We start from the raw sequence: 115,343 nt of genomic DNA, 5'->3' as shown, positions 1-115,343 counted from the left end.
AGGGTGCCGCGATCATCCAGGAGATGAAGGCGGAAGGCCAGCGGCAGCGTGAGGAGATCATCGCCGCCGGTCACACCCAGATCGAGGCCGACCGCAAGGCCGCTGCCGCGGCGCTGCGTCAGGACGTCGGCAAGCTCGCCACCGAACTGGCCGGCAAGCTCGTCGGTGAGTCCCTCGAGGACCACGCCCGGCAGAGCCGCACGATCGACCGCTTCCTCGACGCACTCGAGGACAGCGCTTCGAAGACAGAGGCCGCGCGATGAACGGAGCGAGCCGCGAGGCACTGGCTGCCGCACGCGAGTCCCTTGACGCGCTGACCGACAACACGTCGGTCGACGTGGCAAAGCTCGCCGAGGAGCTGGCAGCCGTCACCGCGCTGCTCGACCGTGAGGTGTCGCTGCGTCGGGTCCTGACCGACCCGGCGCAGGCCGGCGAGGCCAAGGCCGAGCTGGCGGGACGGCTGCTGCGCGGTCAGGTGGGCGACGAGAGCGCCGACCTGATCTCCGGCATGGTGCGTTCTCGCTGGTCGCAGTCGCGTGACCTGGTCGACTCGGTCGAGGAGCTGGCGGCCTCCGCCGAGCTCACCGTGGCCCAGCGGGCCGACGCGCTCGACAGCGTCGAGGACGAGCTGTTCCGGTTCGGCCGGATCATCGACTCGGCGAAGGACCTGCGGTCCGCGCTGACCGACAAGTCGGCGCCGGCCTCGGCCAAGGGCGAGCTGCTGCGCAGCCTGCTCGGCGGCAAGGCCAACCCGGTCACCGAGCGTCTGGTTGTCCGTCTTGTGACCCAGCCCCGGGGACGTAGCCTGGAGGCGGGACTCGAGTCCCTGTCCAGGCTCGCCGCGGCGCGCCGGGACCGGATGGTCGCCGTCGTCACCTCGGCGGTGCCGCTGACCGACGAGCAGAGGCAGCGCCTCGGCGCGGGTCTTGCGCGGATCTACGGCCGCGAGATGCACCTGAACCTCGACGTGGACCCCGAGGTCCTCGGCGGGATCTCGGTGCGTGTGGGTGACGAGATCATCAACGGCACGATCGCGGAGCGTCTCGACGAGGCAGCACGCCGTATCGCCGGCTGACCAAGCCGGTAACTGAACAAGCAGTACGAGCGGCCCGGTTGGGCCGTGCAGAGATTGCAGAAGATTCCTGGGGGTCGCCCCCAGACCCCCTAAGAAACTTCGGGCCCAACAAGGAGAGCAGGGAACCCAGATGGCGGAGCTCACGATCCGGCCGGAGGAGATCCGGGACGCGCTGGAGAACTTTGTCCAGGCGTACAAGCCGGACGCGGCCTCGCGCGAGGAGGTCGGCACGGTCAGCGTTGCCGGCGACGGCATCGCGAAGGTCGAGGGTCTTCCCTCGGCCATGGCGAACGAGCTGCTGAAGTTCGAGGACGGCACCCTCGGTCTCGCCCTCAACCTCGAGGAGCGCGAGATCGGTGCGATCGTCCTCGGTGAGTTCAGCGGTATCGAGGAAGGCCAGCCGGTCACCCGCACCGGCGAGGTCCTGTCCGTCGCTGTAGGCGAGGGCTACCTGGGTCGCGTCGTCGACCCGCTCGGCAACGCGATCGACGGCCTCGGCGAGATCGAGACCGACGGACGCCGCGCTCTCGAGCTGCAGGCCCCGGGCGTCATGGTCCGTAAGTCGGTGCACGAGCCGATGCAGACCGGCTACAAGGCTGTCGACGCCATGGTGCCGATCGGCCGCGGCCAGCGTCAGCTGATCATTGGTGACCGTCAGACCGGCAAGACCGCTCTGGCAGTCGACACGATCATCAACCAGCGCGACAACTGGCGCTCGGGCGACCCGAAGAAGCAGGTCCGCTGCATCTACGTCGCCATCGGCCAGAAGGGCTCCACCATCGCGTCCGTGCGCGGTGCGCTGGAGGAGGCGGGCGCCCTCGAGTACACGACGATCGTCGCGGCTCCGGCGTCCGACCCGGCCGGCTTCAAGTACCTTGCGCCGTACACCGGCTCGGCCATCGGCCAGCACTGGATGTACCAGGGCAAGCACGTCCTGATCATCTTCGACGACCTGTCGAAGCAGGCCGACGCCTACCGTGCCGTGTCGCTGCTGCTGCGCCGCCCGCCGGGCCGGGAGGCCTACCCGGGTGACGTCTTCTACCTGCACTCGCGTCTGCTGGAGCGCTGCGCCAAGCTCTCCGACGAGATGGGCGCCGGTTCGATGACGGGTCTGCCGATCGTCGAGACCAAGGCGAACGACGTGTCGGCGTTCATCCCGACCAACGTCATCTCCATCACCGACGGCCAGTGCTTCCTGGAGTCCGACCTGTTCAACGCCGGCCAGCGTCCGGCCCTGAACGTCGGTATCTCGGTCTCCCGCGTCGGTGGCTCCGCCCAGCACAAGGCCATGAAGCAGGTCTCCGGCCGACTGCGTGTGGACCTCGCCCAGTTCCGTGAGCTGGAGGCGTTCGCCGCCTTCGGTTCGGACCTGGACGCGGCCTCCAAGGCGCAGATGGAGCGCGGCAAGCGCATGGTCGAGCTGCTCAAGCAGGCTCAGTACCAGCCCATGCCCGTCGAGGAGCAGGTCGTCTCCGTCTGGGCCGGTACCACCGGCAAGATGGACGACGTCCCGGTCCAGGACATCCGCCGCTTCGAGAGCGAGCTGCTCGAGCACCTGCGCCGTGAGCGCAAGGAGCTGCTGACCAGCATCGCCGAGGGCGGGAAGATGTCCGACGACACCCTCCAGTCCATCGGTGACGCGATCGCCGCCTTCAAGCGTCAGTTCGAGACCTCGGACGGCCAGCTTCTCGGCGAAGACGCTCCGGTCAGCACGGCCAAGTGACGACGGAAGGGACCTGACTCATGGGAGCCCAGCTCCGGGTCTACAAGCGTCGCATCAAATCCGTCACCGCGACCAAGAAGATCACCAAGGCGATGGAGATGATCGCCGCCTCGCGCATCGTCAAGGCGCAGCGCCAGGTGGCGGCCTCCACGCCGTACGCGACCGAGCTCACCCGCGCGGTGACCGCGGTGGCAACCGGGTCGAACACGAAGCACTCCCTCACCACCGAGGTGGACGCTCCGGTCCGCGCCGCGATCCTGCTCATCACGAGCGACCGCGGTCTGGCCGGCGGCTACTCCGCCAACGCCATCAAGGCGGCGGAGCAGCTCACCGAGCGGCTCCGCGGCGAGGGCAAGGAGGTCGACACGTACATCGTCGGCCGCAAGGGTGTCTCGTACTACGGCTTCCGTGAGCGCAAGGTCACGGAGTCGTGGACCGGCTTCACGGACAGCCCGACCTACGCGGACGCCAAGAACGTCGCGGGGCCGCTGATCGAGGCGGTCCAGCGGGAGACGGCCGAGGGCGGCGTGGACGAGCTCCACATCGTCTTCACCGAGTTCATCTCGATGCTGACGCAGACGCCGGTGCAGAACCGGCTGCTGCCCCTCAGCCTCGAGAAGGCGGCCGAGGAGTCGACGGGAACATCGGCGGCTTCCGCCGCGGGCAAGGGCGAGATCCTGCCCCTGTTCGACTTCGAGCCGTCGGCGGAGGACGTCCTCGACGCCCTGCTTCCGCGCTACGTCGAGAGCCGGATCTACAACGCGCTGCTCCAGGCCGCTGCTTCCAAGCACGCTGCCACCCGCCGCGCGATGAAGTCGGCGACCGACAACGCCGGGGAGCTCATCAAGAGCCTCTCCCGGCTTGCCAACGCGGCCCGCCAGGCCGAAATCACCCAGGAAATCAGCGAGATCGTCGGTGGCGCCAACGCCCTGGCCGACGCGACCGCGGGGAGTGACAAGTAATGACGACGACAGTTGAGACGGCCGCTGCCACGGGCCGCGTCGCCCGGGTCATCGGCCCGGTCGTCGACGTGGAGTTCCCCGTCGACGCGATGCCGGAGATCTACAACGCGCTCACCGTCGAGGTGGCCGACCCGGCTCTCGACGGCGCCCTGAAGACCCTGACGCTCGAGGTCGCCCAGCACCTCGGCGAGGGCCTGGTCCGCGCGATCTCGATGCAGCCCACCGACGGTCTGGTCCGCCAGGCCACGGTGACCAACACCGGCACGGGTATCACCGTCCCGGTCGGCGACTTCACCAAGGGCAAGGTGTTCAACACCCTCGGTGAGGTGCTGAACGTCACCGAGGCGAACAGCGAGACCACCGAGCGCTGGCCGATCCACCGCAAGGCGCCCAGCTTCGACCAGCTCGAGTCCAAGACCGAGATGTTCGAGACGGGCATCAAGGTCATCGACCTTCTCACCCCGTACGTCAAGGGTGGAAAGATCGGTCTGTTCGGCGGCGCCGGTGTCGGCAAGACCGTTCTGATCCAGGAAATGATCTACCGCGTCGCCAACAACCACGACGGTGTGTCGGTGTTCGCGGGCGTCGGTGAGCGTACCCGTGAGGGCAACGACCTCATCGAGGAGATGACCGAGTCCGGCGTCATCGACAAGACGGCGCTTGTCTTCGGTCAGATGGACGAGCCCCCGGGCACCCGTCTTCGTGTCGCGCTCGCCGGTCTGACCATGGCGGAGTACTTCCGCGATGTGCAGAAGCAGGACGTGCTCTTCTTCATCGACAACATCTTCCGGTACACCCAGGCCGGCTCCGAGGTGTCCACTCTGCTCGGCCGTATGCCGTCCGCGGTGGGTTACCAGCCGAACCTGGCCGACGAGATGGGTCTGCTGCAGGAGCGCATCACCTCGACGCGTGGTCACTCGATCACCTCGATGCAGGCGATCTACGTCCCCGCGGACGACCTGACCGACCCGGCCCCGGCCACCACCTTCGCCCACCTCGACGCGACGACGGTTCTCTCCCGTCCGATCTCGGAGAAGGGCATCTACCCGGCCGTGGACCCGCTGGACTCCACGTCCCGGATCCTGGACCCGCGCTACATCGCGCAGGAGCACTACGACGCCGCCACGCGCGTCAAGGGAATCCTGCAGAAGTACAAGGACCTCCAGGACATCATCGCGATCCTCGGTATCGACGAGCTGGGCGAGGAGGACAAGCTCGTTGTCCACCGCGCCCGTCGCGTCGAGCGCTTCCTGTCGCAGAACACCCACGTGGCGAAGCAGTTCACCGGTGTGGATGGTTCGGACGTTCCGCTCGACGAGTCGATCGCCGCGTTCAACGCGATCTGCGACGGTGAGTACGACCACTTCCCCGAGCAGGCGTTCTTCATGTGCGGTGGCATTGAGGACCTCAAGGCCAACGCCAAGGAGCTCGGCGTCTCCTGAGTCTGCTGACTCGTGGAGAGGGGCGGGTGCGTCCCGCCCCTCTCCCCACGCCCCGTAGAATTGACCCAACACCCGGCACAACCGCCGGGTGGTGACCCGAGGAGCCAACCTTGGCTGCTGAGCTGCACGTCGAGCTGGTCGCCGCCGACCGGCAGGTCTGGTCCGGCGAGGCCACCCTGGTCGTCGCGCGCACCACGTCCGGCGACATCGGCGTCATGCCCGGTCACCAGCCGCTGCTCGGTGTGCTGGAGTCGGGCCCGGTGACCATCCGTACGAGCGAGGGCGGAACGGTCGTCGCCGCGGTGCACGGCGGTTTCATCTCCTTCGCCGACGACAAGCTGTCGCTGCTGGCGGAGATCGCCGAGCTGGCCGACGAGATCGACGAACGGCGCGCCGAGCGTGCGCTGGAGCGCGCCAAGGCGGATGAGGACGCCGCCGCCGAGCGGCGCGCTGATGTCCGGCTGCGTGCGTTGGCGGTGCACTGAGCACCCCGCCGACAGTCGTAGCCCTCAGCCGCGGCCCGGGCTGGATCACTCCAGACCGGGCCGCGGCTGAGGCGATGCAGGTGCAGGTGCAGGTGCAGGTGCAGGTGCACGTGGGAATCCGTTACGGGACGATGCGAGGAGGTCGGTGGACATGTTCCTCGCTCTGCTTGTGAGCGGCCTGGTCGTCGTCACACTGGTGGGGATCGGGCTGTTCGTCTTCGGACTGCGCCGACGGCTGATCCAGCGGTCCGGCGGCACCTTCGACTGCAGTCTGCGCTGGAACGTCCCGGAGGAGACCGACCTCTCCGGCAAGGGCTGGGTGTACGGCGTCGCCCGCTACAGCGGTGACCGGATCATGTGGTTCCGTGTCTTCTCGTACGCCCCCCGCCCCCGCCGTGTCCTTGAGCGCTCCGCCATCGAGGTCGTGACCCGGCGTACGCCCGAGGGCGAGGAGGAGCTGGCGCTTCTCTCGGACGCGATCGTGCTGGGCTGTGTCCACCGCGGCACGCGCCTGGAGCTGGCGATGAGCGAGGACGCGCTGACCGGTTTCCTCGCCTGGCTCGAAGCGGCGCCACCGGGCCAACGAGTCAATGTGGCTTAAATAGGCTGTCTCGTTGGTTGGGGGTCCCCCCGGACGAAGTCTGGGGGAGAGTCAATGTGGCTTAAATAGGCTGTCTCGTTGGTTGGGGGTCCCCCCGGACGAAGTCTGGGGGAGAGTCAATGTGGCGTGAGCTTGAGAGTGTGACGAAGCCCGGGAGAACGATTCCCCCGGGCTTCGCTGTGCACTGGGTCAGTTCAGACCGCTGTTGATCGCGCCGACGAGCTCTCCGTTCGTCGTGTCACCGCTGAACTCCCAGAAGAACGCTCCTCCCAGGCCCTGCCCCTTCGCCCAGCTCATCTTCGAGGTGACCGTCGCGGGGGTGTCGTAACTCCACCAGTTGCTGCCGCACTTGGCGTACGCCGTACCCGCGATGGTTCCGGTGGACGGGCAGGTGTTCCTGAGCACCTTGTAGTCCTCGATGCCCTGCTCGTACGTGCCGGGGGCCGGCCCTGTCGCCGTGCCTCCCGGCGCCTCCTGAGTGACTCCGGTCCAGCCGCGTCCGTAGAAGCCGATGCCCAGCAGCAGCTTGGCGGACGGCACGCCCTTCGCCTTGAACTTGGCGATCGCCTCGGCGGAGTTGAATCCCGCCTGAGGGATGCCGGCGTACGAGGTGAGCGGGGAGTGCGGGGCGGTCGGTCCCTGGGCGGCCCAGGCACCGAAGAAGTCGTATGTCATCACGTTGTACCAGTTGACGTACTGTGCCGCGCCGCCGTAGTCGGCCGCGTCGATCTTGCCGCCGGACGAGGCGTCGGCCGTGACGGCGGCGGTGACCAGGTTGTTCGTGCCGAACTTGGCTCGCATCGCCTGCATCAGGTTCTTGAAGGCGGCGGCGCCGCTGGTGTCGCAGGACAGGCCGCAGGCGTTGGGGTACTCCCAGTCCAGGTCGATGCCGTCGAAGACATCGGCCCAGCGCGGGTCCTCCACCAGGTCGTAGCAGGACTGGGCGAAGGCCGCCGGGTTTGCCGCGGCCTGGCCGAAGCCGCCGGACCAGGTCCAGCCGCCGAACGACCAGAGCACCTTGATGTGCGGGTACTTCGCCTTGAGCTTGCGCAGCTGGTTGAAGTTGCCGCGCAGGGGCTGGTCCCAGGTGTCGGCGACGCCGTCGACGGACTGGTCGGCGGTGTACGCCTTGTCGTAGTCGGCGTAGGAGTCACCGATGGCGCAGCGGCCGCCGGTGACATTGCCGAACGCGTAGTTGATGTGGGTGATCTTGGCGGCGGAGCCCGAGGTGTCCAGGTTCTTCACGTGGTAATTGCGCCCGTAGACGCCCCACTCCGTGAAGTAGCCCAGCTTGACCGCGGAGCCGGGCTTCGGGTCGCCGCCACCGCCGGTGGTGCGCACTGCGCGGGCGCCGCTGACCGGGCCCGTCTGGTCGGCGGTGTCACGCGCCTGGACGGTGTACGAGTAGTCGGTGCCGGCGGAGAGGCCGGTGTTGGTGTACGTCGTGCCGGTCACCGTCGCGATCCTGGCGCCGTCGCGCAGCACGTCGTAGTTCTTGACGCCCTTGTCGTCGGTGGCGGCGGTCCAGCTCAGCGCCACCGAGGTGTCGGTGATGTTGCTCGCGGACGGGGTGCCGGGGGCGGAGGGCGGGTTGTCGCCGGGGACGCTGCCGCCGTCGCAGGAAGCGCCATTGAGCTTGCAGCCCGAGGGTGCGCCGGAGCCCGTGCCGTTGAAGCCGAACGAGACGGAGGCGCCGGGGGCCAGCGTGCCGTTCCAGCTCTTGTTCTTGGCGGTCCAGTGGGTGCCGCTGCTGGTGACGTCGGCGTCCCAGGCGGAGGTGACGGCAGTGCCCGAGGGGTAGTCCCACTCGACGGTCCAGGAGCTGAGGGAGGTGGTGCCGGTGTTCTTCACCGTCCACTTGCCCTCGAAGCCCGTGCCCCAGTCCTGGACCTTGGCGTAGGTGGCCGTGGCGGATGTGGCGGCCTCGGCGGGCGCTGCGAGGCCGACCATGGCGGCCAGGGGGAGGAGCAAAGCGGTCAGTCCCGCTACGACTCTGGATCTGACTCTGAATCTGGTTCTGTGCAGTGGGGGTTGCGTGTTCACGGGTGCTCCTCGAGGAGGTCCGGGACATTCGGCGGATTGATCCGTGCGCTGCGCACCCTGCGTGGCTCACCGCAGTGTGTGTGCGGTGAGACTAGGAAGGTCTGGACCAATCGTCAATAGGTCCAGACCACACGTGTCAGTCGTGGGGGAGAGGGGAAGGAGAGGGAACGTCAGATCCCCAACTCCTGTGCCAGGACAGCCGCTTGTACCCTGCTGCGCAGCTCGAGCTTTGCCAGCAGCCTGCTCATATGGGTCTTCGCCGTCGCCTCCGCCATGTCGAGACGTACGGCGATCTCGGCGTTCGACAAGCCCTCGCCCAGGCATGACAGCACCTCACGCTCGCGCCGGGTGAGCACATCGAGCACCGCGGGGTCGGGCGCCCCCGGCCTGCGTACCGGCGTCGGCGCGGCGAACTCCGCGATCAGCCTGCGTGTGACGGCCGGCGCGATCAGCCCCTCACCACGCGCCACCGTGCGCACCGCATCGAGTAGATCCTCCGCTTCGGTGCTCTTCAGCAGAAAGCCCGCGGCCCCTGCCCGCAGCGCCCCGAAGACGTACTCGTCCAGATCGAAGGTGGTCAGTACCAGTACGTCGGAAAGCTGCTCGGCGGCGATCTGACGGGTCGCCGAGACCCCGTCCAGGCGCGGCATCTGAATGTCCATCAGCACCAGTTCCGGACACAGTTCGCGGGCCAGCCGCACCGCTTCCTCGCCGTCCGCGGCTTCGCCCACGACCTCGATGTCGGGTGCGCTGCGCAGGATGAGGACCAGGCCTGCGCGTACGGCGCTCTGGTCCTCCGCGACCAGTACCCGGATGGTCATGCCCTGCCGTTCCCTTCGTCGACGGGCAGTTCGGCCCGTACCCGCCAGATCCTGCCGCCGTCGCCGCCGGCGTTCCCCCCGGCCACCGGTCCCGACTCGAACTGCCCGCCCAGCAGCGCCACCCGCTCCCGCATCCCGACCAGACCGGCCCCCGAGCCGGGCGCCCGCGGCCCGGGACGGTCGCCGTACGGGCTGGTCACCTCTACCGTCAGCGTCCCCTCGCGCTGGGCCAGAGCGACCCTGACCCCGCCCGGTGACGCGTGCTTGAGGGCGTTCGTCAGCGACTCCTGAATGATGCGGTACGCCGCGAGCTCGACCGGCGCGGGCAGCGCGAGGCCCGCCTCGCCGGCGTCCTCCAGCCTGAACTCCAGACCGCTGGAGGCCCCGTTGGTGCCCGCCTGGGCGAGCAGCGCGTCCACACCGGCCAGTGTCGGGGCGGCCGCCGGAGCCGTGCCGCCACCACTGTCCCGCAGCAGTCCGATCAGGCGGCGCATCTCCGCGAGCCCGTCGACACTGTTCTCGCGGATCACCCCGAGTGCGTCGCGCGAGGTCTTCGGATCGTCGAGGGAGAGCGCGGCGGTGGAGTGGATCGCGATCGCCGAGAGATGGTTGGCGACCATGTCGTGCAGCTCGCGGGCCATCCGGGCGCGCTCGGCGGTGACCGCCTGCGTGCGGTCGATCTCGGCGAGGAGGGCCGTCTGCTCGGCACGCAGGCGCGCCGCTTCGGCGGCGTCGCGATGGGTGCGTACGCTCACGCCCGTCCACGCCGGGGCCACGGTGACCACCGCGAAGACCAGGCCCAGCAGAACGGCCTGCGCGTCCTGGAAGACGAGGAGCGCGGTGACCGTGACAGCGGCCGTCGCCACCATGGACACGGCGGGGATGCGGCGTGCGGCTGCGGGCGTGCCGTACAGCACGGCCGCGTAGACGAGATCCGTGAACATCGCGATCGTGGCGACGTTCCCGTCGGTGAACTGGTCGGCGAGCAGCGCCGCGCAGCCGATGGCCAGCGCGGTGTTCGGCATGCTCCGGCGCAGCAGCTCCGCCCCGCTCATCACTGCCAGCGGCAGCAGCAGGAGCCAACGCGGATCGACGCCGTGTCCACTGCGGGTGTCCAGTCCCAGCGCGTAGAGGACCAGGCCGCCGAAGAATCCGGCCACGGCGATGAGCACGTCGTCGCGGTGCGGGCTTCTCGGTGCGGTCACGGACCCATCAAACACGGCGGACGGCCGGTGGGCCTCCGCGTCCCGGGCGATGACCGGATACATCGAAGGATGCAGTGCCGGCTCGTCACTGGCGACGACGATAGGCGGCCCGGCGGACGGAAGGCTGGAGGGGAACGGAAGGAGAGTGCTGTGATCGTCACGCTGATCGTGATCTGCGAGGTAGGCTTCTGGGTCCTGCTGGCAGCCGGACTCGCCACGCGCTATGTGCTGAAGCTGCCCCGGCTGGGCGCGGGCCTGCTGCTCCTGGAGCCGCTGCTGGAGGTCGTCCTGCTCGTCGTGACGACGATCGACCTGAAGAACGGCGCGGAGCCGGACTGGAAGCACGGGCTCGCAGCCCTGTACATCGGCTACACCGTCGCGTACGGCCACTACACGGTCAAGTGGATCGACGGGTACGTCGCCCACCGCTTCGCGGGCGCCCCGCCGCCGCCCGAGCCGCCGCGGTACGGAGTGGCCCGGGCCAAGCACGAAGGGAAGCTGTGGCTGCGTACCGTGCTGGCCGCCGCGGTCGCCGTCGGCCTGCTCCAGGTGGCGATCTGGTACGTCGGCGACCCGAGCCGGACCGGTTCGCTCAGCTCCTGGCAGTTCGTGGCGCTGCGGACGGCCGGGATCCACGGCCTGATCGCCCTCACGTACACGATCTGGCCGAAGAAGGCCCCGGCGGCGGACCCGGAGCCCGAGCGTGAACCGGTCCGGATCGAACGTTAGCGCTCGCCGCCGGGGACCCAGAGGACGTCCCCGACCTCCTTGTTCGCCGTCCTCGCCAGAATGAACAGGAGGTCGGACAGGCGGTTGAGATACGTCGCGGTGAGCGGATTCATCGCCTCCCCGTGCACCTCCAGCGCCGCCCACGTCGATCGCTCCGCGCGCCGTACGACCGTGCATGCCTGGTGCAGCAGCGCCGCCCCCGGCGTACCGCCCGGCAGGATGAAGCTGCGCAGCTTCTCCAGCTGCTCGTTGAAGCGGTCGCAGTCCGCCTCGAGACGGTCGATGTAGAACTGCTCGACCCGCAGCGGCGGATACTCCGGCTCCTCGACCACCGGCGTCGAGAGGTCCGCACCCACGTCGAACAGGTCGTTCTGCACGCGGACGAGGACCGTGACGACCTCTTGCGGAAGCTGTCCCAGCGCGATGGCCGTGCCGAGGACGGCATTGGCCTCATTGGCGTCGGCGTACGCAGCGATCCGCAGATCGGTCTTGGCGGTGCGGCTCATGTCGCCCAGGGCGGTCGTGCCCTGGTCGCCGGTGCGGGTGTAGATGCGCGTGAGATTGACCATGAGGCCGAGCCTACGCCGCGGCCGCAAGCGGGGCGAAGTGGCCCATGAGGCGCTCAATTACGCGGTACCGGCCGGTTGATGGGCCGTACCGGTGTGATGTCCGTCATCTGAGACGTGACGCGCATCTCTTCACCGCCACACGGCACCTCACGGGCGCTAACCTCCGCCGGAGAGCGGAAATGTAAACACGTGTTAAGGGGTGCCGCAGTGGCCAGGAAGCTCGCCGTCATCGGGGCCGGACTCATGGGGTCCGGCATCGCGCAGGTCTCTGCCCAGGCGGGCTGGGACGTCGTGCTGCGCGATGTCACCGACGCGGCTCTGACCCGTGGCACGGACGGCATCAAGGCCTCGTACGACAAGTTCGTCTCCAAGGGCAAGCTCGAAGCGGCCGACGCCGACGCCGCCTTGGCGCGCATCACCACGACCACCGACCTGGACGCCGCCGCCGACGCGGACATCGTCGTCGAGGCGGTCTTCGAGAAGCTCGAGGTCAAGCACGAGATCTTCCGTACGCTCGACAAGCTCGTACGGGAGGACGCCGTCCTCGCCTCCAACACCTCAGCCATCCCGATCACGAAGATCGCCGCGGTGACGGAGCGTCCGGACCGCGTGGTCGGTGCGCACTTCTTCTCGCCCGTCCCGATGATGCAGCTGTGCGAGCTGGTGCGCGGCTACAAGACGAGCGACGAAACCCTCGCCACCACGCGGGAGTTCGCCGAGTCCGTCGGCAAGACCTGCATCGTCGTCAACCGCGACGTCGCCGGGTTTGTCACCACCCGTCTCATCGCGGCACTGGTCGTCGAGGCCGCGAAGCTGTACGAATCGGGCGTAGCGTCCGCCGAGGACATCGACATCGCCTGCAAGCTGGGCTTCGGCCACGCCATGGGGCCGCTCGCCACCGCCGATCTGACGGGCGTGGACATCCTGCTGCACGCCACGAGCAACATCTACACCGAGTCCCAGGACGAGAAGTTCGCCCCGCCGGAGCTGATGCGCCGGATGGTGGACGCCGGTGACATCGGACGCAAGAGCGGGCAGGGCTTCTACAAGCACTGACCCTCATCGACCGGTTTGGTATCACCCTGAAGGGTGAAATCAGTATCGGTTCGCTTACAAAGCGCAACTGCTGCGCCCATGTGGGAGTCAGTTGTTGCAAGACATTGAAAGCAAACCAGAAGAGATCACAGGGCACTGACGCACTCACGGGAGCGCATATGCACATCAGGGGCGACCACGCCGAGCTGGTCGTCGGGGGCCGCCTCGACGTCCGCAGCGCGGCGGACGCCCGTACGGTCCTGCACTCGGCCGTCGACGCCGGAGCCGGCGACCTGGTGCTCGACCTGACCGACCTCGACTCCTGGGACGCCACCGGCCTGGGGGTCATCATGGGCGCACACCGCCGGGCCGGCCGGTGCGGCCGCCGGCTGGTGCTGCGCGGCGTCCCGCCCCAGATGCAAAGACTCCTGGTCGCCACCCGGCTGCACCGGATTCTTGCCATCGAAGGCGGCATCGCGGCCGAATCGCTCCCCCGGGTGTGAACCGTACGACGCTCGCAATCCTCATAAGACTGTGATGTCACGGGCGGGGCGGCACCCCGCCCCTATGGAGATACTGAGCAAAGGTCTAAGGTTCGGTCGCCCGACGAATTGAAAGACCCATGCGGCGGGCACCGGGCCGAAGCTACAGCGGAGCGTGCGGAAAGGCCGGAGGGACAGTCCGCACGCGTCTCCGTCATCACCATCCACACAACCCCGGCGGGGACGAAGCTCAGCGAAGCGCATCTGGGGGGCTAGGACCATGAACAACGACAGTTTCGGCGATGGCGCGGGCCAGGCCCGGCCCCCGCGCGACACCGGCGCCCCGGACTTCAAGAAGTCGGCGCCCGCGCCCGCGCGCACCGTCCAGCTCGTCGCGGGCGACTTCCTGCTCACCGTCAATCCCGTCGACGGCAGCGAGATAGAGCCCTGCCCGCCAGGGCAGCTGCCCACCCGGCCGGGCCGGCACAGTGAGGCCGAGCGCACCGAGCGGCAGCGCGCGGCTCAGCCGCCCGTACCGGCAGGGCCTGCCGCGCCGCGGCTCCCGCTGCTGGAGCGCGGTGAGGAGCGCGAGCGGCTGGTACGGCTGCTCGGCCACGGCCGCTCGGTCCGGCTCACCGGGCCCGCGGGCTCCGGGCGCAGTGCCCTGCTCGACATCGTCGCCGAGGACTGCGCGAACGTCGCGCCCGACGGGGTCGTACGCCTGAGCGGCCATCACCGCACCCCCGCCGAGCTGCTCCACGAGCTGTTCGCCGCCGTCCACAGCGCCTCCCGCTACCGGCCGGACCGTGCCGCACTGCTCGGACACGTCAAGGACATCGGCGCGATCGTCGTCCTCGACGACCTGGAGTTCGGCGGCGCAGCCCTCGGCGAGCTGCTCGACGCCGCGCCCGAGTGTGCCTTCCTGGTCGCGGTCACACCCGACGTCGCCGCACCCGAGGCGGACTCGCACCTCGAAGAGGTCGTCCTCGCCGGACTGGGCCGAAGCGCCTCGCTGGAGCTGCTGCAGCGCACCGTGGAGCGGCCGCTCACCGAGGACGAGTCGAACTGGGCGGGCGACCTCTGGTTCGAGTCCGAGGGCCTGCCGCTGCGTTTCGTCCAGGCGGGCGCGTTGCTGCGCCAGTGCGACAGCCTGCGCCCGGACCCGGAGACCCTCGACGACTGCACGCCCTTCGACGGCGTCCAGGAAGTCGAGGTACCGCTGCCGACGCTGGGGGAGGGGGCCGCCCCCGCTGCCCGGCTCGCCTCCCGGCTGAGCGAGTCCGCCCGCGAGACCTTGCGCTTCGCGGTCGCGCTGGGCGGTGAGGTCCCGCACCAGGCGCATCTGCCGGCGCTCGTCGGGGACACCCACGCGGACGCCGCGCTCGGTGAGCTGATGAGCTGCGGCCTGCTTACGCCGGTCGGTTCGCGCTACCGGCTCGCGTCCGGTGTGCTGGCGCAGCTGACGGAGAAGGGCTACGCCGACGAGGCGGCCGCCCATGCCCACACCGCCGCCCAGCACTACGCCTGGTGGGCCGGGCACCCGTCCGTCACCCCGGAGCGGGCGGTGGCCGAGGCCGACGCCGTCCTCGCCGCGCTCAGCATGCTGGTGCCGGGCAAGGAAGCCGGACACCCCAGCGCGGCCGTACTGCTCGCCCGCAGCGCGGGACCCGCCTTTGCGGCGGGCCTGCACTGGAGCGCTTGGGAGCGGGCCCTGCGGGCAGGCTCCGAAGCCGCCCGTATCACGGGCGAGGTGGCCGAAGAGGCGTACTTCCACCATGAGCTGGGCGTCCTCGCACTCTGCACCGGAAACCTGGACCGGGCGCGCGCCGAACTGGAGACTTCCATCGGCATGCGCGGCGCGCTCTCCGACAAGCGCGGCACCGTCGCGGGGCGCAGGGCGCTCGCGCTCGTCGAGGACCGCTCCGGCGGAGCTGCCCCCGCACGTACCCCGGCGGTCGATGAGGTAACGGCCGAACAGTCGGCGACGCCGCACGGAGGCGTACCGGCGCCCGTGCTGTCGCTCGGCCGCGGCATCGGAGGGGCGAAGGACGAAGAGGAGCCCGCGACGCTGCTGGCACGGCAGACGCCGTCCGGGGGAGGCGCGAAGCCGGGCCGCCGCCTCACCGTCTTCGGCGGCGCACGGCGCAACCTGATCGCCGCGGGCGCGGGCGCACTGCTCGCCGCCGTGCTCGGCACGGTGGTGACGCTCGGGGCGACCTCGGACCACCGGGACCCACCGAGCAACAAGGTCAGGAACGGCCAGTCGGCGAACGAGGACGACGGCAGCAACGGCCTGGACGTGGACGAGCCCGCGGACGGTTCGACCAGCCCGGGCGGCGCACCCGCGGACGACCCGAAGAAGCCGGACCCGGTGACGCCCGGGACGAGTTCGCCGACGGGTGACGCGTCGACGCCGGGCGGAGGGCCGTCGTCGGGGCTGTCGACACCGGGGAAGCCGACGACATCGGGTAATCCGCCTCGGCCCACCAGTAAGCCGACGCCAACCAAGTCGACCACACCCTCGCAGCCGGGCACACCGACGACTCCGCCCACCTCGCCCTCACCCACACCGACGCCGTCCACGTCGTCGTCCTCGGGCGGCGAGAGCTCGGCCAGCACCCCGATGACCAGCAGCTCCGCTCCCTCGGATTCCGGCAGCGCACCCGTCATCTGACAGGATCGGCACGCACCACGGCCCCGGACGGCCTCGCCCTCCGGGGCCGTAGCCGCAATCTCAGGCGGCCTCAGAACAGCCGGAGCTTGTCGTCCTCGATGCCCCGCAGCGCGTCGTAGTCCAGCACCACGCACCCGATCCCGCGGTCCGTCGCCAGCACCCGTGCCTGCGGCTTGATCTCCTGCGCCGCGAACAGGCCCTTCACCGGCGCCAGATGCGGGTCCCGGTTGAGCAGTTCCAGGTAGCGCGTGAGCTGTTCGACGCCGTCGATCTCGCCGCGCCGCTTGATCTCGACGGCCACCGTCGCGCCGTCCGAGTCGCGGCACAGGATGTCCACCGGGCCGATGGCCGTGGGGTATTCGCGCCGGATCAGGCTGTAGCCCTCGCCCAGCGTTTCGATGCGGTCCGCGAGCAGTTCCTGCAGATGCGCCTCCACGCCGTCCTTGATCAGGCCGGGGTCCACGCCCAGTTCGTGCGAGGAGTCATGGAGGATTTCCTCCATCGTGATGATCAGTTTCTCGCCCGCTTTGTTGATGACGGTCCAGACGCTGTCGTCACCCTCCTTGAGCGTGCATGGAGGGGACATCCAGTTCAGGGGTTTGTACGCCCTGTCGTCCGCGTGGATCGAGACGCTGCCATCCGCCTTGACCAGGATCAGACGGGCAGCGGAGGGCAGGTGGGCGGTGAGCCGGCCCGCGTAATCCACGGAGCAGCGGGCGATGACAAGACGCATGGTCGGCAACGCTACTCGACGTACGCGGGTGCGCGCGATTCTCCCACCCGTCGCCCACATTTCGCCCTGTTCGTTAGTGGCCGGTTGTGCTCCCAATCTCCTGGTGCCCTCCGGACGGCGCACTTACCGTGGAAGCAGGAGGTTGTCGGTCGTGCACTCTGCGTCGTCGTGCGTCGTTCGTACGGCGTCGTTGTCCGTCGCCTCCTTCCCTGCCCGTAAGACCCCGTTCACCGGGGTCGCGAGAGGAGAACCCATGTCGCTCGACGTCTCACCGGCGCTGTTGGAACAGGCCGAGCGAGGCGAGGTCGATGAAGCTGCATTCGTCGACTGCGTCCGGACCTCCCTGCCCTTCGCATGGGAGATGATCAGTTCTCTGGTGGCTCAGCTGAAGGTGGACGGCGGCGACTTCGCCGACAACCAGACGCCTCCGCCGGACGAGCAGGCACGTGGTCAGCTGCTGCGCGCGCTCGCGAGTGACGCCATTCGCGGTGCGCTCCAGCGGCACTTCGGGGTGCGCCTGGCATTCCAGAACTGCCACCGCGTCGCGGTGTTCCCGCTGGACTCCTCGGTCGATGAACGGCTTGCCCGCTTCACCTCCGTACGGGCCCAGTTGCTCAACCAGTCGCCCGAACTGCGCGACTGCTGAAGTCTTTTGCTGCCGCTCCGCATCGCGGGAGGTGCTACAGATGCCGGAGCGGCAGCACCTCCCGTGCGGCAACGAACGCAGGGTCAGCCGAGAAGGGGCAGCACTTCCGTGCCGAGCCGCCGCACGTTCTCCTCGGTGGCGGCGAGGTCGCCGGAGCCCTCGGCGAGCAGGGCGAAGCGGGTGATCCCTGTCCGTTCCGCGGTGGCCGCGAGCCGGTCCGCTGCGAGCCGTGGCGGGCCCACCGGGTGCAGCCCGCACAGCAGTTCCGTGTATGCCACGGGGTCCCGCATGGCGCGGTGGCGCCCGTCGACCGTCACATGGGCGTCCAGGCCCTGCTTGAGCCAGCCGGGCATCGCCTTGACCAGAGTCTCCGTGGCGTCGGCCGAGCGGTCCTCGATCTGGGCCACTCCGGCCGACACATGTCCGGCGCCGTGGACTTTCTCGGGCGGATGTCCCGCGGCGAGCGCGTGCGTTCGCCAGAGTGCGACCATGTCCGCCTTCTCCTCGTCGCCGCAGTGCATCCCGAGCAGCATCGGCGCTGCGCGTTCGGCGGCGAGCTTCACGCTCTTCGGGGACGTACAGGCGACGATCACCTCGGGGCCCCCGGCGGGGCCGTCGATCAGCTCGTCCGGCCTTGGTACGACCGGGACTTCGCGGAAGGTGAACCGTTCCCCCCGGGTGGCGACACGGGGTTCGCGCAGCCAGCGCAGCAGCAGGTCCAGGGACTCGGGAAAGCCCCTCTCGTACGCGGCGAGACCTGTGCCGAAGACCTCCAGATCGACCCAGGGGCCGCCGCGGCCCACGCCGAGGGAGAACCTGCCTCCGCTCGTCAGATGCAGTAGCGCCGCCTGCTCGCCCAGCGCCACTGGATGGGCGCTCGGCAGCACGCTCACGGCCGTGCCGACGCGGATGCGCCGGGTGCGGCCGAGCAGCAGGGCGGCGAGGGTCACAGCCGACGGGCACACGCCGTACGGCACGAAATGGTGCTCCGCGAGCCAGACCGAATCGAGCCCGGACTCCTCCGCGACCTCGGCGGACCGCACCGCTCGATGCAGAGCCTCCCCCTGCCCCTGGCCCGGGAATTGGGCCGCCAGTACAAAAGTTCCCACGCGCATCGCCTATTGCCTCCTTGCGGCCGACGCGTCACTCCCCCTACCGGCAACAACGTCTGACACGTGCCAAAGGCACGGCCAATCGTGAAGTTGTTGCGATTTTCCGGTAACTGCCCCTTGTGGGTGCCACCGTCTCGCGCCGTGTGGTACGTGTACCCATGGGCGCGGCCCGTAGGCTGGAGGGGAACTGTCCTGACTTGCCCCGTGAGGTGTCACGTGTCCCCGCGCCGCAACCGCCCCCGAGGCGGCGAGAAGCCGACCGAGCCTGCCGGCGAGCCGGGCGAGAGGTACGGCGGCCTCGGCCGGAGCGAGTCCTGGCAGGGTGAGAACTGGTCGGTCCGCCATGTCGCGGGCGCAAGTGCCGCAGGCAAGAGGTATCGCTGTCCGGGATGCGACCAGGAGATCCCCTCGGGGGTGCCCCATGTGGTCGCCTGGCCGGAGCACGGCGGCGGAGTCGAGGACCGGCGGCACTGGCACAAGGCCTGCTGGAACGCGAAAGACCGCCGCACCACGCGGGTGCAGCGGTCCCGTAACGCGCCCAGGTACTGAAGAGCGGTCGGAGGCCGGACGGTCAGGCGTCGCGCTTCTGGAGCGAGAAGAACGCGCCCGCCATCGCCACGGCCGTCACCCCGAGGAGGATCCCGAGTGGGGTCCAGCCGGTCGGGCCGGTGTCGGTCAGCGCGCCCTCGCTGTAGAACGCGACGAGCAGGCTCGGGACCGCGTAGTCCAGCAGGGCCTGCCGCACGTCCTCGAGCGTCGGCGAGAACATGAACATCGCCGCCACGAGCGGCAGCAGCATCACGCCGATCATGATGGTGATCGCGCCCGCGGAGTGCCGGATGATCGTGCCGACGGCGAGGGCCAGCAGCCCGAGGACGGCGATGAACAGGCCCACTCCCACCGTTGCGCGGAACCACTCCTCACCGTCCGCCTCACGGCCGGTGGTGACGATGCTGTTCTGCAGCGCGGCGACGAGTCCTGCGAGCACCGTGGTCAGGGTGAAGACGAGAAGGAAGAAGACGATCGCCTTGGCGGCGAGCACCCGCGCACGGCCGGGGCACGCCGTCAGCGTCGTGCGGATCATGCCCGTGCCGAACTCGGACGCGATGGTCAGCACGCCCAGGGTGACCACGCAGATGGAGCCGAGCAGGACACCGTAGAAGCCGAGGACGAGGGGCGACTGGTCACCCAGATCGGCGTCGGACTTGTCGACCGCCACCGCGGACAGCAAGCCGATGCCGATCATCAGCACGATCATGACGCCGAGCGTCCACATCGTGGAGCGTACGGAACGGATCTTGGTCCACTCGGAGGCGAGGGCGTCACCGATGTGGGCACTGCGCACGGGAATCGGCGAGGAGTACGTCCCGGCGGGCGCGCCGTGCTGCTGGTACGTCGCCTGCTGCTGGTACGGGGTGGTCATCGGGCGTCCTCGGGCTTGGTCAGGTCGGCGGAGCGAGGCGGGGGTCCCCCCGGCCGAAGGCTGGGGGAGGCCGGGGGTACGACGGGCGGGGCGGCGGGAGCCGGCGCACCGCCGGGCGCACCGGGAGCCGTGGGCGCGGCGGCGTAGGGATTCTGTCCCGGCTGGGGCGGCGGCGGGGCGTACCAGCCCTCCTGAGGCACCTCGGGGATCTGCGGCACCGGCGGGCCGTAGCCCATCGGCTGCTGCTGCATCAGCCCGGACTTCTGGTCAGCCGTCGAGCGGTAGTCGACCGCGCCCTGCGTCATCCGCATGTACGCCTCTTCCAGCGAGGCCTGGTGCGGCGAGAGCTCCCACAGCCTCACGTCCGCGGAGTGCGCGAGATCGCTGATCTTCGGCAGCGGCAGTCCGGTCACGCGCAGCGCGCCGTCCGGCTCCGGCATGACCTGTCCGCCCGCCTCGGTGAGCGCGGCCGAGAGCTTCTCGCGCTGCTGCGGCTCGGTCTGCGGCGTACGTACCCGGGCGAAGTCCGCGGAGTTGTGCGAGATGAAGTCCTTGACGCTCATGTCCGAGAGCAGCTGCCCGCGCCCGATCACGATCAAGTGGTCGGCGGTGAGCGCCATTTCGCTCATCAGGTGCGAGGAGACGAAGACCGTACGGCCTTCCGACGCAAGTGTCTTCATCAGATTGCGGACCCAGAGGATGCCTTCCGGGTCCAGGCCGTTGACCGGCTCGTCGAAGAGCAGGACCTGCGGGTCGCCGAGCAGCGCGGCCGCGATGCCGAGCCGCTGGCCCATACCGAGGGAGAAGCCCTTGGAGCGCTTCTTGGCGACGTCCTGGAGACCGACGACCCCGAGCACCTCGTCGACCCGGCGGGCCGGGATGCCGGACAGCTGCGCCAGCGAGAGCAGATGGTTGCGCGCGCTGCGGCCGCCGTGGACGGCCTTGGCGTCGAGCAGGGCGCCGACCTGGCGAGGCGCGTTGGGCAGCTGCCTGAAGGGGCGGCCGCCGATCGTCACCTGGCCCTCGGTGGGCTGGTCGAGCCCGAGGATCATCCGCATGGTGGTCGATTTGCCGGCGCCGTTGGGGCCGAGGAAACCCGTGACGGCGCCGGGCCGCACCTGGAAGGAAAGGTTGTACACGGCCGTCTTGGCGCCGTAGCGCTTGGTCAGGCCGACTGCCTCGATCATTCTGCAGCCCCATCGGCTTTCGGATCGTCGGGGCAGAGGCCCTCCGGCCGTACGCCCCCGTAAGAGCTAGGAGGGTATCCGGACCTTGACGGTTCCGGCCAAGCGGTAACGCTATGGTTTCGAGGGGAGCGAGTCGTCCACGGCACAAAGTCCGTCAGCGGCCGTACCCATCCCTCGTCCCCGAAGATCTGTGTCCCGGCCTCGCGCACTGCCCGGTCGGCTCTCGCCTTCCTCACCCAGGCCGCCGGGTCGGGTCCCAGCAGCTCACGCAGCCGGGGCGAAGCCCCAAGAAGTGCCGCGAGCAGTGCGGACTGGTCGCCGTCGCAGGGCCGGGGCATGCCGTCCGGGTCGAGGAGGACGCCGTGCGCACTGACGTAGAGGTACGCGCCGTCCAGACGCTCGCCGGAGGGCATCGTCATCTCGAACACGTCACCGGGCAGCATCGCCCGCCGGAAGTTGGCGAGTTCTGTGCTGTCGATGGCCTCCAGCTGAGCGGAATCCAGCCACGAGACGACGAGGACGGTGGCCGCGTCCCGGTCTGCGTACGGCGTCCTCGCGACATAGCCGGCCGGACTGATGTGTCCCGAGCAGCCGACACGGACGCCGCGCACCAGCACGGGCACCATCGGCAGGATCGACCGAACGCCGAGCCGTGTGAGCTTGTACCGGACCTGTTCCGGCGATGCGTTGGAGCCGACCGCGATGACGGGGGTGCGGCGACCCGTCACCGCCCCGCCGAGGTCGCAGAGCGCGTCGTCCAGGCTCTGCTGCCGCGTCTCCTCCTCGACGTACCAGTCGCCGAGCCGCGTCCCGCGTACATACAGCGGCAGAAGCCCGCCGCCGAGGAGCAGCGAGGGCGCGGTGACCGGCCGGCCCGGATAGCTCAGGGGTTCCAGGAGCGGTGCCGGGGCGGGGCGATCCTTACGCATCTCGCTTCTTGAGCACCAGATAACCGCCGATCAGCGCGGCGATCACCCACAGAACCATGATCCCCAGTCCGCCCCAGGGCCCGTAGGGAGCCTTGTCGCTGCCCATCGCGTCCGGGACCACCTGCATGATCTTGGACCCGGCCTGGTCGGGGAAATAGCGGGCGACCGTCTTCGCCTTCGGTACGGACGCGAGGATCTGCGAGACCAGGAAGAAGAACGGCATCAGGATGCCCAGCGAGAGCATCGAGCTGCGCAGCATCGTCGCCACGCCCATCGAGAACAGAGCGATGAGGCCCATGTACAGCCCGCCGCCGACGACTGCGCGCAGGACATGTTCCGCGCCGAGGGTCGTACGGTGATCGCCCAGCAGCGCCTGCCCCAGGAAGAAGGAGAGGAAGCTCGTCACCAGGCCGACCACCAGCGCCAGTGCCGTCGCCACCGTGATCTTGCTGAAGAGGAAGGTGGCGCGCTGCGGTACGGCGGCCAGTGAGGTGCGGATCATCCCGGAGCTGTACTCCGTGCCGACCACGAGCACCCCGAAGACCACCATCGCCAGCTGCCCCAGGATCATCCCGGAGAAGCTGATGAACGTCGGATCGAAGGTGAGCTGCTCCTCGCGGGAGAGATCGTCGAAGGTCGACCTCAGCAGCGCGCTGAGCGCCGCGCCCATCGCGACCGTGACGGCGAACGCGCTCACCAGGGTCCAGGTGGTCGAGGAGACCGTACGGATCTTGGTCCACTCGGACTGGAGGACCGCGGGTACCGAGGCCATGGGTCAGGCTCCCTTGCTGCTCTGGTAGCTCTGGCCCCACTGAGGACCCGGTGGTTCCTCCTGGGGCGGCGCATCGTGCGCCGAATGCGCGTGGTACTCCACCGAACCCGCTGTCATCTGCATGAACGCCTCCTCCAGCGAGGCACGTTGGGCGCTCAGCTCATGGAGAACAACCTGATGCCGGGCGGCCAGCTCGCCCAGTTGCTCGGTGGTGGCGCCGTCGACCTCCAGCACGCCGTGGCCCGCCTCGACGGCGACGAATCCCGACGCGTACAGCAGATCGCGCAGCCGCTCCTGATGCGGGGAGCGAAGCCGTACATAACTCCGGGAGTTCTGGTGGATGAAATCCGCCATCGACGTGTCGGCCAGAAGTCGCCCCTGCCCGATCACGATCAAGTGGTCCGCGGTGAGCGCCATTTCGCTCATCAGATGCGAGGAGACGAAGATCGTGCGTCCTTCTGACGCAAGAGTCTTCATGAGGTTGCGGATCCAGTGAATTCCCTCGGGGTCCAGGCCATTGACCGGCTCGTCGAACATCAGGATCTCCGGATCACCGAGCAGCGCGGAGGCGATTCCCAGCCGCTGGCCCATACCGAGCGAGAAGCCCTTGGACTTCTTCTTCGCCACCGAGGTCAGCCCGACCGTGTCCAGAACCTCGGAGACACGGGATGCGGGGATGCGGTTCGACTGGGCAAGACACAGGAGGTTGTTGTACGCGCTGCGGCCGCCGTGCATCGCCTTGGCGTCCAGCAGCGCCCCGACGTACTTCAGCGGCTCCTGGAGATCGCGGTAGTGCCTGCCGTCGATCCGGACCGTGCCGCTGGTCGGGTTGTCGAGGCCGAGCATCATCCGCATCGTCGTCGACTTGCCCGCGCCGTTCGGGCCGAGGAAGCCCGTCACCACACCCGGCCGGACCGTGAAGGAGAGATGATCGACCGCGGTCAGACTGCCGAAGCGCTTGGTGAGGCCCTCGAGCTCAATCATGCGGCCACGCTAAAGGTGCGTGGTGGCCCGCGCCACCGCAATTGCGGATACGCGCGAGTGCCCGGCGCCGCAAGGGCGCCGGGCACTCGGAGGCGTACCGCAGAGGGGCGAAGCCGGACTCAGCGGGTCTGCTGCGCCGGGACGCCGCGGGAGATCGGCTCGTCGTCGGCGGGGCTGCCGGCCGCGGCGACGGCCGCACCGGTCAGCGTGGCCAGCATCTCGCGGACGTTGGTCAGCTGCGCGTTGATCGAGTCGCGGCGGTTGGTGAGCGCCGCCAGCTCGCGCTCCGATTCGCTGCGGATCCGGTCGGCCTTGGCGTTCGCGTCGGCCACGATGTCCTCGGCCTGGCGTTGAGCGGTCTCCACCGTCTGGCGGGCCCGGCGCTCCGCGTCCGTACGCAGCTTCTCGGCCTCCAGACGCAGCTGCTCGGCGCGGTGCTCGATCTCCGCCAGGCGCTTCTCGGCCTTGGCCTGACGCGAAGCCAGGTCGCGCTCGGACTGCTCGCGGCGCTTGGCGAGGTTCGTCTCGAAGTCCGCGGCGGCCTGGGCGGCCTTGGCGCGGGTCTCCTCGAACAGCGCGTCCGCCTCTTCGCGCTTGGACTGCGCGTCCTTCTGCGCTTCACCGCGCAGCGTCGAGGCTTCGCTCTTCGCCTTCTCGACGATACGGACGCCCTCGTCCTCGGCCTTGGCCTTGCGCTCGGCGGCGAACGACTCGGCGTCGTTGCGCACCTGCTGAGCGGCGGACTCGGCGAGCTCGCGGTGCTGCTCGGCCGCGCGGCGGGCCTCCTCGCGCAGGTCCTTCGCCTCCTCCTCGGCGAGGCGGAGGATCTTCTCGACGCGCGCACCGAGACCGGCGTACGACGGCTCCGCGTCGTTGACCTGGGCCTGGGCGTTCTGCGTCTCGAGGTGGAGCTCCTCGATGCGCTTTTCCAGAGAGGTGATTCGGGCCAGAGCACTGTCACGGTCGGCGACGAGCTTGGTAATGCGGTCATCCACCTGACCGCGGTCGTAACCACGCCGCACGAGCTCGAAGCCGAAGGGGGAGGAAGTGTCGCTCATGGGGTTCCTGTCGAATGAGACCGGTGAGGTGTTAGGGGGAATCCTAGGGGTCAAAGCGGCGTGTCATCGAGCGGATGCCCGTTTGATCTGGAGAATGTCCAGCCTTTTGAGTGGCTAGCTCTCGGAAGGCTTGCCACTCGAACGTGTAACCCCAGCTGTGGCACCTGCCTTCACGCCGCCGCCCTCCTTGCTACCCCCGGACGGCGCCTCGAAAGACTCCAGCGCCTCAAGAACATCCTGAACACGGGAAATCTCGGCCTGAATGTCCTCGCGCCGGCGGACCAGCACATCGAGCTCCCGCTTGCCCTCGTCCACCAGACGGTCGGCCTCGGACTGCGCCTCCGTCTTGATCCGCTCCGCCTCGCGGATCAGCTCGGCCTTCTTCAGGCCCGCCTCCTTGAGCAGGCCCTCGGCCTTCTTGACCGCGGCGATCCGGACCTTGCTCGCCTCCGAATTGGCGTCGGCCAGCAGCTCCTTGGCCTTCGCCTCCGCCTCGGCCTGCTGCTTGGTCGCGGCCCTCACCAGCTGGTCGACGCGCTCGCCGGCCGTCTTCATCTGCTCGGAGGTCTCCCGGCGGGCGCGCTCGTGCAGCTCCTCGATCTCGGCCTCTACCCGGGCCCGCAGCTCCTCGCCGCGCTCCCTTATGGCGGTGGCGTCCCGGCGCGCGCCGACGAGCAGCTCGTCCGCGTCCGTACGGGCCTGCTCCACCAGGGTGTTGCCCTCGACCGTCCCCTCGGCGACCAGCCGCTCGGCCTCCTTGCGGGCCGCGCCCACCATCGCGTCGGCCTGCTCCTCGGCCTCGGTGGCCGCGCGCAGCGCCTCCTCCTGGGCCTTGTTGACGAGCTGGTCGGCCTGCTCAGCGGCATCCGCGCGGCGCTTGGCCGCCGCCACCCGGGCCTCGTCGAGCGTACGGTCGGCCTCCTCGCGGGCCTCCGCGCGCATCCGCTCCGCCGCCCGGTCGGCATCCGCCTTGACCTTCTGGGCCTCGGACTTGATGCGCTCGGCGGCCTGCTGCGCGGAGCCCACCGTGTCGGCGGCCTCGGCACGCAGCCGCTCCGCCTCCCCGGTCGCCTCGGCGAGGAGCTGGTCCGCCTGGGCCGCGGCGTCGGAGCGGCGCTTGTCGGCCGCCTCGCGGGCCTCGTCCAGGATCTGCTCGCCGTCGGCCCGGATGCCGGCGTGCAGCCGCTCGGCCTCGGCCTCGGCCTGCGCCTTGACCTGCTCGGCCTCGGTTCGCAGCCGGGTCGAGGCCGCTTCCGCGCCGGACAGCGCCTCGGCCGCTTCCGTCCGCAGCCGCTCGCTCTCGCTCGCCGCCTCGCCGATGAGCAGATCGGCCTGGGCGGCGGCGTCGGAGCGGATGCGATTGGCGTCCTCACGGGCCTCGGCACGGGCGCGTGAGGCGTCCCGCTCGGCCGATGCCACGGCGTTCGACGCCTCCGTACGCATCCGCTGCGCATACTCGGCGGCGTCGGCACGCAGCCGGTCCGACTCGGTGATCGCCTCCGAAACGGTCCGCTCTGCGAGCGCGCCTGCGGCCTCGGTCTCCTCCTGGGCCCTCGTCCGCAGCCGGCCCGCGTCCTCGGCGGCCCGCTCCCGCTCGGCATACGCGTCGGCGCGGACCCGGTCCGCCTCCTCCTGCGCCTCGGTTCTGGTGCGCTCGGCCGCGTGCTCGGCCGCCGAGCGCAGGCCGACGATCTCCTGCTCGGCCTGCTCCTGGAGGCCGTTGACGGAGTCACGTACCTGCTGGGCGGTCTGCTCGGCCGCGGCGACCATCTCGGTGGCGCGGCGGTCGGCCTCCTCGACGAGGCGGTGCGCCTCGGTCTGGGCCTCCTCGACCCGCTTACGGGCCGAGGCGAGCAGCTCCTCGCTCTGCTCACGGGCCAGCTCGCGCTCCTGGTTCGCCTCGCCGCGCGCGGAGTCGAGGATCTCCTCGGCCTCCCGGCGCCGGCGGCTCGCCTCCTCCTGGGCGGCGGCCAGCGCCTCGGCGGCCTCGACGCCGATCCGGTCGGCGGCGGCCGCGGCCTCGGCACGCAGCCGGTCGGCGCTCTCCTGCGCCTCGTTCTTGAGGCGCTCGGCCTCGCCTGCGGCATCGCTGCGCAGCCGTACCGCGATGTTCTCGGCCTCTGCGCGGGTGGCCGAAGCGTCCGCAGCGGCCTCCGTGCGCAGCCGTTCGGCCTCCTGCTCGGCCTGTTCCTGGAGCGTACGGATCCGCTCGGCCGCTTCCGTACGCAGCCGCTCGGTCTCCTCGGCGGCCTCGCGCCGGATCCGCTCGCCCTCGCCGCGGGACTCGGCCAGATGCTCCTCGGCAGCGGTGAGGCGGGACTCGGCCTCCCTGTGCAGCCGGGTCAGCTCCTCCGCGGCCTCGGCCTGGCGGGCCGCGACAGCGCGCTCCGCCTCCTCGCGCAGCTCCTCCCCGGCCCGGTCGGCGGCGGCTTTGACGGTCTCCGCCTGCTCCTCGGCCTCGGCGCGCAGCCGCTCCGCCTCGGCGCGGGTGCGCTCCAGCGTCTCCTCGGCCTGCTTGCGCAGCGTGGTGGCGCGCTCGATCGCCTCGGTGCGGACGCGCTGGCTGTCGTTCGTCGCGGCCGAACGCATCTCGTCGGCGTCGGCCCGCGCCTTGGTCAGCAGCTCCTCGGCGGTGCGGGCCGCCTCCTCGATCTGCTGGACGGCCTGCTTGCGGGCCTCGCCGCGGATCCGCTCGCCCTCGGCGACGGCCTCGGCCCGCAGCTGCTCGGCCTCGCCGCGCAGCCTGCGTGCCTCCTCCTGCAGTTCGACGGTCTTGGCGCGGTACTCCTTGGTGTCGTCCTTGGCCGCGCCCTTGAGCTGGTCCGCCTGCTCGGCGGCCTCGCCGCGCAGGCGGTCCGCCTCGGCCTCGGCCTCGCGGCGGATGCGCTCGGCCTCCTCGCCCGCCGCGCGCGTGGTGGCCTTGGCGTCCTCGGAGGCCCTGTTCAGGACGTCTTCGGCGGTTCGGGCCGCCTTGGCGAGCTGCGCGGCAGAGTCCTCGGCCGCGACCGTCTTGGCATTCTCGGCCGCGGACGCGAGCAGCTTCTCCGCCTCGGCGCGGGCGTCCGCGAGCGCCTGCTCGGCCTCGGCCTTGATCGCCTCGGCCTCGGTGGTGGCCTCACCGACCAGCCGGGCGATCTCCGCCTTGGCGGTGCGGGTGCGCTGCTCCTGGACGGACTCGGCGGACGCCAGTTGCCTGGCCGCCGAGTCCTTGGCCTCGGCCAGCACCTTCTCGGACTCCGCGCGGGCCTCGCGCAGCTTCTCCTCCGCCTCCTGGATCCGCTGCTCGGCGGCGCGGCTCAGTTCGGCGGCCTGCTGGCGGGCCTGGTCCGACTCGGCAGTGGTGGACGAGCGCAGTTGTTCGGCATGGCTGGTGGCTTCGTGAGCCTGGTTCGACGCGGCGTTCAGCAGCCGTTCGGCGTCCTTGCGGGCGCGCAGAAGGATCGCTTCCGCTTCGGACCTGGCCGACTCTGCCTCGGAGCCGAGCCGCCGGCGGGCCTCCTCGGCGACCCGGGTGGCCTCGGCGCGGGCCGCGGCAAGCGACTGCTCTGCCTCGGCGCGGGACTCCTCGAGCAGCCGGCGGGCCTGGGACTCGGTACGGGCGCGCAGCTGCTCGGCCCAGGCGACGTTCTCGTTGACGTGCGCCTCGACGGTCTGACGGCGCTCGGCCAGCTCCTGGTCCAGGCGCTGGCGGCGCTGGTTCGCCTCGGAGTGCAGCTCGGCCTGGAGACGGGCCTGGTGCTCGGCGTGCTCCTGGAGGATGCGCTGGGTCTGGGCGCGGGCCTCGCGCAGTTCGCGCTCTGCGTCCGTGCGCAGCTGGTCGGCCTGGATCTGGGCGTTACGGAGCAGCTGCTCCGCCTGGTAGCCGATGTCGGCGCTGTCGTAGGCAGGGCGGGACGCGAGAGCGCGCCGAGCCTCGTGGAGCTTGGCGCGCAACACCTCGACCTGGTAGCCGAGGTCCTCGGCGTGCTGGACGGCCTTCTCCCGCTCGGTCTTCAGCCGGTCCATCTCGGCTTCGAACCGCGAAAGGTGGTCGTCGTCAGCTCGGTGGCTCTCCTGGCGTTCGTAGCCCCGCACTGCGCGGTCCCATCCGTCCCCTGGTCGCAACTGTCTCCGTACGAGCACCGTTCGCCGGCGAACGGCCCCCCGGGGAATGGTGACAGATCAACGGAGGGGACGCGGCGCGGCCCCGACCCGGCCCCGGCCCGGAATCGCCCACTCTACCGGGCCGGGAATCCTCAGGTCAGTGCTCCGTTGCAGAGGTGACGAGTTCGGTGAGCACGCCGTGGCAGTCCTTGGGGTGGAGAAAAGTGATACGGGAGCCCATGGAGCCGATACGCGGCTCGTCGTAGAGAACTCGCACCCCCTTGTCGCGGACGGACTGCGCGTCACCGTCGACGTCGGCGGTGCCGAAGGCGATGTGGTGGACCCCCTCACCGTTCTTGGCCAGCCACTTTCCGACCGCGGAGTCCTCGCGGGTGGGCTCCAGGAGCTGGAGGTAGGAGGCGCCGCCGTCGGACGTCTCGTTGATCTTGAGCATGGCCTCGCGCACGCCCTGCTCTTCGTTGACCTCGGTGTGGAACACCTCGAAGCCGTAGGTGGCCCGGTAGAACTCAACAGTCTTGTCGAGGTCGAAACAGGCGATCCCGATGTGGTCGATTCGCGTCAGCATTCCCCCAGTGCAGCGCCCCGGCGGTGGTTACGCAACGTGCGCGCGATCACACCGGCCGCCCGGTGACCTGGGGGCGTACCGCTCAGTACATTTGAAGTAAACCCTCGTTCACTCCTCAGCTGCGCGCTGGAAGGGGATCGTGCCTCATGTCAGGAACGACCGGTACCACCTCAGTGATCGTCGCGGGCGCCCGTACGCCCATGGGACGCCTGCTCGGCTCGCTCAAGTCCTTCTCCGGCGCCGATCTCGGCGGCTTCGCCATCAAGGCGGCGCTGGACCGGGCGGGCATCGGCGGTGATCAGGTGCAGTACGTGATCATGGGCCAGGTCCTGCAGGCCGGGGCCGGCCAGATCCCGGCGCGCCAGGCCGCCGTCAAGGCGGGCATCCCGATGAACGTGCCCGCGCTCACCGTCAACAAGGTCTGTCTCTCGGGCCTCGACGCCATCGCGCTGGCCGACCAGCTGATCCGTGCCGGCGAGTTCGACATCGTCGTCGCCGGCGGCCAGGAGTCGATGACCAACGCGCCGCATCTGCTGCCGAAGTCCCGCGAGGGCTTCAAGTACGGCGCGATCGAGATGCTCGACTCGATGGCGTACGACGGACTCACCGACTCCTTCGAGAACGTCGCCATGGGCGAGTCCACGGAGAAGCACAACACCCGGCTCGGCATCGCCCGCCCCGAGCAGGACGAGATCGCCGCGCTCTCCCACCAGCGGGCGGCGGCCGCGCAGAAGAACGGCATCTACGAGGCCGAGATCACGCCCGTCGAGATCCCGCAGCGCAAGGGCGACCCCGTCATCTTCAGCAAGGACGAGGGCATCCGCGCCGACACCACGGCCGAGTCGCTGGGCAAGCTGCGCCCCGCCTTCGCCAAGGACGGCACCATCACCGCCGGTACGTCCTCGCAGATCTCCGACGGCGCCGCGGCGGTCGTGGTGATGAGCAAGGCCAAGGCCCAGGAGCTGGGCCTGGAGTGGATCGCGGAGATCGGCGCGCACGGAAACGTCGCCGGGCCCGACAACTCCCTCCAGTCGCAGCCGTCCAACGCCATCCGGCACGCGCTGAGCAAGGAGGGCATCGGCGTCGAGGACCTCGACCTCATCGAGATCAACGAGGCATTCGCCGCGGTCGCCGTGCAGTCAATGAAGGATCTCGGGGTATCCCCGGAAAAGGTGAATGTCAACGGCGGTGCGATCGCGCTCGGCCACCCCATCGGCATGTCCGGCGCGCGGGTGGTCCTCCACCTGGCGCTGGAGCTCAAGCGCCGGGGCGGCGGCGTGGGTGCGGCCGCGCTGTGCGGCGGCGGCGGACAGGGTGACGCGCTGATCGTCCGCGTCCCGGGCAACGGCAAGTAAGCCACGTAAGCAAGGAGCGCTCACATGGTGGACGTCCCCCAACTGGTTGCCCAGGCGAGGGAGGGCCGGCCGCGGGCCGTGGCCCGGCTGATCTCACTCGTCGAGGGGGCGTCCCCGCAGTTGCGCGAGGTGATGGCGGCGCTGGCCCCGCTCGCCGGAGGCGCGTACGTGGTGGGCCTGACGGGCTCGCCCGGCGTCGGTAAATCCACCTCCACCTCGGCGCTGGTGTCGGCCTACCGGAAGGCCGGCAAGCGGGTCGGCGTCCTGGCCGTCGACCCGTCCTCACCCTTCTCGGGCGGGGCGCTGCTCGGCGACCGGGTCCGGATGTCGGAGCATGCGTCCGACCCGGGCGTCTACATCCGCTCGATGGCAACGCGCGGGCACCTGGGCGGGCTTGCCTGGGCCGCGCCGCAGGCGATCCGCGTCCTGGACGCGGCGGGCTGCGACGTGATCCTCGTCGAGACGGTCGGGGTCGGCCAGTCGGAGGTGGAGATCGCCTCCCAGGCCGACACCTCGGTCGTGCTGCTCGCCCCCGGGATGGGCGACGGCATCCAGGCCGCGAAGGCGGGCATCCTCGAGATCGGCGATGTCTACGTCGTCAACAAGGCGGACCGGGACGGCGCCGACGCGACGGCCCGCGAGCTGAACCACATGCTGGGCCTCGGCGAGGCGCGCGGGCCCGGCGACTGGCGCCCGCCGATCGTGAAGACGGTCGCGGCGCGGGGCGAGGGCATCGACGAGGTGGTCGAGGCGCTGGAGAAGCACCGTGCGTGGATGGAGGAGCACGACGTCCTCGGCGAGCGCCGGGCGCAGCGCGCGGCGGGCGAGGTGGAGGCGATCGCGGTGACGGCGCTGCGCAGACGCATCGGGGATCTGCACGGCGACCGTCGGCTGGGGGCGCTGGCCCAGCGGATTGTGGCCGGTGAGCTGGACCCCTACCGGGCGGCCGACGAGTTGGTGGCCGGCCTCACGGAGTAGTGAACGGGCCCGGGGCGGGCCGTACTTCGGATACGGTCCCCGCCCCGGCGCCTGACGCTCTGCCGGAAGCTACGGCTTGCCCCGGTGCCCGCGCAGGTGCTCGGCCACCGGCGACAGCGAGTCCCGCAGATCCGCGAGCGCGTCCGAGGTCAGCAGATCGATGAAGTGCTTGCGTACGGACGCGACATGGTGCGGCGCGACCTTCTCCATGGTCTGCGTGCCCTGCTCGGTCAGTACCGCGTACAGCCCGCGCCGGTCCGACTCGCAGTTCTCCCTGCGGACGAGACCGGCGTTCTCCATGCGGGTGATCTGGTGCGAGAGGCGGCTCTTGGACTGCAGCGTGGCCGTGGCCAGGTCGCTCATTCGCATGCGCCGGTCGGCGGACTCCGAGAGGTTGACCAGGATCTCGTAGTCGTTGTTGGTCAGGCCGAACGGCTGGAGGTCCTTCTCGAGCTGGTGCATCAGCAGCCGGCTGACGTCCAGGTGAGTGCGCCAGGCGCACTGCTCGTCATCGGTCAGCCAGCGTGTGGCCGTCTCGGTCTCCATATATGGATTCTACCTAAGAAGTTGAAATGCGGACGAAGTCGGGGGGTGTGACGCCCGGCACCGGCGGGCACATGGCACCGCTCGATCAGCTCGAATAAAGGTGCAGGCGTTCGACGTCACACTCCGCAGACTACCGCTCACAGGCCGAAGCGACGCTGGAGGTCCCCCAGCTGACCGGGGAGGCGAGGCGTTGACCCGTGTTGACCTGGGGCTCCGCCCGCGGGGTGAGAGCCGGGAACCCCAGCCTGTGCGGGCACCGCCCCGGTCGCCGTCTCGGCCATCAGTACCTCGGTCGACTGCAGCAGCACCGTCCCGGCGCCGACGAACTCGAACTGGTGCTCCTCGCCCGACGCCCCGCCGATCCCCGTCATCGCCCGCAGACCGCCCATCAGCCCGGTCATATAGCCGTGGTCGTAGTGGTGGCAGGGCGAGGGACAGTCCGCCCAGCCCACCAGCGCCTGCGGATCCACCCGGATCGGCGGCTCCATGAAGACCACGGGACCGTTGGATGCGGCCACGAACTTCCCCGTACCGATCAGGGTGAGGAAGCCCGGCACGATCGACTGCTTCAGCGCCAGCGTCGGCTGGTAGGCGAGCAGATTCCCGGACCGGATCGTCAGGTTCCCGTTGTCCAGGTCGTAGGAGTTGACGTCGAAGGCACGGTCGGCGAGCAGCATCTTGCCGCTGCCCTCCGCCACCACCCACTCGCCGGCGTGCAGCGGCGAGTGGAAAGAGGTCCGCAGCAGGTGGTCGAGCCGGCCGTGGCCGATGCCGTTGAAGTCGATGCGCCCGTAATAGGCGATCATCTTCCCCTTCTGCAGGAACCACTGACTGCCCTTGAGCTCCACGCAGAAGGTGTATGCGTTGACGTTGTCGTCGCTCGGCAACGTCATCGGGTCGAAGACGACGGGACCGGTCACAGCTTCTCCTCCGAGGCCTGTACATACACCGCGCCACTGCCGCTCAGCTCCAGCTGGAAGGCCTCGCCCGAGCCGCGCCCCACCATGTCGCGCCAGCCCAGCGCGGTGGAGAGCTTGTTGCGTACGTCGCCGTGGTGCGCGACATACGCCTGCGGGTCCACATGGACCGCCCGGCCCGGAGTGATCGGGAGCTCGATCACTCCGCCGTGCGCCATGACGGCGACCGCGCCATGACCCTTGAGGGTCGTGGTGAACAGGCCCTGTCCGGTGACCTGCCCGCGCACCATGCCCATGACCCCGCCCTGCGAGCCCATGAACATCGTGCCCTGCTGCAGCGTCCCGTCGAAGGCGAGGAGCCGGTCCGCCTCGACATACAGCGTCTCGCCGGTCAGCTGGATCACCTGGATGTGATGGCCGCCGTGGCCGAACATCACCGTGCCGTTGCCCTCGACGGTCATCAGCGGAGTCGCCTCGCCCGCGACCCGCCGCCCGATCATCGACGCCAGTCCGCCCTGGCCGCCCTGCATGTTGGGCGTGAAGGAGACCTCACCGCGGTACGCGAGCATCGCGCCGCGCTGGCTGAACATCTTCTGGCCCGGGACGACCGTCGCCTCGACCATTTTTGAGTTGACTTCGCGGAACGGCATCAGACGTCCCCTCCGATGGTGTTCCGCTCGCTCGGCTGCACGTACACCAGACCGTCACCCTCGAAGCGGATCTGGAAGGCCTCGCCGCCGCCCTCGCCAAGGAAGGTCCGGAAGCTCACGCCGGACTGGAAGTCCTGCCGCAGATTGCCCTGGTGCGCGATGTACGCACCGGGGTCGACGGAGAGCGGGTACTGGGGCGTCACCCGCAGTACCACGGCCGGGCCGTCCGACATGATCGCCGCCTGGCCGTTGCCCTCGACGGTCGTGGTGAACAGGCCGTTGCCCGTCGCGCCGCCGCGCAGCCCGGTGAAGGTGGTCCCGGTACGCAGCCCGGCGTCGGTGCAGAGCAGATTGCTCGCCTCGACATAGAGCTTGTCGCCGTGCAGGTTCACCAGGTTGATCTGGGAGGCCCGGTCGGCGAAGAAGCAGGTGCCCTGCCCCTTCACCTCCATCATCACCATCTGCTCGCCGGTGAGACGGCGGGTGACCATCCCGCGGATGCCCTCACCGCCGCCGGACATCTTTTTGAACGCCATCTGGCCGTCGTAGGCGACCATCGAGCCGTTCTTCGCTTTGACGGCGTCGCCTGTCATGTCGACGGCGAGCACCTTGCTGCCTTGGAGTCGGAACGTTGCCACGGGGTGACGTTATCGGGCGCTACCCGGCACGAACAGGGTCCTTGAGGAGGATCTGCACCCTGAGAAAGGGGAGGGGCGAGGGGGTGCCACAATGGGCCGAAGCTTGTGCATGCGTTCACAAGAGCTAGGCCCGTGACAGACCCCTCCACCGAAGGTGCCCCCGTGGACATCAAGACCGCCTCCTCCCTCCACCGCCTCCGCCTGGTCTCCGCCCCGGAGGCCGTCTCCTTCCTCCTGCTGCTCGTCTGCTCGGTGCTCAAGCGCACCACGGAGTTCAACGCGGTCCCGGTGATGGGCGCGATCCACGGCGTGCTCTTCATCCTGTACGTGCTCTTCTGGCTGGACGCCTGGAAGCGCACCAAGTGGGACCTGAAGACGGCGGCGCTCTACTTCGTACTGTCCGTCCTCCCCTTCGGCGGCTTCGTCGCCGAGCGCAGGCTCAGGCGCGCGGCCGATGACGAGGTCATCGCCGCCCGCGCCCGGCGCGAGGGCAAGGTGAACGCATGATCGTCGCTTTCTCCGTCACGCCTCTGGGCGTCGGTGAGGAGGTCGGTGAGTACGTCGCCGACGCCGTCCGAGTCGTACGCGAATCGGGTCTTCCCCACCGCACGGATGCGATGTTCACCTCGATCGAGGGCGACTGGGACGAGGTGATGGACGTCGTCAAACGCGCCGTCGCCGCGGTCGAGGCCAGGGCCCCGCGCGTCTCCGTCGTCCTCAAGGCGGACATCAGGCAGGGCGTCACCGACGGCCTCACCTCCAAGGTCGAGACGGTGGAACGCCACCTCTGCGCGCCGGAGGACCGAAGAGCGAGACAGGGCTGACCGCCATATGACCACTCGGTAGGGTCGGTGCCGTGCCCAAACCGCTCAGCCTTCCCTTCGACCCCATCGCCCGAGCCGACGAGCTCTGGCGGCAGCGATGGGGCCCGGTGCCCTCGATGGCAGCGATCACCTCGATCATGCGCGCGCACCAGATCCTGCTCGCCGAGGTCGACGCGGTCGTCAAGCCGTACGGACTGACCTTCGCGCGCTACGAGGCTCTGGTGCTGCTCACCTTCTCCAAGGCCGGTGAGCTGCCGATGTCCAAGATCGGCGAGCGCCTGATGGTCCACCCCACCTCGGTCACGAACACCGTGGACCGCCTGGTCAGGTCCGGCCTGGTCGCCAAGCGGCCGAACCCGAACGACGGCCGCGGCACCCTGGCGTCCATCACCGACAAGGGCCGGGAGGTCGTCGAGGCGGCCACCCGCGATCTGATGGGGATGGACTTCGGGCTCGGTGTGTACGACTCCGAGGAGTGCGGGGAGATCTTCGCGATGCTGCGCCCGCTGCGGGTCGCCGCGAGCGACTTCGACGAGACGTAGCCCGCACGACCCGCCCGAAGATCGCCCTTTGCGTCCGGTTACGCTCGTGCCATGAAGTCGAATGTGCTCTCCCGTTACCGGGTGATGGCGTACGTCACCGCCGTCTGGCTGCTGGTCTTCACCGCGGCGATCATCCTGAAGTACGGGTTCCATGTCGGCGACACCATGCTGATCTCCCAGATCCACGGTGTGCTGTTCATCATCTACGTCGTCTTCGCCTTCGATCTCGGCTCCAGGGCGAAGTGGCCGCTCGGCAAGCTGGCGTGGGTGCTGGCCGCGGGATGCATCCCTGTGGCCTCCTTCTTTGTCGAGCCGAAGATCACCCGCGAGATCCGTCCGCTGCTCGCGGACGTTCCCGCGACCGCGGAGGCGTAAGGCCCCGGACCGCCCCGAGCGAGGCTCGTGGCGCGGTGACATCTGCTGCTCCGCAGCGTGGCCATCGACATTTACTAGGACGTCCTAGTAAATTGGAAGCATGGACGCTGACGCCATCGAGGAAGGCCGCCGACGCTGGCAGGCCCGTTACGACAAGGCCCGCACGCGGGACGCCGACTTCACCACGCTCTCCGGCGACCCGGTCGAGCCGGTCTACGGGCCACGGCCCGGGGACACCTACGACGGCTTCGAGCGGATCGGCTGGCCGGGGGAGTACCCCTTCACCCGCGGCCTCTACCCGACCGGCTACCGGGGCCGCACCTGGACCATCCGCCAGTTCGCCGGCTTCGGCAATGCCGAGCAGACGAACGAGCGCTACAAGATGATCCTGGCCAACGGCGGCGGCGGGCTCTCCGTCGCCTTCGACATGCCGACCCTGATGGGCCGCGACTCCGACGATCCGCGCTCGCTCGGCGAGGTCGGCCACTGCGGCGTGGCCATCGACTCCGCCGCCGACATGGAGGTCCTGTTCAAGGACATCCCGCTCGGCGACGTCACCACCTCGATGACGATCTCCGGACCGGCCGTCCCCGTCTTCTGCATGTACCTGGTCGCCGCGGAGCGGCAGGGCATCGACCCGGCCCTCCTCAACGGCACGCTCCAGACGGACATCTTCAAGGAGTACATCGCGCAGAAGGAGTGGCTCTTCCAGCCCGAGCCGCATCTGCGCCTCATCGGCGACCTGATGGAGCACTGCGCGCAGGGCATCCCCGCGTACAAGCCGCTCTCGGTCTCCGGCTACCACATCCGCGAGGCGGGCGCGACGGCCGCGCAGGAGCTCGCGTACACGCTCGCCGACGGCTTCGGTTATGTCGAACTGGGCCTGAGCCGCGGCCTGGACGTCGACACCTTCGCGCCCGGGCTCTCCTTCTTCTTCGACGCGCACCTCGACTTCTTCGAGGAGATCGCCAAGTTCCGCGCGGCGCGCAGGATCTGGGCCCGCTGGATGAAGGAGGTGTACGGCGCCAAGACCGACAAGGCACAGTGGCTGCGCTTCCACACCCAGACCGCCGGCGTCTCGCTGACCGCCCAACAGCCGTACAACAACGTCGTCCGAACCGCGGTCGAGGCCCTGTCCGCGGTCCTCGGCGGCACCAACTCCCTGCACACCAACGCCCTGGACGAGACCCTGGCCCTGCCCAGCGAGCAGGCCGCGGAGATCGCCCTGCGCACGCAGCAGGTGCTGATGGAGGAGACCGGCGTCGCCAATGTCGCCGACCCGCTGGGCGGTTCCTGGTACGTCGAGCAGCTCACCGACCGCATCGAGGCGGACGCCGAGAAGATCTTCGACCAGATCAAGGAGCGCGGCCGCCGGGCACACCCGGACGGCTCGCACCCCATCGGCCCCATCACCTCCGGCATCCTGCGCGGCATCGAGGACGGCTGGTTCACCGGCGAGATCGCCGAGTCGGCCTTCCGCTACCAGCAGGCCCTGGAGAAGGGCGACAAGCGGGTCGTGGGCGTCAATGTCCACCACGGCTCGGTCACCGGCGACCTGGAGATCCTGCGGGTCAGCCACGAGGTCGAGCGCGAGCAGGTACGGGTCCTGGCGGGCCGCAAGGCCGGCCGCGACGACGCGCGCGTGCAGTCGGCACTGGAGTCGATGCTGACCGCCGCCCGGGACGGCTCGAACATGATCGCGCCGATGCTGGAGGCGGTGCGCGCCGAGGCCACGCTGGGCGAGATCTGCGACGCGCTGCGGGACGAGTGGGGCACGTACACCGAACCGCCCGGCTTCTGACCGCAAAGAAGGCGGGGGGCGGCACGTCCCGCCCCCGCGCTTCGGCTCCGGAGGCTTCGGCTCCGGAGGCTTCAGCTCTGGAGCGAGGCCAGCCCCGACACCAGCAGCAGCGTGAAGCTGCGGGCCCACTCCTCGTCCACCGGCTCCGCGCTGACCAGCGCCCGGTGCACCACCGCGCCCGCGATCACATCGAAGATCAGGTCCGCGCTGCGGGCCGCCGCCGCCGGGTCCTCCTCGTACGGCAGCTCGCCACGGGCCTGGGCGCGCGCCCTGCCCTCCAGGACCAGCCGCTTCTGGCGGTCGACGATCGCCGAGCGGATACGGCCGCGCAGCGCCTCGTCCCGCGTCGACTCCGCGACCACCGCCATCAGCGCGGTCTTGGCCTCGGGCCGCGCGAGCAGCGCGGCGAACTGCAGCACCACGGCCTCCACGTCGGCCATCAGGCTGCCGAGATCGGGGAGTTCGAGCTCGTCGAAGAGTTCCGCCACGGCGTCGACGACGAGTTCGTTCTTGCTGGTCCAGCGGCGATAGAGCGTGGTCTTGGCGACGCCCGCGCGGGTGGCCACATCGCCCATCGTCAGCTTCGACCAGCCCATGTCGACCAGCGCCGCGCGGGTCGCGTCGAGGATCGCGGCGTCGGCTTCCGCGCTACGGGGGCGTCCTGTACGACCCGTTCGTGCGGTTCTGGGGCGGGTGTGGCTGCACATGACGGTGACCATACCGGCGGGTAGCCAATCCGCTGTGAGGCAGTTCACCGGAGGTTTCTCACACGCCGGACGGCTGATGCAGTTACGCTACGACTCGTAGCGAAAGCCTTGACCCGGCTGGAGCGACAACCACGGGCGCGGGTGGGGACCCGCGCCGATCTTGAGGAACGTTTTTCACATGCGCGCGCGGAGGGGGGAGGATGTACTCATGCAGCCTAGGAACATGTCCATGAGCGGCGTCGTCGACCTCGCCGCGGTGAAGGCGGCCGGTGAGGCCAAGGCGAAGGCGGAGCAGGCCCGTGCCGAGTCCGCCCGCCAGGGCGGCGGCGGTGCCGTGTCCCCCTCCAGCCTGGTGATCGATGTCGATGAGGCGGGCTTCGAGCGCGACGTCCTCGAGCGCTCCACCGAAGTGCCGGTCGTCATCGACTTCTGGGCCGAGTGGTGCGAGCCGTGCAAGCAGCTCAGCCCGCTGCTGGAGCGGCTGGCGCAGGAGTACAGCGGCCGTTTCGTCCTCGCCAAGATCGACGTCGACGCCAACCAGATGCTGATGCAGCAGTTCGGGATTCAGGGCATCCCCGCGGTCTTCGCGGTGGTGGCCGGCCAGGCGCTGCCGCTCTTCCAGGGCGCGGCCCCCGAGACGCAGATCCGTCAGACGCTGGACCAGCTGATCCAGGTCGCCGAGGAGCGCTTCGGCCTGACGGGCATCGCGGTCGACCCCGATGCCTTCCCGGACGAGGCGGCGGCCCCCGCCGCGGCGCCGCAGGGCCCGTACGACGCCCTGCTGGAAGCGGCCGTCCAGGCGCTGGACGCGGGCGACTTCGGCGGCGCCCGCCAGGCGTACAAGAACGTGCTGTCCGACGACCCCGGCAACACCGAGGCCAAGCTGGGCCTCGCCCAGGCCGAACTGCTCCGGCGCGTGCAGGACATGGACCAGCAGAAGGTCCGCCAGGAAGCGGCCGAGAACCCGGCCGACGCGACCGCGCAGATCGCCGCGGCCGACCTGGACCTGGTCGGCGGCCATGTCGAGGACGCGTTCGGCCGGCTGGTCGAGACGGTGCGCCGCACAGCGGGCGAGGACCGGGACGCTGCGCGGATCCGGCTCCTCGAGCTGTTCGAGGTCGTGGGCCCGGATGATCCGCGGGTGACGGCGGCGCGGTCGGCGCTCGCGCGGGTGCTGTTCTGAGAGATGTCTCGGCCATGTTTGAAAGTCCTGCGCTGAACATCCAGTTCCGCCAGGTCTGACGTTTTTTGCGGCGACGGCGCCGACGAGGCGCCGTCGCCGTTTTGGCGACACAGTGACAAAACACGGCCGCGCTTTACCAAAACTTGGTAATCGCACGAGCTGTTACTCGCAGTAAATCAACCCCATGGTTCTGTCCGCTTATTGGCGGCAATCTCCCCCTCCGGTTCACCCCCTCGCTGCACCCTGTGTGGCCGGACGACATCAGCCGGTCGTTGCGTGGTTATCAGGCCGTTACTAGTGAGTAACGAACCCTCTTGTGCCGCGGCCTGGAATGGACCACGATCGGCCACGCTCGGTCCAATACTTCACCAGCCCGGCCGCCGGCCGCGCCGCGGAATGTTGGGTCCCCACCGGGTGGGCCGGCGGCAGTGGCGCCGGTCGTGGACAGGGGGGTTCCTGCCGAACAGCAGGGCCTGTCCAGCAGGTTGTGCGTGATGCGTCAGGCGCGACCAGTGGTTGTCGCTCGGGGGTGATCGCCGGTGTTTCGGACGCAGCTAGCGCCTGAAAGTACAGGCGCTCTCCTTCCCGAGGACGTAGCACTTCTCCCACTCCCAAACGGGCCTGAGGTCCGGACCGGAGATGTACGTCCGAGAAGGAGGAAAGTCATGGAGTCAATGACTCGGGGCGGAACCAGATGGAAGCGGTTCGCCCTCGTCATGGTGCCCAGCGTGGCCGCAACGGCCGCGATAGGCGTCAGCTTGGCACAGGGCGCGCTCGCCGCGTCGTTCGCTGTGTCCGGCCAGGAGTTCAAGGTCACCGCCGGTACGCTCGTCGGTCATGGGTTCGCCCAGTACGGCGGCGTCGACATGGGGTACGCGGACCTGAAGGGTGACGGGAAGACCGCCCACCCTGTCGCGATCTCGACCTTCAAGAACGCCTCGATCACCAACATGTGCCAGTCGGTCGTCACCGACGTGCCGTTCGTCGGCAAGATCACGCTGAAGCTGACGGCGGGCGACAAGGGTACGGATGTCCAGGCGGACAAGCTCTACCTGGACGTGTCCGAGCTGGACGGTAACGCCAAGTTCGAGAACATCGACATCGGCGTCGCGGCCAAGGACACGGACAAGCCGGGCGTCGGCAAGGGCCCGGCCGTCAAGGACACTTCCATCCTGCCCAACGGCTTCGCTCAGCAGGCCGACGTGGCCACGCTGACCGGCGTCAAGCAGAAGGCGTGGGCGACCACTGCCGGCACCTTCGAGCTGAGCGGTCTGAGCATGCGCCTGCACAAGGGCGACGGCCCCAAGGTCGAGTGCTACTGACGGTCATCCCGTCCGGGCGGGCGGGGAAGCGTTCACAGCTTCGCCCGCCCGCCCAACTCTTTACACAGCAAAGCCAGTTCCAGGGAGCTGTTTTCCATGAGCGCCGAGTCTGCAGTGTCACCGGGGCGGGACGAGCACAAATTCCGCGCCATTCGACGGGGTTTCCGCACCTGGCGGGGTCAGCGGCCTTTCTGGGCGGGTCTGTTCACCCTGCTCGGCGGCATCCCCATCGCCTACATCCCGTACGCGACCTTCAAGCTCGGTCACATGACGCTCGCGATGCAGACCACCGCGGGTTCCGGCGCACTGATCATCGGCGTACTGCTGATCACGCTGGGCCTCACGATGTGGTTCCACCACATCGTCCGGGTCTTCGCAGGTGTCGCAACGATTCTGCTGGCGCTGGTCTCCATCCCGATCGCCAACATGGGTGGCTTCGTCATCGGCTTCCTGCTCTCCCTCATCGGCGGTGCGCTCTCGCTCTCCTGGGTCCCGGGGAAGCCCGTCGCAGAGTCGGCCCCGGCCGAGGACCCGTCGCCCGCGCCCGCTGAGGCACCCGAAGCGGAGCAGTGGTTCGACGACGGTGTGGCCGCGTACGAGACCAACAACGAAGTCAACGGCGGGAGGAACAGTGCCGGGTGATGTCACACCGCTGAGCATGGCGGGAGGCGATGGGTCGCAGGCCAGAAAGGGGCCGCGGCACGCGGCCCCCCGTAAGCCCCTGCTGACCAAGCTCCAGATGCCGGCCGGCAAGGCGATAGCCCTGGCAGCGATGCCCACCGCCGTTTTCCTCGGAATGGGCCTCACCCCCAAGCTGGCACTCGCCGAGGACAAGGACATCCCCTTCGCTCCGGGTCCGTGTGTGACCCGCTCGGACGAGCCGGCGGAGTCCGAGTCGCCCAAGGCGTCGGACTCGGCGAAGCCGTCCGAGTCGCCGTCGGAGAAGCCCGACCCGAGTGCCAGTGAGTCGACGGGCCACGAGCCCGCCGACGAGCCGACGCCGAGCGAGACCCCCACCGCGTCCGAGTCCCCGGACGCGAAGACGGGCGCGACGGCTCCGGCTCCCACCCCGACGCCGAGCGAGACCAAGACGACGAACCCGCTGGACCCGCTGGGTGTCGGCGACGCGCTCAAGGACCTGCTCGACGGCCCCGACGAGCCCACGGCCACCGCAACGCCGAGCGCGCCGGCGACCACCGCGCCCGCCGACGAGCCGACGTCGTCGACGAAGCCGACCACCGAGCCGTCCGAGAAGCCGTCCACGAGCCCCGTTGAGAAGGTCAACGAGACGGTGGACACGGCCAAGGACACCATCAAGGACGCGGCGGACAAGGCCGGAGCGACGACCGAGGAGCTGGACGACGCGGTCAAGGGCCTCGACCCCAAGAAGGACGAGGACATCCCGGACGGCGCCAAGCCGCGCTTCCCGTGCCCGACCGCCGACCCGAAGGCACTGGCCGCCGCGGACCTGGAGCCGGGTATCCCGCTGCTCCCGGACGACCCGTGGATCCTCGAGAGCTCGCTGCTCACCCTGAAGGGCCTGGACTACAAGGGCATCGTCGAGGTGAAGACGGGCAGCGGCAAGGTCAAGAAGGTGCTGAAGTTCACGGCTTCGGGCGTCGACATCAAGGACCTCCACCAGCTGGTGGTCGGCCCGAACGGCACGACGGCGCACGTCGAGGCGGACAAGGGCTCCACGTCGACGATCACCAACGGCACCGTGACGATGTACACGGAGGAGCTGAAGGGCAACCTCTTCGGCCTCATCCCGATCACGTTCAGCCCCGAGACGCCTCCGCCGCTGAATGTTCCCTTCGCCTTCTTCACCAACGTGAAGGTGACGCAGGCGGGCCAGTTCGGCGGGACGCTGACAGTGCCGGGCCTGCACAACTACTTCACCGGTGGCAGCAACTAGGACCATTCCGGGAGCCGCACAAAGGCTGTGGGCCGCACCCCTTGCCGGGGTTCGGCCCACAGCCGTTTTCCGTCCTTTGAGATGATCACAGGCATGAGCATCATGGATGTGCTGACGGACATGGCACAGACGGGCGGAGTGGGCGTCCTCAAGCCGGGAGCTTCACTGGACGGGGTGTCCGACGTACTCGGGCCCGCGGCCGAGGCGGACTACTTTCCTCAGGCCAGGCCGTCCTGGCCGCGAACGTTCCGCTACGGCGACATACGGCTGGAGGTCTGCCGCTGCCGCCTGATCCACCGTGTCGCCCTCAGCACCTGGACGGAATCGGTCGAGATCCCCACGACGTCCGCCGGTGTGACGGAAAGCGTCTCGCCGACCACCACGTTCGCGCAGTTGCGCGACGCGTTCGACCTGGCGGGCGTGGGCTGGGAGTTGGATCCGGAGCTGGACAGTGCGACCCAGTTCACCGTCGTCGTGGACCGGGAGCCGGTGCTGGTCCGCTTCACCTTCCACTGCGAAGCGGGATCCTTTGCGGTCGGCAGGAGTGGCGCCACGCTGCACAGCGCGATCTCCCGCGACGACGCCCACATGTGTCCCTGAGGACATGGCATGTGGGAGCGGGCCGGGCCGCCACAGCGGCCCGGCCCGCTCTGCCGGCTCCTGCACCGGCTTTCCGCTTCAGATCTAGCCGGCAGCCTTCTGCTCGCTGATGGCCTTGAGAGCCCGGACGAGGCGAGCGAGCTTCGGCGCGAAGTTCGTCTTGCAGCCGAACTTCAGGGCCTTGCGCTTCTTGCCCGGCTCCAGGCTTTCGTTGTACTTCCTGTTCTGTTCGTCCTGATTGAAGATGTGCATCGCGTCGGTTGTCTTCGAGATCAGGTCCTCGCGAAGAGCGTCGTCGTCGATGATGGCCTGGATGGTGGCCTTGATCTCCGCTTCGGTCGGGAACTGGCCGTTGGCGGACCGGATCGCGGTGCCCATGATCCCGCCCTTGAGGTGCGTGGTTTGGATACCCACCTCGGCGCCGTTGAGCAGGTTGATGTGCGCTCCCTTCTTGCTGCACCAGTCGTCGTCGACCGGTGAGGCGTGCTTGACGCCGCAGAAGCGCTTCTTCTTCCCAGCCGCCTTGGCGCTTGCGGCGCCCTTGACCGAGGGAGCGGCCTTGGCGCTCCTGGCACCGGGGCTCTGCACGACATCCGAGAACAGATCGGCGGCATCAAGGACGCACTCGCCGAGATCGCTCTTGCGGTACTTCTCGACGATTTCCCTGAGCGCCTTCAGGATCTTCTTGCCCCAGCGGGCCCTCTCGAAGAACTTGGCGACACCGCTGACCACGGCCACGATGGCCTTGCTGACGGCAGGGAGTTTGCCGACCATCAGAACCAGGCTGCCGACGTCGACGAGCGACCAGAGGCAGCTCTCGATGTCGCCTTCCGCGAAGCAGCGCTTGACGTTGTTGACGCCAAGGAGTTCGAGAAGGATCTCGCCGCCGTTCTCCGTTATCCACTCGATGACGGTCTTGTTGGCGGCTGCCAGTGCCTCGCGGAACTGGTCGACACACTGCTGGCCGCACTGCGCCCGAAGGATTGCTTCGTCCTCGGCGCTCAGCCCGGGCTCGGTGGCACCTCCGGCACCTGTGTCGCCGGACTCCATCGCAGCCTTGCGAGCCTCCTCGAGCCGCTTGCGCTCGTCGGCTTCCGCCCGGTCGGCCGCCGAGTCCGCCTCCTTGGCCGCCCCGTCCGCGTTCTTCGCCGCGGTCTCGGCCGCCGTGGCATCCGTCTCCGCCTTGGTGGCGGTGGCATCGGCGCTCGCAGCGTCCTTCTCCGCGGCACTGGCCGAGGAACGGGCGCTCGCGGCGTCCCGTTCGGCGTCGGTGGCCTCACGGTCCGCCGCTGCGGCCTCCGACTCGGCGTCCGTCGCCGCGTATCCGGCGTAAACCGCGTCCGTACCGGCCTGCTGGTCGTACTTCTGAGCGTTGAGGTCGGCCTTCTTCGCGGCGGCGGCAGCCTTCTCCGCCTCCGCGGCCGAGGCTCGTGCTGCCGCGACGGAGGCCAGTGCCTTGGTCGCGTCCGCTGCCGCGGCCGCAGCCGCCTGTGCCGCGATCTTGGCGTCTCCGGCGGCCTTGTCGGCCAGCGCCTTGGCATCGGCCGCGGCCTTCGCGGCCTCGTCCGACTTGGCCTTTGCGGCGGCAGCCTGCTGCTCGGCCATCGTCTTGGACGTCTGCCCGACGAGGACCGCGAAGGCGGCGGAGGAATCGGTCTCCTGGTAGGGGGCACCGAGCGAGATGGCCTCGTTCGAGGCCTTGGTCACAGCTGTCGCAGCATCACGCGCAGCGGTGGCGGCCTGACCCGCCGCGAACGCGAAACCGGCCGTCTTGGCGGCCCAGGCGGCCGTCTGGGCCGCCTCGGCCTTGGCCGCTGTTGCTTCCTGGCGCGCATTGACCGCCGCCGCCTGGGCCTTCTTGGCCTCGGCCTCGGCGTTCTTGGCATTCACCCTGGCAGCCGCAGCCGCGTCGATCGCCTCGGCTGCTGCAGCGTGTGCGGTCGCGGCAGCCGCGTGCGTGGTCATGTATGCCGACCAGGCACTGTCGGCGGCGGCTCGCGAGCGTGACGCCGCCCCCTCGGCCCGGGTGGCAGCCGCACGCGCGTTCACGGCCGCGGTGGATGCCTCGTTGGCGGCGGAGCGTGCGCGGGTGGCCGCGTCGGCAGCGTCATTCGCCGCGCTCCGGGCTTCGGTTGCCGCCTCGCGGGCCTCCCCGGCCGCGGATGTGCCATTCGCTTTGGCAGCTGCCGCTTCCAGGGCGGCGGCGCGCGAAGCCGTCGCCTTCTTCTCCCGCTCGGCATCCACGGCGGCATCGCGGGCCAAGTAGGCCTCCGCTTCCGCCTCTTCGGCCTCCTCGCGCTTGCTCGCCGCCGTCGCGCCCGCCGATTCCGCCGCCGTACGAGCCCGTCCCGCAGCGTCGCGCTCCGTGCCCGCCCGTTGCTCGGCTGCCGCGGCCTTCTCGCGCTCACGCGTGGCCGCCGCATGTTCCCGCGCCGCGTTCGCCTTCTCCGCCTCGGCGATCCCGCGCTGCTTCTTCGCCTCGGCCGCGCCGGTCTGTGCGGTCTTCTCCGCAGCCTCCGCCGTGGCCTGCGCTTTCTTCGCCTTCGTCGCGTTGGCCGCGGCTTCCTTCGCCTGCGCGTCCGCCGCGGCAGCCGCCGACTTGGCCTGCGCCGCAGCCTCCTGCGCGGCGGCCTTACGGAACGCGGTGTTCAGCGCGTGCGACTGGGTTTTGGCCAGGGCAAGCAGCGCCTCGCTGTCGGCCGCCGTCGCCTTGGCCGCGTTGGACGCGGTCAGCGCGGTCTTCGCGGCCGCCTGCGTGGCTGCGTACGACGCCTTGGTGACCTGCACCGCCTGCTGGCCGTACGTCAGTCCGCGGCCACGAGGGGTCTTGGCCGCGTCCGCGATGGTCCAGGCCGCGCTCTGCGACGCGGTGGCCTTGTCGGCCGCCGTCTTCGCCGCGGCCACAGCCTTGTCGGCGATCGGGACCTGCGCGGCCGCGGCCTTGCGGGCCGCGGTCAGGTCGGCCGCCGCCTTCGTGAACACGGCCGGCTTCGGCTTGAGGATGCTGCCGGGCTGGGCAGCCCAGTACTTCTGCCAGTACAGAATCTGGTCGGCCTGCCAGGCCTGACGGATCGCCTCGACCATCGCCTCGGTCGCGGCGCGGGCCTGCTTGGAGGCCTCCATCTCCGCCGTGACGATCTCGGTCCGCTGCTTGGCCTGGGCCGCGTACTCCGCCTCCCACTCGGTGTGGGCTTCGAGCACCACACCGGTCAGCGCGCGATAGTGGTCGATCGGGTTGTCGCTGTCACAGGCCGCCCACGCGATCTTCAGCTGCTCGACCTCGGAGCGGTACTCCGGCGAGTCCGGCTCCGGGGCCTTCTTCAGGAATCCGCCGAACCGCAGGAACGTGGCGATGTCGTTCGCCGAGCCCGGGGTGCCCTTGCCGCCCACGCCGAACAACTCGTCGCCCGCGAAAGGCTTGTAGGCCTTGCCGAAGTCGTCGCCGGTGGTGTCGAAAGCCTCGAAGACCTCCTTGGCCTTGTCCAGGGAAGCCTTGCCGGGCAGCGGCTTGGCCTCCTCGAACGTCTTGTAGTAGAGGTCGCGCTGCTTGCCGAAGGTGAAGGCGAGGATGTCCCCACCGAACTCCGGCGCGTGGTAGTCCCGTCCGCCGACGGAGTTCTCGTGGGCGTAGGGCTTGTTGGTCTCGTTCAGCTTGGCCTGGCGGGCCCTGAATGCCTCGCCGTAGGTGGTGCCCGCCTCTTTGTCCCGGCCCAGGGCCTGCCCGAGCGGCCCGAGGTTCCAGTCTTTGATGGCGGCGTGGACATCCGCGTCCGTGCCCGACAGCGCGTTGTTCGCGACTGTCTTCAGCTCCGGACCGCCGTAGTGCACGCCGCGCGACACCTGGCAACGGTCCTTGCGGGCCTGCGCGCCCAGACTGATCCGTATCGTCCGCTCGTACGGGTTGGTCGGGTTGTCCCCGGGCTCGTCCGCCTGGGCGGGTACCGCGGACACCAGACCCACCAGGATCGAGGACGCGGTGGCAAGGGCGGTGCCGGCGATCCCCCGTGCCCAGGCGCGTCTGGCGCGCCTGTTTCTCGGCAGAATTCTTCTTCGCACTTCTCAGCCTGTCTTCTCGGCAAAAGGTCGGCCCAGGAAGGAAGCGCAGAACAGGGAACCCGTGTGGTCTGACGGGTGATCAAAAGTGCTCTGGTCAGAGCGAAAACCCCAGGATGCACACTCTTTGGGCACACCCTCCCCCCACCTTCCCCCCGAAGGCGTGTTGATCATTCCATAGGGGCCGGGCACCGAAAAGGGCGGGGGAGGCCTCGGCCGTGGTCCACCTGAGGACGTGAGACGCGCGTGCCCGTGGCTGAGGAAACGTCCGGAGCCGTCACGTCGCAGCGGCTGTCTCAGCGACCTGGGCGCGGTCTTCGTGACATCCCTCCGTCGCGCAAGGGTTGCTTATCAGTCAACTTCCAGGCCGAGAAGCATCGTCGCCTCCACTCCGCCTTCACAGTAGTGACACAGGTAACCCCCGTCGTGACCACGGGATTTGCGCACGCCGGGTCGAGAGGACTCCTGCAACTGCCTCGCGTCATGGGCTCTGGACGCAGCTGCGCGTCGGTGACCGACTGCGCACCCCGGACGGCTCCGTCCGGGCGGTGACCGCCCTCCGTGACCGTTCGGGCCTGTCCGCGCATCGTCTACGACCTCACGGTCGACGACCTGCACACGTTCTTCGTGCGCACCTCGGGTCAGCGGCGCGACGACGTGATGGTCCACAACTGCTTGAACCTCACGCTGCACGAGGGAGACCGGGGCGCTCACACGATCAGGGACCATGTGACCATCAGGCCGCAGGACGCCGTTCAGAAGCGATCGACGACCTGGCGAAGAACCCCAAGCACCCGGGAGCGACCGGTGTCTGGGCGGACCTCGCAACGGCCCAGGCCTCCGTGGACGCGGGCTTCGCAAAGTGGTACGCCAGCCACCGGTCCGAGCTGGAAACGTGGATGAAGAACACACCCAAGGACTCGGAGAGCCCTCTGCACCTCAAGTCGTTCAGAATCCAACGGGACACCCCGGGCTCGCTGGGGACCCTCTACCCAACCACCGGCGTCGCGCACGCCCGTCCGGCCGGGAACTGGGTCTCGATCACTCTCAAAGGTCCAAGCACAAGCCCGGGTACATGGTCTACACGTCGCACCCGGAGTGAGAGTGACCTGGTAATGGATCGCAAGGACATTTGGATCGATTTCGGCTTCAGTGGCCTCACCAAGTGGTTCGGCAGCCCCTGGGCCGGCGAGTACACCCCGCTGGAGATCGTCGTGATGGCCGCCGACTGGGAGGAAAGTGCCTACGCACCCACCCTCCTGGACGACGCCGTCACACTGCTGCAGTCGCCGCTTCTCACCAGGGAGATCGACATCCTGTGGTGTGCGGCCGTGGGCATGCGGTTCGCCCCGGACGAGCGATGGGTGGACGGACGCGACTGGCTCGGCCAGATCGTGGACGTCTGTGAGGAACGCATCCGCCGGGACGAATCGCGATTCGATGTCCTCCCTCCCGCGCCCGTCTGCGATCCGGAACTGAGGGATGCGGTCCTCGCCGAGGTGCGAACCCTCGCACCGGGGCTGGAGCGCGCCACCGCCGGTCACCCCTACCGAAGTGTGCCGGAAGTGGTTCCTGCGCTGGAACGGCTGGTCACCGAGGTCGACCCCGACCTCGGGTTCCGGCTCTTCCTGCGGGTCCTCAAGGCGTACGTGATTTACATCACCGAGGTTCAGCACCTCCGGTACCGCGAGCTGGGCGAGAGATTCGGGTACAACGAGTTCGTTGTCGATGAAGGCACTCTCCAGGTCATGCCTCATGCGGACTGACTGCTGAGCACTACCACCGAGGGCGGTATCCCGGTCTTCCACGGGTACCGCCCTCGGGTCTTCGTCATCCGCTGTCCGTAGCGCTCACCGACGCGCGCTTCGACCTGGCCGAGAAGACAGACGGCATGCGGGACTCATTGTGCGGGAAACGATCAGACGAGACCGCCCTCGGCGGAGGCCGTGACGAAGGCCGTGAACGCGGCGGGGGTGACGGTGAAGGCGGGGCCGTCGGGGTTCTTGGAGTCGCGGACGGCGATACGGCAGGATTGGGCGGCGACCTCGATGCAGTCGCCGCCGGTGTCCCCGCTGTAGGACGACTTGCGCCAGGCGGCGGTGCCGAGCGGGGCGCACTCGATGCACTGGCCGCCAGTGTCACCGCTGTACGACGACTTACGCCACCGTGCGCCCGTCAGGTTCTGCTTGGTCCCCATAGCGCTCCTCCATTACGCGGGCGATGAGTGCCGCCGAATCCTCCACGGAGAGCGCGGCGGCCTGCAAGTGATCGTAACGGAGCGAACCTTCCCTGAGAGCTTGCGGATTGGCCGTCATATGTCCCCGGACGAAGTCCTCGGTATAGACGAGGTCCGGGTCGTCCTCGAACCGCAGAAGGTTGAACGAGCCCATCTGCCCCGCATGGGCACCCGCCTCGAAAGGCAGGATCTGCACCTGTACCCACTCGCGCCCACGCAGGCCCAACAAGTGGGTGAGTTGGTTCCGCATGACGTCCCGGCCGCCGACCTCCTGGTGAAGTACGGCCTCACTCAGCACCACCCAGCTCAGTGGCGGGTTCTCGCGCTCCAGAATCCGCTGCCGCTCCATCCGCGCCGCGACCCGTGCATCGAGGTTCCCCTCGGTCCGGACGCCGAGAACCGCACGCGCATAGTCAGACGTCTGCAACAGGCCGTAGACCAACTGCGCCTGGAACGTGGAGATATACGCCGCCTTCGCCTCCATCTCCGCGTACGCCTGGAACCAGCTCGGCAACTGGCTCCGCAGCACCAGCCCCACCAGCCGGGAGAACACCCCGCCCGTTCCCAGCGCCGCGTCCACCCGTTCCGAGAAGTCCCGCGTCGGCACCTTCCTCGCCGTCTCGATCTGGCCGACCAGTGACGCCGTACAGAAGACGCTGACGCCCAGCTCGCCCTGCTTGAGCCCGGCGTCCTCTCTCAGGCGACGCAGTTCGGAGCCGTAGTAGTCCAGCGGCGATGCGCTGGGATCGAGATCGCGGATGTTGACCACGCGGCGGTCACCCCCAAGCTCACGCCTCGCGGCGTACGTTTCCGGTCATAGCCGAGCGTAAGCGCGCCACTCCGCTCTGGTGACATAAATCACGCAACTGACTTCTCGTCAGCGCCGACTGACCACTGCTGCAGCGCGGGCTTCACGGTGGGTACACACTCCGCGCGGCATCTGCGGCGCATCCTGCAGGCGTTCCTGACCCGCTGGGCGGCGCCCGGCCTGAGCGACGCCGCCGAGCTGGCCTCGTCTCTCAGTTGGCCACCTGTTCGCCTGTCATGCCGCGCGCCGATGGCGGGAAAGGCTGTCCGGGGCGAGCTCGATGTGCGACAGCCGGGGGAGGTGCGGGTGGGCCATGGAGGAGATGTGCCTACATCCGCACATCAGTTCCAAAAACCTTTCCTATTCGGGGACTCTGCGCTCTAGGGTGATCACGCTGTGGTCGCATGACCCGGCGCGCGGGCGTCGGGGGGCGGCCGTTGTGCAGCGACCCTCCATGTGCCCGCGCAGGTAACTCCTGTGAGGACCCTCCACATTCATGTTCAGACATCTCAGCCGCCCGGTGTGCCGGGCGGTGATCTATGCGGTGGGCTTCGCCATCGCGATAACCACCGTCCTCGTGGCCAGGGCGGCGCCGCCCTTCCGTGACGACCGGGCGGACAACGCGGCCGCGCAGGCCACCCAGGCTGCCCCGGGCCCTGTGATGTTCCCACTCTTCGGCCGCAAGGCCGGCCGTCTCTACGACTACGAGCCCAAGGGCACCGGTGGGGTCAAGCCCCTCGTCGACATGGGCGGCGGCTGGGCCGAGGTGAACGCCTTCGTCCAGGCCAACGTTTCTGAGAACGGCACCGGCAACGACCTGTACCACCGCACGGGTACCACGCTCTACTACACCGCCGAACACGGAAACGACAGCAAGGTCATCGGCGGCGGCTGGGACCAGTACAGCCTGCTGGTGTCCGTAGGCAATATGGGCGGCGCCACCGATCCCGACATCGTCGCCCGTCATACCGACGGCACGCTCTGGCTCTACCAGGGCAAGGCAGACGGCTCCCTGGTGGCGCGGATCCGCATCGGCACCGCCGGCTGGAACGGGATGAACGCCCTGGCCGGACGCGGCGATTACACCGGTGACGGTAAGGCCGACCTGATCGCTCGTGGTACCGACGGAACCCTCTACATCTACCCCGGCACCGGAAACGCCGCACAGGACGCGGCACTTGGCAGCCGGATCACTGTCGGCAAAGGCTGGGAAGCGTACAAGTCGATTGTCTCCAGCGGCGACAACGACGGCGACGGCAAGACCGACCTCATCGCCAGCGACAGCGCCGGCTCGCTGTGGCTCTTCAAGGGCACCGGCAACGCGACCGCTCCCTTCGCCCCCCGGGTCCAGATCGGGACCTCCGGTTGGGGCTCCTTCGACACGCTCTTCTGACAGGACGGCTGAACTGGCATGAGCAGCAACGCACATCCGCCCAGACGCCGCAGAGTCGGCAGATGGTCGAGACTTCTGGCCGCCACAGCCCTGGCCACCTCGCTGGCCGTCACCGTTTCCGGCAGTGGGCTGCAGACCCCGCCCGCTGACACCGACTTCCTCAATGCCGCGGCGACCGACGCCCAGGACGTTCCCGAGGGCTTCAACCTGGAAGAGGCGGCCAAGGTCCGCCAGGACCAGTGCCGCCTCAACTACATCCTGCGCAAGGGCGGCGCAGAGATGAAGGCGATCGCCCGCGGGGGCCTCGCCGGTACCGACGAGGAGCTGCACGCGGCGGCAGCCTCCGATTACTGGGACCCCACCCCGCTCTCCCTTGCGTACGACAAGGACCACCAGCACGCCCTCGACAAGCTGCACGAGCTCAACCCCGGGCGCCAGAAGGCATGGCAGGACCAGCTCAGCAGCTTCCCTGGGTTCTGGGACGTCCCGGGCTACGACTATGAGCCTCCGGGTAACCCCGGCGACGACCAAGGCACGATCTTCTGGCAGACGGGCCTCACTGGCTGGATCGCAGACCAGTTCTGGACCTCGGAGGGTGATTTCTACGAGGACATGACGCCTCCGGCGAGCAAGGAGTCCGTCGACGCGGTCACCTCCATCGCCACCACGCGGTACTACCCGGCGGTTTACGAGACGTACGAGGACCGCAAGGCGTGGGAGGGCATGACGTTCATGCACCCCATGTACGCCGATGACGCGCGGATCTTCCTTCAGAACGGCGGGTTTCCGACGACGGCGCCCGACCCGGACTCGATGGAGTTCCGGATCGATGTCGAGAACCTCAAGGCGCGCTTCGCCTCTTGTGCCAGCCACAACCCGTACGACCCGCACAAGGTCCTCGGCGCCGAGGCGGCCACCGCTTCCGTGGAGTGGCAGAACGAGCTCACGGGCCAGAAGGCTCAGCGTGAGACGATCATGACCGCCGAGGCGCAGGCCAACAAGGCCTTGCAGACGGCGTCTCAGGCCATGGGTGAGGCCCTCGGCCAGTCGATGATCGCCAGTCGCCTCACGCAGTGGCGGGCGTACTGGACGACGCAGGACCCTGCCAAGAACACCGACTACCCGACGGCGGCCACGCTCGCCGAGGTGAACAAGCGGATCCTCAACGCGCAGGCGCGCGCCACCGGCCGCCTGTACGTCACCTCCCGCGCCGTCGTCGACGCCAAGGCCCAGGAAGCGAAGGTCGACAAGTCGCAGGCCGAGGCGTACGCCGTCGCCGACGCCGCGGGCCAGCCGCGCGGCCGCGGTCTGATGTACGGGCAGCAGGCAGCCCAGATAACCAAGGCTTCGGCCGCGGCCACGGTGGCCGCGGCCAAGGCCACCGAGACCGCGCTGAACGCGACGCGCGCATCCGCGGCCGATGCCAAGACCCTCAACGCGCTGGCGATGACCCAAGCTCACGCCGCCAAGGCGGAGTTCCGCCGCAAGGCCGCCGAGGAGGCCGCCGTCCAGGCGAAGGCCGCCGCGGACGGTGCTGCGGCACAGGCGGTCAAGGCCGCCGAGAACGCTTCCAAGGCGAAGGCTGCCCAGCTCAGGGCCGAGGCAGCGGAGCAGACCGCGAAGACCGCGGCCGCAGACGCAGCCGCCAAGCGGGCCAAGGCCGAGGCCGAGCGCGACTACGCCAAGTCCCAGAAGGAACTGGCGGAGTCCGAGCGCGGAAAGGCCGCGGCTGCCGAGACCAAGGCGCAGTCCGAGCGGCAGGTCGCGGCGGACCAGCTTGCGGCGGCACAGAGTGCCGGAGCCACCGCGGCGAGCAAGAAGGACGACGCGCTGGCGGCCGAGGGCAGGGCGAGGACGGCTCGCAACGGAGCCCTTGAGGCCGAGCGCAGGCGGGACACCCTGACCGCGAAGGCCGAAGCCGCGGAGGCACTCCTTGCAGCCGTGGAGGGGACCGAAGCGGCAATCGAGGCCCGTGCGGCCGCCACCAAGGCACGTACCGCGGCGAACAATGCTACTGCCGCTGCCACGTCTGCCCGGTCCGCGGCCGACGACGCGACCGAGGCGGCGACCAACGCCCGTGCCGCGGCGACCCGTGCGGATGGCGCAGCCAAGCGTGCCCAGGCGGCGGCCGATGGTGCGAAGCGAGACGTAGCCATCACCGAGGCATCGGTGAAGAAGGCACACGCGGCGGCCGCCGACGCCATCGACGCGGCGGACGCGGCGAAGTGGAATGCCATCACAGCGAAGGCGGAGGCCCAGACCGCCAAGCAGAAGGCAGCTGAGGCCAAGGGGCATGCGGTCGTGGCCCGTTCGGAGGCCGTGCTGGCCGGTGCCGACGCAATCCGTACCGCGGGCTACGCGTACGCCACCGCTCAGGCGGCCACGGCCGCCCGTGATTCGGCGGCGCAGGTCGTCAAGCCGGCCAACGACGCCATCGAGCTGGGCTCGCCGTACAAGGAAACGGACTCCTCGGCCGGCCTGGCCGTACTGACCGGGCAGGCCGCGAAGACCGCGGCCGAGCAACAGGCGGCGGTTGCGAAGGCCAAGTCCGAGCAGGCCGCGAAGGCTGCGGCCCTGGCGAAGGAGCTGGCCGCAAAGGCGAGCGCGGACGCCAAGGCGGCGGCGGAGGCGGCAGCCAGTGCCGCGGGCTCTGCGGCGAATGCCGCCAAGTCGGCGGAGCAGGCTCAGGCCTCCGCCAGCGCGGCGGATGCCTCGGCCAAGGCAGCGAAGAGGTCCGAAGCCAACACCGTCGCGTACAACCAGCAGGCCACCGAGGACGCCGAGGGCGCACAAGGCGCGGCCGACTCAGCGGGCAGTTACGCCTCGCAAGCCGATGCTGCCGCGACTGACGCCGAGCGGGATGCCGCCTCTGCCCGCAGTGCGGCCACTGCGGCGGAGACGGACGCGAGCACGGCACGCGGTGTCGCCGACCAGGCCGAGCGGGACGCGACCACGGCCGAGGCGGCTGCGGCGAACGCCCGCAACCTGGCGGTGGAGGCTGCGCAAGCGGCGATCCGCACACAGACGGCTGAGGTTGAGGCCCAGCAGGAGCAGGAGCGGTCCGGCAGCGGCCCGGCAGGCGTCGACGGCGTCGTGATGCGCCCCAGCGACGACTCCAAGGTCGACATCAATCCCAAGAGCGACTGCGTCGGTAGCCACAGTGGGGGCCAGATCGGCTGCGAGGTCGATCTGGAGTACCACGTCTACGGCGAGATGGACTTCTATCTTGAGACGTGCCCGCTGCCGGGGGTCTCGCGCCCGAACTGCGGCAGCAGCATCAAGCGCGACTACCTCACGAGCTCGCCGCTGGACGTTACGTTCCGCGAGGACAAGGTCCACGTCGACGGGCTGGAGCTGACCGAGTCCGTCCTTAAGTCGCTGGCCTGGGCTGCGGTCAAGGACATCGTTGACTGCGCGCACCTCAAGCTGAGCGGCTGCCTGTGGCTCGCCGGCAGCATCATCATTCCGGAGCTGCTGTTCCGGGCGGTCGCGGCGGCATTCGTCGTGCGCATGGCGATGGTGAACGGAGCCCGGTTGAGCACAGCCATCTGGGGCCTGCGCGGCTCAGGGCTGAGTGCTTCGGCGGTCGCCAACTTTGAGCGGGCGGCGGGTGAGGCGCTCGTTGGGAAATGCTTCCCGGCCGGCACAAAGGTCGCGACAGAGAGCGGTCCGAAACCCATCGAGCAGATCAAGGTGGGGGATCGGGTCTGGTCCACCGATCAGGTGACAGGGCGGAAGTCACTGCAGAGGGTCCTCAAGCTGTTCGACCGCACGGTGGACCAGCTCGTGCGGATCAAGACGGCCGGGGGAGAGGTCGAGGCCACCGACACCCATAGATTCTGGGTTCAGGACCGCGGCTGGGTGGAGTCCCGCAACCTGCGGGCCGGTGACGAATTCCAGACGAAGGCTGGTGCCAGCGAGCGGGTGCTCAGCACGTCCCTGGTCAAGGGGAAGACGCGGGTCTTCAACTTCGAGGTCGAGAGCAGCAACACGTATTACGTGTACTCGGGTTCGACGCCCGTCCTCGTCCACAACGAGTGCCTCGAAACGCTGATCAAGGACCTTGTTGCGGACGGGGAACACATCTTCCTCGGGATCAACCCGGCGGTGGATGATCTCGCCGCGAGCCTCGGGGGCCGGACGTTCAACGGCCGCGCCTTCGCGAAACCGGTGGGGATAGCGGGCGGCAAACCCGCGTGGATGGTCGGAGTGGAGGCGGCCATCGAGAACAAAACGGTCAGGCTGGCGGTATCTTTGGACGGCGTGGCCGGCGCGACCACTGCCGAAGAGGCCCTGGCCATGCTCGTCAAACGAGGTCAGGAAGTCGTCGGCCCCAACTGGCAACTGGCCACCCGGGAGGGTTACGGCACCGCGTGGGAGATGGCCACGCTCCGGGTCAAGGTGCTCCTCGAGAAGCGGACCTTCGAGTCGATCGAGTGGTACTGGAAGAATGCTCCGTACGAGTTCAAGAACTCGCCAGCGGATTGGATCCCGTGATGGCGCCTGCAGGAAGAACGGAATCAGTGACGGAGTACGTCAGCGGGAGAAGGCTCTTCCGGGTCGTCCAGTTCCAGCCGTCCCACCGGCAACTGATGCTGTGGAGCGAGGCCCTAGCGGTCGACGAGACGACCACACGGGTGGAGGTCTGGATCGCCCATGTGGAGCTGATGTTCCTCAAGCCCTACTACCGCGACGGCCTGCACGTCCGGAGGGCCACCGCCGCCGAGTTCGCCGAGCTGCGCGAGCGGCACGGCCTCGCCGAGAAGGACGCGGAGTGGACGTGGATGCTTGCACCCGACGACGGCAGCTTCGTCGTTGGCGGGCAACCGTCATGGCGTGAAGCGGAGTACGCCTTGATGGACCGGGAGTCGCTCTTCGACTTCTCCAAGCCGTGGCCTCCGGCGTACCCGGCGCAGTGGGGTGAGGTCGGCTAGCGAAGTAGCCCAGGGCGGTGCTCGGTCTGCACGGGCCGGGCACCGCCTCGCCGTCTACCTGTATCCGGACCTGCCCGCTTCAAATGGTCTTGGACCAGCCATGGCGAGCCGACGGTGGTGATCACTTCCGGGTGCCCTGTGCCGGCAGTGCCCGCATGTCGGCCAGGACTCGGTGTACTTTGCGGGTAATGAGCTGGTGATTACACCGCGCACGCGCGGGCACCAGCCGCCGGCGGTCTGGTACAGGAGGAAGCCGTATGACCACGCAGCCCATACTGCCCACCGCGCCGGTCGAGCCTCCCCCCATGCGGACCCTCGGCGAGGTCCGAGCGGCTCTCGCCGCCGGGCTGGGGTTTCCGGGCGATCTGGCACGTATGGAGGCCGAGCTGGCGGCCACCTTGGAGCGTGTCGAGTACACCGATCTGCATGAGGTGTCGGAGATCATCGCCTCCTACCGAGGGCACGTCCTGACACGCTGCTCCCCCGGATTCGACGAAGCGCTCGCCGAAGGAATTGAGCTCGCGCTCGGTCTCAAGGAGAGCAAGGGACAGGGGGAGCGTTGACCGGGGAGGAAGAGCAGCGCGTCATCACCGAATTCACCGACGCGGCCCGCAAACGCGTCGAGCAGATGGGTGGGCGTGCCGCCGCCGTGGTCCATGAGCTCCGCGCGGAGCTGGAAGCGACTCCGCGCCTCGGACGCATGGTCGGCGTCGTGAAAGGCGGCACCGAGATCTGGGTGACGAGGACCGAACCGCGTGAATCTCTGCCCGGCCTGACCGTCACGTACGTATATACGCCGGAGCCACCGCCGCCCACCGCTGTGATCGTCTCGGCGGTGCCCGACGACGGGGACGACGCCAGAGTGTGAGCGGCAGGTCGCCTGAACCAATGTGGGGCCGTATTCCGACAGGGAGTACGGCCCACGCCGGAGGGCATCGAGGTCACCACCTGAAACGAACAGGGCGAGGGCGGTGCCCCGGCCAATCGGGGGTACCGCCCTCGTCGTCTCCGCAAGCGGGCGGGACTACTTCGCGTCCACCCCGCCCAAATGGTGCACCCGCACCATGTTCGTCGTCCCCGGCACCCCCGGCGGGGACCCCGCCGTGATGATCATGATGTCGCCCTCGTTGTACCGGTGGAGCTTCAGCAGCGCCGCGTCCACCAGGTCGACCATCGCGTCCGTTGTCTCCACGAACGGTGCCAGGAAGGATTCCACGCCCCAGCTCAGCGTCAGCTGGTTGCGCGTCGAGGCGTCCGTCGTGAAGGCCAGGATCTGCTGTTCCGCGCGGTAGCGGGACAGCCGGCGGGCCGTGTCGCCGGACTTGGTGAAGGCCACCAGGGACTTGGCGTCCAGGAAGTCCGCGATCTCGCAGGCCGCACGGGCCACCGAACCGCCCTGTGTGCGGGGCTTCTTGCCCGGGACCAGGGGCTGGAGGCCCTTCGACAGGAGTTCTTCCTCCGCCGCGACGACGATCTTCGACATCGTCTTGACGGTCTCGATCGGGTACGCGCCCACCGAGGACTCGGCGGACAGCATGACCGCGTCCGCCCCGTCCAGGATCGCGTTCGCGACGTCGGACGCCTCGGCGCGCGTCGGGCGGGAGTTGGTGATCATCGACTCCATCATCTGGGTCGCCACGATCACCGGCTTGGCGTTGCGGCGGCACAGTTCGATGAGGCGCTTCTGCACCATCGGGACCTTCTCGAGCGGGTACTCGACGGCCAGGTCACCGCGCGCCACCATCACGCCGTCGAACGCCATCACGACGTCCTGCATGTTGGCGACCGCCTGCGGCTTCTCCACCTTGGCGATGACCGGGACCCGGCGGCCCTCTTCATCCATCACCTTGTGGACGTCCTTGACGTCGCTCGCGTCCCGTACGAAGGACAGCGCCACCAGGTCGCAGCCCATACGGAGCGCGAAGCGCAGGTCCTCGACGTCCTTCTCCGAGAGCGCGGGGACGTTGACGGCCGCGCCCGGCAGGTTGATGCCCTTGTGGTCGGAGATGACGCCGCCCTCGACGACGATCGTCTTGACCTCGGGGGCCACGACCTCGACGACCCGCAGTTCGACGTTGCCGTCGTTGATCAGGATCTGGTCGCCCTTGGACACATCGCCCGGCAGGCCCTTGTAGGTGGTGCCGCAGATCGACTTGTCGCCTGCGACATCCTCGGTGGTGATCGTGAATTCGTCGCCGCGGACCAGTTCGACCGGCCCCTCGGCGAAGGTTTCCAGACGGATCTTGGGGCCCTGGAGGTCGGCGAGCACGCCCACCGCGTGGCCGGTGTCCTCGGACGCCTTGCGGACGCGGTGGTACCGCTCCTCGTGCTCAGCGTGGGTCCCGTGGCTCATGTTGAAACGGGCCACGTTCATGCCGGCCTCGATGAGCGCTTTGAGCTGCTCGTAGGAGTCGACGGCGGGGCCCAGTGTGCAAACGATTTTGGAACGGCGCATAAGGCGGATCCTATCGGTTTGTTTCGACGCGGAATATTCCGGCTGGTGGAATGTACAAATGGGCGGCGTCCCGCTCAAGCGTTACCCGTCGCGGAAACACCTGTGACCAGGGCAAATGTCTGCCGGGCGATCTCCAGCTCCTCGTCGGTCGGGACCACGGCCACCGCAACTCGGGCATAAGGTGCGGAAATAATTCGCGCTTGGTCCGAGCGAGCGGCGTTCAGCTCGGCGTCCAGCGCGAGTCCCAGCTCCTCCAGACCCGCGACGGCAGCCTCGCGCACCGGCGCCGCGTTCTCGCCGACCCCGGCCGTGAACGCGATCGCGTCCACCCGGCCGAGCACCGCGTAATAGGCGCCTATGTACTTCTTCAGGCGGTGAATATAGATGTCGAAGGCGAGCCGCGCACGCTCGTCGCCCTCGTCGATCCGGCGGCGGATCTCCCGCATGTCGTTGTCGCCGCACAGGCCCACCAAACCGCTTCTCTTGTTGAGCAGTTCGTCGATGTCGTCCGCCGACATTCCCGCAACCCGCTTGAGGTGGAACGTAACCGCGGGGTCAATGTCACCGGAGCGGGTGCCCATCACCAGACCCTCCAGCGGTGTCAGCCCCATCGAGGTGTCCACGCACCGGCCGCCCGCCACCGCCGAGGCGGACGCGCCGTTGCCCAGGTGCAGCACGATGACGTTCACCTCGGAGGGGTCCTTGCCCAGCAGGGCCGCCGTCCTGCGCGAGACGTACGCGTGCGAGGTGCCGTGGAAGCCGTAGCGGCGGATCCGGTGCGCGTCGGCCGTCTCCACGTCGATCGCGTAGCGCGCCGCCGACTCCGGCATCGTCGTGTGGAAGGCGGTGTCGAAGACCGCGACCTGCGGCAGGTCGGGGCGCAGCGCCTGGGCGGTACGGATTCCGGTGATGTTGGCCGGGTTGTGCAGCGGGGCCACCGGGACCAGCCGCTCGATCTCCTCCATCACCTCGTCGGTGATCACGGTCGGCGCGGTGAACCTCAGCCCGCCGTGGACGACCCGGTGGCCGATCGCCGCCAGCTCGGGGGAGTCCAGGCCGAGCCCGTCGTGCGCCAGCTCGTCGGCGATCACTTTCAGCGCGGTGTCGTGGTCGGCGATGGGGCCGTTGCGTTCGCGCTTCTCGGCGCCGCCGCCGAGCGGGGTGTGCACCAGACGCGAGGTCTCCTCGCCGATCCGCTCGACGAGACCGACCGCCAGGCGCGAGTTGTCCCGCATGTCGAGCAGCTGGTACTTCACCGACGAGGAGCCGGAGTTGAGGACGAGAACGCGGGTGGCGGTCATGCCGGGAGCTCCTGACCCTGGGACTGGATGGCGGTGATGGCCACTGTGTTCACGATGTCGCTGACGAGCGCGCCGCGCGAGAGATCGTTCACCGGCTTGCGCAGGCCCTGGAGCACAGGGCCGACGGCCACGGCGCCGGCCGAGCGCTGCACGGCCTTGTAGGTGTTGTTGCCCGTGTTGAGGTCCGGGAAGATCAGCACACTCGCCCGGCCCGCCACCTCGGACTCGGGCAGCTTTGTCGCCGCGACCGAAGGTTCGACGGCCGCGTCGTACTGGATCGGGCCCTCGATCCGCAGATCCGGCCGGGACTCGCGCACCAGCTTGGTCGCCTCGCGCACCTTGTCCACGTCCGCGCCCGATCCGGAGGTGCCCGTGGAGTACGAGAGCATCGCGATCCGCGGCTCCACGCCGAAGCGGGCCGCCGTCGCCGCCGACTGGACGGCGATGTCCGCGAGCTGCCCCGCGTCCGGGTCCGGGTTGACCGCGCAGTCGCCGTAGACGAGGACCCTGTCGGCCAGGCACATGAAGAAGACGGACGAGACGATCGAGGCTCCCCCAGAGGCTTCGCCCTGGGAGGTGCCCCCGGGCTTGGTCTTGATGATCTCGAAGGCCGGGCGGATCGTCGCGGCCGTGGAGTGCACCGAGCCCGAGACCATGCCGTCGGCCAGACCTTCCTCGACCATCAGGGTGCCGAAGTAGTTCACGTCCGCCACCACGTCGTAGGCCAGTTCCACCGTCACGCCCTTGTGGGCCCTCAGCTGCGCGTACCGCTCGGCGAAGCGCCGGCGCAGCTCGGAGGTCGCCGGGTCGATCAGCTGGGTGGCGCTCAGGTCGATGCCCAGGTCGGCGGCCTTCTTGCGGATGACCTCGGTGTCGCCGAGCAGGGTCAGATCGCAGACGTCGCGGCGCACCAGCACGTCGGCGGCGCGCAGCACCCGCTCCTCGGTGCCCTCGGGCAGGACGACCCGGCGGCGGTCGGCGCGGGCCTGCTCCAGGAGGTCGTGCTCGAACATCATCGGGGTGACGCGGCTGCTGCGGGCCACCGAGATCCGGGCCAGGAGGTCGCCGGTGTCGACATGTCGTTCGAAGAGGCCGAGCGCGGTTTCGGTCTTGCGTGGAGTGGACGCGCTCAACTTGCCTTCGAGGCCGAAGAGTTCGGTCGCAGTCGGGAAGCTGTTGCCGGGCACCAGGACGACGGGGGTGCCGGGCGCGAGCCGGGAGGCCAGCGTGAGGATCTCCTCGCTCGGCCGCTCGTTCAGTGTCAGGAGTACCCCGGCGATGGGCGGGGTGCCTGCGGAGTGCGCGGCCAGCGCGCCCACCACCAGATCGGCGCGGTCGCCGGGGGTGACCACCATGCAACCGGGGGTGAGCGCTTTCAGGAAGTTCGGCAGCATCGCACCGCCGAAGACGAAGTCGAGTGCGTCCCTGGCCAGGCCCGCGTCGTCGCCGCGGAGCACGGTGGCGCCGAGCGCCTGGGCGATCTGGGCGACCGTGGGGGCCGCGAGCGCGGGCTCTTCGGGAAGGGCGTAACAGGGAACGGGGAGGCGCGCCGCCAGCCGCTCGGCCATCGACTCGCGGTCCTCCGGCCGGACCCGGTTGACGACCATGGCGAGGACATCGCAGCCCAGGGCCTCGTACGCGCGGTAGGCATTGCGGGTCTCGGCCCGTACCGACTCGGCGGTCTGGCCCCTGCCGCCGACGACCGGGATCACCGAGGCGCCGAACTCGTTCGCGAGCCGGGCATTGAGCGCCAGCTCGTCGGGGAGCTGGGTGCCCGCGTAGTCCGTCCCGAGGACAAGCACGACCTTGTACGCGCGTGCCACCTCGTGGAAGCGCTCGACGAGCCGGGACACCAGCTCGTCGGTGCCGTGCTCGGCCTGCAGCGCGGAGGCCTCGTGGTAGTCCATTCCGTAGACGGACGCGGGGTCCTGCGAGAGCCGGTAGCGGGCGCGCAGGAGATCGAAGAGGCGGTCCGGGCGATCGTGCAGCAGGGGGCGGAAGACGCCCACCCGGTCCACCTGGCGGGTCAGGAGCTCCATGACTCCCAGCTCCACGACCTGCCGGCCGTCCGAGCGGTCGATCCCGGTCACGTACACGCTGCGCGTCACGCGTGCTCTCCCGTCCATGCTGTCGCGTACAGGAAATACAAAAGGCGGTACTGACAAAAAAGCCGCTCGGGGCGGCCTTGCCCTCTTGACAATACCTCTGGCGGTAGGTAGGGCGCCCGCCGGGCAAGGGCTGTTCCACAAGCCCACGAGCGGGGCGCGAGTGCCCTGAGGCGCAGTGGCTTGGAGCGTGGGGTTCCCGGCGCCCGTGGAACAATCGAACCTGGGCTCACGTGTATCACTGACGAGCAGGAGACACAGCACGATGCGTATCGGAGTACTCACCGCAGGCGGCGACTGTCCGGGCCTGAACGCAGTGATCCGGTCGGTTGTGCACCGAGCTCTGACCGGCTACGGCGATGAAGTCATCGGTTTCGAGGACGGGTTCAAGGGTCTCCTCGACGGTCACTTCCGCCCCCTCGGCCTCAACGCCGTCAGTGGCATTCTCGCCCGCGGCGGCACGATCCTCGGCTCTGCCCGCCTGGAGCGCGGCCGGCTGCGTGAAGCCGCCGAGAGCGCCGCGGAGTTGGCGAAGCAGTACGGCATCGACGCGCTCATCCCCATCGGCGGCGAGGGCACGCTCACCGCGTCCCGGATGCTCGCCGACGCCGGGATGCCCGTCGTCGGAGTGCCCAAGACCATCGACAACGACATCTCCTCCACCGACCGCACCTTCGGCTTCGACACCGCCGTCACGGTCGCCACCGAGGCCATCGACCGCCTGAAGACCACCGCCGAGTCGCACCAGCGCGTGATGGTCGTCGAGGTGATGGGACGGCACGCGGGCTGGATCGCTCTGGAGTCCGGCATGGCGGGCGGCGCGCACGGCATCTGTCTGCCGGAGCGGCACTTCCAGGTCGAAGACGTGGTGAAGATGGTCGAGGAGCGTTTTTCGCGCGGCAAGAAGTTCGCGGTGATCTGCGTCGCGGAGGGCGCGCACCCGGCCGAGGGCTCGATGGCGTACGAGAAGGGCGAGATCGACCAGTTCGGCCACGAGCGCTTCCAGGGCATCGGCAACCGTCTCGCGGCGGAGCTGGAGCGCCGGCTCGGCAAGGAGGCCAAGCCGGTCATCCTCGGGCATGTGCAGCGCGGCGGCACGCCCACCGCGTACGACAGGGTCCTTGCCACGCGCTTCGGCTGGCATGCGGTGGAGGCCGTGCACCGCGGTGAGTTCGGCATGATGACGGCGCTTCGCGGCACGGACGTGGTGATGGTGCCGCTGGCGGAGGCGGTCACCCAGCTGAAGACCGTGCCCGCTGACCGTATGTACGAGGCGGAGTCGGTCTTCTGAGCCGTCTGCAGAGCCGCCTTCTGATCCGCCTGCCGAAGCGGTGAACGGGCCCTCCGCCGACCGCGGTTGGAGTACGGCCGGCGGACGGGCCCTTGCGGCGTTCCGGGTCAGGACAGCTTGCCGTCGTAGTCCGGCAGCTTGAAGGTCCGCTCGGCGTGGCCGCCGACGAGGTCGCTCGTGTTGTTGCCGATATTGGCGATGATTGTGTAGCCCTTGGCCTCGATCTCCGCCCGCTTCTCGGTCTTGTAGGCGCTGACCTGCTCGAACAGGTCGGGCAGGTCGCGTACGTACAGACCGTCGACCGGGTAGCCGACCTTCCCCAGGTTGTACGAGGTGAGCGAAGCGATGATGCCGGGGCGGGCCGTCACGAAGTAGATGTCCACGCCGCGGGAGTCGGCGTAACGGACCAGGTCGAGCACCGGCTTGATCGCGGGGGTCGGGTACTCCCAGAAGTAGTGGAAGTCCGTCTCCAGCGAGGTGTTGTCGATGTCCAGGACCATCGCGAGCCGCCGGCCCGAGGCGCCTGCCGTGCGCTTTTCGACGTAGGGGCGGGCGGTGGCGACTACCGCCGAGACGTCGCGCTGCCAGGTCGCGTAGTCGACGTCGGGGAGGAACGGACGGCTGGTGCTCGTCGGCTGCGCGGTGGGGGCGGGGGTCGCGGCGGTCGCTGTGGCGGTCACGGACGAGGTGAGGGCCAGCGCGGCGACCGTCACCGCGGCGCGGGTGGTCCAACTGCGGGCATACATGGGGGGTTTCACTCCTGAGGGTCCGGTTCCCCGCGCGGAAGCGCGAGGGCCTCGGCATGGTCGCAGACCGCGGTGGATGGAGGAAGGCATTCCCCCTACCCAGAAGTAGCTTTTTGCTTACGGGGATGCGCGGGGCGCGGGTGCCGGGTGCCGCCGCGCGGACGTTTCCCCCCACCCGCCCTCCCCCTACGGCCTGGCGGCCGTGGGACGTACCCCCGTCCCGAACTGGGGCTCCGCCCCACGCCCCGGCATGCGTCCTTCGGCCGCATGCCCTCAAACGCCGGACGGGCTGCCATGCCGGCCCGGCCGCACCTTCGGCCCCGCCGGGGCAAGATCCGAACGACAGACCCCTAAACCCGCGCCGCGTCCCAGAAGTGGTCCACGATCCTGTCCAGGAAGTCCCGCCCCGGCTCCCCCGTGTCCTGCGTCGTCGCGCCCCACGCGAGCGTCGCCACCATCCGGGACTGGTACGCGGAGTGCAGCTCTTCCAGCACGGCCTCGAGGTGCTGCCGCTGCATCGGCAGCATCTTGCCCACCGGGCGTACATACGCCTGCCAGCGCGCCTTCACCGCGTCGCGCAGGAGTTCCGCGAGGTCCGCGTCGCGGCCGGTTGCCGTCAGGAGTTCACGGGGGCCGAGATCGAGGGCGTCGCACAGCGCCGCGGTCTGGCGTTCGTTGCCGCGCCAGCGGCCGGACTCCTCCATGCGCAGATACGAGCCCACGTCCATGCCGACGAGGCGCGCGAGCTCTTCGGGTGCGAGGCTGCGCGCCATCCGGTGCTCGCGCAGCGTGGTCGCCTCGGTGAGCAGATCGTGCGGCGCGCACCACAACACCCCGGCGAGCGCGGTCAGTTCGCGTGTGCCGGGGGTGGCGAGACCCCGCTCCCACTGGACCACGACGTCGGGTGAGACATGGAGCCCGTACTGGGCGCGAAGACCGTAGGCGACATGACCGGGGGCCATGCCGAGGGCTTCGCGCAGTCGGCGTGCGGCGGGAGCGTTGAAGGGTGGGGACGGGTTGGGGTGCACGCCGACACGCTAGGGGGCGGGAGGGGGCGGCGACTACGGTGCGTTCACCCAGGGCGACTTATCGTAGGAACGTCCGAGCTGATCGTTACCTCTCGGTAACGTCACGTGACCGTCCACGAGTACACGACGGGACTCATCCCTTGACGGCCCCGCCCAGAGCGAAGCCGCCGCCCAGCCTGCGGGCTATCAGTACGTACAGCACCAGCACCGGGGCGGAGTAAAGGATCGAGAAGGCCGCGAGCCGGCCGTAGATCACCGATCCGTAGTTGCCGAAGAAGGTGAAGATCGAGACGGACGCGGGCATCTGCTCGGGGGAAAGGATCAGCATGAACGGTACGAAGAAGTTTCCCCAGAGCTGGATGAAGGTGTAGATCGTCACCACGGTCAGGCCCGGGCCCATCAGGGGCAGGACGACCCTGGTCAGCGTCTGCAGGTACGACGCGCCGTCCGTCCACGCCGCCTCCTCCAGGACCAACGGGACGCCGTCCATGAAATTCTTCATCAGCCAGATGGAGAAGGGGAGTTGAGAGGTGGCGAGGAAGAGTCCGGTCCCGTACGTCGTGTCGATCAGATTGACCTGTACGAACAGGCCGTAGACCGGGACCATGACCGCCGTGATCGGCAGACATGTCGTGAACAGGATCGTCAGCAGATACGGGCGGCTGAAGCGCGAGCGGTGGCGCGAGAGCGGATACGCGGCGAGCGCGGCGCACACCACCGTCAGCAGCGTCGCACCCCCGCACAGCAGCAGGCTGTTGAGCATCGGCGTGAAGGTGATCTCGTCGGTGAGCACCGCGTCGAAGTTGTCCGCGGTGAACGACGAGGGAACCCGCACACGCAGGTCCGCCCCGGCGTCCACCGAGGAGAGCGCCAGCCACACCAGTGGCAGCGCGAAAGCCGCGGCGGTCAGCAGCAGTGCGCCGTCGGCGGCGAGCCGGGCGCGGGTGGCCCGGCGCATCACACCTCCACCCGCATCAGCCGCAGGTACACGACCGAGAACAGCGAGCCCACCAGCAGAAGCAGCAGTGCCACCGCGGTGCCGTAGCCGATGAGGCTCTTCTGGAACGCCTGGTCGTACATGAACACCGGCAGCGTCTGGCTGCGATTGCCCGGGCCGCCGCGCGTCATCGCCCAGATCAGCCCGAACACCGAGAGCGTGGAGAGGGTGTTCAGCATCAGATTGGTGCCGATCGAGCGGCGGATCATCGGCAGCGTGATGTGCCAGATGCGGCGCGGGCCGCTCGCCCCGTCGACCTCTGCCGCCTCCGTGATGTCGCGGGGGATCTCGGCGAGCGCGGCGGAGTAGATCAGCATCGAGAACGCGGTGCCGCGCCAGACGTTCGCGAACGACACCGCGAGGATCGGCAGCGTGAACAGCCAGTTCTGGGACGGCAGATGGAGCCAGTCGAGCAGGGCGTTCAGCGTCCCCTCGCGGCGGAAGAAGGCGTACAGCAAGAACGCCGCGACGATCTCCGGCAGCACCCAGGCGGTGATCACCAGGGTGCCTGTGAGGGTACGGACAGGCCGGGACGCCGTACGCATCAGGCCCGCGAGAGCGAGCCCCAGCGTGTTCTGGCCGACGATCGCCGAGACAAAGGTGAAGACGAGCGTGAGCAGGACCGCATTGCGGAAGCCGGCGTCGGCGAAGGCCCGGCGGAAGTTGTCCAGGCCGACGAAGTCGGACCCCGACGCCCCCGTCAACTGGGTGTCGGTGAAGGCGATCCAGACGCAGTAGCCGATCGGTCCCGCCAGGAAGAACAGCAGCAGGAGCGTGGCGGGGGCGATCGGCACCCACCGCCCCAACCCCGTTCTCGTGCTGCTCACTTGGTGGTGACCGCGCCGTCGACGATGGTCTTCAGCTGCTCGTCGTACTCCTTCGCCGCGTCCGCCGCCGAGGCGTCACCCGTCGTCACCTTCTCCATCGCCTCGCCGATCGCCGTCGAGACCTGCGGGTAGACGGGCAGCGCGGGACGGTAGTGGGTGTACTGCACGAGAGAGGTGAAGAAGTCGATGCCCGGCATGGACTTCAGATACCGGGCGTCGGCGGCGACATCCTTGCGTACGGCGATCTGCGCGTCGACGATCGTCCACTGGACCGCGTTGGCCGGCGTCTGCATGGCCGTGATGAACTCCCAGGCCAGATCCGGGTTCTTGGCCTTCTGCGGGATCGCCCAGGTCCAGCCGCCCGACATGGACACCTTGCCCGGCGCCTGACCGTTCTGCGTCGGCATCGGCGCCTGGCCCAGTGTCGTGTTCCACCGGGGCCACGGCTTGGCGCCCGATGCGAGCCAGTGCTGGCCCATCCAGGAACCGTCCAGGTCGATCGCCAGCTTGCCCTCCGGGAGCAGCTCCGTCGCCACCCGCGTACCGATGTTGGGGTCGAGGGCGTCGGAGACGTCCGGGCCGAGCTTCTCCCCGTACACCGTCCGCACGAAGCCGAGGGCGTCCCGGAAACCCTTGCCGCCCGTGACCCACTTCTTGGCGGACGGGTCGTAGAGGGGGTCGGCGCCGGTGCCGTACAGCAGCATCTCGAAGCCCTGCATCACCGCGGCCTCGCCGGGGCCCTTGCCGGTGTAGACGTTGAGCGGGATGACGCCCGGGACCTTCTGCTTGACGGTACGGGCCGCGGTGAGGATCTCCGCCCAGCTCCTCGGCTGCCAGTCGGCGGGCAGGCCGGCCTTGGCGAAGATCTCCTTGTTGAACCAGAGGCCACGGGTGTCGGTGCCGTCCGGGATGCCGTACGTCCTGCCGTCCTCCGCCTTGGCCGCGGACTTCGCCGTCCCGACGAACCGGCTCCACTGGTTCCACTTCGGGAGGTAGTCGTCCAGCGGCTTCAGGTACCCGGCCTTGATGTCGGAGTTGATGCGGAAGGTGTCCTCGTAGACCAGATCCGGCGCGGTCTTGGGGGAGCGCATCATCTGCTGCGCCTTGGTGGCGTAGTCGTTGTCAGGGGCCTGGATGGGGACGAGTCTGACCTTCTTGCCCGGGTGGTCCTTCTCGAACTGCTTCTTCACCGACTCGAGGAAGGCGTCCTTGAAACGGACCTTGTTGTCGGTGGAACGGTTGTAGGCGACCTTGATGGTGTCCGGGTCGCTGCCGGAACTGCCGCCGCAGGCGGTGAGGGCGGCTGCTGCGACGACAGCGGCTAACGGAACGAGGACGAGTGGGGCGGTGGGGCGCACGGGCACGACCTCCTCGAAGCCACAGGGGCTGCCCGGTGACCGTAGGTCCGGCCCGTCGGCAAGGTCAATGCCCGTGCAGGGCACACCGGTTCAGCGGCTGGAAGTGATCCATCGGTACTGCAGCTCGGGCCGCCCGATCTGACCGTACTGCGGGCTGCGCGCCGCCCGGCCCTCGGTGACCAGGTGTTCCAGATAGCGGCGTGCGGTGATCCGTGAGATGCCAACGGCACTGCCGGCTTCGGTGGCGGTGAGCCCGGCGGCGCAATCGCGCAGCGTACGGGTGACCGCGGCGAGCGTGGGCGCGCTGAGGCCCTTGGGGAGCCCGCCGCCCTGGGGCGCGCGCAGCGCGCCGAGCGCCCGGTCCACCTCGTCCTGGCCACTGGCCTCCCCGGCGGCGGCACGGAACTCGGCGTACCGGGTGAGCCTGTCGCGGAGGGTGGCGAAGGTGAAGGGCTTCAGGACGTACTGGACGACCCCGAGGGACACTCCTTCGCGCACGATCGCGAGGTCACGGGCCGAGGTGACGGCGATGACATCGGCCGAGTGGCCTGCCGCGCGCAGGGACCGTACGAGATGGAGCCCGTGCCCGTCGGGCAGATACAGGTCGAGCAGCAGCAGATCGACCGCGGTCCGCTCCAGGACGCGCACGGCCTCGGACCGGGAGTGCGCCACCCCGGCGACGGCGAAGCCTCTGACACGGCCGACGTAGAGGGCGTGCGCGTCGGCGGCGACGGGGTCGTCCTCGACGACGAGGACGCGGATGGGGGTGGCGGCGTCAGTCATCGGGCCACCTCGCGCGGCGCGCACTCCGGCTCATGCGCGTACCTCCGCAGGTCGCAGCGGCAGTCGTACGGTGAACTCCGCGCCGCCGTCCGGGCCCTCGGCCAACCCCACCGTCCCGCGGCTGCGGTGTGCCGCCTGCTTGACCAGGGCCAGGCCCAGACCGCGGCCCGCGCCGTGCGTGGACCAGCCGCGGCGGAAGACCTCGTCCGCGTCCGCCGGGTCGACTCCCGCGCCCGTGTCCGTGACCTGCAGCAGCAGTTCGTCCAGGTCCGCGCGGACCGTCACGGTGACCCGGGCGCGCAGCGAGCGCGTGGCCGCCGCCTCCGACGCCGCGTCCACCGCGTTGTCGATCAGATTGCCCAGGATCGTCACCAGGTCGCGCGCCGACAGCGACGGCGGCAGCAGGCCGTCGTCGATACGGCTGTCCTCCGCGAGCACCAGCTCCACGCCCCGCTCGTTGGCCTGCGCCGCCTTGCCCAGCAGCAGTGCGGCCAGCACCGGTTCGCCGACCGAGCCCACGACCCGGTCGGTCAGGGCCTGCGCGAGTTCGAGCTCCGCCGTGGCGAACTCGACCGCCTCGTCCGCGCGGCCGAGTTCGATGAGCGAGACGACCGTATGCAGGCGGTTGGCCGCCTCGTGCGCCTGCGAGCGCAGCGCCTGCGTGAAGCCCCGCTCGGAGTCCAACTCGCCCGAGAGCGACTGGAGTTCGGTGTGGTCCCGCAGCGTGACCACCGTCCCGCGCTGCTCGCCGCCGACGACCGGGCTGGTGTTCACGACGATGACGCGGTCAGCGGTCAGATGGACCTCGTCGACCCGCGGCTGAGCCGACAGCAGCGCTCCGGTGAGCGGCGCGGGCAGGCCGAGGCTGTCCACCGGCCGGCCGACCACGTCCTCGTCGAGTCCGAGGAGTTCCCGGGCCCCGTCGTTCACGAGGGCGATCCGCCGCCGGCCGTCGAGCATCACAAGCCCTTCGCGCACGGCGTGCAGCGCGGCCTCGTGGTAGTCGTGCAACCGGCTCAGCTCGGCCGCGTTCATGCCGTGGGTGTGCCGCCGCAGCCGCGCGTTGATCACGTACGTACCGAGACCGCCCAGCGCGAGCGCCGCGCCCGCGACCCCGAGCAGTGCGGCGACCTGCTTGCTGACCTGCTCGCTGATCTTCTCGATGGTGATGCCCGCGCTGACGAGCCCGGTGATCTTCCCGTGGTCGTAGACGGGCGCCACCGTCCGTACCGAAGGACCGAGCGTGCCCAGATGCTTCTCGCTGTAGATCTTGCCTTTCAGCGCCTCGTCGATGCTCCCCAGATACTTCTTCCCGATCTCGCCCGGCTCCGGGTGTGTCCAGCGGGTGCCGTCCGGAGCCATGATCACGACGAAGTTGACGCCCGCGTCACGGCGCAGCCGCTCCGTGTACGGCTGGAGCTGCCGGGTCGGATGCGCGGAGCGCGCGGCGGCGACCACCGAAGGTGAACGCGCGACGGCGGTGGCGGCGGCCCTGGACTGGCGGCGCGCCGTCTCCTCCGCCTGGGAACGGTCGGTGATGTACGTGAAGAGCGCGCAGCCCGCAACTATCGCGGCGACCAGCACGACCTGCATCGCGAAGAGCTGGCCCGCGAGGCTGCGGGGGCGGGGTATGCGCATGGACCCAGTCTGCCTGGCCGAAATTGCGTGAACGAAAAGAACGTAAGGGTGACCGGGGTCACAGGGTGGGCGATAGTCACGGCATCCATAGGGACATGGATGAATTCGAACAAGGAGGACCCCGTGGCTACAGGAGCCGTCAGGCGGGACCGTACGCACTATCTCTATATCGCCGTGATCATCGCGGTGGTGCTGGGCATCGCCGTGGGCCTGGCTGCCCCTGAGTTCGCCGTCGAGCTCAAGCCGCTGGGCACCGGCTTTGTGAACCTGATCAAGATGATGATCTCGCCGATCATCTTCTGCACGATCGTGCTGGGCATCGGCTCGGTACGCAAGGCCGCCAAGGTGGGCGCCGTCGGTGGCATAGCGCTCGGCTACTTCCTGGTCATGTCGATGGTCGCGCTCGGCATCGGACTGGTCGTCGGCAACATCCTCCAGCCCGGTGAGGGTCTGGCGCTGACCGACGCGGTCAAGGACGCGGGCCACAGCCAGGTCTCGGCGGAGGCCAAGGACACGACGGAATTCCTGCTCGGGATCATCCCGACCACGATCGTCTCCGCCTTCACCGAGGGCGAGGTTCTGCAGACCTTGCTGGTCGCGCTGCTCGCCGGGTTCGCGCTGCAGGCGATGGGCTCGGCCGGGCAGCCGGTGCTGCGCGGTGTCGAACACATCCAGCGCCTCGTCTTCCGCATCCTCGCCATGGTGATGTGGGCCGCGCCGATCGGCGCCTTCGGTGCGATCGCCGCCGTCACCGGGTCGGCCGGACTGGACGCTCTCAAGAGCCTCGCCGTCCTGATGCTCGGCTTCTACGTGACCTGCTTCCTGTTCGTCTTCATCGTGCTCGGCGCGCTGCTGCGGATCGTCGCGGGCGTCAACATCTTCACGCTCTTCAGGTACCTGGGCCGTGAGTTCCTGCTGATCCTGTCCACCTCCTCGTCCGAGTCCGCCCTCCCGCGGCTCATCGCGAAGATGGAGCACCTGGGCGTCAGCAAGCCGGTGGTCGGCATCACCGTTCCGACCGGCTACTCCTTCAACCTCGACGGCACCATGATCTACATGACCATGGCCTCGCTCTTCATCGCCGACGCGATGGGCAACCCCATGTCGCTCGGGGAGCAGATCGCGCTGCTGCTCTTCCTCTTCGTCGCCTCCAAGGGCGCGGCGGGCGTCACCGGCGCGGGCCTGGCTACGCTGGCGGGCGGCCTGCAGTCGCACCGTCCCGAACTGGTCGACGGGGTCGGCCTGATCGTCGGCATCGACCGCTTCATGAGCGAGGCGCGGGCCCTGACCAACTTCGCGGGCAACGCGGTGGCGACGATGCTGGTCGGGACCTGGACCAAGGAGATCGACACGTCGCGGGTCGAGCAGGTGCTGGCCGGGCGGGTCCCGTTCGACGAGAAGACCCTGCTCGACGACGAGGCACGTGGCGCCGTGCCGGCACCGGAGGCGGGTGTGCCGGAGCCGCGCGAAGACGACGGGGTGCCGGCGAAGGTCTGAAGGCCCGGCATCCATGAGGCCTGGAGCATGAGGGCCTGGCACTTATGCGGTCCTGACATTCCGTGGGCATCACCTTCAGGTCCGGCAGGAGCAGGGACCGGCGCGCTCGGGGCGCCGGTCCCTGCTCTGCGTACGGCCGGCCAACACCGGGCCGCAGCACATACGGTGAGCAGGTGACCGAGACCTGGCAGCCGACCGACCCCGGTGTTCTGCGGCTTCCCTCCGGGCGGCTCGTCCGGGGGCGGGGGCTTCGGCGCCCCCTTCCCGCCGGGCCGGTGCCCGCGTACGGCGTGTATCTGCTGGGGAAGCCGCCGCCCGCCGTCGTCTGGGAGGCTCGCTGGCTGCGCTGGCCGGACTTCCGGCTGCCCAGCAGTCCGGCCGAGGCCCGTGCGGTTCTCACCGAGGCATGGGAGCGGGCCGCGGAGGAACGCGTCGAGATCGCCTGCGGCGGCGGGCGCGGGCGCACCGGGACAGCACTGGCGTGTATCGCCGTTCTCGACGGGGTGCCGTCCGGCCGGGCGGTGGACTTCGTACGCCGGAACTACGATCCCCGCGCCGTCGAAACCCCCTGGCAGCGGCGCTACGTTCGCCGTTTCGCGGACTGACCGGGGTAGTTGGCGCCGCCCGACGAGGCCAGGCTCGCCGTAGCTGGATGGTTACCCTTTGGTTGGTACCTGACTTATTTGTCGGTACTTGTCGGGGAGTACGCGGGCGAACAAGCATGGCCGACATGTCAACCACCAACACCCCACTGACTTCCGTCACCGTCCTCGGCCTCGGCGCGATGGGCCGGGCCCTCGCCGGCGCCCTGATCGACGCAGGCCATCCCACCACCGTCTGGAACCGCTCCCCGGGCACCGGCGAAGAACTGGTCACCCGCGGCGCGGTCCGGGCGCCGAGTGCCGAAGAGGCCGTACGCGCAAGCGAGTTGACCGTGGTCTGCGTCGTCGACCACGACGCGTCCGCCGCGATCCTCGCCCCGCTCGCCGACCGCGTCCTGGTCAACCTCACCTCGGACACGCCCGAGCGCTCCCGCGAAGCTGCCACCGCTCGACTTCTTCTACGGCGGCATCTCGGGCCTCGTCCACGCGTACGCGCTGGCCAAGGCCGGCGGGGTCAAGGCCGCCGACCTCGCCCCGTACATGAACACCATCGTCCAGATCCTGCCGCCGATCGCGGAGTACACGGCGGCCAACATCGATGCGGGCAGCCATCCGGGAGCCCAGGCCAACCTCGGCATGATGGCCGCGGGCGTCGAGCACATCCTGGATGCCGCCCGCACCCGCGGGCTCGACGTCTCGCAGCTGGAGTCCATCAAGGCGGTCGCCGACCGGGCGATCGCGAAGGGCCACGGCCCCGACGACTGGGCGAGCACGTACGAGGCGGTCACCGGGTAGCCCGTGCCCTTGGGCCTTGTGGGTCCTTGGGCCGAATGGACTCTCCGGTTGCCCGCTTCCCGCCCCCGCCGCAGTGTTACCGGCGTACCCGTCCCCTCCCGGCCCGGGCTCTCGGCGAGGACTTCACCATGCAAGAACGCCTGGCGCTGCACCCGGTGCCTGTCCCCATGCGCGGCCGGTCGCCATGGACGACAGGGGGCCGGCCGCTGCCGTGGCTGCTGACCGTCGCGGTGGCCTTCACCGCCGCTCAGCTGATCCTGGTGGTACCGGGGTCCGGGCTCGGCTGGGACGAGACCGTCTACGTCAGCCAGGTCGGGGGGAATGCCCCGCCCGCGTACTTCAGCGCACCCCGCGCGCGGGGGATTTCCTACCTCGTCGCTCCAGTGGCCTCCCTGACTGCCTCCACCACCGCGATCCGGGTCTACCTGGCGCTGCTGTCCGGCGCCGGGCTGTTCGCCTGCCTGTGGATCTGGCGCAGACTGGTGCCCGTCGCCGTGCTCGGCGGCGCGGGCGCGGTGTTCGCCGGCCTGTGGATCACGGTCTTCTACGGCCCCCAGGCCATGCCCAATCTGTGGTGCGCGCTCGGGGCCCTGGCCGCCGTCGGCTGGTTCCTGCGAGCCGTGCCCCGTCCGGGGGAGCGCAGGGCCGTGGCCGGCGCCGGGTGCGCCGTCGCCGTCGTTGTGCTCATGCGCCCTTCCGACGGGCTGTGGCTGGCCCTGCCGCTCGCCGCCGCGGCGCTGCTGGTTCCGGGGCGGCGCCGTCCGGCGGTGTTCGCCGCGGTCGTCATCGGGTTCCTGCTCGGGGCCGTGCCATGGGTCGTCGAGGCGTACGCGCACTACGGAGGTCTGGGCGCCCGGCTCCACCGGGCGAGCGAGATCCAGGGCGGCCTCGGCTGGCACCTGGCCGTGGACGACCAGGTGCGGGCGCTCGACGGGCGTTCGCTGTGCCGCCCGTGCGACGTGCCCTGGAAGCACCCGGTGGCGGCGGCATGGTGGTTCGCCCTGCCGGTGCTCACGGCCGGGGGCATCTGGGCGGCGTTGCGCGCGGACCGGGATTCCCGGGAGCCCTGGCGGTCCGGCTCACCCCCGGGCCCCCGTACGCACCGAGGCGCAGCCGCTTTGCTCGCGACCTTCACCGCGGCAGCGCTCTCGGTGCCGTACCTCTTCCTCATCGAATACGCCGCGCCACGTTTTCTCCTCCCCGCCTACGCGCTCCTGTCGCTGCCCGTGGCCGAATGCCTGGTCTTCCTGTCCGTCTTCCTGGTCACCGCCGTCCGGCCGTCACTCAGGCCGGTCGGTGCCGGAGTCCTCGCCCTGGCACTCACCGGCCACCTCGCGGTCCAGTACGGAGTGCTCCGCCACATGCTGGACGTCAACCGCTCCCTGCGTGCGCACTACTCGGCGATCGCCACCGGGCTGCACCGGCTGGGCGTCCGCCCGCCCTGCATGGTCAGCGGCCACGATGCCGTCCCGATCGCGTACTACGCGGGATGCGCCTCACGCCAGTCCGGAGGCCATGACGCCAGCATCACGTCCGACGGCATCGTGGCCGCCACCCACCGCATGCCGGTGGCCGTCGTCGTGGCCGGCGGCAACGCTCCACCGGCGTACGCGCGCACCTGGCGGACCACCGCCCTGCCGCACGTACGCGGCCGGGAAACCTACCGCGTCTACCTGCCGCCGACGCTCTTGCCCTGACGCCGACGTCAAGGACTACCGTCGAAGACATGCGAATCGGCGAGCTCGCGGAACGGGCCGGAACCACCACCCGCACCCTGCGCTACTACGAGTCCCGCGGGCTTCTGCCCGCCCGGCGGGCGGTGAACGGCTACCGCACGTACAACGAGGACGACCTGCGACTGCTCCAGCAGATCCGGACCCTCCAGGACTTCGGGTTCGGCCTGGAGGAGACGCGGCCGTTCGTCGAGTGCCTGCGCGCCGGGCATCCGGCCGGGGACTCCTGTCCCGCCTCGATCGCCGTCTACCGCGCCAAGCTCGGCGAGCTGGACACGCTCATCGGCCGGCTTCAGTCGGTACGCGCCCAGGTGGGCGCTCAGCTCGCCCGCGCCGAGGCGGAGCTGCCGGGCGGTCCCGAGCCGCTGTGCGAGCTGACCCAGGTGACCGACGGAGGAGAACAGGCATGATCCACGCAGCAGGCGTCGCCGAGGTGACGGACGCCGACTTCGACGACGAGGTGCTCAGGTCCGACCGCCCGGTCCTGGTCGAGTTCACGGCCGACTGGTGCGGCCCTTGCCGCCAACTCGCCCCCGTGCTCAGCGCGTTGGCGAGCGAGGAGGCCGACCGGCTCAAGGTGGTCCAGCTCGATGTGGACACCAACCCGGAGACGACGACGCGGTACGCCGTGCTGTCGATGCCGACGCTGATGGTGTTCCGCGAGGGCGAACCACTGATGTCGATGGTGGGCGCCCGTCCCAAGCGACGGCTGCTCCAGGAGCTGGAGGACGTGATCTAGCAGCGTGAGTCAGCTGTAGGGCGGAAAGCGGAGCTGCTTCCAGGAATCTTTCGCAGATTCTTGCTCGGGGATGTCGAAATCGTCGGGCGCGCTTCTACCTATCGGTGAGAGCGCCCGACAGGGGGCGCACGAGTGTGAGCTGCTCACCGACGCCCGGAGCCCGGCGCGCACAGGGCCGGGCGGCGAGCTCATCCCGCTGGTCGAACAGGACCGAACACTCTGGGACGAGAAGGCGATCGCCGAGGGAGTCGCGCTCATCACCGAAGCCATGCCCCACGGGCCCCGTCGGCCCTTACCAGATCCAGGCGGCTGTAGCCGCCGTTCACGACGAGGCGGCGACCGTCGAGGAGACCGATTGGCCCCAGATCCTCGCGCTGTACGGAGTGCTGGAACACATGTCGCCCAATCCCCTGGTCTCGCTCAACCGCGCCGTCGCCGCCGCCATGGTGCACGGCCCGACTGCAGGCCTCGCCATGCTGAGGGTTCTGGAGTCCGACGGACGCCTGGCGGAGCACCATAGCCTCTACGCCGCCAAGGCCCATCTCCTGGAGATGGCCGGCGACCTTCAAGCCGCGATCGAGAGCTACCGCGCAGCAGCAAACCGTACGGCCAGCCTCCCGGAACGGCACTACCTCACCATCCGCGCCGCCCAGCTCGCCGCCCCGCCCACGCAGGCTCCGACAGGCGGGTTGCCTGCTACTGGGACACGCTCCTAGCGTCTCAGGAGTGCGGCGAGCCTTGTCGAGCTCTCGCGCGTATCAGACGGGGAGCTGCCACGACGGCCCGGAGGGCTCACCCAGCCATACGGTCTGTGTATTTGACTGTGGGTACGTGTTTGGAGACGGAGCGCATTCGGGGAGCGTCATGGACGCGAGGCGGCCTGCACGGCGACGTGCGGTCACGGGCACCATCACCGGGTTTGTACTGCGTATGGCCAGGGAGAGCGTCCCTCGCACGCAATCCGGTATGGCGGAAGACCTGGGGGTCGACCTGGCCACCGTGCAGGGCTGGGAATCCGGACGTCGGCCTGTCGCCAACATGAAGGCCGGAGCGCTGCTTGCGCTTCGGCACCGGTTACTGGCCCTCGGTGCGGATCGGACAGTCGTCGGCCTCCTGGATGCGGCGATGGATGCGGATCGGATTGTTGGTGCCGCTCTTGATCCCTCACTGCGGACCGAACTCCATCCGCTCGCGGGATGGGTGCACACGCGCGACACCGCGCACCTGATCGACTGGGCGGTAAATGGAACGACTCCGCCCGTCCTTGCGAACAGTCCGGTTCCGGCGCGGCGCGGCCCTGTTGCCACCGCCCCGCTTATGCCCGCGCAGGATCGCAGCGCGTTCTTCTCTCACCTTCGTAGCACTGCCGCGGCCGCAACCAGGATGGGAAGCAACGGGATACTTCTGCACCGACAGGCGCTCTATCTCGCGTCGTACGACCGGAGTCCCGAAGCCACCTCGTGGGCGGTTCGCGCGCTCCACGACCGCAGAGGCGTGCTCTCGGTCCGCGGGTGGTCACCGCAGTGGGCAGAGGCCCGCTCCACCGCAACGGCTCTCGCGCGGTTGGGCGATCCCCAACCTCTCCTCGATTTCATCGAGCGATCCATGGCTGATGACGACGACGGGGAGACGGCGAACCTCAACTACTGGGCATACTGGCTTGGGGCATTCAGCCAACCCCAAGCCGATGACGCATTCATGCGCGACCGGAACCGGGCCGACTGGGACCCTGTCACCTTGCTCCGTCGCGGGCTGGCGCAGGGCCTCCACCAGGCACCCGGATATGTCGACTTGTACGTCCATTCGATCTGGGCGCTCCTGACCACGAACACATGGCTGCCCCAGGCGTCACCGGGGCTAGCCTCTGATCTTGATGGCCGCGCCTGCCGACTGCTCGACGGAAATCTCGTCTCCCAAAGATCCCGGCGCGAACTCAGCGCTGTGCATTACGTTCTACGCGAGTACGGCACATGAGAGACCGGAGGCACCACATGGCGGAAGAGACCGACCAGGCCAAAGGAACTGCTGGGTTCCTGATGGAGATGGGCATGCTCAAGCGGGCGAAGCGCTCAGGCTGGTGGATCGCCGGGGTCAAGGATCCAGAGACGATTGCGGAGCATTCGTTCCGTACAGCAGTCATCGGGGCCGTGCTGGCTCTGATGGAGGGCGCGGATCCGGCGAAGGTCGCGCTGCTGTGCACCTTCCACGACACGCAGGAGACCCGGGTCAGCGACATTCCGCACATCGGCCGCCGCTATTTGGACGCGGCGAGCAATGAGAAGGTCACCGCCGACCAGGTTTCTGCCGCCTACCCTGCGGTGCGGGAGGGGATCCAGCGCATCGTCGAGGAGTACGAGAACAGCAGCAGCCTAGAAGTGATCGTGGCGCACGACGCCGACAAGCTCGAATGCTTGGTACAGGCCGTCGAGTACCGAGAGCAAGGGCACCAGAACGTTCAGAACTGGATCGACACCAGCCGGAACAACCTCAAGACAGCATCTGCCCAGGCGCTTGCGGAAGCCGCGCTGAACATGACGTCCGTGGAGTGGCAACAGACGTATCTCCGCTAGTGTCCTGCGCCAGTAGTTGATCGTTAGTAGTTGCGTGACTTCTGCTGCTGGTGCGTCAGTTCCTCGTCGGGGCCCGAAGCTGGAACCGTTGCTGCTGTCTGATGACGAGCGGGCAGTGTTGGAGCGGTGGACGCGGCGGGCGTCGTCGGCCCAGGCGCTGGCCCTGCGCGCGCGGATCGTGCTGGCGTGCGCGGGTCCGGAGGTACCGCCGATCGTCGCGGTCGCCCGCGAATTGCGGGTGGCTGCCGACACCGTCCGCAAGTGGCGGCGCCGGTTCCTGGCGGAGCGGCTCGACGGCCTGGTCGACGAGCCCCGGCCGGGCCGGCCGCCCACCATCAGCGTTGATCAGGTGGAGGCGGTCGTGGTCACGACGCTGGAGGAGATCCCGAAGAACGCCACCCACTGGTCGCGGAAGTCGATGGCGGAGCACAGCGGCCTGTCGAAGTCCACCGTCGGCCGGATCTGGCGGAAGTTCCAGCTCAAACCGCATCTGACAGACACCTTCAAGCTGTCGACGGACCCGCTGTTCGTGGAGAAGGTCTACGACGTCGTCGGGCTGTACTTCAACCCGCCCGAAGGCGCGGTGGTCCTCTCGGTGGACGAGAAGTCGCAGATCCAGGCCCTGGACCGGTCTCAGCCGGTGCTGCCGATAATGCCGGGCATGCCCGAACGGCGCACCCACGACTACGTCCGCAACGGGCTGACTACCTTGTTCGCCGCATTCGACGTCGCCACCGGCGACGTCATCAGTGCCCTGCACCGCCGACACCGGGCAGCGGAGTTCAAGAAGTTCCTGATCCGGATCGACAAGGAAGTGCCCGCGCACCTGGCGGTCCACCTGATCTGCGATAACTACGGAACCCACAAGACGCCCGCGATCAGGACGTGGCTGGCCAAGCACCCACGCTTTCATATGCACTTCACCCCGACCGGCTCCTCCTGGATCAACCAGGTCGAGCGGTGGTTCGGCTTCCTGGCCGACCAGATGATCCGCCGCGGCGCCCACAAGAACGTGCAGGCCCTCGAAGCCGACATCCGCAAGTGGGTCCGGAACTGGAACGAAGACCCCAAGCCGTTCATCTGGACCAAGACAGCCGAGGAAATCCTCGAATCCCTCGCCCGCTTCTGCCGACGGATCTCCGGCGCAGGACACTAGGACATGGTCCACTTCAAGCCTCGTCGCAGTCCTTTCTGCGGCTGGCGCAACTCGTGGGCTCAACGTTCCAAGCGCGATCGCTCGGGCACTGCCGCCCAGCCCGGACTTGGTTACCCTCCAGTACAGGTGACCTGCGGGTATGGCCCGAACCGGTTGCCTACGATGAATGGATATGCGAGACGGCAGTTGCTGGATAGAGTCGTGTCGTTACAACTGGTTGTGGGGACAACCAAAGCGCCTTTCGGCTGCCAACGTCCTGGGGAGGGCCTGCAGCACATGAGTCGTCGCTCTACTGGTTTCGTCGGCGTGTGGGCTGAGATGCAAAGGCAACAGCAGCGCCAGCTAGAAGCCGAAGCCAGACAGCGGAGACGAGAAGCTCAGCAAGCGCGAGCCTACGAGCGACGAGCCGCCCAGAGCCACCGCGAGTACAGGCAGGCAGAGGCGCTACGTCGTACGGAGGAACTGGACGCGCAGGTTGCGTCACTGCAAGTTCTTCTCGCATCGGGTTGTCAAGCCCCGGCTTTCAGGGCTTCCTCACTCATGCGGCATGAGGAGGTCCAGCCCTTCGCCCCGGGACCGTTAGCTCAGCCCGTGCCCATGCCGGATTTCAATCAGTACCAAACGCAGAGCGGTTGGACCGCGAGTCGCCGGGCTCAGGCACAGGCTGAAGCACAGGCGCGCTTCGAGCGGGACTGGCACACCGCCCAGGCTGCGGAGGCTCGCCGACAGCAGCAGCTGGCGTCGTACCAGCAGGAGTACCTGCGGTGGGCGGATGCTCAGTTGGCTGAGGTACGTGCACACAACGCCGGCGTCGTCGCGGTAACTGAAGGCGTAAGGCGCCGGGATCCCGATTCAGTGGTCGAGTACTTCTCCGCCGCTCTCTATGCCTCAACGGCGTGGCCTGAAGGTTTCCCGCGTCAGATTGCGGCAGCCTACGACCCGGCAGCCCGACAGTTGGTGCTGGATTGGGAGTTGCCCGGCTACAGCATCGTGCCTGAGGTCAAGTCTGTTCGGTACATGTCCGCGGTCGATCAGGACAAGGAGACCCCCCGTCCCGTAGGCCAGCGCCGAGCTTTATATAGGGAAGTGCTCGCGGAGTGCATGCTGCTCGTATTGCACCAGCTCTTCGCGGCAGATGACCTGAGTGCGCTTGAGTCGGTGGCCTTGAACGGGTTCGTCGATGGACACGACCCTACGACGGGCCGACCGGGCCATATCTTCCTCGCAACTGTCATGGCCCCGCGCTCCTCGTTCCGTGAACTGCACCTGGCACAGGTGGACGCAGGTAGTTGTCTGGCTGACGCCCTGCGTGGGCAGCTCTCGGCTAGGCCGGACCAACTCACACCCGTACGGCCGAGTAGGCGGCCGCAAGATGCCGGGAACCGCGTTGTCGCCCACGGAAACGATGAGGAACCGGATCTGTACGCCATGGATCCGATCGCCTTCGAGAATCTAGTCGCCGACCTCTTCCGTGCCATGGGGATGCAGGCGGTGACGACTCAACGTTCAAACGATGGCGGTGTGGACGTTGACGCCTTGGATCCGACACCGATCCGAGGCGGCAAGATCGTCGTGCAGGTGAAGCGCTACCGGAACACGGTACCTCCCACGGCCGTGCGTGACTTGTACGGGACTGTGCAGGACGCTGGCGCCAACAAGGGTGTCCTCGTAACGACGTCAGGGTTTGGCCCTGGTTCACACACCTTCGCCAATGGCAAGCCGCTGGAACTTATCTCGGGCTCTGAGCTGGTCGATCTGCTGCATCGGCATGGGCTGCGTGGGCGACTGGGCGAGGGTGGTCGACAAGCTGCTGCGCAGCCGCGACCTTCGGTTCCGCCCACTCGTTTGCCTGACGACTACAGCGTCCTGGGCATGTCTTGGAATGGCAGCGTCGCCCTGGACGTTTGTGCTCTCGTCTGCCGTGGCAGTCGCGTCCTCAGCGACGATCACTTCGTCTTCTTCAACAACCCGCAGACTCCGGACGGCTCAGTGCGTGCTCTTCCCGCCGCAGCGCCGGACAAGGCAGCGATCTGTGTCTCCTTCGACGGGCTGCCTGAGGGCGCTGATCGATTTGTGCTCGTGGCTGCTATCGACCCGGAGGTCAACCCCGACGCCGATCTCTCCGGCTTCACTGAAGCCTGCATCCGGCTACTCGATCCGGGAATGGCCGAGCAGGGACGGCTTGAGGTCTCCGACGGCCGGCCAAGTGAAACCGCCTTGGTACTCGGTTCCTTCCGCCGAAGGTCCAGCGGGGACTGGGACTTCGTCCTTGGTGGCAAGGGCTACGCGGGCGGCCTGGAGGAACTCGTTCAGGACTACGGCATCGAGGTGGAGTAGATCGGCTGAGAGCCGCAAGCATCACGGTTAGGTTCTGTGAACGCGCATTGATGGCCCACCTCACGGGGTGCAGTAACCGCCAGTCTGCCGCCGGGCTACTCACCGGACAGGCTCCAGGCCCGCCGTTCCCCTCGCCGGAAGCGCGAGCATCGCGAAGAGACGGTCGGCCGCGGCACCCCGTCGTACCACCAGCAGCGCGGCGAGGACGACGGCGAACGGGACGCCGAGCCACCAACCCAGCAGGTGTACAAGGACGGAGGCGCCCACCGCCGTGCCGAGCGCGAGCCCGAAGACCGCTCCCAGGACGGCACCGAGGATGCGAAGCCGTCCCGTCACCTTTGCGGCGGCGGCCTCGCGCTGACCGGACCGGAGCCAGCGGATCATCAGTGCCAGCATCACCGGAACCAGCACGACACCCATCCCGTAGAGCGTCAGCGCGACCGGCGAGGTCAGCCAGTCGCCCATGCGGGAGAGAGCTTCCCCCGGGCCGGGCTGCGCCGGCCAGGAGGCGAACGTCTCGCGATCCGCGGAGAAGAATCGCTGGTACCCGCGGCCGTCCCACCCGTGAACGAGGATGAAGAACATGCCGGTGTATCCGATCCCGGCCTGAAGGTAGGCCGCGTAGACGCGCCCGGACGCGATGAGGCGCGACGCGACCCAGTAACCCAGCACGCCCTGGCTGACGTTCGTCGCGGCGAACAGGGCGACCAGCCAGGCGGGCAGCGAACCGTGCCCGCCGGCGGCCTGCATTGTTTCCCAGTCCGGGAAGCCCCACAGCAGCCACGCACCGCTGGGGGCGAACAGAACCGCGCAGTAGAGGACGGTCGCCATCAAGTACGGGTCCGACCACCGGCCGACGCGACTCGCGGGGCCTGTCCTGCTCGTGAGCTGATGCGTGGCGGCGGTCGCGAAGCTCGCGCCGATTCCGTAGGACCAGAAGACATCGACCTGGACCATCGTGCTCTCCTCTCCGGAATGACATGTCATTCCGTTCTGAAGGCAGAAGCAGGGCATAAGAATTGAGCGGTCCTGCGGGCCTGCGGCTCAGGGGGAGCCGAGGCCGTCGAACATGAGTGTCTCCACGGTGCGAATCCACGGCTCGCGCATGGCATCGGGGTCCTGTGCGTGCAGGAGCCGCACCGCCCCGGTCACGATGATTCCGTTGACGGCGAGCCCGACCACGTGCGCGTCCACATCACGGCGCAGGAAGCCGCGGTCCTGTCCGTTGCGGATGAAGGCGGCGGTGTACTGGGCCGCTGCGTCCATGGCCCGGCCGGCCAGATCCGGCTCGGCCCGGTCGATGGCGATCGCGTCGTAGAACAGGATGTGGCACAGCGCGGGTTCAGCGGTGACGAGGTCGAACAGCTTGTTGCCGATGCGTCCGACCTGTTGCCTGTACTGCGGCAGTGTCTGTGAGGAGCCGGGATCCTCGTCGGAGAGGGCGTCCATCACCTGGCCCAGCGCACGCGACACCACGCTGCGCGCGATGTCCTCCTTGTTCTTGAAGTACCGGTAGAACGTGCCGTGTCCGGCCCCGAGTTCCTGGGCGATGTCGGAGATACCGGTCGCGTGGTAGCCGCGCTCGGCGAACACCTTTCCCGCCGCGCGCAGTATCGCGTCGCGCTTGTCGACAACACCCCTGGGCACGGTCGAACCCCTCCCTCGGCGGAATGACGTGTCATTCTCGAACCGGCGGTGAACCCCCGTCAATACTCTTGCATGCACCGGGAGTTGGCGGTCATGCGCCAGCACTTGGCGCACGTCCTGCCACGCCGCCTCGCTCAGCAGCGGGCGCCACCTGGCCGGCTGGAGTTCCGGCCGAGCGCCCCACTCCGACAGACGCTGCCGGACCCGGTCCAGGTGGGCGAGCAGTGTCCCGCCCGGGTGCTCCATTCCCTCGGCGCCGTGCTCCCGCAGCAGCGCGACCGCTTCCCTCGTACTCCCCGAGAAGTCCAGGGACAGAAAAATACCCCGGAACCGAATTGACGGCCGGGGTTATTCTCTGCGTATATTAAGTGTTTCCGTGTTCACGCACACGGAAAAGCGTGGAGAAGTTCAATAAACGCACTGTATCGCGTCAGGAGCTGAATTGTCAAGCGAGGAATTGCGGCAGGAACAACAATTCGTCTCCCTCGCCCACGAGCGGCTCGACCAGCTCAGGGCCGAGGCCGAAGCCGCCATGAACGCCACGATCGCGCAGGTCAGCAACGATCGGCAGGCGCTGGTGGAGCGCGATGTCGGCGTGGCCGAGTACTCCGCCACGCTCTCCGCGCTGAATGCCGCCGACACCGGGCTCTGTTTCGGGCGGATCGACCGGCGCGACGCAGTCACGTACCACATCGGGCGTACGGGAATCCGGCGCGACGACGCCGAACGGACTCCGCTGCTCATCGACTGGAGGGCTCCCGTCGCGCGGCCGTTTTATCTCGCGACCGGATATGAGCCGATGGGGCTGCGCCGCAGGAGGCACATCACCACCCGGGGCCGCACCGTCACAGCGCTGCACGACGAGATCATGGATCTCGCCGACACCACCCGCACCGGATACGAGTCGCACGACGCCGACGAGGTGCTGCTCGCCGCGCTGAACAGTGCCCGTACCGGACGGATGGGCGACATCGTGTCGACCATCCAGGCCGAGCAGGACCACATCATCCGCGCCCCGCACGGCGGAGTGCTCGTCGTCGAGGGTGGACCCGGCACCGGGAAGACCGCGGTCGCGCTGCACCGGGCCGCGTATCTCCTGTACGCGAACCGGGAGCAGCTGGCCAAGCGTGCCGTGCTGATCGTCGGGCCCAACCCGGCTTTCCTGGGCTACATCGGCGAGGTGCTGCCCTCGCTCGGGGAGACGGGCGTGCTGCTGGCGACCGTCGGCGAGCTTTTTCCGGGCGTCGGCGTCACCGGCACGGACAGCCCCGCCGCAGCGGCCGTCAAGGGCCGCGCGGACATGGCCGGAGTCCTGGCCGAGGCCGTACGGGACCGGCAGCAGGTGCCCGAGAAGGACGCCCCCGTCGTCATCCGGCACGACGACGGGGACCTGCTGCTCGACTGGGACACCGCCGTCGAGGCCCGGCACAAGGCCCGCGAGACCGGCCTGCCGCACAATCTGGCCCGCCCGCACTTCGTCTTCCGGCTCATCGACGACCTGACCACCCAGCTCGTCGACCGGATCGGCGCAGACCCCTACGGAGGCCCGAACTTCCTCGGCGCAGACGACATCGCCCTGCTCGGCAAGGGCATCGCCGCAAGTCCCGAGGTGCACGCCGCCATCGCGTCGCTGTGGCCCCCGCTCACCCCGCAGCAGTTCCTCGCGGACTATCTCGCGGATCCCACACATCTGCCCGATGACGACGCCGCGTTGATCCGGCGCAACGGCGGCGGATGGACCGCGGCCGACGTGCCGCTCCTCGACGAGGCCGCCGAACTGCTGGGCGAGGACAACTCCGCGGCCCTGGCCGCCGCCGAGGCCGAGCGGGCCCGGCAGATCGCCTACGCGCAGGGCGTCCTGGACGTCTCGTACGCCTCCCGCACCTACGAGTTCGAGGACAAGCAGGACATCGACGAAGACGCGTCCGAAGTCCTGGCCGCGCACGACATCATCGATGCCGAGCGGATGGCCGAGCGGCAGGAGGAGGCCGACCACCGCAGCGCCGCCGAGCGCGCCGCCGAAGACCGCACCTGGGCCTTCGGGCACATCATCGTCGACGAGGCGCAGGAGCTGTCGGCGATGGCCTGGCGGCTGTTGATGCGGCGCAGTCCCACCCGTTCGATGACGCTGGTCGGCGACCCGGCGCAGACCGGTGACCTGGCAGGGTGCGATTCCTGGCAGGAGATCCTCGCCCCTTACGTCCAAGACCGCTGGCAGCTGGCCCGGCTCGGCGTCAACTACCGTACGCCCGCCGAGATCATGGAGTACGCATCCGAGCGGCGGCGGGCCACCGACCCCGGTTTCGAGCCGCCGCACTCCATCCGCTCGACGGGTGTGGAGCCCTGGGAGCGGACCCTGCCGCTCGGCGAGGTGGCCCGGATCGCCGCCGAGGAGGCCCCCGAGGAGGGCAGGCTCGCGGTGATCGCCCCGCGCGAGCTGCACGCCGGACTCGCGGGACTGGAAGGGAACGACGGGCCGCTGGACCTTTCCCGGACCGTCGTCCTCATCGATCCGCGCCAGGCGAAGGGCCTCGAATTCGACACGGTCCTCGTCGTCGACCCCGACCGGATGAGCGCCAACGACCTCTATGTGGCGCTCACCCGGGCCACCCAGCGGCTCGGGATCATCAGACCGGCCGCAGCCACACGGTAGCCAGTGGCGGCAGCGTGAGCTGGATGCTCACCGGCCGGCCGTGCCAGGGGAACGACTCCGGCTTCAGCGGGTCGGGGTTGAGCACATCGCTGCCGCCGTAGCGATCCGCGTCCGTGTTGAGGACCTCCGTCCACGCCTGGACCGACTCCGGAACACCGATGCGGTACTCGTGGCGTACCACCGGAGAGAAGTTGCTGACGGCGAGCAGCGGCGCGCCCGTGGCGTCGAAGCGCAGAAAGGCGAAGACATTGTCCTCGGCGGCGTCGCCGTCCACCCAGGCGAAGCCGACGGGGTCCGTGTCCTGCTGCCACAGGGCTGGGGTGGCCGCGTAGACCGTGTTCAGGTCGCGCACGAGGTCCCGTACGCCGCGGTGGTCCGCCTCCGCGGCGTAGGAGGGATCCAGCAGCCACCAGTCGGGGCCGTGGCCCTCCGACCACTCCGCTCCCTGGGCGAACTCCTGGCCCATGAAGAGGAGTTGTTTACCGGGATGCGCCCACATGAAGCCCAGATAGGCGCGGTGATTCGCGCGCTGCTGCCACCAGTCGCCGGGCATCTTGCTCACCAGGGCCTGCTTGCCGTGGACCACCTCGTCGTGCGAGATCGGCAGGACGTAGTTCTCGCTGTACGCGTACACCATCGAGAACGTCATCTCGTTGTGGTGGAACTTGCGGTGCACCGGCTCGTGCTCGACATAGCCCAGCGAGTCGTGCATCCAGCCCATGTTCCACTTCAGGCCGAAGCCGAGGCCGCCGAAACCGCCCGGGCCCACATGGTGCGTGGCGCGGGTGACGCCGTCCCAGGCCGTGGACTCCTCGGCGATGGTGACGACACCGGGGCAGCGCCGGTAGACGGTGGCGTTCATCTCCTGGAGGAAGGCGACCGCGTCCAGGTTCTCCCGGCCGCCGTGCACGTTGGGCGTCCACTCGCTGTGCTCGCGGGAGTAGTCGAGATAGAGCATCGAGGCGACCGCGTCGACCCGCAGCCCGTCGATGTGGAACTCCTCGCACCAGTACGTGGCGTTGGCGACCAGGAAGTTGCGTACCTCCTTGCGGCCGTAGTCGAATTCGAGGGTGCCCCAGTCGGGGTGCGCGGCACGCGCCGGGTCCTCGTGTTCGTACAGCGAGCGGCCGTCGAACTCCGCCAGCGCCCAGTCGTCCTTGGGGAAGTGCGCGGGCACCCAGTCGACCAGTACGCCGATCCCGGCCCGGTGCAGGGCGTCCACCAGATGGCGGAAGTCGTCAGGTGTGCCCATCCGGGCGGTCGGTGCGTAGAAGCCGGTGACCTGATAGCCCCAGGAGCCGCCGAAGGGATGCTCGGCGACCGGCATCAGCTCCACGTGGGTGAAGCCCAAGTCCTGGACGTACGCGGGTAGTTGTGCGGCGAGCTGGCGGTAGGTGAGTCCGGGCCGCCAGGAGGGGAGATGCACTTCGTAGACGGAGAAGGGCGCCTCGTGCACCGGCCGGTCCGCGCGGTGCGCCATCCACTCCTGGTCGTGCCACACATGGTGGGACTCGGTGACGATCGACGCGGTGGCGGGGGGCACCTCGCTGCGCCGTGCCATCGGATCGGCCCGCAGGGTGTGCGAGCCGTCCGGGCGGGTGATGTCGAACTTGTAGAGGGCGCCCTCGCCGACGCCGGGCAGGAACAGCTCCCACACGCCGGAGGAGCCCAGCGAACGCATCGGATACCCGGTGCCGTCCCAGTAGTTGAAGTCACCCACCACCCGCACCCCGCGGGCATTGGGCGCCCACACGGTGAACCGGGTGCCCGTCGCCTGCTGGTGTGCCATGGGGTGCGCTCCGAGCGCCTTCCACAGCTCCTCGTGCCGCCCCTCGCCGATCAGATGCAGATCGAGCTCGCCGAGCGCGGGCAGGAAGCGGTACGGGTCCTGCACCTCGATCCCGGTCGCGTCGTCGTAGACGACGAGAAGCTGGTACTCCGGGACGGTGCGCAGCGGCAGGACACCCGAGAAGAAGCCGTCACCGTCCTCGTGCAGCTTTGCCCGCAGCCCCTTCGCGAGCACGGTCACCGACCGCGCGAACGGACGCAGCACCCGCAGCTCGACACCGCCCCGGACCGAGTGCGCCCCCAGCAGGGAGTGCGGATCGTGGTGGGAGCCGGTCAGCAGCCGCTCCCGGTCCCCGTCCGGGAGTGGATGGGCGGCCCGGACGCCATGACTGCCGTCCGCCCGCGCCTGTGGCGCGTCCGTCTGCTTGGGGGGCCCGGCGTCAGCCGCCTGCCGGGGCCTTTGGGGGTCGGAGGAATTACGGGACGGGGGTCGGGCGGTCACGGGGTCTGCCTCCTCGGCGGATCAGTTGGTGGCGGCCAGGCGGTCGATCGCCGCCATCGGCACCGGAAGCCAGTCGGGGCGGTGCCGGGCCTCGTAGACGACCTCGTACACGGCCTTGTCCGTCTCATAGGCGCGCAACAGCTCGGGTTCGGTGCGGGGATCGGCGCCCGCGGTCTCGGCATAGCCGTCGCAGTAGGCCGCACGGCAGCGTTCCGCCCAGGCCGGGTTCCACGGGCGGTGGGTGCGGGCGGCGTAGTCGAACGAGCGCAGCATGCCGGCGACATCTATCACCGTGGGCTGTGGCCTGCGGCGTTCGCCGAGCGGGCGTGCCGGCTCGCCCTCGAAGTCGATGACCGACCAGTGAGTGTCGCTGTGGGAGCCGCCGCCACGCAGGGTCTGCCCGAGATGGAGGTCGCCGTGGACGCGCTGGGCCCGCCAGGCGCAGCCGCGCCTGCCGAGCGCGGCGATCGCGTCGAAGGCGGCACGCAGCCGTGGAACGTACGGCAGCAGCGCGGGCACCGCCTGCGCGGCCGCGTCCAGACGCGCCGTCATGGCCTCCGCCAGATGCTCGGCCTGCGGCCGGCGCAGCATCACGGTGGGCAGCTCCTTCGCCAGCGCCGTGTGCACCTCGGCGGTGACCCGGCCGAGCGCGCGGGCCTCCTCAATGAAGGTCCCCCCGTCGGCCAGCGATTCGAGCGCGAGCAGCCAGCCGTCGCGCGAGCCGTGCAGGAAGGGCTGCAGCACGCCGAGGGTGTACGGCTCGGGCGCGGTGGCCTCGAACCAGGCGACGGGCGCGGGGACCCGGCCGCATCCGGCGCGGGCGAGCGCGAGCGGCAGCTCCAGATCGGGGTTGGAGCCGGGGTGGACCCGGCGGAAGAGCTTGAGGATGTACGCGTCGCCGTACACCAGCGAGGAGTTGGACTGCTCGGCCTCCAGGGGGCGCGCGGTGAGCCCGCCGGGGATCCTCCCGGCCGCCTCGAAGCGGTCGAAGCGCAGCGGCCCCAGCGCACCGGGCGTGCGCAGCCGCTCCAGGATCAGCTCGGCCAGGCGCGGGTCGTGCAGCCCCTCGTACACCGTCCGCCCGGTGAGCGGGCCCTCGGTCACATGGCCGATCAACGCGGGCGCGAGGTGCGGTGGCAGCGTCCTGCGCACACCGAGGAGGAGTTGGTAGCAGTCCTGCGACGACGGGGCGGGAAGGCCGGTCTGCTGGACGCGTACGAGCAGATGCAGCAGCCCCGGACCGGTCGCGGAGTCCAGCGGCAGCAGTTCGGTCGCGGAGACGAGCGAGAAGCCGGTGAGGGGATGGCCCTTGCCCGCGAACCAGCGCTGTCTCGGCAGCCAGGCGAGCAGCAGGGGCGCTAGGGACGGGAGAAGAGCGACGGGGGTCCGGGTGGATGCAGCCTCCGACATGGCATCGCGTCCTTTCCCCGAGATGCACTCCAATGGCGCTGTATGCGCAGAGTGTCCCGGATTGCAGCTGTGGCTGTCCGGCGGCGCGCGGGGATGAGGAGGAGAGTGCCCGGTGCGGGGCGGGGGAAACCGCCCCGCGGGAGGCACCTCTCGTTACCTGTGTGTCAGGTGGCGGCCGCTTCCTTGCGCAGCCGGAACCAGTAGAAGCCGTGGCCTGCGAGAGTCAGCAGATAGGGCCACTGACCGATGGCCGGAAAACGCACGCCACCGATCAGCTCCACCGGGTGCCGGCCGCTGAACGCCCGAAGATCGAGCTCGGTGGGCTGCGCGAACCGGGAGAAGTTGTGCACGCAGAGCACGAGATCGTCCTTGTACTCCCGGGTGAAGGCGAGCACGGCCGGGTTCGACGACGGCAGTTCGGTGTACGAGCCGAGGCCGAAGGCGCGGTTCTGCTTGCGGATCTCGATCATCCGGCGGGTCCAGTGCAGCAGCGAGGACGGCGAGGCCATCGACGCCTCGACATTGGTGACCTGGTAGCCGTAGACCGGATCCATGATCGTGGGCAGATACAGCCGGCCGGGGTCGCAGGAGGAGAAGCCCGCGTTGCGGTCGGGGGTCCACTGCATCGGGGTGCGCACGGCGTCGCGGTCGCCCAGCCAGATGTTGTCGCCCATCCCGATCTCGTCGCCGTAGTACAGGATCGGCGATCCGGGCAGCGAGAGCAGCAGCGCCGTGAACAGCTCGATCTGATTGCGGTCGTTGTCGAGCAGGGGAGCGAGCCTGCGCCGGATGCCGATGTTGGCGCGCATTCGCGGATCCTTGGCGTATTCCGCGTACATGTAGTCGCGCTCTTCGTCCGTGACCATTTCGAGGGTCAGCTCGTCGTGGTTGCGCAGGAAGATGCCCCACTGGCAGTTCTTCGGGATCGCCGGGGTCTTGGACAGGATTTCCGAGACGGGGTAGCGGGACTCGCGCCGTACCGCCATGAAGATGCGCGGCATCACCGGGAAGTGGAAGGCCATATGGCACTCGTCGCCGCCGGCCGGGAAGTCGCCGAAGTAGTCGACGACATCCTCGGGCCACTGGTTGGCCTCCGCCAGCAGCACGGTGTCGGGGTAATGGGCGTCGATCTCCTTGCGCACCCGCTTGAGGAAGGAATGGGTGGCGGGGAGGTTCTCGCAGTTGGTGCCCTCCTGCTGGTACAGATACGGCACGGCGTCGAGACGGAAACCGTCGATGCCCAGGTCCAGCCAGAAGCGCAGCGCCGAGATGATCTCCTCCTGCACCGCAGCGTTCTCGTAGTTGAGATCGGGCTGGTGGGAGAAGAAGCGGTGCCAGTAGTACTGCTTGCGCACCGGATCGAAGGTCCAGTTGGACGTCTCGGTGTCGACGAAGATGATCCTGGCGTCCTGGAACTGCTTGTCGTCGTCGGCCCAGACGTAGTAGTCGCCGTAGGGCCCCTCGGGATCGCTGCGGGACTCCTGGAACCACGGGTGCTGGTCGCTGGTGTGGTTCATGACGAAGTCGATGATGACGCGCATGCCGCGCTGGTGCGCGGCGTCGACGAACTCCACGAAGTCGGCGAGGTCGCCGAAGTCGGGGAGTACCGCCGTGTAGTCGGAGACGTCGTAACCGCCGTCCCGCAGAGGGGACTTGAAGAACGGCGGGAGCCAGAGGCAGTCGACCCCCAGCCACTGCAGATAGTCGAGTTTGGCGGTGATGCCCTTGAGGTCGCCGATGCCGTCGCCGTTGCTGTCCTGGAAGGAACGCACCAGGACTTCGTAGAAGACGGCCCGCTTGAACCAGTCGGGGTCTCGGTCCTTGGCCGGCGTGTCCTCGAACAGGTCGTGGACGGGCTCATTGACGATCATGATGTGGGTGACCCTCCGATCGGCGGGGACGGTCGCAGAACGACGATGTGCGCGGGCGTGACGCCCGGCTCTAGGCGCACATAGGTGGCTCTGCCCCAGTGATAGGTCTCGCCGGTGAGCTCGTCGCGCACCGGTGCGCTCTCGTGCCAGTCGAGGCCGAGGTGCGGCATGTCCAACGAGACCGTGGCCTCCTGGGTGTGGTGGGGGTCGAGGTTGGCGACGACGAGCACGGTGTTCGGACCCGAAGCGCCCTCGGCCGTTTTCGAGTACGCGATCACCGCCTCGTTGTCGGTGGGGTGGAAGTGGATGTTCCGCAGCTGCTGCAGGGCGGGGTGCCGGCGCCTGATCCGGTTGAGGGCGGTGATCAGGGGCGTGATGGTGCGGCCCTCGCGTTCCGCCGACTCCCAGTCCCGCGGCCGCAGTTGGTACTTCTCGGAGTTCAGATACTCCTCGCTGCCGTCCCTCAGGGGGGCGTTTTCGCACCATTCGTATCCTGCGTACATGCCCCAGGACGGCGACATCGTCGCGGCCAGCACCGCACGCACCTCGAACGCCGGGCGCCCGCCGTGCTGGAGATAGGCGTGCAGGATGTCGGGGGTGTTCACGAAGAAATTGGGACGCATGTACGAGGCGGCTTCGCCGGAGAGCTCGGTGAGGTACTCGGTGAGTTCCTGCTTGGTGTTACGCCAGGTGAAGTACGTGTACGACTGCTGAAAGCCGATCGCGGCGAGGGTGTGCATCATCGCCGGACGGGTGAACGCCTCGGCCAGGAAAATCACATCGGGGTCGCTGCGGTTGATGTCCGCGATCACCTTCTCCCAGAAGATGACGGGCTTGGTGTGCGGGTTGTCCACGCGGAAGATCCGTACACCGTGGCCCATCCAGAGGCGCAGCACACGCAGCGTCTCGTTGACCAGACCGCGCATGTCCGCCTCGAAGGCGATCGGGTAGATGTCCTGGTACTTCTTCGGCGGATTCTCGGCGTAGGCGATCGTGCCGTCGGCGCGGTGGTGGAACCACTCGGGGTGCTTCTCCACCCAGGGGTGGTCGGGCGAGCACTGGAGCGCGAAGTCCAGCGCCACCTCCATGCGCAGGTCGCGCGCAGTCTGCACGAAATGGTCGAAGTCCTCGAACGTGCCGAGGTCGGGGTGGAGCGCGTCATGGCCCCCGTCGGGGGAGCCGATGGCCCAGGGGACGCCGACATCGTGGGCACCGGGGGAGAGGGTGTTGTTCGGGCCCTTGCGGTAGGTGGTGCCGATGGGGTGGACGGGCGGCAGATAGACGACGTCGAAGCCCATCGCGGCGACGGCCGGAAGCCGCTCGGCGGCGGTGCGGAAGGTGCCGGAGACGGGCGGCGCGCCCTCCTTGACGATCGCGCCCTCGGAGCGCGGGAAGAGCTCGTACCAGGAGCCGAACAGGGCGCGCTGCCGCTCGACGATCAGGGCCAACGGCCGGGAGGCGGTGACCAGTTCGCGCAGCGGGTGGCGATCGAGCGCGGCGGTGGCGTCGGGGGCGAGGGCGGCGGCGAGCCGGGCGGCGGCGGGGCGCTCCTCGTCACGCAGGGCGTCGACGGCGGCGAGCACGGCCTCGCGTCCGTCGCGCTTGGGAACCCCGGCGGCGGCCCGCTCGTACAGCTCGGCGCCCTCGGCCAGCACCAGCGCGGTGTCGATACCGGCGGGAATCTTGACCCCGGCGGTGTGCCGCCAGGTGGCTACAGGGTCGCTCCACGCCTCGACGGCGAAGGTCCAGCGCCCCTCGGCGTCCGGGGTGACGTCGGCGCCCCAGCGGTCGGTGCCGGGGGCGAGCTCACGCATGGGAGTCCAGGGGCCGGGACGTCCGGTGGGGTCGCGCAGGACGACATTGGCGGCGACAGCGTCATGACCCTCCCGGAAGACGGTGGCGGTGACCTGGAAGGTCTCACCGGTCACCGCTTTTGCGTGCCTCCTACCGCAGTCGACTTGGGGACGGACGTCCAGGACGGGGATACGACCGATCATGGGATCACCTGAGGGCTGTGCGGGCAGGGCGGATTGAGCGCGTTGTGCACGTGTGCGAGGTTTGCTGGTTCTTTGTAGCTGCTCAGTCGACGGCTGGCGGGCTGCGGGCATGGCCGCTCCTGTCCGCGTTCACTCGGGTGGGCGGAAAGATGTCGAGAAGGGTGCGGGCCTGCGTACCGGATGAGCCTTCCCCCGGTCGTCGGGTGGGCAATCCGGTGGAGAGTTAACTACTCGGACGTACGTGACTGCACAAGACGCCGCGTACGCAATCGGACGCGGTCCGGGTCGGGGGTGTGCTCGTCGGGTTCGTGCCGGGGGTCCGGGGGTTGCCCCCGGGGGGGGGTGCGGCACTACTCGGACGTACGTGACTGCACAGGACGTGGCGTACGCAATCGGGCGCGGCCTGGGTCTGGGGGTGTGCGGCGTACGCAATCGGGGCGCGGGCCCCGACGCGACTCGCGTCCGGGCCAGCGCCCCGTACCGCCTCACAGCACCGAGCCCCGGCCCGGCTACGCTCCCCAGCTCGGCTCGGGCCCGCGCCCGCTCATGACAGCTCTCCCGACCACATCTGCCACGGCTGCCGTGTCACCCACTCGTCCACCGGCGCCGGCTTCAGCGACAGTGCCGCAGCCGACTCGCCCTCGTCGCCCGCCATCAGTCCGGGCTCCAGGCCCGCGGCCATGTAGTGGTAGATCCCCGACACGCCGGCCGCAGACTCCGTGCCCAGGATCTGGGCAAGGCTCTGCTCGAAGATGCCCGGTTCCAGGGGCACATAGCGGATCGCGCGCCCCAGGCCCTGCCCGAAGGCCGTCGCGAGCTCGTCGCCCGTCAGTGTCTGCGCGCCGCCGATGTCGAAGGTGCGGCCCGCAACACCGTCCACCGTGAGCGCGGCGTACACCGCCTCCGCCAGGTCCCGGTGCGAGATCCACGCCGCCGGGATGTCGGCGGGCAGCGGGTAGGCGAGCACCCCCTCGTTCACCAGGGCCGGGCCGTTCCACGGGCTGAAGAGGTTGTCCAGATAGACCGGCGGGCGCACGACCACCAGCTCCACGCCGCTGTGGGCGAGACTCTCGCGCAACACCGTCTCGGCGAGCCGGCGGGTCTCGAAGGCCACCACATTCGTGCTCCGGTCGGGGACACGGGTGTTGGCGTTGTAGACCAGCCGCCCCACCCCGGCCTCGCGTGCCGCCTTCGCTATGTGCTGGGCGTACCGCATGACCTTCTCGGCCTGGTACACCAGCGGCATCACCACCGCCGCGTGTGTGGCCCCTTCGAAGAGCAGGCGTACGTCCTCGTACCGGCCGAGGTCGCCGCTCGCGACGGAAACTCCCGGAAGCTCCGGGCGATCGGCCTCGGGCTTGCGGCTCAGTGTGCGCACGCGGTGCTTCCGCTCGGCCAGCAGACGGGCTGTCGCACCTCCTTGGAACCCGGTCGCCCCCACGACCGCTACACGCATCGGAATGTGATCGGACATGAGTCTGAAGAGCCCTTCGATAGGGTGTGGCTGCTGCCGTGAACGGCTCTTCCAGGCTCGCTTCGGCAGCTTCGGCCGATCAATTAACAAACCGGGGCGGGGGTTGAAGGATCGTCCAATGGAACCGACGGAGACGGAACCGACGGAGCGCGAAGGGGACGACCTCCTCAGCGAGCTGCTCAAGCCCTTACGTCTGACCGGGGTCTTCGACAGCCGCTGGCATGTCAGCGCCCCCTGGGCCATCGAGGGCGACGCGGAACAGAGCTGCGCCGTACTGCACTTCATCACCGAGGGCGGCTGCTGGGTCACGGCCGAGGGCCAGACCCCGATCGAGCTGCACGAGGGCGACCTCGCCGTGTTCCCCACCGGCGCCGCGCACCGGCTCGCGGACCGGCCCGAGCGGCGGGGCGTCGCGCTCGGCACCGTGCTGCCCGAGCGGGCACCCGGCACCTCCGGTGAGATCAGGATCGAGGGCGAAGGGCCAGAGAGCCGGCTGCTCTGCGCGGGGCTGCACTACGACGCCTCCGTGGCCACCCACCTCTACACGGCGCTGCCCTGGGCGCTGGTGCTCGACCACTCCCAGGTGGACAGGGAGCCGCTGCTGCGCGACACACTGCGGCTGCTCGCCGCCACCGACCGTCCCGTCGGCCCCGGCGACCGGCTGATCACGCTGCGCGCCTTCGAAATGGCGCTGGTGCTCGCGCTGCGGCCGCTGCTGCGCGAACTGGCCCGCAATCCCTCCGCACTGCCGGTTCTGCGCCATCCCGGTATCAGCCGGGCCATGGTCATCATCGCGACACGCTTCGCCGAGCCCTGGACCATCGAGTCGCTCGCCCGGGAGGTCGGCATGTCCCGCTCGGCGTTCACAGCGGCCTTCCGCGAGCTGGTGGGCGAGGCGCCCGCCCGGCATCTGACGGGGCGGCGGATGCAAGAGGCCGCCCGGCTGCTTGGCGAGACTTCGCTGCCCCAGTCGGCCGTCCCGGAACGTGTCGGCTACCAGAGCTCGGTCGGCTTTCACCTGGCCTTCCGCAAGTGGTACGGCATGACGCCGGGAGAGTACAGATCGGGAGGCTCCTCAGCTGCATGACTGGCCGGTTCTTAATCACCGCTGGACGGTCGTTCATTGCCCACTGTCCATGGCTGGAGCGAGGCTCGGCTGTGTCGGGGGACATTCCGTTTGAGGAGAGACGTTGACCAGGTCCGGCCAGGAATACCTCGCATCGCTGTGTGACGGGCGTGAGGTGTGGCTCGACGGCGAACGGGTCAAGGACGTCACCCGCCATGCCGCCTTCCGCAACACCGCGGCGTCGGTCGCGCACCTCTACGACCTGGCGCACGACTCCGGGCACACCCCTGCCCTCACCTCCGGCGGCATCCACCGCGCCTTCGCCGTGCCGCGCTCCTACGACGACCTGGTCGCCCGGCGGCACGCCTACAAGGTGTGGACCGAGTCGAGCTTCGGCTTCCTCGGGCGTACGCCCGACTACATGGCGGGCGGAGCCGCGGGATTCGCCGCCCTGCCCCAGGTCTTCACCACCGACTCCTTCGACGGCGCCGACAACGCCCTCGCGTACCACCGCAGACTCGCCGAAGACGATCTGTACGCGGCCTTCACCCTCACCAACCCGCAGTCCGGCGAGGGAGAGGACGACCTGGCGGTGCGGGTCGTCGCCGAGAAGGACGACGGGATCGTGGTGAGCGGCGCCAAGACGATCGGCAGCGGGGCCGTCTTCGCCGACGAGGTGCTCGTCGGCACGATCGAGCCACTGGCGCCCGAGGACACGGAGCACGCGCTGTGCTTCTCGGTACCCGTCGCCACACCGGGCCTGACCCTCCACTCGCGTGCTTCGTACGAGGCACAGGCCCGCAGCGTCTTCGACAACCCGCTCTCCTCGCGCTTCGACGAGAACGACGCGCTGCTGGTCTGTGACGAGGTCTTCGTACCGTGGGAGCGGGTGCTGACCTACCGCAGTGCCGAGGCCACCGCGGCGATGTGGTGGGACACCCCCGCCTATCTCAACTTCAGCCACCAGGCGGCCACCCGCTTCTGGACCAAGCTCGAATTCCTCACCGGCCTCGCCATCCTGCTGACACGCGCCAACAACACCTGCCGCCTGCCCGCCGTCACCCAGTCGGTCGGGCGCCTGCTCGGCATGGTCGCCCAGGCCAAGGCGTTCGTACTGGCCGCCGAGGCGAGCCACGAGCAGGTCGACGGCGGCCGCGGCGGCGTCATGCCCGGCCGGGAGATCTCCTTCGCCCAGCGCATCATGGCCGGTGAGCTCTACCCGCGCGCGGTCCAGGAGATCAAGCTGCTCGCGGGCGGCGGCGTCATCCAGCTCCCGGCCTCCGGCGGGGATCTGCTGCACCCGCAGCTCGGGCCGGTCCTGAGGAAATATCTGCGCGCTCCCGGCACCCCGGCCGAGGACCGGGTCAAGCTGCTCAAACTCGTCTGGGACGCACTCGGTTCGGAATTCGCCGGACGCCACGAGCAGTACGAGCGCTTCTACCACGGCGCCCCGCACGTCTATCTGACCATGCAGACGTGGGCGGGCGGCGCGGACAGCTGCGAGGAACTGGCCCAGGCCTGTCTCGACGGTTACGGACTGGACCAGAGCGTGGGCCCCGGACTGGACCAGGGCCCGGGGACCGGCCGGTGACCTCGGCCCGTCCGGGCGCCGCGCTCGGGCTGCTCGCCTCCACCCAGCTGCTGCTGATCACGGACACGGCCATCGTCAACGTCGCCCTGCCGTCGGTCGGCGACGACCTCGGCTCCGGCTCGGCCGGGCTGTCCTGGGTGGCCAACGGCTACCTCATCACCTTCGGCGGACTGCTGCTGCTCGGCGGGCGCCTGGCCGATCTCCTCGGCCACCGCCGGCTCTACCTCGCCGGCCTGGGACTGCTGGCCGCCGCATCCGCGGCCGGCGCTCTCGCCACGACACCGGGCGCCCTGATCGCCGCGCGCTCCGTGCAGGGAGCGGGGGCCGCCTTCGCCGCCGCCGCGGCGTTCGCCCTGCTGCTCCACCTCTTCCCGAACGGGCCCGGACGGCACAAGGCGCTGGGCGCCTTCGCCGCGATGGGCGGGCTGGGCGGGGTGCTGGGCACCGTGCTCGGCGGAGTGCTCACCGATCTGCTCGGCTGGCGCTCCACCTTCTGGCTCAATGTGCTCCTCGCCCTGGTCATAGGACTGCTCGCACTGCGCGTTCTCGACGGGGGGACGCGCAGCGCACGGCCCGGCTTCGACCTCGGCGGAGCAATCACGGCCACCGGCGGCCTCGGGCTGGTGGCGTACGCACTCGTCGGCGCGGGCGAGTCCGGGTGGACCAGCACACGGACCCTCCTGGCCGGCGGTGCGGGTCTGGTCCTGCTCGCGGCCTTCGCCGTACTGGAGTCGAGGGTCCCTGGCCCTCTGGTGCCGCCCGCCGTGCTGCGGCGGCCAGCGCTGCGGGACGCCAATATCCTCAGCGCACTGGCCCAGATGGCGCTGTTTCCGATGTTCTTCCTGGTCAGCCTCTATCTGCAGAGCGTTCTCGACCGTTCCCCGCTGACCGGCGGACTCGGACTGCTGCCACTGTCGCTGGTGGTCGTCGCCGTCGCCCCGCAGACCGGTCGTCTCATCGTCCGGATCGGGCTCAGAGCGACCATGACCGCCGGCTTCGGGCTGCTCCTCGCGGGCATGGTGTGGCTGGCGCTCGCCCTGTCCGCCGACGGAACCTTCGCCACGACGGTCCTGGCACCCAGCCTGGTCCTCGGCGCCGCCCTGCCGCTGGTCATGGTCACCACCAATGTCGCCGCCACCGCCGAGGCCGCGCCCGAGGAGACCGGCCTCGCCTCCGGACTCGTCAACACCAGCCAGCAGTTCGGCTCGGTGCTCGGTCTTGCCGTCCTGGTGGCGGTGGCCACCGCGCAAGGCGGCTCCTCGGCCGCCGCCCAGACCTCCGGCTTCCGCTCCGCGCTGCTGGCCGGCGCAGCGTTCGCCGCACTGGCCGTCCTGCTCTGCGTACGACTGCGCCTGCCCGGACCCGTCCCGGCGCCACCGCGCCCAGGCCGTGTGGGCGGCCCCGTGGAGTGACCAATGCGGCGAGTGCGTGCGGGTAGGCGTACGCAGGCGGCGAAAGCGACCGGTGAGGGCGTGACGTGAGCAAACGCGCCGCATCCCACCCACTGAACCGACGTTGCCCGAGGGGGGCATTCCGTTGACCTTGTACGACCTAGTCGCGCCCGGTCTCCTGTTGCGCTGCGATCCGCGCTACCGGATAGCCGAGATACGGGCGGCCGACCCGCTCGGCGCCGACGCGCTGCTCGCAGCGCTGCCCGCGATGAACGCCGACGCCGATGTGCCCGCGCTCACCGTCGCCCTGCGCACCCTGGTGCCCGAGCCCGAACGGGTCGCCGCGCTCGGCATCACCGACGCGCTCGCCGCGATGCGCGACCTCGGCATCCTCCTCGGATCGCTCAAACGGCACGGCGTCGAGCCCGTTGCGGCGGTGCCCGAAGTCCTGCCGGTGCTCGAAGAGCTGGGCCGGCGCACCGACATGGTGCCGCGCGACACCGTGCACCACTACACGGCTTGGAATCCCCTCGGCGCCCGGCAGCGGATGTACACCGGCGACATCATGGAGAGCCATCTCCAGGACGCGGTCCGGATGGCCTTCCCCAGCCTGGTGGCGGCGCTCGACACCTGCGCCCAACTCGCCCGCTGTGAGCCCTACGAACCGGGCTTCGCCCTCGCGCTCGACCGCACCGCCCAGCATGTGCAGTCCATGGTCGACTCCATCGACTTCACCATCGCCAATGTCTCGCCGGTCTTCTTCGCCACCCGGATGCGCTCCTACTTCGAGGAGATCGACGTCGGGGGCACCGACTACCTCGGCCCGGCCGCCGCCCAGGTGCCGCTCTGGCTGGTCGATCTGACGCTGTGGCAGTGCGACCGCAGCAACCCCGCCTACGACGCCTTCCTCGACGACTCGGTGCGCTACAGCCTCCCTTCCTGGCGCGCCCACTACGCCGCGCACAAGGCCGGCACCTCCGCCGTCTCCAAACTCTCGGCCGCCATCAGCTGGGAGGCGGCCCACCGGCTGCCGCCACAGCTTGCCGCGTCCGCCGTCTCCCTCGCCCGCGTGCTGCGCATCCTCAAGACCTTCCGGGCCCGCCACTTCACCCTCGCCCGCAAGGCGTACAGCGAGGACGTGCGGCTGTACGACGTGGGCAGCGGCGGAGCCCCCATCGAGCTGCTCCGCTCGGTACTCGATCTGACCCGGGACAACGAGACCCTCGTACGCCGTTCGACCGAGCGGCCGCGCACCCCCGTCGCCTGACCGTCCCTGGAGGTCCTCCATGCCCCACATCATGATCGCCGGCGGTGGAATCGCCGGACTCGCTGCGGCACTCGCCCTGCACGCCGCCGGATTCGAACGGATCACCGTCGTCGAGACGGTCCGCGACCTGCGGCCGGCCGGCGCCGGGCTGAACATCATGCCCAACGCGGTGCGCGAACTCGACGCGCTCGGGCTGCTCGACCGGCTGGAGGAGTGCTCCGTACGCACCCGGGAGCTGCGCTACTACCACCGCAGCGGCAGCCTCATCTCCCGCGAGCCGCGCGGCCTCGGCGCCGGCTACCACTGGCCCCAGCTCTCCATACAGCGCGGCGAACTCCACCGCGCCCTCGCCGACGCGGTACGCGCCCGGCTCGGCCCCGGCGCGATCGTCGGCGGCGTCAGAGTCACCGGCCTCGAACCGCTTGTCGACTGCCGCCCCAGAGTCCAGCTCGAACACCGCGACGGTGCCCGGCGCGGCAGGGCCTCCCTCGAACCCGACGTCCTCATCGGCGCCGACGGCATCCGCTCCACGGTGCGCGCCGCGCTCAACCCGGGCGAGGGCGAGCCGCCCTGGAACGGCATGCTCATCTGGCGCGGTGTCTCATGGATGCCCGCCCACCAGGACGGCAGCTTCATGCTGATCGCGGGCGACGACCTCCAGAAGGCCGTGGTCTACCCGATGACCGAGCCCGACAAGGACAGCGGCGAGGTGCTGGTCAACTGGGCGCTCGCGATGCCCGCCGACACCGTAGGCGGCGCTACGCGCGGAGACTGGAACCGGAGGGTCCCTGTCGAGAAGTTCCTGCACCACTACGAGGGCTGGGACTTCGACGGCGTCAGCGTCCCTGAGGTGCTACGGGCCGCCGAAGGCGCCTTCGAGTACCCGATGGTGGACCGCGAACCGCTGGAGCGCTGGTCCGTCGGCCGTACGACGCTGATCGGCGACGCGGCCCACGCCATGTACCCGATCGGATCCAACGGCGCGACCCAGTCCGTCGTCGACGCCCGCGCGCTCGGCCACGCGATGGCCCTGCACCGCGACCCCGCACACGCGCTCGCCGCGTACGAGGCCGAACGCAGGCCCGCGATGACCGAACTCCAGCGGGCGAACCGCGACCTCGGCCCCGAGATCGTCATCAACCTCGCCCACGAGCGCGCCCCCGGCGGCTTCACCGACATCGACGAGGTGATCCCCCAGTGGGAACGCGCCGAGATCGCCGCCCGGTACGCGGCCACCGGGGCCTTCGACCCGGGGACCGTCAACCAGGGCTCTCCCTATCACCTGGCGGTTCGCTCGCCGCGCTGAACACCCCTCCGGCGTGCTGAATGCACCGGCGCCCGCCCATGGGACCGGCGCGCGCCGTGGTTGAGGAGGGCGGGGTACCACTACCGTCTGTCGAGACGGAAAAGGACGCACACCGTCGTGCGTCCCCTCGGATGCGTACCTCCCCTGCGAAGGTGGAACCCGTGAAGGCCATTCGTCGATTCACCGTCCGCCCCGTCCTCCCCGAACCACTCCTCCCGCTCAGTGAACTGGCGCGCAATCTGCGCTGGTCCTGGCACACCGAGACCCGTGACCTCTTCCAGGCCGTCGACCCCGACGGCTGGCAGGCGGCGGGACGAGATCCCGTACGACTGCTCGGATCAGTGTCCGCAGCCCGGCTGGCGGAACTGGCCGGGGACCGGCGCTTTCTGCGCCGGCTCGCCGCCGTCGCCGACGACCTGGACGACTACCTGCACGGTGGCAGGTGGTACCAGGCACACAATCGCTCCCTCGGGGACCATGCCCCCGAAGAAGCCGAATTCCCCGCAGCGGTCGCCTACTTCTCGCCCGAGTTCGGCGTCACCGCGGCACTGCCCCAGTACTCCGGCGGCCTGGGCATCCTGGCCGGCGACCATCTCAAGGCCGCGAGCGACCTCGGTGTGCCGCTGATCGGCGTCGGGCTGCTCTACCGCCACGGCTACTTCCGCCAGTCCCTCTCCCGAGACGGCTGGCAGCAGGAGCACTATCCGCTGCTCGACCCCAACGAACTGCCCGTCAGCCTGCTGCGGGAGCCCGACGGGACACCCTGCCTGGTGTCCCTCGCGCTGCCCGGCGGGCGCTCGCTGCGCGCGCACATCTGGATGGCGCAGGTCGGCCGCGTACCGCTGCTGATGCTCGACTCGGACGTCGAGGAGAACGGCCCCGGCGAGCGCGATGTCACCGACCGGCTCTACGGCGGTGGCAGCGAGCACCGGCTGCTCCAGGAGATGCTGCTGGGCATCGGGGGCGTACGGGCGGTGCGGGCTTACTGCCGCCTCACCGGCCATCCCGCGCCCGAGGTGTTCCACACCAACGAGGGACACGCCGGCTTCCTCGGTCTGGAGCGCATCCGCGAACTGGGAGAGCCCCAGGAACGCGGCGGCCAGGGGCTCGACTTCGACGCCGCGCTCGAAGCGGTGCGTGCCGGAACCGTGTTCACCACCCACACGCCGGTGCCCGCCGGGATCGACCGCTTCGACCGCGAACTCGTCGCCCGCCACTTCGGGGAGCGCGGAGAGCTGCCCGGAGTCCCGGTCGAGAAGGTGCTCCAGCTCGGCATGGAGACCTATCCGGGAGGCGAGCCCAACCTCTTCAACATGGCGGTCATGGGCCTGCGGCTCGCCCAGCGCGCCAACGGTGTGTCCACCCTCCACGGGGCCGTCAGCCGCGGCATGTTCGCCGGGCTGTGGCCCGGCTTCGACGCCGAAGAGGTGCCCATCACCTCCGTCACCAACGGCGTGCACGCGCCGACCTGGGTGGCGCCCGAGGTGTTCCGGCTCGGCGCGCGCCAGATCGGCACCAGTCGTGCCGAGGACGTCCTGTCCGTCGGCGGCTCCCAGCGCTGGGACGCCGTCGCGGACATCCCGGACGCCGACATCTGGGAGCTGCGCCGTGAGCTGCGCGAACAGCTGGTCCTGGAGGTACGGGAGCGGCTGCGGGCCTCCTGGCGACAGCGGGGTGCGGGGGCGGCCGAGCTGGGCTGGATCGACGGGGTGCTCGACCCCGACGTCCTCACCATCGGCTTCGCCCGACGGGTCCCCTCGTACAAACGGCTCACGCTCATGCTGCGCGACCGCGACCGGCTGATGGAGCTGCTGCTGCATCCGACCAGGCCGGTGCAGATCGTCGTCGCGGGCAAGGCGCATCCGGCGGACGACAGCGGCAAGCGGCTCGTCCAGGAGCTGGTGCGGTTCGCCGACGATCCGCGGGTGCGTCACCGGATCGTCTTCCTGCCCGACTACGGGATGGCGATGGCGCAGAAGCTCTACCCGGGCTGCGACGTCTGGCTGAACAACCCGCTGCGGCCGCTGGAGGCGTGCGGCACCAGCGGAATGAAGGCCGCGCTCAACGGCTGCCTCAACCTGTCCGTACTCGACGGCTGGTGGGACGAGTGGTTCGAGCCGGACTTCGGCTGGGCGATCCCGACGGCCGACGGCTCGGCGACGGACGAGGACCGGCGTGACCAGCTGGAGGCGGGCGCGCTGTACGAGCTGATCGAGAACCGGGTGGCGCCCCGCTTCTACGACCGGGGCGCGGGCGGGCTGCCGCAGCGCTGGATCGAGATGGTCCGGCGCACGCTGACCACGCTCGGCCCCAAGGTGCTCGCGGGCCGCATGGTCCGGGAGTACGTCGAGCGTCTGTACGCCCCGGCCGCCCGGGCCCACCGGTCCCTGAACGCCGAGACCGCTCGGGAGCTGGCGTCCTGGAAGGGCCGGGTGCGGGTGAGCTGGCCGCACGTGGCCGTCGACCATGTGGAGGCGCTGGAGCAGTCGGCGGCAGGGGGAACGGCCGAACTGGGATCCACGCTGGCGCTGCGAGTACGGGTCGCACTCGGCGAACTCCAGCCGGACGACGTGGAGGTGCAGGCGGTGGCCGGCCGCGTCGACTCCGACGACGCGATCGCCGACGCCCAGACCTTCCCGCTCAAGCCGACAGGCGGCCCCGACCTGGAGGGCCGCTGGGTCTACGAGGGCCCGCTCGCGCTGGACCGCACGGGCCCGTTCGGCTATACGGTGCGCATCCTGCCTGCTCATCCGCTGCTCGCGACCAGCGCCGATCTGGGTTTGGTGGCGCTGCCGACCGAGGCGACGGGGGAGGGCGCGGGTGTGCTGATGCGCTGAGGCGGGGGAGTTTTGCCGGCACGGACGGAGGCCGTTCGCCGTTTCCGTCGCCCGCCGAACGCGAAAGCTGCCCGGGGACTCGCCCCGGGCAGCTTCCTTGCGTTACTTCCGTTACTTCGCGTCAAGCCTCAGAAGGTGAGCTTGAAGCTGTTGATGTAGCCGGTGTCCCAGGCGGCCTTGTCCTGGACGCGGAGCTTCCAGGTGCCGTTGGCGACCTCGGAGGAGGCGTTGACGGTGTACGTGGCCTGGACGTTGTCGGCGGAGTCGGAGCCGCTGAACGGCTTGAGGTTGTAGACCGATCCGTCCGGTGCGACCAGGTCGACCACGAGGTCGCCGCGCCAGGTGTGGATGATGTCCACGCCGACCTTGAGGGTGCTGGGGGCGTTGCCGGTGCGGCCGGTGACGGTGACCGGCGAGCTCACCGCGGCGCCGTTGTCCGGGATGGCCACGTCAGTGGTGTTCTCGAACACCGTGCCCGGATCGGGGTCGCCGCCGCCGGGGCGGGCGCCGACGTTGATGCCGGCCCACGCGTCGGTCACGGACTTGACCTCGGCGCTGGTGGCTCCGTACAGCTCCGTCGCGACCGCGATGGTGCCCGTACGGGCGCCCGCGTAGTTCGTGGTGGAGTTGAACTTCGTGGTGAGCGCCTTGAACCAGATCAGCGACGCCTTGTCCCGGCCGATGCCGGTCACGGGCAGACCGTCGGAGGTCGGGGAGTCGTAGTTGACCCCGTTGATGGTCTTGGGTCCGCTGCCCTCGGAGAGCAGGTAGTACCAGTGGTTCGCCGGGCCCGAGGAGTAGTGGACGTCGATGCCGCCGATACCCGAGTACCAGGCGTCCTTGGACGCGCCGTCCTTGCTCGGCTTGTCCATGTAGCGCAGCGGGGTGCCGTCGCCATTGATGTCGATCTTCTCGCCGACCAGGTAGTCGCCCTTGTCCTGGGCGTTGTTGGCGTAGAACTCGACGGCGGCGGCGAAGATGTCGGAGGTCGCCTCGTTGAGACCGCCGGACTCGCCGCTGTAGACGAGCTTCGCGGTGGCCGCGGTGACGCCGTGCGTCATCTCGTGCGCGGCGACGTCGATGGAGGTGAGCGGCTTGGCGTTGCCCGAGCCGTCGCCGTAGGTCATGCAGAAGCAGCTGTCCTGCCAGAACGCGTTGACGTAGTTGTTGCCGTAGTGGACGCGGGAGTACGCGCCGACGCCGTCACCGCGGATGCCGGAGCGGCCGTGCACGTTCTTGTAGTAGTCCCAGGTCAGTCCGGCGCCGTAGGCGGCGTCCGCGCCGGCGGTCTCCGGGTCGGAGGCCTGGCCGTTGCCCCAGGTGTCGTCCGGACCCGAGTACAGGGTGCCGGTGCCGCTGGAGCCGTGGTTCAGGTTGTACGTCTTGTGGCTGCCGCGGCCGGCGTCGGTCAGGTTGTACGTCGAGCCCGACTGCGTGGAGCCGAGGGTCACCTGGCCGCTGTACTGCGTGTTGCCGGTGCCGTTCTCGACGGCCTGCCACTCGAAGAGCTTCGCGCCGGTGGTGGCGTCGGTGACGACGTGCAGCTCGTTCGGCGTGCCGTCGTGCTGGAGGCCGCCGACGACCGTCTCGTACGCGAGAGTCGGCGATCCCTTGGCCATCCAGACCACCTTGCGCGGCGCACGGTCGGCCTTGGTCCTGGCCGCGCCCTGTGCCCTGGCCGCGCCCAGCGCCTGCTTCTCGGCGGCGGCCGGGGCGACATCGGCGCTGGTGTCCACGTTCTTGAGCGTCGCGGCAGACGCCTTGCTGACCGACTCGGTGGCGCCCGACTTGTTCTCGGCGACGACCAGGTCACCGCCGAGGACCGGGAGTCCGGCGTAGGTGCGCTCGTAGCGCGTGTGCGTGGTGCCGTCGCGGTCCTGGGTGACGTCCCGGACGACCAGCTTCTCCTGGGCGGTCAGGCCCAGTTCCTTGGCGGTGGCCGCCGTGGTGGCGCTCTGCTTGCGGATCAGCTCCGCCCGCTGGGCGGGGGAGAGCTTCAGCGGCAGGGCGCCGGGGTCGGCCTTCCCCGCTTTCGCCGCCGCCGGCACGGCGGTTGACGCTGAGTCGGCGGATGAGGTGCCGGTCTGAAAACCGACCACCAGGAGGGCAGCAGTGGCTATGAGAGCTCCGGTCGCGGTGGTGCGCCGGCGAGGCGTGGGTCTCACGCGAACTCCTTCTGCGAGGGGGGTACCGGCCGACTGGGTGGGTCGGCCGGGCAGAGCGTGCGCAGCTGTGGAGCGTCGATCGGGGGAAGAGTGCCAGCAGCGAACGGCTCCTGTCAGGAGCGCGTCAACAGGTTGGCCGGAAATCGTCCGGTGCCTGAAGTGTCATGTTCGTTAAGCGGACATTTCGCCGATCATCATCGCGAAGTCGTCGAGCGTTCGCGCGAGCCCGAATTCAGCGAAGGGCGCCACGTACGTTTGAATATCTGACAGCGCGTCAGCCATGTCCGTCAGGTCGCTCAGCACCCACTCGGTGTACCTCATCGCGTTGGTGAAACGATCGGCCCGGTGAACGAAGCCATCGCCGCAGCCGCCCACGGACGGCGGCCGCAGACGGCCCACTGCCGGCGCGGGGCCGGCTCAGCCCCTCACGCCGGTCGGCCTGAACCGATCCCTTGGTTCCTCGCCGCAGACCGCGTCCGTCATCAGCCGGACGCCCCCTTGCCCGGCACATGCCGGTACAGCGGCGCCATCGTGGAGGCGGGCGGCGAGGTGGCGATCCGCCGGCCGAGCAGTGTCTCAGCTCACTACACTGTCCCGCCACGCCCTGTGCAGCCCCGCAAACCTCCCCTCACCCGCAATCAGTTCGCCCGGCGTGCCGTCCTCCACCACCCGCCCGTGTTCCATCACCAGTAACCTGTCCGCGATCTCCACCGTCGACAGCCGGTGCGCGATCACCACCGCCGTGCGCCCGTGCAGCACCGTGTCCATCGCGCGCTGCACCGCCCGTTCGCCCGGGATGTCCAGGGAGCTCGTCGCCTCGTCGAGGATCAGCACCGCCGGGTCGGCCAGCAGCGCGCGGGCGAAGGCGACCAGTTGGCGCTGGCCCGCCGAGATGCGGCCGCCTCGTTTGCGTACGTCCGTGTCGTAGCCGTCCGGCAGTCCCGCGATGAAGTCGTGCGCGCCGATCGCCTTCGCCGCCCGCTCGATCTCCTCGCGGCCGGCGTCCGGCCGCCCGATCGCGATGTTCTCCGCGACCGTCCCGGAGAAGAGGAACGCCTCCTGGGTCACCATGACCACCCCGCGCCGCAGTTCGGGCATGGCCAGATCCCGTATGTCGACGCCGTCCATGAGGACCTGCCCCTCGGTCGGGTCGTAGAAGCGGGCGAGCAGTTTCGCCAGGGTGGACTTGCCCGCGCCGGTGGAACCGACGACCGCGACCGTCTGGCCCGCCGGGATCGTCAGGTCGAAGCGGGGCAGCACCTCGCCACCGGCGCGGTAGGCGAAGCGGACACCGTCGAAGACGACCTCGCGCCCCGGGTGGTCGGAGGCCAGGACGGGCAGCACCTTGGGGCTCTGGGCCTCGGGCACGGACGGGACCTGGGCCAGCAGTCCGGCGATCTTGTCCAGCGAAGCCGCGGCGGACTGATAGGAGTTGAGGAACATCCCGAGCCGGTCGATCGGGTCGTACAGCCGCCGCAGATAGAGCACGGATGCGGCCAGCACACCCAGCGCCAGGGTCCCCGCCGCGACCCGGTAGGCACCCCACAGCACGATTCCGGCCACTGCCGTGTTGGCCACGAGCCGGGATCCGACGACATAGCGCGCCATCTCGAGCAGCGCGTCGCCGTTGCTGCGCTCGTGTCGGTGGTTGAGTACCTGGAACTCGGCCTCGTTGGCCCGCTCACGTCTGAATGCCCGCACCGGCCGGATGCCGTTCATCGTCTCCGCGAACTTCACGATGACCGCGGCGGTCGCCGTGGAGCGCGTGCTGTAGACGGCCTTGGCGCGCCGCTGGTAGAGCCGTACGAGCAGGTACAGCGGCACGAAGGAGAGCACCGCGAGCCCGCCGAGCCCGAGATCCAGCCAGAGCAGCATCGCGGAGATGTAGACGAAGGCGAGGACCACCATGATCAGCTCTTGGAGACCCTCGCTGAGCAGCTCACGCAAGGACTCCACATCGGTGGTGGACCGCGAGATCAGGCGGCCGGAGGTGTAGCGCTCGTGGAAGTCGACGCTGAGGGCCTGCGCATGGCGGAAGATCCGGCCGCGCAGGTCGAGCAGCACGTCCTGATTGACGCGTGCGGAGGCGCGGATGAAGGAGTACTGCAGCAGCCCGGCGCCCAGCGCGCACACCGCGTACCCGGCGGCGACGGCGATCAGCGGCCCGTAGTCGTCCCGGCGGAAGGCGGGCACGCCGCGGTCGATGGCGTACGCGACGAGCAGTGGCCCGGCCTGGACGGCGGCCTGTTGGAGCAGCAGGAGCAGGGCGGCGAGGACGACGCGTCCGCGGCGGGGCGCGAGGAGCGAACCGAGCAATGCACGGGTTGCCCCTTCGGGCGCGGGCAGGGCGTCCCGGTCGAAAGGATCGTCCCCGCCGGACGCGCCGGACGCGCCGGACGCGCCGGACGCGCCGGACGTGCCGGACGCGCCAGAGGCATCGGACGCCCCGGACGTGCTCGGGGACTCCTGAGACGCGGGGGCGGAGCCGGCACCGGCCGTCTCCTCCCCGTCGTCGGCGTACGGCGTCGTGGTCGTCGACGACGTCATCGGACCCCCTCCTCGGCGTGAGCACGGTCGGCGTCGGCGTCGGCGTCGGCGTCCGCTCCCGACATCAGCCACGCGTACTCCGCGTTCGTCCGCAGCAGTTCCTGATGCGTACCGACCGCCGCGATCCTGCCCTCCGACAGCAGCGCCACCCGGTCAGCCAGCATCACCGTCGACGGGCGGTGCGCCACCACCAGGGCCGTCGTGTCCTCGAGCACGCGCCGCAATGCGGCCTCCACCAGGGCCTCCGTATGCACGTCGAGCGCGGACAGCGGATCGTCGAGCACCAGGAAACGCGGCCGGCCGACCACCGCCCGGGCCAGGGCGAGCCGTTGGCGCTGGCCGCCCGAGAGGCTGAGGCCCTGCTCGCCGACCTGGGTGTCGACGCCGTGCGGCAGCGAACCGACGAAACCGGCCTGCGCCACCTCCAGCGCGCGCCCCAACTCGCCGTCGTCCGCGCCCTCCGCGCCCATCAGCACGTTCTCGCCGACGCTCGCCGAGAAGAGCGTCGGCTCCTCGAAGGCCACCGACACCAGCTCACGCAGCCGCTCCCGTGGCATCGCGGCGATGTCCTCACCGTCGAGCGTGATCCGCCCGGCGGTCACTTCGTGCAGTCGCGGTACCAGCGCGGTCAGGGTGGTCTTTCCGCTTCCGGTCCCGCCCACCAGGGCCATCGTCTCGCCGGGCCGTATGCGCAGATCGATGCGGGCGAGCACGGGCGGGGCGTCCGCGGGCGCGTCCGGGTAGCGGAATTCGACGGCCTCGAACCGCAGCCCTGCCGCGTCCTTTGCCACCATCGCGTCCTTCGGCACCGCCCCGCCCGGGACCGCCTTGTGCACAGGGACGGTGTCCGACTCCTCCCGCGCGTCCATCACCTCGAAGTACCGTTCCGTCGCGGTCGCCGCCTCCTGGCTCATCGCCAGCAGAAAGCCGATCGACTCCACCGGCCACCGCAGCGCGAGCGCCGTCGACAGGAACGCCACCAGCGTGCCCGCCGACAGGCCGCCGTCCGCGACCTGGACGGTGCCCAGCACCAGTGCGGCGCCGATGGCCACCTCGGGGATGGTCGTGATCAGCGCCCAGATCCCGGCCAGCAGCCTCGCCTTGCCGAGTTCGGTGCCGCGCAGCCGCCGCGCCAGCTCCCGGAAGGCGAGCGCCTGGCTGCGATGACGGCCGAAGCCCTTGACGATGCGAATGCCGAGCACGCTCTCCTCGACCACCGTGGTCAGATCGCCGACCTGGTCCTGTGCCTGCCGCGCCACGATCGCGTACCGCGTCTCGAAGAGCGAGCACAGGATCACCAGCGGCACGATCGGCGCGAGCAGCACGAGGCCGAGGCTCCACTGCTGCCCCAGCAAGATAATGAAGCCGACCAGGATCGTGGTCCCGTTGACCAGCAGAAAGGTCAGCGGGAACGCCAGGAACATCCGCACCAGCATCAGGTCCGTCGTGCCGCGCGAGAGCAGCTGGCCCGAGGCCCAGCGGTCGTGGAAGGCCACCGGCAGCCGCTGGAGATGCCGGTAGAGGTCGGCCCGCATCGACGCCTCGACTCCGGCGAGCGGCCGGGCCACCAGCCAGCGCCGGAAGCCGAAGAGCCCCGCCTCGGCGAGTCCGAGCAGCAGCAGGGCCAGCGCCCCGAGCCAGACCCCGCCGGGGTCCCGCCCGGCCACCGGGCCGTCGACGATCCACTTCAGTACGAGGGGAATGACCAGGCCCAGGCAGGAGGCCACGACGGCGACAAATGCCGCACTGAACAGGCGGGTCCGGATGGGACGTACGTACGGCCACAGCCGCAGCAGTGAACGCACGGCCGATCGGTCCTTGGCAGGTGAATGTTGTGGGGGCATCAGTCGCGAGCCTACGGTTCGCCACTGACATCGCTCATCTGGTTTTGCGCCGGGCGAACCGGATCCGGCCGGTCAGTTCCTGACCCTCAGCAACAGCACCGACCGCTCCGGCACCGTCACGCTCTCCCCGCCCGCGAACACCGTCCCGGGCGCGGACTCCTGGTCCTCCAGCGAGGTGTCCACCACCAGCTCGTACGCCTGCGCCCAGGGAGCGTCCGGCAGCCGGAAGCTCGTCGGACGTTCCGTCGCGTGCAGGACGGTCAGAAAGCTGTCGTCCGTCACCTGCGCTCCCCGCGCGTCACGTCCCGGGATGTCGCGGCCGGACAGATACAGCGCCAGCGTCGAGGCCGGGGCATACCAGTCCCGTTCCGTCATCTCCGTGCCGTGCGGGGTGAACCAGGCGAGGTCCCGCAGGCCGTCCGCCGCCTGGGCGCGGCCCGAGAAGAAGGCCCGGCGGCGCAGCACCGGGTGGGCCCCTCGCAGGGCGAGCAGCCGGGTGGTCAGCTCCAGCAGACCACGCGGTCCCGGGCGGTCGAGCAGGGACCAGTCGAGCCAGCTGACCTCGTTGTCCTGGCAGTACGCGTTGTTGCTGCCCCGCTGCGTGCGTCCCATCTCGTCGCCCGCCACCAGCATCGGTACCCCCGTCGACAGCAGCAGGGTGGTGAGCAGATTGCGCACCTGGCGCCGCCGTAGCGCATCGATGTTCGGATTGTCCGTCTCGCCCTCCGCGCCGCAGTTCCAGGACCGGTTGTCGTTGGTGCCGTCCCGGTTGCCCTCCCCGTTGGCCTCGTTGTGCTTCTGCTCGTAACTGACGAGGTCGCGCAGGGTGAACCCGTCGTGCGCGGTGACGAAGTTGATGGAGGCGTACGGCCGCCGTCCGCCCCATGCGTACAGATCGCTGGATCCGGACAGCCGGTATCCCAGGTCGCGTACGTCGGGCAGCGCGCCGCGCCAGAAGTCCCGTACGGCGTCGCGGTAGCGGTCGTTCCACTCCGTCCACAGCGGAGGGAAGCTGCCCACCTGATACCCGCCGTTGCCCACGTCCCACGGCTCGGCGATCAGCTTCACCCGCCGCAGCACCGGGTCCTGGGCGATCACCGCGAGGAAGGGGGAGAGCATGTCGACGTCGTGCATCGAGCGGGCCAGGGCGGCCGCCAGATCGAAGCGGAAGCCGTCGACGCCCATCTCGGTCACCCAGTAGCGCAGCGAATCGGTGATCAGCCGCAGCACATGCGGCTGCACCACATGCAGGGTGTTGCCGCAGCCGGTGTAGTCCGCGTACGTCCGGGCGTCGGACTGCAGGCGGTAGTAGCCGCGGTTGTCGATGCCGCGCAGCGACAGCGTCGGACCGAGCTCACCGGCCTCCGCCGTGTGGTTGTAGACCACGTCGAGGATGACCTCGATCCCGGCGGCGTGCAGCGCCTTCACCATCCGCTTGAACTCTCCGACCTGCTCACCCCGCGTCCCGCTCGCCGAGTAGGCCGCATGCGGCGCGAAGTACCCGATGGAGTTGTAGCCCCAGTAGTTGCGCAGCCCCCGCTTGAGCAGATGGTCCTCGTGTGCGTACTGGTGCACCGGGAGGAGTTCGACCGCGGTGACCCCGAGCCGCACGAGGTGCTCGATCGCCGCCGGGTGCGCGAGGCCGGCGTAGGTGCCGCGCAGTTCGTCGGGGATCCCCGGATGGAGCTTGGTGAAGCCGCGTACGTGCAGTTCGTAGATGACCGAGTCGGCCCACGGGGTCTTCGGCCTGCGGTCGTCCGCCCAGTCGTCGTCGTCATGGACGACCACGCCCTTGGGCACGTGCGGGGCCGAGTCCCGTTCGTCGCGGACGGTGTCGGCGACATGCTGCTGGGGCCAGTCGCGTACGTGCCCGTACACCTCCGCGGGAAGTGCGAAGTCCCCGTCCACCGCCCGTGCGTACGGATCGAGCAGCAGCTTGGCAGGATTCCACCGGGCGCCCGTCCACGGGTCCCAGCGCCCGTGCACCCGGAAGCCGTAACGCTGGCCGGGACGGATCCCGGGCACGAAGCCGTGCCAGATCTCATGGGTCAGCTCGGTCAGCGGCAGCCGCGTCTCCGCGGCAGAAGCGCCGCCGTCGTCGAACAGGCACAGCTCGACCGCCTCCGCGCCACCCGCCCAGAGCGCGAAGTTGGTCCCCGCGACCCCGTCCGGGCCCTCCCGGAAGCGGGCCCCGAGCGGCGTCGGTGCCCCCGGCCACACAGGCGGCCTGCGAGAGCCCGGCTCCCGGTGGCGGCCGTTGACCCCGGCCGCGGCTTCGGCCGTGTCCCCGGCCGCCGGGAGCGGGCCGGGCCGAACGGCCCGCACCCCCTCCTGCACTGTCTCCTGCTCGGCTGCGCTCGACACCTGCCGGCCTCCCGCGGCTCGTCGGGCCACGCTGCTCCAGTGGTGCCACGGCGTCCCGGCCGTGCCACCCCACGCGTGGTCCTCCCACCTGTTCTGCCCGCACCGCTGTTGTCCCAACATGGCCCCGCGCTCACGTTTCCCCTGGAGGGGCGCTGTCGTTGGGCGGTACGTGAGACATGTACTGAAGCGGGCGGGGCGCGGCGCGGCCGTCGCCCTGACATGGGCAGGACTGTTTGCCGGGCTGACCGGCTGCACCGGCGAGGCGCTCGACATCGGCAACAAGCCGCGGTCGTCGCAGGAGACCATCCGGGTCACCCCCGAGGACGGAGCCAAGGGGGTCGGCCCGGACGGCCCGGTCGAGGTGCGGCTGCCCAGCGGGCGCCTGGAGCGGGTGAAGGTGACCCAGGTCGAGGACGACCGGCCCACCGACGTCCACGGCGCGATCTCCGATGACGGCCTGCGCTGGAACCCCGACCCGGGCACCCGCCTCGACCTGGCCGCCAAGTACAGCGTCGATGTGGTCGCCCTG

At 69.4% G+C, this 115,343-nt stretch carries 96 protein-coding genes and 3 pseudogenes (2 of these 99 running past the window's edge); 54 read left to right on the top strand and 45 right to left on the bottom strand.

The window, feature by feature from the left end; translation table 11 throughout:
* From FBY35_RS11205 to FBY35_RS11175, 7 genes are all read left to right on the top strand, one after another.
* Positions 1-263, top strand: partial view of a F0F1 ATP synthase subunit B gene (locus tag FBY35_RS11205; RefSeq protein ID WP_186356910.1) — the 3' portion only. 298 nt of this gene lie to the left of the window's left edge; only the last 263 of its 561 coding nucleotides appear in the window; its start codon lies beyond the left edge, outside the window; the stop codon is at positions 261-263.
* Positions 260-1,075 carry a F0F1 ATP synthase subunit delta gene (locus tag FBY35_RS11200; protein WP_142213657.1) on the top strand — a complete coding sequence of 272 codons (816 nt, stop codon included), beginning with the start codon at positions 260-262 and terminating at the stop codon, positions 1,073-1,075. The genes FBY35_RS11205 and FBY35_RS11200 overlap by 4 nt, the downstream gene beginning before the upstream one ends.
* Before the next feature lie 130 nt (positions 1,076-1,205).
* Positions 1,206-2,798: a F0F1 ATP synthase subunit alpha gene (atpA, locus tag FBY35_RS11195; protein ID WP_142213656.1), complete on the top strand. Its 1,593-nt coding sequence runs from the start codon at positions 1,206-1,208 to the stop codon at positions 2,796-2,798.
* Between the two features lie 20 nt (positions 2,799-2,818).
* Positions 2,819-3,760, top strand: coding sequence for a F0F1 ATP synthase subunit gamma (locus FBY35_RS11190; RefSeq protein ID WP_142213655.1), 942 nt, complete (start codon positions 2,819-2,821; stop codon positions 3,758-3,760).
* Complete coding sequence (gene atpD, locus FBY35_RS11185) at positions 3,760-5,202, top strand: F0F1 ATP synthase subunit beta (protein WP_142213654.1); 1,443 nt, start codon at positions 3,760-3,762, stop codon at positions 5,200-5,202. Before FBY35_RS11190 ends, atpD begins: the two co-directional genes overlap by 1 nt.
* A 110-nt stretch (positions 5,203-5,312) precedes the next feature.
* Positions 5,313-5,687 carry a F0F1 ATP synthase subunit epsilon gene (locus tag FBY35_RS11180; RefSeq protein ID WP_142213653.1) on the top strand — a complete coding sequence of 125 codons (375 nt, stop codon included), beginning with the start codon at positions 5,313-5,315 and terminating at the stop codon, positions 5,685-5,687.
* Between the two features lie 151 nt (positions 5,688-5,838).
* Positions 5,839-6,288: a DUF2550 domain-containing protein gene (locus FBY35_RS11175; RefSeq protein ID WP_142213652.1), complete on the top strand. Its 450-nt coding sequence runs from the start codon at positions 5,839-5,841 to the stop codon at positions 6,286-6,288.
* Positions 6,289-6,477: 189 nt separating this feature from the next.
* On the opposite strand, the gene FBY35_RS11170 is transcribed toward FBY35_RS11175, so the two are convergent.
* From FBY35_RS11170 to FBY35_RS11160, 3 genes are all read right to left on the bottom strand, one after another.
* A complete protein-coding gene (locus FBY35_RS11170; protein WP_142213651.1) occupies positions 6,478-8,238 on the bottom strand; it encodes a glycoside hydrolase family 18 chitinase in 1,761 nt (586 codons plus the stop codon).
* 263 nt (positions 8,239-8,501) lie between these two features.
* Entirely contained in the window at positions 8,502-9,152 is a 651-nt protein-coding gene (locus FBY35_RS11165) for a response regulator transcription factor (RefSeq protein ID WP_142213650.1), read from the bottom strand.
* Complete coding sequence (locus FBY35_RS11160) at positions 9,149-10,357, bottom strand: sensor histidine kinase (protein ID WP_260848580.1); 1,209 nt, start codon at positions 10,355-10,357, stop codon at positions 9,149-9,151. Before FBY35_RS11160 ends, FBY35_RS11165 begins: the two co-directional genes overlap by 4 nt.
* 150 nt (positions 10,358-10,507) lie before the next feature.
* On the opposite strand from FBY35_RS11160, the gene FBY35_RS11155 reads away from it, so the two are divergent.
* Positions 10,508-11,086: a hypothetical protein gene (locus FBY35_RS11155; RefSeq protein WP_142213648.1), complete on the top strand. Its 579-nt coding sequence runs from the start codon at positions 10,508-10,510 to the stop codon at positions 11,084-11,086.
* Here the strand turns inward: FBY35_RS11155 and FBY35_RS11150 are convergent.
* Positions 11,083-11,655 (bottom strand): cob(I)yrinic acid a,c-diamide adenosyltransferase, encoded by a 573-nt coding sequence (locus FBY35_RS11150; RefSeq protein WP_142213647.1) that lies wholly within the window; start codon positions 11,653-11,655, stop codon positions 11,083-11,085. The genes FBY35_RS11155 and FBY35_RS11150 overlap by 4 nt on opposite strands.
* A gap of 207 nt (positions 11,656-11,862) precedes the next feature.
* Between FBY35_RS11150 and FBY35_RS11145 the strand changes: the two genes are divergently transcribed.
* The 3 genes from FBY35_RS11145 to FBY35_RS11135 all read left to right on the top strand — a co-directional run bounded on the left by FBY35_RS11145 (position 11,863) and on the right by FBY35_RS11135 (position 15,846).
* Positions 11,863-12,711 carry a 3-hydroxyacyl-CoA dehydrogenase family protein gene (locus FBY35_RS11145; protein WP_142213646.1) on the top strand — a complete coding sequence of 283 codons (849 nt, stop codon included), beginning with the start codon at positions 11,863-11,865 and terminating at the stop codon, positions 12,709-12,711.
* Positions 12,712-12,869: 158 nt separating this feature from the next.
* Entirely contained in the window at positions 12,870-13,193 is a 324-nt protein-coding gene (locus FBY35_RS11140) for an STAS domain-containing protein (protein WP_142213645.1), read from the top strand.
* A 259-nt stretch (positions 13,194-13,452) separates the two neighbouring features.
* Positions 13,453-15,846 carry an ATP-binding protein gene (locus FBY35_RS11135; protein WP_142213644.1) on the top strand — a complete coding sequence of 798 codons (2,394 nt, stop codon included), beginning with the start codon at positions 13,453-13,455 and terminating at the stop codon, positions 15,844-15,846.
* Between the two features lie 70 nt (positions 15,847-15,916).
* Here the strand turns inward: FBY35_RS11135 and nucS are convergent, their stop codons facing one another.
* Positions 15,917-16,579, bottom strand: coding sequence for an endonuclease NucS (gene nucS / locus FBY35_RS11130; RefSeq protein WP_186356908.1), 663 nt, complete (start codon positions 16,577-16,579; stop codon positions 15,917-15,919).
* A gap of 253 nt (positions 16,580-16,832) precedes the next feature.
* On the opposite strand from nucS, the gene FBY35_RS11125 reads away from it, so the two are divergent.
* Positions 16,833-17,225: an SCO5389 family protein gene (locus FBY35_RS11125; RefSeq protein WP_142213642.1), complete on the top strand. Its 393-nt coding sequence runs from the start codon at positions 16,833-16,835 to the stop codon at positions 17,223-17,225.
* Positions 17,226-17,308: 83 nt separating this feature from the next.
* Here the strand turns inward: FBY35_RS11125 and FBY35_RS11120 are convergent, their stop codons facing one another.
* Positions 17,309-18,340 carry an LLM class flavin-dependent oxidoreductase gene (locus tag FBY35_RS11120; protein WP_142213641.1) on the bottom strand — a complete coding sequence of 344 codons (1,032 nt, stop codon included), beginning with the start codon at positions 18,338-18,340 and terminating at the stop codon, positions 17,309-17,311.
* A gap of 213 nt (positions 18,341-18,553) precedes the next feature.
* Here FBY35_RS11120 and FBY35_RS11115 point away from each other — a divergent pair, with 213 nt between their 5' ends.
* Positions 18,554-18,886, top strand: coding sequence for an ATP/GTP-binding protein (locus FBY35_RS11115; protein WP_142213640.1), 333 nt, complete (start codon positions 18,554-18,556; stop codon positions 18,884-18,886).
* A gap of 22 nt (positions 18,887-18,908) precedes the next feature.
* Here the strand turns inward: FBY35_RS11115 and FBY35_RS11110 are convergent, their stop codons facing one another.
* The 8 genes from FBY35_RS11110 to mce form a co-directional block, all read right to left on the bottom strand.
* Positions 18,909-19,760, bottom strand: coding sequence for an ABC transporter permease subunit (locus FBY35_RS11110; protein ID WP_142213639.1), 852 nt, complete (start codon positions 19,758-19,760; stop codon positions 18,909-18,911).
* Entirely contained in the window at positions 19,757-20,947 is a 1,191-nt protein-coding gene (locus FBY35_RS11105) for an ABC transporter ATP-binding protein (protein WP_142213638.1), read from the bottom strand. Before FBY35_RS11105 ends, FBY35_RS11110 begins: the two co-directional genes overlap by 4 nt.
* Positions 20,944-21,876, bottom strand: a complete 933-nt coding sequence (locus FBY35_RS11100) for a hypothetical protein (RefSeq protein WP_186356907.1) — start codon at positions 21,874-21,876, stop codon at positions 20,944-20,946. The genes FBY35_RS11105 and FBY35_RS11100 overlap by 4 nt, the downstream gene beginning before the upstream one ends.
* Positions 21,869-22,648: an ABC transporter permease gene (locus FBY35_RS11095; RefSeq protein ID WP_142213637.1), complete on the bottom strand. Its 780-nt coding sequence runs from the start codon at positions 22,646-22,648 to the stop codon at positions 21,869-21,871. Before FBY35_RS11095 ends, FBY35_RS11100 begins: the two co-directional genes overlap by 8 nt.
* Before the next feature lie 3 nt (positions 22,649-22,651).
* Positions 22,652-23,632 (bottom strand): ABC transporter ATP-binding protein, encoded by a 981-nt coding sequence (locus FBY35_RS11090; RefSeq protein WP_142213636.1) that lies wholly within the window; start codon positions 23,630-23,632, stop codon positions 22,652-22,654.
* A 119-nt stretch (positions 23,633-23,751) separates the two neighbouring features.
* On the bottom strand, positions 23,752-24,690 hold the full coding sequence (locus FBY35_RS11085; protein ID WP_142213635.1) for a cellulose-binding protein: 939 nt from the start codon (positions 24,688-24,690) through the stop codon (positions 23,752-23,754).
* Between the two features lie 114 nt (positions 24,691-24,804).
* On the bottom strand, positions 24,805-28,764 hold the full coding sequence (gene scy / locus FBY35_RS11080; RefSeq protein ID WP_142213634.1) for a polarized growth protein Scy: 3,960 nt from the start codon (positions 28,762-28,764) through the stop codon (positions 24,805-24,807).
* A 166-nt stretch (positions 28,765-28,930) separates the two neighbouring features.
* A complete protein-coding gene (gene mce / locus FBY35_RS11075; RefSeq protein ID WP_142213633.1) occupies positions 28,931-29,359 on the bottom strand; it encodes a methylmalonyl-CoA epimerase in 429 nt (142 codons plus the stop codon).
* A 146-nt stretch (positions 29,360-29,505) separates the two neighbouring features.
* On the opposite strand from mce, the gene FBY35_RS11070 reads away from it, so the two are divergent.
* Together FBY35_RS11070 and meaB are read left to right on the top strand one after the other, a co-directional pair.
* Positions 29,506-30,714 carry an acetyl-CoA C-acetyltransferase gene (locus tag FBY35_RS11070; protein WP_142213632.1) on the top strand — a complete coding sequence of 403 codons (1,209 nt, stop codon included), beginning with the start codon at positions 29,506-29,508 and terminating at the stop codon, positions 30,712-30,714.
* A 24-nt stretch (positions 30,715-30,738) separates the two neighbouring features.
* Positions 30,739-31,692, top strand: coding sequence for a methylmalonyl Co-A mutase-associated GTPase MeaB (gene meaB, locus FBY35_RS11065; RefSeq protein ID WP_142213631.1), 954 nt, complete (start codon positions 30,739-30,741; stop codon positions 31,690-31,692).
* Between the two features lie 69 nt (positions 31,693-31,761).
* Here the strand turns inward: meaB and FBY35_RS11060 are convergent, their stop codons facing one another.
* The 4 genes from FBY35_RS11060 to FBY35_RS11045 form a co-directional block, all read right to left on the bottom strand.
* Positions 31,762-32,238 carry a MarR family winged helix-turn-helix transcriptional regulator gene (locus tag FBY35_RS11060; RefSeq protein ID WP_142213630.1) on the bottom strand — a complete coding sequence of 159 codons (477 nt, stop codon included), beginning with the start codon at positions 32,236-32,238 and terminating at the stop codon, positions 31,762-31,764.
* A gap of 137 nt (positions 32,239-32,375) precedes the next feature.
* Positions 32,376-33,158: an AIM24 family protein gene (locus FBY35_RS11055; protein ID WP_142213629.1), complete on the bottom strand. Its 783-nt coding sequence runs from the start codon at positions 33,156-33,158 to the stop codon at positions 32,376-32,378.
* A complete protein-coding gene (locus FBY35_RS11050; RefSeq protein ID WP_142213628.1) occupies positions 33,155-33,805 on the bottom strand; it encodes an AIM24 family protein in 651 nt (216 codons plus the stop codon). Before FBY35_RS11050 ends, FBY35_RS11055 begins: the two co-directional genes overlap by 4 nt.
* On the bottom strand, positions 33,805-34,443 hold the full coding sequence (locus FBY35_RS11045; protein WP_142213627.1) for an AIM24 family protein: 639 nt from the start codon (positions 34,441-34,443) through the stop codon (positions 33,805-33,807). The genes FBY35_RS11050 and FBY35_RS11045 overlap by 1 nt, the downstream gene beginning before the upstream one ends.
* Positions 34,444-34,605: 162 nt before the next feature.
* Between FBY35_RS11045 and FBY35_RS11040 the strand changes: the two genes are divergently transcribed.
* The 5 genes from FBY35_RS11040 to FBY35_RS11020 all read left to right on the top strand — a co-directional run bounded on the left by FBY35_RS11040 (position 34,606) and on the right by FBY35_RS11020 (position 37,985).
* Positions 34,606-34,950 (top strand): DUF3817 domain-containing protein, encoded by a 345-nt coding sequence (locus FBY35_RS11040; RefSeq protein ID WP_142213626.1) that lies wholly within the window; start codon positions 34,606-34,608, stop codon positions 34,948-34,950.
* The gene (locus FBY35_RS11035) at positions 34,947-35,267 is read left to right on the top strand and encodes an MTH1187 family thiamine-binding protein (protein ID WP_142213625.1); all 321 of its coding nucleotides are present in this window, start codon (positions 34,947-34,949) and stop codon (positions 35,265-35,267) included. Before FBY35_RS11040 ends, FBY35_RS11035 begins: the two co-directional genes overlap by 4 nt.
* A 32-nt stretch (positions 35,268-35,299) precedes the next feature.
* Complete coding sequence (locus FBY35_RS11030) at positions 35,300-35,809, top strand: MarR family winged helix-turn-helix transcriptional regulator (protein WP_142213624.1); 510 nt, start codon at positions 35,300-35,302, stop codon at positions 35,807-35,809.
* A 51-nt stretch (positions 35,810-35,860) separates the two neighbouring features.
* Positions 35,861-36,184, top strand: coding sequence for a DUF3817 domain-containing protein (locus FBY35_RS11025; protein ID WP_142213623.1), 324 nt, complete (start codon positions 35,861-35,863; stop codon positions 36,182-36,184).
* A gap of 100 nt (positions 36,185-36,284) precedes the next feature.
* Positions 36,285-37,985 (top strand): methylmalonyl-CoA mutase, encoded by a 1,701-nt coding sequence (locus FBY35_RS11020; RefSeq protein WP_142213622.1) that lies wholly within the window; start codon positions 36,285-36,287, stop codon positions 37,983-37,985.
* A gap of 71 nt (positions 37,986-38,056) precedes the next feature.
* Here FBY35_RS11020 and FBY35_RS11015 read toward each other — a convergent pair whose 3' ends face one another.
* Positions 38,057-38,704 (bottom strand): TetR/AcrR family transcriptional regulator, encoded by a 648-nt coding sequence (locus FBY35_RS11015; RefSeq protein WP_399208369.1) that lies wholly within the window; start codon positions 38,702-38,704, stop codon positions 38,057-38,059.
* Positions 38,705-38,900: 196 nt separating this feature from the next.
* Between FBY35_RS11015 and FBY35_RS11010 the strand changes: the two genes are divergently transcribed.
* The 5 genes from FBY35_RS11010 to FBY35_RS10990 all read left to right on the top strand — a co-directional run bounded on the left by FBY35_RS11010 (position 38,901) and on the right by FBY35_RS10990 (position 43,712).
* Entirely contained in the window at positions 38,901-39,875 is a 975-nt protein-coding gene (locus tag FBY35_RS11010; RefSeq protein ID WP_142213620.1) for a tetratricopeptide repeat protein, read from the top strand.
* A gap of 665 nt (positions 39,876-40,540) precedes the next feature.
* Positions 40,541-41,197 (top strand): DUF6230 family protein, encoded by a 657-nt coding sequence (locus tag FBY35_RS11005; protein WP_142213619.1) that lies wholly within the window; start codon positions 40,541-40,543, stop codon positions 41,195-41,197.
* Between the two features lie 96 nt (positions 41,198-41,293).
* Positions 41,294-41,839 carry a DUF6114 domain-containing protein gene (locus FBY35_RS11000; protein ID WP_142213618.1) on the top strand — a complete coding sequence of 182 codons (546 nt, stop codon included), beginning with the start codon at positions 41,294-41,296 and terminating at the stop codon, positions 41,837-41,839.
* A 16-nt stretch (positions 41,840-41,855) separates the two neighbouring features.
* Complete coding sequence (locus tag FBY35_RS10995; RefSeq protein ID WP_142213617.1) at positions 41,856-43,112, top strand: hypothetical protein; 1,257 nt, start codon at positions 41,856-41,858, stop codon at positions 43,110-43,112.
* 93 nt (positions 43,113-43,205) lie between these two features.
* Positions 43,206-43,712, top strand: a complete 507-nt coding sequence (locus FBY35_RS10990; RefSeq protein WP_142213616.1) for a hypothetical protein — start codon at positions 43,206-43,208, stop codon at positions 43,710-43,712.
* An 84-nt stretch (positions 43,713-43,796) separates the two neighbouring features.
* On the opposite strand, the gene FBY35_RS10985 is transcribed toward FBY35_RS10990, so the two are convergent.
* The gene (locus FBY35_RS10985; RefSeq protein WP_142213615.1) at positions 43,797-47,663 is read right to left on the bottom strand and encodes a hypothetical protein; all 3,867 of its coding nucleotides are present in this window, start codon (positions 47,661-47,663) and stop codon (positions 43,797-43,799) included.
* Positions 47,664-48,326: 663 nt separating this feature from the next.
* Here FBY35_RS10985 and FBY35_RS10980 point away from each other — a divergent pair.
* Together FBY35_RS10980 and FBY35_RS10975 are read left to right on the top strand one after the other, a co-directional pair.
* Complete coding sequence (locus tag FBY35_RS10980) at positions 48,327-48,668, top strand: hypothetical protein (protein ID WP_142213614.1); 342 nt, start codon at positions 48,327-48,329, stop codon at positions 48,666-48,668.
* Between the two features lie 212 nt (positions 48,669-48,880).
* The gene (locus tag FBY35_RS10975; RefSeq protein ID WP_142213613.1) at positions 48,881-49,531 is read left to right on the top strand and encodes a hypothetical protein; all 651 of its coding nucleotides are present in this window, start codon (positions 48,881-48,883) and stop codon (positions 49,529-49,531) included.
* A gap of 152 nt (positions 49,532-49,683) precedes the next feature.
* On the opposite strand, the gene FBY35_RS10970 is transcribed toward FBY35_RS10975, so the two are convergent.
* Together FBY35_RS10970 and FBY35_RS10965 are read right to left on the bottom strand one after the other, a co-directional pair.
* A complete protein-coding gene (locus tag FBY35_RS10970) occupies positions 49,684-49,962 on the bottom strand; it encodes a DUF397 domain-containing protein (protein ID WP_142213612.1) in 279 nt (92 codons plus the stop codon).
* The gene (locus FBY35_RS10965) at positions 49,922-50,770 is read right to left on the bottom strand and encodes a helix-turn-helix transcriptional regulator (protein ID WP_142213611.1); all 849 of its coding nucleotides are present in this window, start codon (positions 50,768-50,770) and stop codon (positions 49,922-49,924) included. The genes FBY35_RS10970 and FBY35_RS10965 overlap by 41 nt, the downstream gene beginning before the upstream one ends.
* 535 nt (positions 50,771-51,305) lie before the next feature.
* Between FBY35_RS10965 and FBY35_RS10960 the strand changes: the two genes are divergently transcribed.
* The 5 genes from FBY35_RS10960 to FBY35_RS10940 all read left to right on the top strand — a co-directional run bounded on the left by FBY35_RS10960 (position 51,306) and on the right by FBY35_RS10940 (position 58,004).
* Positions 51,306-52,202 carry a VCBS repeat-containing protein gene (locus FBY35_RS10960; RefSeq protein ID WP_142213610.1) on the top strand — a complete coding sequence of 299 codons (897 nt, stop codon included), beginning with the start codon at positions 51,306-51,308 and terminating at the stop codon, positions 52,200-52,202.
* A gap of 18 nt (positions 52,203-52,220) precedes the next feature.
* Positions 52,221-56,699, top strand: coding sequence for a polymorphic toxin type 27 domain-containing protein (locus FBY35_RS10955; protein ID WP_142213609.1), 4,479 nt, complete (start codon positions 52,221-52,223; stop codon positions 56,697-56,699).
* A 26-nt stretch (positions 56,700-56,725) separates the two neighbouring features.
* Positions 56,726-57,136, top strand: coding sequence for a hypothetical protein (locus FBY35_RS10950; protein WP_142213608.1), 411 nt, complete (start codon positions 56,726-56,728; stop codon positions 57,134-57,136).
* A gap of 257 nt (positions 57,137-57,393) precedes the next feature.
* Complete coding sequence (locus FBY35_RS10945; RefSeq protein ID WP_142213607.1) at positions 57,394-57,699, top strand: hypothetical protein; 306 nt, start codon at positions 57,394-57,396, stop codon at positions 57,697-57,699.
* On the top strand, positions 57,696-58,004 hold the full coding sequence (locus FBY35_RS10940; protein WP_142213606.1) for a hypothetical protein: 309 nt from the start codon (positions 57,696-57,698) through the stop codon (positions 58,002-58,004). Before FBY35_RS10945 ends, FBY35_RS10940 begins: the two co-directional genes overlap by 4 nt.
* A gap of 156 nt (positions 58,005-58,160) precedes the next feature.
* On the opposite strand, the gene pyk is transcribed toward FBY35_RS10940, so the two are convergent.
* From pyk to pta, 3 genes are all read right to left on the bottom strand, one after another.
* The gene (pyk, locus tag FBY35_RS10935) at positions 58,161-59,591 is read right to left on the bottom strand and encodes a pyruvate kinase (RefSeq protein WP_142213605.1); all 1,431 of its coding nucleotides are present in this window, start codon (positions 59,589-59,591) and stop codon (positions 58,161-58,163) included.
* A gap of 74 nt (positions 59,592-59,665) precedes the next feature.
* Positions 59,666-60,892, bottom strand: a complete 1,227-nt coding sequence (locus FBY35_RS10930) for an acetate kinase (RefSeq protein ID WP_142213604.1) — start codon at positions 60,890-60,892, stop codon at positions 59,666-59,668.
* Positions 60,889-63,000 (bottom strand): phosphate acetyltransferase, encoded by a 2,112-nt coding sequence (pta, locus tag FBY35_RS10925; RefSeq protein ID WP_142213603.1) that lies wholly within the window; start codon positions 62,998-63,000, stop codon positions 60,889-60,891. The genes FBY35_RS10930 and pta overlap by 4 nt, the downstream gene beginning before the upstream one ends.
* 262 nt (positions 63,001-63,262) lie before the next feature.
* Between pta and FBY35_RS10920 the strand changes: the two genes are divergently transcribed.
* The gene (locus tag FBY35_RS10920) at positions 63,263-64,288 is read left to right on the top strand and encodes an ATP-dependent 6-phosphofructokinase (RefSeq protein WP_142213602.1); all 1,026 of its coding nucleotides are present in this window, start codon (positions 63,263-63,265) and stop codon (positions 64,286-64,288) included.
* 107 nt (positions 64,289-64,395) lie between these two features.
* Here FBY35_RS10920 and FBY35_RS10915 read toward each other — a convergent pair whose 3' ends face one another.
* The 7 genes from FBY35_RS10915 to FBY35_RS10885 all read right to left on the bottom strand — a co-directional run bounded on the left by FBY35_RS10915 (position 64,396) and on the right by FBY35_RS10885 (position 71,665).
* Positions 64,396-65,034: an HAD family acid phosphatase gene (locus tag FBY35_RS10915; protein ID WP_142213601.1), complete on the bottom strand. Its 639-nt coding sequence runs from the start codon at positions 65,032-65,034 to the stop codon at positions 64,396-64,398.
* 350 nt (positions 65,035-65,384) lie between these two features.
* Positions 65,385-65,996, bottom strand: coding sequence for a helix-turn-helix transcriptional regulator (locus FBY35_RS10910; protein WP_142215006.1), 612 nt, complete (start codon positions 65,994-65,996; stop codon positions 65,385-65,387).
* 199 nt (positions 65,997-66,195) lie between these two features.
* Positions 66,196-67,020, bottom strand: coding sequence for a carbohydrate ABC transporter permease (locus FBY35_RS10905; RefSeq protein ID WP_142213600.1), 825 nt, complete (start codon positions 67,018-67,020; stop codon positions 66,196-66,198).
* On the bottom strand, positions 67,020-67,886 hold the full coding sequence (locus FBY35_RS10900; RefSeq protein ID WP_186356906.1) for a carbohydrate ABC transporter permease: 867 nt from the start codon (positions 67,884-67,886) through the stop codon (positions 67,020-67,022). The genes FBY35_RS10905 and FBY35_RS10900 overlap by 1 nt, the downstream gene beginning before the upstream one ends.
* A complete protein-coding gene (locus FBY35_RS10895) occupies positions 67,883-69,244 on the bottom strand; it encodes an ABC transporter substrate-binding protein (protein ID WP_142213599.1) in 1,362 nt (453 codons plus the stop codon). Before FBY35_RS10895 ends, FBY35_RS10900 begins: the two co-directional genes overlap by 4 nt.
* Before the next feature lie 90 nt (positions 69,245-69,334).
* Positions 69,335-70,027, bottom strand: coding sequence for a response regulator (locus FBY35_RS10890; RefSeq protein ID WP_142213598.1), 693 nt, complete (start codon positions 70,025-70,027; stop codon positions 69,335-69,337).
* Between the two features lie 30 nt (positions 70,028-70,057).
* Positions 70,058-71,665 (bottom strand): sensor histidine kinase, encoded by a 1,608-nt coding sequence (locus tag FBY35_RS10885; RefSeq protein ID WP_142213597.1) that lies wholly within the window; start codon positions 71,663-71,665, stop codon positions 70,058-70,060.
* A 123-nt stretch (positions 71,666-71,788) separates the two neighbouring features.
* Here FBY35_RS10885 and FBY35_RS10880 point away from each other — a divergent pair, with 123 nt between their 5' ends.
* The 13 genes and pseudogenes from FBY35_RS10880 (at position 71,789) to FBY35_RS10830 (ending at position 83,094) form a co-directional block, all read left to right on the top strand.
* Positions 71,789-73,162: a cation:dicarboxylate symporter family transporter gene (locus FBY35_RS10880; protein ID WP_260848579.1), complete on the top strand. Its 1,374-nt coding sequence runs from the start codon at positions 71,789-71,791 to the stop codon at positions 73,160-73,162.
* Positions 73,163-73,335: 173 nt separating this feature from the next.
* Positions 73,336-73,767 (top strand): protein-tyrosine phosphatase family protein, encoded by a 432-nt coding sequence (locus FBY35_RS10875; protein WP_142213595.1) that lies wholly within the window; start codon positions 73,336-73,338, stop codon positions 73,765-73,767.
* Positions 73,768-73,814: 47 nt separating this feature from the next.
* Positions 73,815-74,105: pseudogene (locus FBY35_RS37725) on the top strand (NAD(P)-binding domain-containing protein); the annotation flags it as partial.
* Between the two features lie 97 nt (positions 74,106-74,202).
* Complete coding sequence (locus FBY35_RS37720; RefSeq protein WP_399208367.1) at positions 74,203-74,559, top strand: hypothetical protein; 357 nt, start codon at positions 74,203-74,205, stop codon at positions 74,557-74,559.
* 128 nt (positions 74,560-74,687) lie between these two features.
* A complete protein-coding gene (locus FBY35_RS10865) occupies positions 74,688-76,256 on the top strand; it encodes a hypothetical protein (RefSeq protein WP_313904671.1) in 1,569 nt (522 codons plus the stop codon).
* Positions 76,257-76,285: 29 nt separating this feature from the next.
* Positions 76,286-76,702, top strand: a complete 417-nt coding sequence (locus FBY35_RS10860) for a MerR family transcriptional regulator (protein WP_142213594.1) — start codon at positions 76,286-76,288, stop codon at positions 76,700-76,702.
* Positions 76,699-77,031 (top strand): thioredoxin, encoded by a 333-nt coding sequence (gene trxA, locus FBY35_RS10855; RefSeq protein ID WP_142213593.1) that lies wholly within the window; start codon positions 76,699-76,701, stop codon positions 77,029-77,031. Before FBY35_RS10860 ends, trxA begins: the two co-directional genes overlap by 4 nt.
* Positions 77,032-77,101: 70 nt before the next feature.
* A pseudogene (locus tag FBY35_RS38005) lies at positions 77,102-77,242 on the top strand (RNA polymerase sigma factor); the annotation flags it as partial.
* 184 nt (positions 77,243-77,426) lie between these two features.
* Positions 77,427-77,747, top strand: a complete 321-nt coding sequence (locus FBY35_RS38000; RefSeq protein ID WP_142213592.1) for a hypothetical protein — start codon at positions 77,427-77,429, stop codon at positions 77,745-77,747.
* A 250-nt stretch (positions 77,748-77,997) separates the two neighbouring features.
* Entirely contained in the window at positions 77,998-79,005 is a 1,008-nt protein-coding gene (locus FBY35_RS10845) for an XRE family transcriptional regulator (RefSeq protein WP_260848578.1), read from the top strand.
* A 17-nt stretch (positions 79,006-79,022) separates the two neighbouring features.
* On the top strand, positions 79,023-79,601 hold the full coding sequence (locus tag FBY35_RS10840) for an HD family hydrolase (RefSeq protein ID WP_142213590.1): 579 nt from the start codon (positions 79,023-79,025) through the stop codon (positions 79,599-79,601).
* A gap of 34 nt (positions 79,602-79,635) precedes the next feature.
* Positions 79,636-80,757 carry an IS630 family transposase gene (locus FBY35_RS10835; RefSeq protein WP_142213589.1) on the top strand — a complete coding sequence of 374 codons (1,122 nt, stop codon included), beginning with the start codon at positions 79,636-79,638 and terminating at the stop codon, positions 80,755-80,757.
* A gap of 276 nt (positions 80,758-81,033) precedes the next feature.
* Positions 81,034-83,094 (top strand): restriction endonuclease, encoded by a 2,061-nt coding sequence (locus tag FBY35_RS10830; protein WP_186356980.1) that lies wholly within the window; start codon positions 81,034-81,036, stop codon positions 83,092-83,094.
* A 99-nt stretch (positions 83,095-83,193) separates the two neighbouring features.
* Here FBY35_RS10830 and FBY35_RS10825 read toward each other — a convergent pair whose 3' ends face one another.
* From FBY35_RS10825 to FBY35_RS37995, 3 genes and pseudogenes are all read right to left on the bottom strand, one after another.
* On the bottom strand, positions 83,194-84,051 hold the full coding sequence (locus tag FBY35_RS10825; protein WP_142213588.1) for a hypothetical protein: 858 nt from the start codon (positions 84,049-84,051) through the stop codon (positions 83,194-83,196).
* Positions 84,052-84,138: 87 nt separating this feature from the next.
* Positions 84,139-84,741 carry a TetR/AcrR family transcriptional regulator gene (locus FBY35_RS10820; RefSeq protein ID WP_160159257.1) on the bottom strand — a complete coding sequence of 201 codons (603 nt, stop codon included), beginning with the start codon at positions 84,739-84,741 and terminating at the stop codon, positions 84,139-84,141.
* Between the two features lie 168 nt (positions 84,742-84,909).
* Positions 84,910-85,011 (bottom strand): annotated as a pseudogene (locus FBY35_RS37995) (DUF6817 domain-containing protein); the annotation flags it as partial.
* Positions 85,012-85,183: 172 nt separating this feature from the next.
* On the opposite strand from FBY35_RS37995, the gene FBY35_RS10815 reads away from it, so the two are divergent.
* The gene (locus FBY35_RS10815) at positions 85,184-87,394 is read left to right on the top strand and encodes an ATP-binding domain-containing protein (protein WP_142213586.1); all 2,211 of its coding nucleotides are present in this window, start codon (positions 85,184-85,186) and stop codon (positions 87,392-87,394) included.
* Here the strand turns inward: FBY35_RS10815 and glgB are convergent.
* The 5 genes from glgB to FBY35_RS10790 form a co-directional block, all read right to left on the bottom strand.
* Entirely contained in the window at positions 87,369-89,684 is a 2,316-nt protein-coding gene (gene glgB, locus FBY35_RS10810) for a 1,4-alpha-glucan branching enzyme (RefSeq protein ID WP_142213585.1), read from the bottom strand. The two genes, FBY35_RS10815 and glgB, sit on opposite strands and share 26 nt — an antisense overlap.
* A 21-nt stretch (positions 89,685-89,705) precedes the next feature.
* On the bottom strand, positions 89,706-91,094 hold the full coding sequence (locus tag FBY35_RS10805) for a maltokinase N-terminal cap-like domain-containing protein (RefSeq protein WP_142213584.1): 1,389 nt from the start codon (positions 91,092-91,094) through the stop codon (positions 89,706-89,708).
* 164 nt (positions 91,095-91,258) lie between these two features.
* Positions 91,259-92,965, bottom strand: coding sequence for a maltose alpha-D-glucosyltransferase (treS, locus tag FBY35_RS10800; protein WP_142213583.1), 1,707 nt, complete (start codon positions 92,963-92,965; stop codon positions 91,259-91,261).
* Complete coding sequence (locus FBY35_RS10795) at positions 92,962-94,962, bottom strand: alpha-1,4-glucan--maltose-1-phosphate maltosyltransferase (protein ID WP_142213582.1); 2,001 nt, start codon at positions 94,960-94,962, stop codon at positions 92,962-92,964. Before FBY35_RS10795 ends, treS begins: the two co-directional genes overlap by 4 nt.
* 544 nt (positions 94,963-95,506) lie before the next feature.
* Entirely contained in the window at positions 95,507-96,436 is a 930-nt protein-coding gene (locus FBY35_RS10790) for an SDR family oxidoreductase (RefSeq protein ID WP_186356905.1), read from the bottom strand.
* A gap of 118 nt (positions 96,437-96,554) precedes the next feature.
* Here FBY35_RS10790 and FBY35_RS10785 point away from each other — a divergent pair, with 118 nt between their 5' ends.
* From FBY35_RS10785 to FBY35_RS10760, 6 genes are all read left to right on the top strand, one after another.
* Positions 96,555-97,523, top strand: a complete 969-nt coding sequence (locus FBY35_RS10785; RefSeq protein WP_142213580.1) for an AraC family transcriptional regulator — start codon at positions 96,555-96,557, stop codon at positions 97,521-97,523.
* Positions 97,524-97,626: 103 nt separating this feature from the next.
* Complete coding sequence (locus FBY35_RS10780; RefSeq protein ID WP_142213579.1) at positions 97,627-99,093, top strand: 4-hydroxyphenylacetate 3-hydroxylase family protein; 1,467 nt, start codon at positions 97,627-97,629, stop codon at positions 99,091-99,093.
* Positions 99,090-100,505 (top strand): MFS transporter, encoded by a 1,416-nt coding sequence (locus tag FBY35_RS10775; RefSeq protein ID WP_142213578.1) that lies wholly within the window; start codon positions 99,090-99,092, stop codon positions 100,503-100,505. Before FBY35_RS10780 ends, FBY35_RS10775 begins: the two co-directional genes overlap by 4 nt.
* A 124-nt stretch (positions 100,506-100,629) precedes the next feature.
* Positions 100,630-101,751 (top strand): monodechloroaminopyrrolnitrin synthase PrnB family protein, encoded by a 1,122-nt coding sequence (locus FBY35_RS10770; protein ID WP_142213577.1) that lies wholly within the window; start codon positions 100,630-100,632, stop codon positions 101,749-101,751.
* 19 nt (positions 101,752-101,770) lie between these two features.
* A complete protein-coding gene (locus FBY35_RS10765; protein ID WP_142213576.1) occupies positions 101,771-103,057 on the top strand; it encodes an FAD-dependent monooxygenase in 1,287 nt (428 codons plus the stop codon).
* 161 nt (positions 103,058-103,218) lie between these two features.
* The gene (locus tag FBY35_RS10760) at positions 103,219-105,894 is read left to right on the top strand and encodes a glycosyltransferase family 1 protein (protein ID WP_142213575.1); all 2,676 of its coding nucleotides are present in this window, start codon (positions 103,219-103,221) and stop codon (positions 105,892-105,894) included.
* Between the two features lie 128 nt (positions 105,895-106,022).
* On the opposite strand, the gene FBY35_RS10755 is transcribed toward FBY35_RS10760, so the two are convergent.
* The 5 genes from FBY35_RS10755 to glgX form a co-directional block, all read right to left on the bottom strand.
* Positions 106,023-108,059, bottom strand: coding sequence for a M4 family metallopeptidase (locus tag FBY35_RS10755; protein ID WP_142213574.1), 2,037 nt, complete (start codon positions 108,057-108,059; stop codon positions 106,023-106,025).
* 171 nt (positions 108,060-108,230) lie between these two features.
* Positions 108,231-108,458, bottom strand: a complete 228-nt coding sequence (locus FBY35_RS10750) for a hypothetical protein (protein WP_142213573.1) — start codon at positions 108,456-108,458, stop codon at positions 108,231-108,233.
* Between the two features lie 177 nt (positions 108,459-108,635).
* A complete protein-coding gene (locus FBY35_RS10745; protein ID WP_142213572.1) occupies positions 108,636-110,606 on the bottom strand; it encodes an ABC transporter ATP-binding protein in 1,971 nt (656 codons plus the stop codon).
* Positions 110,603-112,450: an ABC transporter ATP-binding protein gene (locus tag FBY35_RS10740; protein ID WP_142213571.1), complete on the bottom strand. Its 1,848-nt coding sequence runs from the start codon at positions 112,448-112,450 to the stop codon at positions 110,603-110,605. Before FBY35_RS10740 ends, FBY35_RS10745 begins: the two co-directional genes overlap by 4 nt.
* A 72-nt stretch (positions 112,451-112,522) precedes the next feature.
* Positions 112,523-114,814 carry a glycogen debranching protein GlgX gene (gene glgX / locus FBY35_RS10735; RefSeq protein WP_142213570.1) on the bottom strand — a complete coding sequence of 764 codons (2,292 nt, stop codon included), beginning with the start codon at positions 114,812-114,814 and terminating at the stop codon, positions 112,523-112,525.
* Positions 114,815-114,983: 169 nt separating this feature from the next.
* Here glgX and FBY35_RS10730 point away from each other — a divergent pair, with 169 nt between their 5' ends.
* Positions 114,984-115,343: the beginning of an Ig-like domain-containing protein gene (locus tag FBY35_RS10730; protein ID WP_142213569.1), read on the top strand. The gene runs 867 nt beyond the window's last position; 360 of the gene's 1,227 nt are visible here — the first part of the coding sequence; the start codon lies at positions 114,984-114,986; its stop codon lies beyond the right edge, outside the window.

It is taken from the genome of Streptomyces sp. SLBN-118, assembly GCF_006715635.1.
GTDB lineage: Bacteria > Actinomycetota > Actinomycetes > Streptomycetales > Streptomycetaceae > Streptomyces.
The sequence above is the reverse complement of the archived record's forward strand: the minus strand, read 5'-3'. Positions and strand labels throughout refer to the sequence as shown.

Excerpts from the sequence above, each read along its gene's own strand:
- FBY35_RS11200 (WP_142213657.1), top strand. The coding sequence starts at position 260 with ATGAACGGAGCGAGCCGCGAGGCACTGGCTGCCGCACGCGAGTCCCTT.
- atpA (WP_142213656.1), top strand. The coding sequence starts at position 1,206 with ATGGCGGAGCTCACGATCCGGCCGGAGGAGATCCGGGACGCGCTGGAG.
- FBY35_RS11190 (WP_142213655.1), top strand. The coding sequence starts at position 2,819 with ATGGGAGCCCAGCTCCGGGTCTACAAGCGTCGCATCAAATCCGTCACC.
- atpD (WP_142213654.1), top strand. The coding sequence starts at position 3,760 with ATGACGACGACAGTTGAGACGGCCGCTGCCACGGGCCGCGTCGCCCGG.
- FBY35_RS11175 (WP_142213652.1), top strand. The coding sequence starts at position 5,839 with ATGTTCCTCGCTCTGCTTGTGAGCGGCCTGGTCGTCGTCACACTGGTG.
- FBY35_RS11170 (WP_142213651.1), bottom strand. The coding sequence starts at position 8,238 with ATGGTCGGCCTCGCAGCGCCCGCCGAGGCCGCCACATCCGCCACGGCC.
- FBY35_RS11165 (WP_142213650.1), bottom strand. The coding sequence starts at position 9,152 with ATGACCATCCGGGTACTGGTCGCGGAGGACCAGAGCGCCGTACGCGCA.
- FBY35_RS11150 (WP_142213647.1), bottom strand. The coding sequence starts at position 11,655 with ATGGTCAATCTCACGCGCATCTACACCCGCACCGGCGACCAGGGCACG.
- FBY35_RS11140 (WP_142213645.1), top strand. The coding sequence starts at position 12,870 with ATGCACATCAGGGGCGACCACGCCGAGCTGGTCGTCGGGGGCCGCCTC.
- FBY35_RS11135 (WP_142213644.1), top strand. The coding sequence starts at position 13,453 with ATGAACAACGACAGTTTCGGCGATGGCGCGGGCCAGGCCCGGCCCCCG.
- nucS (WP_186356908.1), bottom strand. The coding sequence starts at position 16,579 with ATGCGTCTTGTCATCGCCCGCTGCTCCGTGGATTACGCGGGCCGGCTC.
- FBY35_RS11125 (WP_142213642.1), top strand. The coding sequence starts at position 16,833 with ATGTCGCTCGACGTCTCACCGGCGCTGTTGGAACAGGCCGAGCGAGGC.
- FBY35_RS11120 (WP_142213641.1), bottom strand. The coding sequence starts at position 18,340 with ATGCGCGTGGGAACTTTTGTACTGGCGGCCCAATTCCCGGGCCAGGGG.
- FBY35_RS11110 (WP_142213639.1), bottom strand. The coding sequence starts at position 19,760 with ATGACCACCCCGTACCAGCAGCAGGCGACGTACCAGCAGCACGGCGCG.
- FBY35_RS11105 (WP_142213638.1), bottom strand. The coding sequence starts at position 20,947 with ATGATCGAGGCAGTCGGCCTGACCAAGCGCTACGGCGCCAAGACGGCC.
- FBY35_RS11100 (WP_186356907.1), bottom strand. The coding sequence starts at position 21,876 with ATGCGTAAGGATCGCCCCGCCCCGGCACCGCTCCTGGAACCCCTGAGC.
- FBY35_RS11095 (WP_142213637.1), bottom strand. The coding sequence starts at position 22,648 with ATGGCCTCGGTACCCGCGGTCCTCCAGTCCGAGTGGACCAAGATCCGT.
- FBY35_RS11090 (WP_142213636.1), bottom strand. The coding sequence starts at position 23,632 with ATGATTGAGCTCGAGGGCCTCACCAAGCGCTTCGGCAGTCTGACCGCG.
- FBY35_RS11085 (WP_142213635.1), bottom strand. The coding sequence starts at position 24,690 with ATGAGCGACACTTCCTCCCCCTTCGGCTTCGAGCTCGTGCGGCGTGGT.
- mce (WP_142213633.1), bottom strand. The coding sequence starts at position 29,359 with ATGCTGACGCGAATCGACCACATCGGGATCGCCTGTTTCGACCTCGAC.
- FBY35_RS11070 (WP_142213632.1), top strand. The coding sequence starts at position 29,506 with ATGTCAGGAACGACCGGTACCACCTCAGTGATCGTCGCGGGCGCCCGT.
- meaB (WP_142213631.1), top strand. The coding sequence starts at position 30,739 with ATGGTGGACGTCCCCCAACTGGTTGCCCAGGCGAGGGAGGGCCGGCCG.
- FBY35_RS11060 (WP_142213630.1), bottom strand. The coding sequence starts at position 32,238 with ATGGAGACCGAGACGGCCACACGCTGGCTGACCGATGACGAGCAGTGC.
- FBY35_RS11050 (WP_142213628.1), bottom strand. The coding sequence starts at position 33,805 with ATGCCGTTCCGCGAAGTCAACTCAAAAATGGTCGAGGCGACGGTCGTC.
- FBY35_RS11035 (WP_142213625.1), top strand. The coding sequence starts at position 34,947 with ATGATCGTCGCTTTCTCCGTCACGCCTCTGGGCGTCGGTGAGGAGGTC.
- FBY35_RS11025 (WP_142213623.1), top strand. The coding sequence starts at position 35,861 with ATGAAGTCGAATGTGCTCTCCCGTTACCGGGTGATGGCGTACGTCACC.
- FBY35_RS11020 (WP_142213622.1), top strand. The coding sequence starts at position 36,285 with ATGGACGCTGACGCCATCGAGGAAGGCCGCCGACGCTGGCAGGCCCGT.
- FBY35_RS11015 (WP_399208369.1), bottom strand. The coding sequence starts at position 38,704 with ATGGTCACCGTCATGTGCAGCCACACCCGCCCCAGAACCGCACGAACG.
- FBY35_RS11010 (WP_142213620.1), top strand. The coding sequence starts at position 38,901 with ATGCAGCCTAGGAACATGTCCATGAGCGGCGTCGTCGACCTCGCCGCG.
- FBY35_RS11005 (WP_142213619.1), top strand. The coding sequence starts at position 40,541 with ATGGAGTCAATGACTCGGGGCGGAACCAGATGGAAGCGGTTCGCCCTC.
- FBY35_RS11000 (WP_142213618.1), top strand. The coding sequence starts at position 41,294 with ATGAGCGCCGAGTCTGCAGTGTCACCGGGGCGGGACGAGCACAAATTC.
- FBY35_RS10995 (WP_142213617.1), top strand. The coding sequence starts at position 41,856 with ATGGCGGGAGGCGATGGGTCGCAGGCCAGAAAGGGGCCGCGGCACGCG.
- FBY35_RS10990 (WP_142213616.1), top strand. The coding sequence starts at position 43,206 with ATGAGCATCATGGATGTGCTGACGGACATGGCACAGACGGGCGGAGTG.
- FBY35_RS10975 (WP_142213613.1), top strand. The coding sequence starts at position 48,881 with ATGGATCGCAAGGACATTTGGATCGATTTCGGCTTCAGTGGCCTCACC.
- FBY35_RS10970 (WP_142213612.1), bottom strand. The coding sequence starts at position 49,962 with ATGGGGACCAAGCAGAACCTGACGGGCGCACGGTGGCGTAAGTCGTCG.
- FBY35_RS10960 (WP_142213610.1), top strand. The coding sequence starts at position 51,306 with ATGTTCAGACATCTCAGCCGCCCGGTGTGCCGGGCGGTGATCTATGCG.
- FBY35_RS10955 (WP_142213609.1), top strand. The coding sequence starts at position 52,221 with ATGAGCAGCAACGCACATCCGCCCAGACGCCGCAGAGTCGGCAGATGG.
- FBY35_RS10945 (WP_142213607.1), top strand. The coding sequence starts at position 57,394 with ATGACCACGCAGCCCATACTGCCCACCGCGCCGGTCGAGCCTCCCCCC.
- pyk (WP_142213605.1), bottom strand. The coding sequence starts at position 59,591 with ATGCGCCGTTCCAAAATCGTTTGCACACTGGGCCCCGCCGTCGACTCC.
- FBY35_RS10930 (WP_142213604.1), bottom strand. The coding sequence starts at position 60,892 with ATGACCGCCACCCGCGTTCTCGTCCTCAACTCCGGCTCCTCGTCGGTG.
- FBY35_RS10920 (WP_142213602.1), top strand. The coding sequence starts at position 63,263 with ATGCGTATCGGAGTACTCACCGCAGGCGGCGACTGTCCGGGCCTGAAC.
- FBY35_RS10915 (WP_142213601.1), bottom strand. The coding sequence starts at position 65,034 with ATGTATGCCCGCAGTTGGACCACCCGCGCCGCGGTGACGGTCGCCGCG.
- FBY35_RS10910 (WP_142215006.1), bottom strand. The coding sequence starts at position 65,996 with ATGGCCCCCGGTCATGTCGCCTACGGTCTTCGCGCCCAGTACGGGCTC.
- FBY35_RS10905 (WP_142213600.1), bottom strand. The coding sequence starts at position 67,020 with ATGCGCCGGGCCACCCGCGCCCGGCTCGCCGCCGACGGCGCACTGCTG.
- FBY35_RS10890 (WP_142213598.1), bottom strand. The coding sequence starts at position 70,027 with ATGACTGACGCCGCCACCCCCATCCGCGTCCTCGTCGTCGAGGACGAC.
- FBY35_RS10885 (WP_142213597.1), bottom strand. The coding sequence starts at position 71,665 with ATGCGCATACCCCGCCCCCGCAGCCTCGCGGGCCAGCTCTTCGCGATG.
- FBY35_RS10865 (WP_313904671.1), top strand. The coding sequence starts at position 74,688 with ATGCAAGAACGCCTGGCGCTGCACCCGGTGCCTGTCCCCATGCGCGGC.
- FBY35_RS10860 (WP_142213594.1), top strand. The coding sequence starts at position 76,286 with ATGCGAATCGGCGAGCTCGCGGAACGGGCCGGAACCACCACCCGCACC.
- trxA (WP_142213593.1), top strand. The coding sequence starts at position 76,699 with ATGATCCACGCAGCAGGCGTCGCCGAGGTGACGGACGCCGACTTCGAC.
- FBY35_RS38000 (WP_142213592.1), top strand. The coding sequence starts at position 77,427 with ATGTCGCCCAATCCCCTGGTCTCGCTCAACCGCGCCGTCGCCGCCGCC.
- FBY35_RS10845 (WP_260848578.1), top strand. The coding sequence starts at position 77,998 with ATGGCGGAAGACCTGGGGGTCGACCTGGCCACCGTGCAGGGCTGGGAA.
- FBY35_RS10840 (WP_142213590.1), top strand. The coding sequence starts at position 79,023 with ATGGCGGAAGAGACCGACCAGGCCAAAGGAACTGCTGGGTTCCTGATG.
- FBY35_RS10830 (WP_186356980.1), top strand. The coding sequence starts at position 81,034 with ATGAGTCGTCGCTCTACTGGTTTCGTCGGCGTGTGGGCTGAGATGCAA.
- FBY35_RS10825 (WP_142213588.1), bottom strand. The coding sequence starts at position 84,051 with ATGGTCCAGGTCGATGTCTTCTGGTCCTACGGAATCGGCGCGAGCTTC.
- FBY35_RS10805 (WP_142213584.1), bottom strand. The coding sequence starts at position 91,094 with ATGTCGGAGGCTGCATCCACCCGGACCCCCGTCGCTCTTCTCCCGTCC.
- treS (WP_142213583.1), bottom strand. The coding sequence starts at position 92,965 with ATGATCGTCAATGAGCCCGTCCACGACCTGTTCGAGGACACGCCGGCC.
- FBY35_RS10795 (WP_142213582.1), bottom strand. The coding sequence starts at position 94,962 with ATGATCGGTCGTATCCCCGTCCTGGACGTCCGTCCCCAAGTCGACTGC.
- FBY35_RS10790 (WP_186356905.1), bottom strand. The coding sequence starts at position 96,436 with ATGTCCGATCACATTCCGATGCGTGTAGCGGTCGTGGGGGCGACCGGG.
- FBY35_RS10785 (WP_142213580.1), top strand. The coding sequence starts at position 96,555 with ATGGAACCGACGGAGACGGAACCGACGGAGCGCGAAGGGGACGACCTC.
- FBY35_RS10765 (WP_142213576.1), top strand. The coding sequence starts at position 101,771 with ATGCCCCACATCATGATCGCCGGCGGTGGAATCGCCGGACTCGCTGCG.
- FBY35_RS10745 (WP_142213572.1), bottom strand. The coding sequence starts at position 110,606 with ATGACGTCGTCGACGACCACGACGCCGTACGCCGACGACGGGGAGGAG.
- FBY35_RS10740 (WP_142213571.1), bottom strand. The coding sequence starts at position 112,450 with ATGCCCCCACAACATTCACCTGCCAAGGACCGATCGGCCGTGCGTTCA.